General features: G+C 44.6%; 95 protein-coding genes, 8 tRNA genes and 12 pseudogenes (2 of these 115 running past the window's edge). 65 read left to right on the top strand and 50 right to left on the bottom strand.

The genetic code is table 11. From position 1 onward, the window contains the following. From AC1HDP_RS03930 to AC1HDP_RS03920, 3 genes and pseudogenes are all read left to right on the top strand, one after another. Positions 1–875, top strand: partial view of a hypothetical protein gene (locus tag AC1HDP_RS03930; protein WP_479637743.1) — the 3' portion only. It extends 505 nt beyond the left edge of the window; 875 of the gene's 1380 nt are visible here — the last part of the coding sequence; its start codon lies beyond the left edge, outside the window; its stop codon occupies positions 873–875. 18 nt (positions 876–893) lie between these two features. Then, positions 894–2669: pseudogene (locus tag AC1HDP_RS03925) on the top strand (type I restriction endonuclease subunit R); the annotation flags it as partial. 61 nt (positions 2670–2730) lie between these two features. Further along, positions 2731–4286 (top strand): IS3 family transposase gene (locus AC1HDP_RS03920; RefSeq protein WP_479637742.1). Its coding sequence is split into 2 segments (ribosomal slippage): positions 2731–3184 and positions 3184–4286, totalling 1557 coding nucleotides; the frame shifts between segments, so codons are not numbered across the junction. 1671 nt (positions 4287–5957) lie between these two features. Here the strand turns inward: AC1HDP_RS03920 and AC1HDP_RS03915 are convergent. Together AC1HDP_RS03915 and AC1HDP_RS03910 are read right to left on the bottom strand one after the other, a co-directional pair. Beyond that, a complete protein-coding gene (locus AC1HDP_RS03915) occupies positions 5958–7247 on the bottom strand; it encodes a tyrosine-type recombinase/integrase (protein WP_479637741.1) in 1290 nt (429 codons plus the stop codon). Positions 7248–7346: 99 nt separating this feature from the next. After that, positions 7347–7568 (bottom strand): hypothetical protein, encoded by a 222-nt coding sequence (locus AC1HDP_RS03910; RefSeq protein WP_479637740.1) that lies wholly within the window; start codon positions 7566–7568, stop codon positions 7347–7349. Between the two features lie 143 nt (positions 7569–7711). Here AC1HDP_RS03910 and AC1HDP_RS03905 point away from each other — a divergent pair, with 143 nt between their 5' ends. Further along, positions 7712–9253 (top strand): DUF3369 domain-containing protein, encoded by a 1542-nt coding sequence (locus AC1HDP_RS03905; protein WP_479637739.1) that lies wholly within the window; start codon positions 7712–7714, stop codon positions 9251–9253. 70 nt (positions 9254–9323) lie between these two features. Here AC1HDP_RS03905 and AC1HDP_RS03900 read toward each other — a convergent pair whose 3' ends face one another. After that, complete coding sequence (locus AC1HDP_RS03900) at positions 9324–9770, bottom strand: hypothetical protein (RefSeq protein WP_479637738.1); 447 nt, start codon at positions 9768–9770, stop codon at positions 9324–9326. 269 nt (positions 9771–10039) lie between these two features. Here AC1HDP_RS03900 and ccoN point away from each other — a divergent pair, with 269 nt between their 5' ends. The 11 genes from ccoN to ttcA all read left to right on the top strand — a co-directional run bounded on the left by ccoN (position 10040) and on the right by ttcA (position 20209). Continuing rightward, positions 10040–11479: a cytochrome-c oxidase, cbb3-type subunit I gene (gene ccoN / locus AC1HDP_RS03895; protein ID WP_479639819.1), complete on the top strand. Its 1440-nt coding sequence runs from the start codon at positions 10040–10042 to the stop codon at positions 11477–11479. Positions 11480–11491: 12 nt separating this feature from the next. Then, a complete protein-coding gene (gene ccoO, locus AC1HDP_RS03890) occupies positions 11492–12097 on the top strand; it encodes a cytochrome-c oxidase, cbb3-type subunit II (protein WP_140932560.1) in 606 nt (201 codons plus the stop codon). Positions 12098–12109: 12 nt separating this feature from the next. After that, the gene (locus tag AC1HDP_RS03885; protein WP_140932559.1) at positions 12110–12286 is read left to right on the top strand and encodes a cbb3-type cytochrome oxidase subunit 3; all 177 of its coding nucleotides are present in this window, start codon (positions 12110–12112) and stop codon (positions 12284–12286) included. Continuing rightward, positions 12283–13251, top strand: coding sequence for a cytochrome-c oxidase, cbb3-type subunit III (gene ccoP / locus AC1HDP_RS03880; RefSeq protein WP_140932558.1), 969 nt, complete (start codon positions 12283–12285; stop codon positions 13249–13251). Before AC1HDP_RS03885 ends, ccoP begins: the two co-directional genes overlap by 4 nt. 104 nt (positions 13252–13355) lie before the next feature. Next, on the top strand, positions 13356–13835 hold the full coding sequence (locus tag AC1HDP_RS03875; protein WP_479637737.1) for a FixH family protein: 480 nt from the start codon (positions 13356–13358) through the stop codon (positions 13833–13835). A gap of 3 nt (positions 13836–13838) precedes the next feature. After that, positions 13839–16271, top strand: a complete 2433-nt coding sequence (locus tag AC1HDP_RS03870; protein ID WP_479637736.1) for a heavy metal translocating P-type ATPase — start codon at positions 13839–13841, stop codon at positions 16269–16271. Beyond that, positions 16268–16549: a cbb3-type cytochrome oxidase assembly protein CcoS gene (gene ccoS, locus AC1HDP_RS03865; RefSeq protein WP_479637735.1), complete on the top strand. Its 282-nt coding sequence runs from the start codon at positions 16268–16270 to the stop codon at positions 16547–16549. Before AC1HDP_RS03870 ends, ccoS begins: the two co-directional genes overlap by 4 nt. A 34-nt stretch (positions 16550–16583) precedes the next feature. Next, the gene (locus AC1HDP_RS03860; protein ID WP_479637734.1) at positions 16584–17276 is read left to right on the top strand and encodes a sulfite exporter TauE/SafE family protein; all 693 of its coding nucleotides are present in this window, start codon (positions 16584–16586) and stop codon (positions 17274–17276) included. 69 nt (positions 17277–17345) lie between these two features. Continuing rightward, on the top strand, positions 17346–18098 hold the full coding sequence (gene etrA / locus AC1HDP_RS03855; protein ID WP_479637733.1) for an electron transport transcriptional regulator EtrA: 753 nt from the start codon (positions 17346–17348) through the stop codon (positions 18096–18098). A gap of 135 nt (positions 18099–18233) precedes the next feature. Further along, on the top strand, positions 18234–19169 hold the full coding sequence (gene uspE, locus AC1HDP_RS03850) for a universal stress protein UspE (RefSeq protein WP_479637732.1): 936 nt from the start codon (positions 18234–18236) through the stop codon (positions 19167–19169). 83 nt (positions 19170–19252) lie between these two features. Further along, a complete protein-coding gene (gene ttcA, locus AC1HDP_RS03845) occupies positions 19253–20209 on the top strand; it encodes a tRNA 2-thiocytidine(32) synthetase TtcA (protein WP_140932551.1) in 957 nt (318 codons plus the stop codon). Positions 20210–20369: 160 nt separating this feature from the next. On the opposite strand, the gene AC1HDP_RS03840 is transcribed toward ttcA, so the two are convergent. Together AC1HDP_RS03840 and AC1HDP_RS03835 are read right to left on the bottom strand one after the other, a co-directional pair. After that, on the bottom strand, positions 20370–20999 hold the full coding sequence (locus tag AC1HDP_RS03840) for a DUF2987 domain-containing protein (protein WP_479637731.1): 630 nt from the start codon (positions 20997–20999) through the stop codon (positions 20370–20372). Positions 21000–21001: 2 nt separating this feature from the next. After that, the gene (locus AC1HDP_RS03835; protein WP_479639818.1) at positions 21002–21796 is read right to left on the bottom strand and encodes a glucosaminidase domain-containing protein; all 795 of its coding nucleotides are present in this window, start codon (positions 21794–21796) and stop codon (positions 21002–21004) included. Between the two features lie 194 nt (positions 21797–21990). Here AC1HDP_RS03835 and yvcK point away from each other — a divergent pair, with 194 nt between their 5' ends. Continuing rightward, positions 21991–22905, top strand: coding sequence for a uridine diphosphate-N-acetylglucosamine-binding protein YvcK (gene yvcK, locus AC1HDP_RS03830; protein ID WP_479637730.1), 915 nt, complete (start codon positions 21991–21993; stop codon positions 22903–22905). A gap of 113 nt (positions 22906–23018) precedes the next feature. Here the strand turns inward: yvcK and AC1HDP_RS03825 are convergent, their stop codons facing one another. The 6 genes from AC1HDP_RS03825 to aspS form a co-directional block, all read right to left on the bottom strand. Continuing rightward, a complete protein-coding gene (locus AC1HDP_RS03825; RefSeq protein ID WP_479637729.1) occupies positions 23019–24212 on the bottom strand; it encodes an amino acid aminotransferase in 1194 nt (397 codons plus the stop codon). Between the two features lie 209 nt (positions 24213–24421). Continuing rightward, a complete protein-coding gene (gene ruvB / locus AC1HDP_RS03820) occupies positions 24422–25432 on the bottom strand; it encodes a Holliday junction branch migration DNA helicase RuvB (RefSeq protein ID WP_140932547.1) in 1011 nt (336 codons plus the stop codon). Positions 25433–25440: 8 nt separating this feature from the next. Further along, positions 25441–26058 carry a Holliday junction branch migration protein RuvA gene (gene ruvA / locus AC1HDP_RS03815; RefSeq protein ID WP_479637728.1) on the bottom strand — a complete coding sequence of 206 codons (618 nt, stop codon included), beginning with the start codon at positions 26056–26058 and terminating at the stop codon, positions 25441–25443. After that, a complete protein-coding gene (gene ruvC, locus AC1HDP_RS03810) occupies positions 26055–26576 on the bottom strand; it encodes a crossover junction endodeoxyribonuclease RuvC (RefSeq protein WP_479637727.1) in 522 nt (173 codons plus the stop codon). The genes ruvA and ruvC overlap by 4 nt, the downstream gene beginning before the upstream one ends. 8 nt (positions 26577–26584) lie before the next feature. After that, the gene (locus tag AC1HDP_RS03805; protein WP_479637726.1) at positions 26585–27331 is read right to left on the bottom strand and encodes a YebC/PmpR family DNA-binding transcriptional regulator; all 747 of its coding nucleotides are present in this window, start codon (positions 27329–27331) and stop codon (positions 26585–26587) included. 59 nt (positions 27332–27390) lie between these two features. Next, positions 27391–29169 (bottom strand): aspartate--tRNA ligase, encoded by a 1779-nt coding sequence (gene aspS, locus AC1HDP_RS03800; RefSeq protein ID WP_140932543.1) that lies wholly within the window; start codon positions 29167–29169, stop codon positions 27391–27393. Positions 29170–29633: 464 nt separating this feature from the next. On the opposite strand from aspS, the gene cmoA reads away from it, so the two are divergent. Genes cmoA through AC1HDP_RS03765 form a run of 7 tightly spaced genes read left to right on the top strand, consistent with a single transcriptional unit; the run spans position 29634 to position 37576 of the window. Then, positions 29634–30365, top strand: a complete 732-nt coding sequence (cmoA, locus tag AC1HDP_RS03795) for a carboxy-S-adenosyl-L-methionine synthase CmoA (protein WP_479637725.1) — start codon at positions 29634–29636, stop codon at positions 30363–30365. Then, positions 30362–31354, top strand: a complete 993-nt coding sequence (cmoB, locus tag AC1HDP_RS03790; RefSeq protein WP_479637724.1) for a tRNA 5-methoxyuridine(34)/uridine 5-oxyacetic acid(34) synthase CmoB — start codon at positions 30362–30364, stop codon at positions 31352–31354. The genes cmoA and cmoB overlap by 4 nt, the downstream gene beginning before the upstream one ends. A gap of 52 nt (positions 31355–31406) precedes the next feature. Further along, positions 31407–32156 carry an ATP-dependent zinc protease family protein gene (locus AC1HDP_RS03785; RefSeq protein WP_479637723.1) on the top strand — a complete coding sequence of 250 codons (750 nt, stop codon included), beginning with the start codon at positions 31407–31409 and terminating at the stop codon, positions 32154–32156. A gap of 9 nt (positions 32157–32165) precedes the next feature. Then, the gene (locus AC1HDP_RS03780; protein WP_479637722.1) at positions 32166–33671 is read left to right on the top strand and encodes an inactive transglutaminase family protein; all 1506 of its coding nucleotides are present in this window, start codon (positions 32166–32168) and stop codon (positions 33669–33671) included. A 2-nt stretch (positions 33672–33673) separates the two neighbouring features. Beyond that, a complete protein-coding gene (locus AC1HDP_RS03775; protein WP_479637721.1) occupies positions 33674–34627 on the top strand; it encodes an alpha-L-glutamate ligase-like protein in 954 nt (317 codons plus the stop codon). After that, the gene (locus tag AC1HDP_RS03770) at positions 34624–36486 is read left to right on the top strand and encodes a hypothetical protein (protein ID WP_479637720.1); all 1863 of its coding nucleotides are present in this window, start codon (positions 34624–34626) and stop codon (positions 36484–36486) included. The genes AC1HDP_RS03775 and AC1HDP_RS03770 overlap by 4 nt, the downstream gene beginning before the upstream one ends. Further along, complete coding sequence (locus AC1HDP_RS03765) at positions 36422–37576, top strand: DUF3541 domain-containing protein (protein WP_479637719.1); 1155 nt, start codon at positions 36422–36424, stop codon at positions 37574–37576. The genes AC1HDP_RS03770 and AC1HDP_RS03765 overlap by 65 nt, the downstream gene beginning before the upstream one ends. Positions 37577–37675: 99 nt before the next feature. Here AC1HDP_RS03765 and AC1HDP_RS03760 read toward each other — a convergent pair whose 3' ends face one another. The 3 genes from AC1HDP_RS03760 to AC1HDP_RS03750 all read right to left on the bottom strand — a co-directional run bounded on the left by AC1HDP_RS03760 (position 37676) and on the right by AC1HDP_RS03750 (position 40309). Further along, the gene (locus AC1HDP_RS03760) at positions 37676–38011 is read right to left on the bottom strand and encodes an FKBP-type peptidyl-prolyl cis-trans isomerase (protein WP_479637718.1); all 336 of its coding nucleotides are present in this window, start codon (positions 38009–38011) and stop codon (positions 37676–37678) included. Between the two features lie 404 nt (positions 38012–38415). Beyond that, entirely contained in the window at positions 38416–39834 is a 1419-nt protein-coding gene (locus tag AC1HDP_RS03755; RefSeq protein WP_479637717.1) for a putative metalloprotease CJM1_0395 family protein, read from the bottom strand. Between the two features lie 151 nt (positions 39835–39985). Further along, positions 39986–40309, bottom strand: a complete 324-nt coding sequence (locus AC1HDP_RS03750; protein ID WP_479637716.1) for a chemotaxis protein — start codon at positions 40307–40309, stop codon at positions 39986–39988. Between the two features lie 435 nt (positions 40310–40744). Here AC1HDP_RS03750 and AC1HDP_RS03745 point away from each other — a divergent pair, with 435 nt between their 5' ends. The 8 genes and pseudogenes from AC1HDP_RS03745 to AC1HDP_RS03710 all read left to right on the top strand — a co-directional run. Further along, entirely contained in the window at positions 40745–42265 is a 1521-nt protein-coding gene (locus tag AC1HDP_RS03745) for an ABC transporter substrate-binding protein (protein ID WP_479637715.1), read from the top strand. A gap of 31 nt (positions 42266–42296) precedes the next feature. Then, positions 42297–42554: a hypothetical protein gene (locus tag AC1HDP_RS03740; RefSeq protein WP_479637714.1), complete on the top strand. Its 258-nt coding sequence runs from the start codon at positions 42297–42299 to the stop codon at positions 42552–42554. A gap of 153 nt (positions 42555–42707) precedes the next feature. Next, positions 42708–43319 (top strand): cache domain-containing protein, encoded by a 612-nt coding sequence (locus tag AC1HDP_RS03735; protein ID WP_479637713.1) that lies wholly within the window; start codon positions 42708–42710, stop codon positions 43317–43319. Positions 43320–43328: 9 nt separating this feature from the next. Next, positions 43329–43574: a HAMP domain-containing protein gene (locus AC1HDP_RS03730; protein WP_479637712.1), complete on the top strand. Its 246-nt coding sequence runs from the start codon at positions 43329–43331 to the stop codon at positions 43572–43574. Beyond that, positions 43571–43900 carry a methyl-accepting chemotaxis protein gene (locus tag AC1HDP_RS03725; protein WP_479637711.1) on the top strand — a complete coding sequence of 110 codons (330 nt, stop codon included), beginning with the start codon at positions 43571–43573 and terminating at the stop codon, positions 43898–43900. The genes AC1HDP_RS03730 and AC1HDP_RS03725 overlap by 4 nt, the downstream gene beginning before the upstream one ends. A 461-nt stretch (positions 43901–44361) precedes the next feature. Continuing rightward, a complete protein-coding gene (locus AC1HDP_RS03720; RefSeq protein WP_479637710.1) occupies positions 44362–44685 on the top strand; it encodes a hypothetical protein in 324 nt (107 codons plus the stop codon). 45 nt (positions 44686–44730) lie between these two features. Beyond that, a pseudogene (locus AC1HDP_RS03715) lies at positions 44731–46221 on the top strand (HAMP domain-containing protein); the annotation flags it as partial. 81 nt (positions 46222–46302) lie between these two features. Beyond that, a pseudogene (locus AC1HDP_RS03710) lies at positions 46303–47010 on the top strand (methyl-accepting chemotaxis protein); the annotation flags it as partial. Positions 47011–47199: 189 nt separating this feature from the next. Here AC1HDP_RS03710 and clcA read toward each other — a convergent pair. After that, the gene (clcA, locus tag AC1HDP_RS03705) at positions 47200–48729 is read right to left on the bottom strand and encodes a H(+)/Cl(-) exchange transporter ClcA (protein ID WP_479637709.1); all 1530 of its coding nucleotides are present in this window, start codon (positions 48727–48729) and stop codon (positions 47200–47202) included. 279 nt (positions 48730–49008) lie between these two features. Between clcA and AC1HDP_RS03700 the strand changes: the two genes are divergently transcribed. Beyond that, on the top strand, positions 49009–51750 hold the full coding sequence (locus AC1HDP_RS03700; protein ID WP_479637708.1) for a bifunctional acetate--CoA ligase family protein/GNAT family N-acetyltransferase: 2742 nt from the start codon (positions 49009–49011) through the stop codon (positions 51748–51750). Between the two features lie 295 nt (positions 51751–52045). Next, a pseudogene (locus AC1HDP_RS03695) lies at positions 52046–52345 on the top strand (ISAs1 family transposase); the annotation flags it as partial. 542 nt (positions 52346–52887) lie between these two features. On the opposite strand, the gene AC1HDP_RS03690 reads toward AC1HDP_RS03695, so the two are convergent. The 3 genes and pseudogenes from AC1HDP_RS03690 to AC1HDP_RS03680 all read right to left on the bottom strand — a co-directional run. Further along, a complete protein-coding gene (locus tag AC1HDP_RS03690) occupies positions 52888–53271 on the bottom strand; it encodes a hypothetical protein (protein ID WP_479637707.1) in 384 nt (127 codons plus the stop codon). 172 nt (positions 53272–53443) lie between these two features. Further along, entirely contained in the window at positions 53444–54289 is an 846-nt protein-coding gene (locus AC1HDP_RS03685) for a hypothetical protein (protein WP_479637706.1), read from the bottom strand. Positions 54290–54591: 302 nt separating this feature from the next. Then, positions 54592–54774 (bottom strand): annotated as a pseudogene (locus tag AC1HDP_RS03680) (IS5/IS1182 family transposase); the annotation flags it as partial. 240 nt (positions 54775–55014) lie between these two features. Here AC1HDP_RS03680 and AC1HDP_RS03675 point away from each other — a divergent pair. The 3 genes and pseudogenes from AC1HDP_RS03675 to tnpC all read left to right on the top strand — a co-directional run bounded on the left by AC1HDP_RS03675 (position 55015) and on the right by tnpC (position 57085). After that, a complete protein-coding gene (locus tag AC1HDP_RS03675) occupies positions 55015–55200 on the top strand; it encodes a hypothetical protein (RefSeq protein WP_479637705.1) in 186 nt (61 codons plus the stop codon). Continuing rightward, positions 55197–55547 (top strand): annotated as a pseudogene (tnpB, locus tag AC1HDP_RS03670) (IS66 family insertion sequence element accessory protein TnpB). Before AC1HDP_RS03675 ends, tnpB begins: the two are co-directional and overlap by 4 nt. A gap of 80 nt (positions 55548–55627) precedes the next feature. After that, a pseudogene (gene tnpC / locus AC1HDP_RS03665) lies at positions 55628–57085 on the top strand (IS66 family transposase). Positions 57086–57317: 232 nt separating this feature from the next. Here tnpC and AC1HDP_RS03660 read toward each other — a convergent pair. Beyond that, positions 57318–58370: a GGDEF domain-containing protein gene (locus tag AC1HDP_RS03660; RefSeq protein ID WP_479637704.1), complete on the bottom strand. Its 1053-nt coding sequence runs from the start codon at positions 58368–58370 to the stop codon at positions 57318–57320. Between the two features lie 75 nt (positions 58371–58445). Next, positions 58446–60059: a phosphoethanolamine transferase gene (locus AC1HDP_RS03655; protein WP_479637703.1), complete on the bottom strand. Its 1614-nt coding sequence runs from the start codon at positions 60057–60059 to the stop codon at positions 58446–58448. 313 nt (positions 60060–60372) lie between these two features. Between AC1HDP_RS03655 and AC1HDP_RS03650 the strand changes: the two genes are divergently transcribed. Next, positions 60373–61050 (top strand): tRNA/rRNA methyltransferase, encoded by a 678-nt coding sequence (locus AC1HDP_RS03650; RefSeq protein ID WP_479637702.1) that lies wholly within the window; start codon positions 60373–60375, stop codon positions 61048–61050. Between the two features lie 123 nt (positions 61051–61173). Here the strand turns inward: AC1HDP_RS03650 and AC1HDP_RS03645 are convergent, their stop codons facing one another. The 3 genes from AC1HDP_RS03645 to AC1HDP_RS03635 all read right to left on the bottom strand — a co-directional run bounded on the left by AC1HDP_RS03645 (position 61174) and on the right by AC1HDP_RS03635 (position 62856). Next, positions 61174–61872, bottom strand: a complete 699-nt coding sequence (locus AC1HDP_RS03645) for an SDR family oxidoreductase (RefSeq protein WP_479637701.1) — start codon at positions 61870–61872, stop codon at positions 61174–61176. A gap of 59 nt (positions 61873–61931) precedes the next feature. After that, positions 61932–62279 carry a hypothetical protein gene (locus AC1HDP_RS03640; protein ID WP_479637700.1) on the bottom strand — a complete coding sequence of 116 codons (348 nt, stop codon included), beginning with the start codon at positions 62277–62279 and terminating at the stop codon, positions 61932–61934. Positions 62280–62364: 85 nt separating this feature from the next. Next, positions 62365–62856, bottom strand: a complete 492-nt coding sequence (locus AC1HDP_RS03635) for a hypothetical protein (RefSeq protein ID WP_479637699.1) — start codon at positions 62854–62856, stop codon at positions 62365–62367. Between the two features lie 232 nt (positions 62857–63088). Between AC1HDP_RS03635 and AC1HDP_RS03630 the strand changes: the two genes are divergently transcribed. Next, a complete protein-coding gene (locus AC1HDP_RS03630; RefSeq protein ID WP_479637698.1) occupies positions 63089–63733 on the top strand; it encodes a hypothetical protein in 645 nt (214 codons plus the stop codon). Between the two features lie 57 nt (positions 63734–63790). On the opposite strand, the gene AC1HDP_RS03625 is transcribed toward AC1HDP_RS03630, so the two are convergent. The 4 genes from AC1HDP_RS03625 to AC1HDP_RS03610 form a co-directional block, all read right to left on the bottom strand. After that, entirely contained in the window at positions 63791–64498 is a 708-nt protein-coding gene (locus tag AC1HDP_RS03625; RefSeq protein ID WP_479637697.1) for a 3'-5' exonuclease, read from the bottom strand. Positions 64499–64500: 2 nt separating this feature from the next. Continuing rightward, positions 64501–66381 (bottom strand): putative nucleotidyltransferase substrate binding domain-containing protein, encoded by a 1881-nt coding sequence (locus AC1HDP_RS03620; RefSeq protein ID WP_479637696.1) that lies wholly within the window; start codon positions 66379–66381, stop codon positions 64501–64503. 2 nt (positions 66382–66383) lie between these two features. After that, positions 66384–68051: a BCCT family transporter gene (locus AC1HDP_RS03615; protein ID WP_479639817.1), complete on the bottom strand. Its 1668-nt coding sequence runs from the start codon at positions 68049–68051 to the stop codon at positions 66384–66386. A gap of 179 nt (positions 68052–68230) precedes the next feature. Continuing rightward, positions 68231–69007, bottom strand: coding sequence for a tRNA-uridine aminocarboxypropyltransferase (locus AC1HDP_RS03610; protein WP_479637695.1), 777 nt, complete (start codon positions 69005–69007; stop codon positions 68231–68233). Between the two features lie 314 nt (positions 69008–69321). On the opposite strand from AC1HDP_RS03610, the gene emrD reads away from it, so the two are divergent. Continuing rightward, positions 69322–70539, top strand: a complete 1218-nt coding sequence (emrD, locus tag AC1HDP_RS03605) for a multidrug efflux MFS transporter EmrD (protein ID WP_140932515.1) — start codon at positions 69322–69324, stop codon at positions 70537–70539. 818 nt (positions 70540–71357) lie between these two features. Then, the gene (locus AC1HDP_RS03600) at positions 71358–72740 is read left to right on the top strand and encodes an L-cystine transporter (RefSeq protein ID WP_479637694.1); all 1383 of its coding nucleotides are present in this window, start codon (positions 71358–71360) and stop codon (positions 72738–72740) included. Positions 72741–72884: 144 nt separating this feature from the next. Here the strand turns inward: AC1HDP_RS03600 and AC1HDP_RS03595 are convergent, their stop codons facing one another. Then, positions 72885–74849, bottom strand: coding sequence for an LTA synthase family protein (locus AC1HDP_RS03595; protein WP_479639816.1), 1965 nt, complete (start codon positions 74847–74849; stop codon positions 72885–72887). Between the two features lie 245 nt (positions 74850–75094). Between AC1HDP_RS03595 and AC1HDP_RS03590 the strand changes: the two are divergent. The 3 genes and pseudogenes from AC1HDP_RS03590 to AC1HDP_RS03580 all read left to right on the top strand — a co-directional run. Continuing rightward, positions 75095–75409 (top strand): annotated as a pseudogene (locus AC1HDP_RS03590) (multinuclear nonheme iron-dependent oxidase); the annotation flags it as partial. Beyond that, on the top strand, positions 75406–75801 hold the full coding sequence (locus tag AC1HDP_RS03585) for an HvfC/BufC N-terminal domain-containing protein (protein ID WP_479637693.1): 396 nt from the start codon (positions 75406–75408) through the stop codon (positions 75799–75801). The pseudogene AC1HDP_RS03590 and the gene AC1HDP_RS03585, both read left to right, overlap by 4 nt. Further along, the gene (locus AC1HDP_RS03580; RefSeq protein WP_479637692.1) at positions 75738–76226 is read left to right on the top strand and encodes a hypothetical protein; all 489 of its coding nucleotides are present in this window, start codon (positions 75738–75740) and stop codon (positions 76224–76226) included. Before AC1HDP_RS03585 ends, AC1HDP_RS03580 begins: the two co-directional genes overlap by 64 nt. 137 nt (positions 76227–76363) lie before the next feature. On the opposite strand, the gene AC1HDP_RS03575 is transcribed toward AC1HDP_RS03580, so the two are convergent. The 3 genes from AC1HDP_RS03575 to AC1HDP_RS03565 all read right to left on the bottom strand — a co-directional run bounded on the left by AC1HDP_RS03575 (position 76364) and on the right by AC1HDP_RS03565 (position 77891). Then, positions 76364–76831: an OsmC family protein gene (locus AC1HDP_RS03575; protein ID WP_479637691.1), complete on the bottom strand. Its 468-nt coding sequence runs from the start codon at positions 76829–76831 to the stop codon at positions 76364–76366. Between the two features lie 121 nt (positions 76832–76952). Next, entirely contained in the window at positions 76953–77450 is a 498-nt protein-coding gene (locus tag AC1HDP_RS03570) for a GNAT family N-acetyltransferase (protein ID WP_479637690.1), read from the bottom strand. Between the two features lie 33 nt (positions 77451–77483). Beyond that, the gene (locus AC1HDP_RS03565) at positions 77484–77891 is read right to left on the bottom strand and encodes a GFA family protein (protein ID WP_479637689.1); all 408 of its coding nucleotides are present in this window, start codon (positions 77889–77891) and stop codon (positions 77484–77486) included. A gap of 707 nt (positions 77892–78598) precedes the next feature. Here AC1HDP_RS03565 and ptsP point away from each other — a divergent pair. From ptsP to hypA, 8 genes and pseudogenes are all read left to right on the top strand, one after another. Next, entirely contained in the window at positions 78599–81181 is a 2583-nt protein-coding gene (gene ptsP, locus AC1HDP_RS03560) for a phosphoenolpyruvate--protein phosphotransferase (protein WP_479637688.1), read from the top strand. A 46-nt stretch (positions 81182–81227) separates the two neighbouring features. Further along, the gene (gene ptsG, locus AC1HDP_RS03555) at positions 81228–82982 is read left to right on the top strand and encodes a PTS glucose transporter subunit IIBC (RefSeq protein WP_479637687.1); all 1755 of its coding nucleotides are present in this window, start codon (positions 81228–81230) and stop codon (positions 82980–82982) included. A 441-nt stretch (positions 82983–83423) separates the two neighbouring features. Then, a pseudogene (locus tag AC1HDP_RS03550) lies at positions 83424–84020 on the top strand (IS3 family transposase); the annotation flags it as partial. Between the two features lie 28 nt (positions 84021–84048). Then, positions 84049–84333, top strand: a pseudogene (locus AC1HDP_RS03545) (P-loop NTPase family protein); the annotation flags it as partial. Between the two features lie 2 nt (positions 84334–84335). After that, a complete protein-coding gene (locus AC1HDP_RS03540) occupies positions 84336–84578 on the top strand; it encodes a HypC/HybG/HupF family hydrogenase formation chaperone (RefSeq protein WP_479637686.1) in 243 nt (80 codons plus the stop codon). A 2-nt stretch (positions 84579–84580) separates the two neighbouring features. Continuing rightward, on the top strand, positions 84581–85726 hold the full coding sequence (gene hypD, locus AC1HDP_RS03535; protein ID WP_479637685.1) for a hydrogenase formation protein HypD: 1146 nt from the start codon (positions 84581–84583) through the stop codon (positions 85724–85726). After that, positions 85716–86732 carry a hydrogenase expression/formation protein HypE gene (gene hypE / locus AC1HDP_RS03530; RefSeq protein WP_479639815.1) on the top strand — a complete coding sequence of 339 codons (1017 nt, stop codon included), beginning with the start codon at positions 85716–85718 and terminating at the stop codon, positions 86730–86732. Before hypD ends, hypE begins: the two co-directional genes overlap by 11 nt. Next, a complete protein-coding gene (gene hypA, locus AC1HDP_RS03525) occupies positions 86732–87088 on the top strand; it encodes a hydrogenase maturation nickel metallochaperone HypA (RefSeq protein WP_479637684.1) in 357 nt (118 codons plus the stop codon). The genes hypE and hypA overlap by 1 nt, the downstream gene beginning before the upstream one ends. 467 nt (positions 87089–87555) lie before the next feature. Here hypA and AC1HDP_RS03520 read toward each other — a convergent pair. From AC1HDP_RS03520 to dnaQ, 4 genes and pseudogenes are all read right to left on the bottom strand, one after another. Continuing rightward, positions 87556–88299: pseudogene (locus tag AC1HDP_RS03520) on the bottom strand (IS91 family transposase); the annotation flags it as partial. A 379-nt stretch (positions 88300–88678) separates the two neighbouring features. Continuing rightward, a tRNA-Asp gene (locus AC1HDP_RS03515) sits at positions 88679–88755 on the bottom strand. Between the two features lie 101 nt (positions 88756–88856). Continuing rightward, positions 88857–90197 (bottom strand): TIGR03503 family protein, encoded by a 1341-nt coding sequence (locus AC1HDP_RS03510; RefSeq protein ID WP_479637683.1) that lies wholly within the window; start codon positions 90195–90197, stop codon positions 88857–88859. A gap of 1 nt (position 90198) precedes the next feature. After that, positions 90199–90927, bottom strand: coding sequence for a DNA polymerase III subunit epsilon (gene dnaQ, locus AC1HDP_RS03505; RefSeq protein ID WP_479637682.1), 729 nt, complete (start codon positions 90925–90927; stop codon positions 90199–90201). Positions 90928–90995: 68 nt separating this feature from the next. Between dnaQ and rnhA the strand changes: the two genes are divergently transcribed. Then, positions 90996–91466 (top strand): ribonuclease HI, encoded by a 471-nt coding sequence (gene rnhA / locus AC1HDP_RS03500; protein WP_479637681.1) that lies wholly within the window; start codon positions 90996–90998, stop codon positions 91464–91466. Positions 91467–91584: 118 nt separating this feature from the next. Here rnhA and AC1HDP_RS03495 read toward each other — a convergent pair. The 4 genes from AC1HDP_RS03495 to AC1HDP_RS03480 all read right to left on the bottom strand — a co-directional run bounded on the left by AC1HDP_RS03495 (position 91585) and on the right by AC1HDP_RS03480 (position 93577). Further along, positions 91585–91670 (bottom strand) — tRNA-Leu (locus tag AC1HDP_RS03495). Between the two features lie 39 nt (positions 91671–91709). After that, positions 91710–91783: transfer RNA gene (locus AC1HDP_RS03490), tRNA-Cys, on the bottom strand. Positions 91784–91805: 22 nt separating this feature from the next. Next, positions 91806–91881, bottom strand: a tRNA-Gly gene (locus AC1HDP_RS03485). Between the two features lie 253 nt (positions 91882–92134). Further along, positions 92135–93577, bottom strand: a complete 1443-nt coding sequence (locus AC1HDP_RS03480) for a glyceraldehyde-3-phosphate dehydrogenase (protein ID WP_479637680.1) — start codon at positions 93575–93577, stop codon at positions 92135–92137. Between the two features lie 1009 nt (positions 93578–94586). Between AC1HDP_RS03480 and gap the strand changes: the two genes are divergently transcribed. Both gap and AC1HDP_RS03470 read left to right on the top strand, forming a co-directional pair. Then, a complete protein-coding gene (gene gap, locus AC1HDP_RS03475; RefSeq protein WP_140932477.1) occupies positions 94587–95597 on the top strand; it encodes a type I glyceraldehyde-3-phosphate dehydrogenase in 1011 nt (336 codons plus the stop codon). 278 nt (positions 95598–95875) lie between these two features. Continuing rightward, positions 95876–96924: pseudogene (locus AC1HDP_RS03470) on the top strand (IS3 family transposase); the annotation flags it as partial. Here the strand turns inward: AC1HDP_RS03470 and tnpA are convergent. From tnpA to zwf, 5 genes are all read right to left on the bottom strand, one after another. Continuing rightward, positions 96901–97041, bottom strand: coding sequence for an IS66 family insertion sequence element accessory protein TnpA (gene tnpA / locus AC1HDP_RS03465; RefSeq protein WP_479637679.1), 141 nt, complete (start codon positions 97039–97041; stop codon positions 96901–96903). The pseudogene AC1HDP_RS03470 and the gene tnpA sit on opposite strands and share 24 nt — an antisense overlap. Positions 97042–97264: 223 nt before the next feature. Continuing rightward, positions 97265–97906 carry a bifunctional 4-hydroxy-2-oxoglutarate aldolase/2-dehydro-3-deoxy-phosphogluconate aldolase gene (locus AC1HDP_RS03460; protein ID WP_140932476.1) on the bottom strand — a complete coding sequence of 214 codons (642 nt, stop codon included), beginning with the start codon at positions 97904–97906 and terminating at the stop codon, positions 97265–97267. A 19-nt stretch (positions 97907–97925) separates the two neighbouring features. Continuing rightward, a complete protein-coding gene (edd, locus tag AC1HDP_RS03455) occupies positions 97926–99752 on the bottom strand; it encodes a phosphogluconate dehydratase (RefSeq protein ID WP_479637678.1) in 1827 nt (608 codons plus the stop codon). Positions 99753–99762: 10 nt separating this feature from the next. Further along, the gene (gene pgl / locus AC1HDP_RS03450) at positions 99763–100467 is read right to left on the bottom strand and encodes a 6-phosphogluconolactonase (protein WP_479637677.1); all 705 of its coding nucleotides are present in this window, start codon (positions 100465–100467) and stop codon (positions 99763–99765) included. Positions 100468–100475: 8 nt separating this feature from the next. Beyond that, positions 100476–101942 (bottom strand): glucose-6-phosphate dehydrogenase, encoded by a 1467-nt coding sequence (zwf, locus tag AC1HDP_RS03445; protein ID WP_479637676.1) that lies wholly within the window; start codon positions 101940–101942, stop codon positions 100476–100478. Positions 101943–102257: 315 nt separating this feature from the next. Between zwf and AC1HDP_RS03440 the strand changes: the two genes are divergently transcribed. Together AC1HDP_RS03440 and pyk are read left to right on the top strand one after the other, a co-directional pair. Then, positions 102258–103112: a MurR/RpiR family transcriptional regulator gene (locus AC1HDP_RS03440; RefSeq protein ID WP_140932473.1), complete on the top strand. Its 855-nt coding sequence runs from the start codon at positions 102258–102260 to the stop codon at positions 103110–103112. A gap of 239 nt (positions 103113–103351) precedes the next feature. After that, positions 103352–104791 carry a pyruvate kinase gene (pyk, locus tag AC1HDP_RS03435; RefSeq protein ID WP_479637675.1) on the top strand — a complete coding sequence of 480 codons (1440 nt, stop codon included), beginning with the start codon at positions 103352–103354 and terminating at the stop codon, positions 104789–104791. A 176-nt stretch (positions 104792–104967) separates the two neighbouring features. On the opposite strand, the gene psrA is transcribed toward pyk, so the two are convergent. Continuing rightward, the gene (gene psrA / locus AC1HDP_RS03430) at positions 104968–105600 is read right to left on the bottom strand and encodes a TetR family transcriptional repressor PsrA (protein WP_140934063.1); all 633 of its coding nucleotides are present in this window, start codon (positions 105598–105600) and stop codon (positions 104968–104970) included. A 523-nt stretch (positions 105601–106123) separates the two neighbouring features. On the opposite strand from psrA, the gene AC1HDP_RS03425 reads away from it, so the two are divergent. Together AC1HDP_RS03425 and AC1HDP_RS03420 are read left to right on the top strand one after the other, a co-directional pair. Beyond that, positions 106124–106648 (top strand): DUF4440 domain-containing protein, encoded by a 525-nt coding sequence (locus AC1HDP_RS03425; protein ID WP_479637674.1) that lies wholly within the window; start codon positions 106124–106126, stop codon positions 106646–106648. A gap of 13 nt (positions 106649–106661) precedes the next feature. Next, a complete protein-coding gene (locus AC1HDP_RS03420) occupies positions 106662–107123 on the top strand; it encodes a YchJ family protein (RefSeq protein ID WP_479637673.1) in 462 nt (153 codons plus the stop codon). A gap of 34 nt (positions 107124–107157) precedes the next feature. Here the strand turns inward: AC1HDP_RS03420 and AC1HDP_RS03415 are convergent, their stop codons facing one another. The 3 genes from AC1HDP_RS03415 to AC1HDP_RS03405 form a co-directional block, all read right to left on the bottom strand. Continuing rightward, positions 107158–109350, bottom strand: coding sequence for a putative bifunctional diguanylate cyclase/phosphodiesterase (locus AC1HDP_RS03415; RefSeq protein WP_479637672.1), 2193 nt, complete (start codon positions 109348–109350; stop codon positions 107158–107160). A gap of 224 nt (positions 109351–109574) precedes the next feature. After that, positions 109575–109850, bottom strand: a complete 276-nt coding sequence (locus AC1HDP_RS03410; RefSeq protein ID WP_479637671.1) for a DUF406 family protein — start codon at positions 109848–109850, stop codon at positions 109575–109577. A gap of 75 nt (positions 109851–109925) precedes the next feature. After that, complete coding sequence (locus AC1HDP_RS03405; protein ID WP_479637670.1) at positions 109926–110408, bottom strand: VC2046/SO_2500 family protein; 483 nt, start codon at positions 110406–110408, stop codon at positions 109926–109928. A gap of 127 nt (positions 110409–110535) precedes the next feature. Between AC1HDP_RS03405 and AC1HDP_RS03400 the strand changes: the two genes are divergently transcribed. The 5 genes from AC1HDP_RS03400 to AC1HDP_RS03380 all read left to right on the top strand — a co-directional run bounded on the left by AC1HDP_RS03400 (position 110536) and on the right by AC1HDP_RS03380 (position 112268). Next, positions 110536–110620: transfer RNA gene (locus AC1HDP_RS03400), tRNA-Tyr, on the top strand. A gap of 32 nt (positions 110621–110652) precedes the next feature. Then, a tRNA-Tyr gene (locus AC1HDP_RS03395) sits at positions 110653–110737 on the top strand. Between the two features lie 29 nt (positions 110738–110766). Further along, positions 110767–110851: transfer RNA gene (locus AC1HDP_RS03390), tRNA-Tyr, on the top strand. 77 nt (positions 110852–110928) lie between these two features. Beyond that, positions 110929–111013 (top strand) — tRNA-Tyr (locus AC1HDP_RS03385). A gap of 178 nt (positions 111014–111191) precedes the next feature. Next, complete coding sequence (locus AC1HDP_RS03380; protein WP_479637669.1) at positions 111192–112268, top strand: PLP-dependent cysteine synthase family protein; 1077 nt, start codon at positions 111192–111194, stop codon at positions 112266–112268. Positions 112269–112423: 155 nt separating this feature from the next. On the opposite strand, the gene queE is transcribed toward AC1HDP_RS03380, so the two are convergent. Continuing rightward, entirely contained in the window at positions 112424–113092 is a 669-nt protein-coding gene (queE, locus tag AC1HDP_RS03375; RefSeq protein WP_479637668.1) for a 7-carboxy-7-deazaguanine synthase QueE, read from the bottom strand. A gap of 136 nt (positions 113093–113228) precedes the next feature. On the opposite strand from queE, the gene queC reads away from it, so the two are divergent. Together queC and rrtA are read left to right on the top strand one after the other, a co-directional pair. After that, a complete protein-coding gene (gene queC / locus AC1HDP_RS03370) occupies positions 113229–113906 on the top strand; it encodes a 7-cyano-7-deazaguanine synthase QueC (RefSeq protein WP_479637667.1) in 678 nt (225 codons plus the stop codon). Between the two features lies 1 nt (position 113907). Then, positions 113908–114477 (top strand): rhombosortase, encoded by a 570-nt coding sequence (gene rrtA / locus AC1HDP_RS03365; protein ID WP_479637666.1) that lies wholly within the window; start codon positions 113908–113910, stop codon positions 114475–114477. Between the two features lie 173 nt (positions 114478–114650). Here rrtA and uvrB read toward each other — a convergent pair whose 3' ends face one another. Beyond that, a protein-coding gene (gene uvrB, locus AC1HDP_RS03360) for an excinuclease ABC subunit UvrB (RefSeq protein WP_479637665.1) crosses the window boundary here: on the bottom strand, positions 114651–115343 show its 3' portion. Its footprint extends 1341 nt past the window's final position; 693 of the gene's 2034 nt are visible here — the last part of the coding sequence; the start codon falls outside the window, past its right edge; it ends in the stop codon at positions 114651–114653.

Raw genomic sequence — 115343 nt, 5'->3', positions numbered from 1 at the left:
TTCATGACAATACGTTGCCGAGTCTTTACTCTGTTGATAAGGTTTCAAGAAAGAAAACTATCGCTCACAGAATCAAACGCAAATTTGAGATAGATTTAGACAATAACCTTAAGCCGCTAGATCTTCGCCAGCAATACATTAATGACGAAGCTTTGGCCCATGAAATTTCAAACGAAACAGATAACTTTCGATTGGGTAACAATCTTGATAGTATTAACTCGGCATGGGATGCTTTAGCTGATATGTCCGTATCACGTTTTGTTACTGATTCTAGTATAGATTTTCGTAGTATGCTCTCTGAGATGGCAGCTGGCTCGTATGATAAACCATACCAGCTTTTATTAGGGCCTCTTTACAGTAAACAACCGTTAAATGTGATTGAGAACTCCTTAAAGCAACTCAAACCTCTTAAAAAAAACCAAAAAGCAAAAGAGTTAACTTGGTATGGTGCAAACACACGATACTGGGGGATGAGTGAAGGGTTTAATTGCGCTAAAGTGACTTTTGTTAATTATAGTAACAAGGGCAAAAGTAGAATTTATGATTTGAAGCTTTACTTACCTTGTGACGAACATCCGAATATTGAAAGCCATGCTGGTAAAATATGGAAACACAAGTTAGGTAATTTGGAATTTTGTGAGGGCATCAGAAACGGGTTGTTCGATGGTAACGTTGAAGTTCTAATTTTAGAAGGCGAATTTGCAGCCGTTAGTTACCACCTAGCTTTACCTAATATTAGCCCTGTCCATATACCTTTAGGATTCTTCACTACCGATCAAAAGCTAATTGCTAAGATTACCAGCGTAGTTAATGAATTTAAGTCGGATTCGGTATCATATGACAAGCCAAATTTAATTGGTAAATTTCAAGCGTGATAATTAGCAGGGATTAATATGAAATTTACAGAAGCACAATTAGAAGCTGCAATTATTGAACTGCTTGGAGAGCAAGGTTTTCCTTATGTTCCCGGTTATGAGCTTACTCGAAGTAATACAGAAGTTTTGATTAAGAATGACATACGTCAGTTCTTATCTGATAAGTATCATGCAGACAATATTACTGCTGATGAAATTGATTCAATCATCAAACAAATAGAGTCTTTGCCAGCTAGTGATTTGTACGATAGTAACAAAACCTTCTGTAAATGGTTAAGTGATGGCTTTTTGTTAAAACGAGAGCCTTCAGCGAATGGGGAGCACCACTCGCAAAAAGATCTCTATATACAATTAGTCGATTACACCAATGTTGTTCAAAGTCTGTTACCTGATTTAGTAAAGGAAAGCTCACCTGAATTACTTAAAGTAGCAGAGCCTTCAGCTGAATACGAAAAGCAATCGACTAGCTATAAAGACACCAATATCTACAAAATAGTTAACCAGTTAGAAGTTGAGGGGCCTGATGGCGAGAAGCGTATCCCCGATGGCATTTTGTATATTAACGGTTTACCATTGGTGGTGTTCGAGTTTAAAAGTTCAATTCGTGAAGAAGAAGCTTCAATACATGATGCCTATATTCAGTTAAATACCCGCTATCGCAGGGATATTCCCGCCTTATTTGTTTACAACGCATTTTGTGTGATCAGTGATGGTGTAAACAACAAAATGGGTGGATTATATGCGCCATATGAATTTTTCTATGCTTGGCGCAAAGTAACGGGCAACGAATCGATAGAAAAAGATGGAATCAATTCGCTGCATACTATGTTGCAGGGATTATTTAATAAAGCTCGCCTACGGGATGTAATTCGCAATTTTATTGATTTCCCAGATTCATCAAAGGCTGAAGTTAAAATTGTTTGCCGCTACCCGCAGTATTATGCAGCTAGAAAGCTCTACCACAGTATTAAACTCGCGCGTAAACCTGAGGGCGATGGTAAAGGCGGCACATACTTTGGCGCAACTGGCTGTGGTAAGAGTTTTACCATGCAGTTTCTATCTCGCTTACTAATGAAAAGTGTGGATTTTGAAAGTCCAACCATTGTGTTAATTACTGACCGCACCGATTTGGATGATCAGCTATCTCAGCAATTTTCTAATGCAAAAACGTATATTGGTGATCAAACTGTTGTAGCTGTTGAAAGCCGCGACCATTTACGTGAACTTCTTCAAGGCCGCAACAGCGGTGGTGTTTTCTTAACGACTATCCACAAGTTTACCGAGGATACCAAGTTACTCACTGATAGAATTAATGTTATTTGTATCTCTGATGAAGCGCACCGCAGTCAAACCAATCTAGACCAGAAGGTTCGAGTGACAGAAAAGGGCGTTAAGAAGACCTACGGTTTCGCCAAATACCTTCATGACTCATTACCCAATGCAACATTTGTAGGTTTCACTGGTACGCCAGTTGACGCAACGCTAGACGTTTTTGGTCAAGTAGTTGATGCCTACACCATGACTGAATCTGTGAAAGATGAGATTACTGTTCGAATAGTATATGAAGGTAGAGCAGCTAAGGTCATTTTAGATAACGCAAAATTAGAAGAAATAGAGGCTTACTATCAGCAATGTGCTGATGATGGCAGTAATGAACACCAGATAGAAGAAAGTAAAAAAGCTTCCGCTAATATGACTGCTATTTTGGGCGACCCAGATCGTATTAGCGCGTTAGCCAGAGATTTTGTTGCCCATTATAAATCACGCATTGAGGAAGGCCCCCCTGTGTCAGGATTGTTGTCACCCCTTAAAATCATCCAATAATTAAATAAAGGGGGCGGTCAATGAGAGCTCAATGGCACGATATTCACCTGAACGTAAAGACGCTGTCTTAAAGAAATTATTACCTCCCCACAATATGACGGTCACGGAAGTGGCTCGCAGTGAGGGGATCTCCTACCAAACCCTGTATCATTGGCGAGATAAAGCCAAAAAAGAGGGTCGCCCTGTGCCAGGTAAAACATTAACCAGTAATGATTGGTCAGCTGAAGCTAAGTTTGCAGTTCTCATTGAAACAGCACCAATGTCAGAAACTGAAATCAGCCAATATTGCCGAGAAAAAGGCTTGTTTCGAGAACAAGTTCAGCAGTGGAAACAAGATTGTTTAGGTGGTTTTAAGACGAGTGAAGTTCAAGCTAAAACGATTAAGCAGCAAGCCAAATCAGACAAGGCAGAAATAAAATCCCTGCAACGAGAATTACGTTATAAGGAGAAGGCACTCGCTGAAGCTGCGGCTTTACTGGTGCTTAGAAAAAAGCTCAATGCGCTTTGGGAGGACGACAGCGAGGAGAGTTAACGCCTTTGCCTAAGCGCATAACACTGGTGGATTTAATACAAGAAGCTTATGCCCACGGTGCGCGTCTTTACAAAGCTTGCGCTGAAGCAGAGTTAAGTAAACGGACGTATCGCCGCTGGTATCGAGCAGGAAAAGTGCAGGCTGATTTAAGGCCTACGGCAGTAAGACGGGCGCCTGCTAACAAGCTTAATGATGATGAGCAAGAGCAGATATTGGCAACCTCTAATGAGGTAAGGTTTGCAAGCCTACCTCCCTCACAAATCGTGCCGACACTGCTTGATGAGGGGGTCTATATCGCTTCAGAGTCGAGTTTTTATCGAGTGTTAAAAGCCAATGAACAATTAAATCGGCGTGGGCGAAGCCAAGGCGTAACAAAAAGAAGCAAACCAGATGCTTACGTTGCAGATGGGCCAAACAAAGTATGGTCTTGGGATATTACTTATTTAGCCTCGGTCATCAAAGGGCGCTTTTATTATCTGTATATGTTTGAGGATATTTATAGCCGTAAGATAGTGGGTTATGAAGTCCATGACCGAGAATGTGGTGAGCTAGCGGCCGAGTTAATGCAGCGCAATATGCTACGTGAGCAATGCTTCAAAAAACCGTTAGTACTGCACTCTGATAACGGTGCTCCGATGAAGTCATTGACGATGAAAGCCAAGCTTGAAGAGTTAGGTGTTACCGCTTCGTTAAGTAGACCAAGCGTAAGCAATGACAATCCTTACTCCGAAGCATTATTCAGAACCTTAAAGTATCGGCCGGAATGGCCTAGCTCTGGCTTTAAAAACATCACCGAGGCACGGGAATGGGTAGAAGAGTTTGTGACTTGGTACAATACCAAACATAAGCACAGTAAGCTCAATTTTGTATCACCGAGTGAGCGACATGCGATGCAAGATAAAGCGATTTTATCTAAGCGTAAGGAGGTACTAGAAGAGGCAAGATCAAGAAACCCTAAACGCTGGCCAAACGGTATAAGGAACTGTGACGTTATCGGTGAGGTAGTGTTGAACCCAGAAAAAGAGTCTGAAACTGAAACAAGAAATGCAGCTTAAAATTTAAGTAAAGAGTGCCAACTACCTTGAAAAACACCGTGTTGAAAGAGTAAAAACGCATTTCAATCTTTGAGTCCCAAATCTCAATTTATAGTCCGTTTGTCAAGGACCTGATGTACTGAATTAAACATAGACTACATTTAACATAATATACATTGTGCGCAATCGATTATAGTTATGGTATTGGTGAGAGAATGGCTTTGATTTGGGGATTCTGTTTAACACCACACAATAAATGTTTAACCATTTTTTGTGACTCACTGATCGGTGTTGCGTAAGTGATTCATCATGCTAAACCAATTACTGATAGTTCAATTGATTTCTCAGTATGTCATCATTGATTGTGTTGCTTGCGACTAATCTCCATTTCAATCTCAAGTTTGCTTGCACCAGATTTTTATTGTCATCTTGTTCTTTTATTCTTGTTAACTCAGTTAGCATTATGGCGTGCCTTAACAAGGAATCATATATTGTGACTTGTGCCATATATGCCGCATATTAAGTAAGTTAGACATGCCTTGTTCAATCAGTCTTTATGCAGCGTTATCTATATTGAATGCGTTTGGCTAAGACTCATTAGCGTGTCAACGCTTGGTTGTGCTGCTCACTGATTATGAATTAACAGCGGGTTTAATTCCTTGGTAAAACAATAATCCACTTGGCCGAATACTGAACACAAACATGATAAGCCGCATGATAAACCGTTGACTGGTATTAAGTGTGTTGCCTGCAAGAACGGCATATTATTACTGATAAACTGAGGATTATTAATCTGGCTACTAAGGTACGCTTTATAGCGGTCTTGCTAGCTATACGATGAATCGATGAATGTTAGCCACGCAATGTTTGTGTTTCATACTCATAAATATGCTAAGCAACGCTAAGTAAAATTAGTATTTAAGCGTGACTAATGCGTGGCCTAATAATCCAAAAAAAACCGATAAACACCTCACGAACAACAACTAATATCAATACAATATCTAGCGGCATGGTTCAGCTTTACGTTCAGAAAACGACTATGAAAATTACCAGATATGACTGATTTCGATAATCCACATCGCTAGGCATTATCGTTAAGCTTTAAGTCTTATGGTCATTATATATCGACTCTGAGGTATAAATTCTGGTGCCGAGCCTGCAATAATGGTGGCCTTACTTGGCTAAAACCCTTATAGACTGTGGTTTCAATCTAAATTGCATCTTAATGCCAACCCATAGCAAGACTATATCAAGCGGCAAATGTTTCAAGATTTAATACCAATAAATAATGACCACAAAGCAATGTGTTCCTATTAAATCAGCAAAACTCCTAAGCCAAGCTAGTAAAAGCAGTCATGGCTTAAATATGCAGGATTGTGTGTTATTTCCGTCCAAGGAATACCTTTCATGCTTAATGCCGATAAATAGCATTATCGGCATTAAGGGGTAACTGTGTTTTAAAACGTAAAGCTATTTTTTATGAAGTCACTCTGATTAATACGATAAGCTTTGCTAAGTACAACAGATTTAAGTTACCCGACTTAACAGCCTTAATGAATAACGTAAACTTAAGTTTGCAAGCTTAGATGCCCTACCCAACTTGTTACTTAGCTATTAGGCTGCACGGACACCAATAGCAGTAATAAGGAAAGCAACGGCAATAAGATCAATCACTTAATCCTATCGCCCTTCTCAATCAATTCCCGCCAGGTTATCCATGACTTTGCCATAGGCCGATTGGTGACGCTCCACTTGACTGGTATGCAAGTATTTAGAGGTGGTATCAATACTGTCGTGGCCGGCATCGGCCTGCACATGGGACAGTGGCCGACGGTTAATATTAATGTCGTGCGTAATACCAGTATGACGAATGTTATGGGCGCTCATATTGGCTATCTGCCTCGCATCTTCATCTAAGTCATCTGCCCTAGCCTGCTCGGCTGCTAAGTGGATAACTTGCTGCACTTCTTCGCGCAATTGGCGGATCCCTAGGTTGGCATTCAGTACACCGGCTTCTCTGCCGCGGGCAGCGGCGCGGTGGCGAATAAACAAAGGCGTGTCTTCGCCAGCCGTTGGCAATTGAGATAATCCCAGTGATAACCGATAACGGCTTAACGCCTGCATCATGGCATTGGAAATGGCCACACTGCGACGTTTGCCTCCTTTTGATATAGGCACATGAAAAGACCACACCCCGGTTTGGGTATTACGGCGAAACTGCCCCATCACAGGGGTAAAACCTGCGCGGGCAGATACTTCTGAAATTCTGAGGTAACAGGCATAAAGCAAACTAATAAGAAACAAACTGCGCTCACCGGTTTTAGGGTCAGTTTTCGCCAGCATTTCGGCTGCGGCCATAACATAAGACCATTGCAGCTCAGTAAATGCTGGTAAATCATCATCCTCTTGCAAGGCAAAGTTACGATTGCGGCTGTAGCGGCTGTGGTTCATCCAGATTTGTGCAGGATTTCGGTCGCACGCTTCTTCACCCAGCAAGTAGGTATAAAAGGAGGATAAAATGGCAATTTTGGTTTTGAGCGCATTTTCACTTAATTGATAAGCTTGCTCAACGCCGCCGACTTTTTTAGCCACAAAGGGACGCCATGCAGGATTAGGGAAGCGCTCGCCACTGGCTTTATCTTGTTTAAATTGCGCCAAGGTGACATGGCCTATCACATCACTAGGCGGTGACTGGCAGTAATTAACATATTGGGCGATATCGCGCCGACTAAAATAGCAAGGCGATGCTTGATGAACATCAAAGCACCAATGCAAAAAGCAGGTCAATTCACTGCGATAGGCTTTGAAGTTATTCTCATGGTTAAGCTGCTCACTTAACCAATCATGGGCATGTTCATAAACAAGCAGAGCCTCATCTATGGCGTTAAGCGATAAACGAGTGACATGAGCATTGACATGGCTATTACCCGCCATAAAAAATTGCGCTGTTTCAAATAGCGGCATCACAGGAGGATAAATCATTGAAAGCCCCGAAAATTCAAGATTATACCTCATACTTAATTGGCGCTGCTGCCTTTTAATCACAATTGGCTGACTACCCCTTCTATCAGGCTTAAGTGTTTACTGCGCGGTTGGCTTAAGGGCGTCGCAATCTATGGCATGTTTACAGGTTTGCAAACACATTTGCCATAATTTCTGCTTAGTTTGTGCATCCAGCGCACTTAGCTCTGCCACACACACATGCCCTTGTGATAACAGTCGCGCTAACGTGGCCGTTGATATGCCAACATTCAGCCTTGCGAGCGGATTCGGGTTATCTGTGACTAATTCAATTGAAATCATAGGGGTTACTCCTTGCGATCTTTTGCAAATGATAATCAATATCATTTATTGGTTCAACTGAAATCCTGTGTTTACCAAGAAGCCAGCCCAGGATTGAACTACACTGACGATAGGTTGAATCAATAATAAAAGGACTTGTTGTTATGCCATTTCAATTAGCCATGAAAACTCCACTTTTCTTACGGCGCCGCTCTGAACAAACAACCGATGAATCCAACCGCTGGAAAATCTTAGTGGTCGATGATGAGCCTGATGTTCATACCGTTACTAAACTTGCCCTATCGCGCTTCAAACTTGACAACCAAGGCATTGAATTTATTAATGCTTATACCAGCGAGCAAGCCAAAGAAATCCTAAGCGTTCATCCTGATATTGCCATTGCTTTTATTGATGTGGTGATGGAAAGCGATCATGCGGGGCTTGAACTGATTAAATGGATTCGCCACACCTTGGGCAATAAACGGGTACGTTTAATTTTACGTACCGGCCAACCAGGGCAAGCGCCCGAAGAAGAAGTGTTGGTTAATTATGATATCAATGATTACAAAGCCAAAGCTGAGCTAGACTCACGCAAACTAACCACTTGTGTGTTCTCTGCCCTGCGCTCTTATCGTGATTTGCTTGAAATTGATAAAGCGCACTTGCAGCAACAAAAGCAACGCCAAGGATTAGAGCGTGTCATCAGCTCAATCTCAGGTTTGTATGAACTGCGCTCGATGCAAAAATTCAGCGATGGCCTACTTAATCAATTAGCTAGCCTACTTGAAATCGACAGTGAAGCCTTATTACTCACTAGCAATTGTCTGGATGCCATTTGCGATAATGCCAAATTAACTGTGATAGCTGGCACGGGCAAATTTAGAGATTTAACTAGCCAAAAAATCCCCAAAGACATAGAGAAATTGTTAATCGAAGCGATGGAACAAAAATCATGCTTGTATGGTGAGGATTACTTCGTCGGCTATTTCCCTTCCCGCTCGGGCCCAGTCAATTTATCCTACATAGATTCGATGGCAACTCTAAGTGATGATGACAAGCGTTTGATTGATTTATTTGCGCTTAATGTCGGCATCGCATTTGATAATCTATTAATCAATAAGGAACTTGAGCAATCACAATCGGAAATCATTATTCATCTTAGCGATCTCATTGAGCGGCGGGATCCTAACGCCACGGGTCATATTCGCCGCGTGGCTGAAATGAGTTATCAGCTGGCTAAAATAATCGGTATGCCAGAATTTGAAGCCAATTTACTCAAACATGCCGCGCCCTTGCATGACATAGGCAAATTATTGATTGATGAGCAGCTATTAACTAAAAAAGGCGGTCTAGATGACAGTCAATGGCACTCCATGCAACAACATGCGCAGCTCGGCAGCGACATTTTAGGTTTTTCTGATAAGCCAATGGTGAAACTCGCCGCGATTCTGGCAAGTCAACATCATGAAAAATACGATGGTAGTGGTTATCCACAAGGCTTAGTCGGGGAAGACATTAGTATACATGCGCGCATTATGGCGCTCGCCGATGTGTTTGACAGCTTAACCCACGACAGTAGCTATAAGGTGGCTTGGCCGCGCGATGAAGCAATCAAGTACATTCGTGCGAATAGTGGCAAACACTTTGACCCGTTACTGGTGAGTGCCTTGATAGAAAATATTCATATCATTACCCATAACACTTAACTGGCTCGTGATTACGGCTAGCTGAGGTTAACTAGCCGTAATTTGCCACCAAGCGCGCTAATTCGCGATCTTAATCAGTGACATTGTCGGCTTTAAATTCAAACGTGGCCTGTTCAAGGGAGTTTTTGGCGCCAACTTTTAGCTGCCACACCATATAACCACTACTACAACTGCCATAGACAAACGTCGCTCGATAGGTGTTTTTAGCTATCTCAGTGAAAAACACTGGGATAGTGCCCATAAACATATCGCGACCTTCAATTACCGCGCTCAACTCTCCCAAGGGCTGCTCGGTAACTAGGGTGACGGTAATAGGTTGTTCACTGGGCGCTGAGCTTGGCGTTAGCTGTAAACGTATTTTTTCAGGTCCAAAAGTACGCTCGCACTCGCCCGAGTTAAAGTCACACAACAACTCATCATCATTCGCAACAAGTGTATTAACTGACTCATTTTCACCACAGCCTGCGAGCAGGACTATTGCGACTAAACCACTGATAACATCACGACTTTGCAACATAAGGTTACGCATTAACCTAGGGATCCAATTTGGTAACATTCTATGGCGCAATTTGACCAAGATCAAAGTTTTAGCGGTTTATCGAGTATCTTTTTTGATATGGCTCAAGTATTATCTGCAAGCCGTGATCTAATGCGCTAGTTATCCGGTAAAGCTTAGTGATAACAATGATGTTTTCGCTTCGAAAACTCATTATTGCCGCTATTTAAATAGGTGAGATTTAACCTCACTTTAGAACCATGTAAAAAGTAATAAGCAGTGGAAGCATAATAATGAATCATTCCCAGCCGTTAACAGGCGCTGATTACAATTACACCGTTGTCCGCCAATTTGCATTAACCACAGTGATGTGGGGTATTATTGGTATGTCTATCGGTGTGTTGATTGCGGCTCAGTTGATCTGGCCACAACTGAACTTTGACACCCCTTGGTTGACGTATAGTCGCTTGCGACCTCTTCATACCAATGCGGTGATTTTTGCGTTCGGAACTTCAGCCCTATTCGCCACGTCCTACTATGTAGTACAACGTACTTGTCAAACCATACTATTTGCACCTAAGTTAGCCGCATTTACGTTTTGGGGTTGGCAAGCCATCATCCTCTCAGCAGTAGTCACCTTGCCTTTAGGCATCACCAGCGGTAAAGAATACGCTGAATTGGAATGGCCTATCGATATCGCCATTACTTTAGTGTGGGTTTCTTATGCTGTGGTTTTCTTCGGTACAATAGTAAAACGCAGAACATCCCACATTTATGTGGCGAACTGGTTCTTCGGTGCGTTTATCATCACTGTCGCCGTGTTGCACATAGTTAACTCTATGGCAGTCCCTGTCAGCTTGTGGAAATCTTACTCACTTTACGGTGGCGCCGTTGATGCCATGGTGCAGTGGTGGTATGGCCACAATGCGGTAGGTTTCTTATTGACTGCAGGCTTCCTCGGTATGATGTACTACTTCGTGCCTAAGCAAGCCGGTCGCCCAGTTTACTCATACCGTTTATCGATTGTTCATTTCTGGGCATTGATAGCACTGTACATTTGGGCAGGTCCGCATCACCTTCATTATACCGCTCTGCCTGACTGGACTCAGTCATTAGGCATGGTGATGTCATTAATCTTATTCGCACCATCTTGGGGCGGTATGATTAACGGTATCATGACCTTATCAGGCGCTTGGCATAAGCTTAGAACTGACCCTGTACTACGCTTCTTAGTCGTATCCTTGTCATTCTACGGCATGTCGACCTTCGAAGGTCCGATGATGGCGATTAAGACAGTTAACGCCTTGTCGCATTACACTGACTGGACTATTGGTCACGTACACTCTGGTGCACTTGGCTGGGTAGCTATGGTCTCTATTGGTTCGTTATATCACTTAATTCCAGTGATCTATGGCCATGGCCGTATGTATTCGACCTCATTAGTGAATGTCCATTTTTGGTTAGCGACTGTGGGCACTGTGCTTTACATCGTTTCTATGTGGATTTCTGGGGTAATGCAGGGCTTGATGTGGCGCGCAGTGAACTCTGACGGCACCTTGACCTATAGCTTCGTTGAAAGCTTAGAAGCGTCTTACCCATTCTACTTCGTACGTTTCTTAGGTGGCTGTTTCTTCGTCACTGGTATGCTCCTCATGGCATACAACGTATTCCGTACTGTTAAAGCTGACAAAGACACTCTGCCAGAGTTGTCTGATGCTCAAGCTGCTTAAGGAGGCGGAACGATGAAGTTTAATCATGAAATGATTGAAAAGAATATCGGCTTGCTGGGTATTCTGACTGTGTTAGCTATCAGTATCGGTGGTTTAGTGCAAATCACCCCGCTACTGTTCCAAAAAGACACCACAGAGCCTGTGGCAGGTCTGCGTCCCTATTCAGCGTTAGAGCTTGAAGGTCGTGACATTTATATCCGTGAAGGTTGTTATAACTGTCACAGCCAAATGATCCGTCCACTGCGTGCTGAAACTGAACGTTATGGTCACTATTCGGTGGCGGGTGAATCTGTATGGGATCATCCGTTCCAGTGGGGTTCTAAGCGTACTGGTCCTGATCTGGCGCGCGTTGGTGGTCGTTATAGCGATAACTGGCACGAAGTTCATTTAATTGATCCACGTGCCGTGGTACCTCAGTCCAACATGCCTGGCTTCCCTTGGTTGATGGATAACGTACTGACCGGTGATAAGACTGCTGCCAAAATGGAAATTTTCCGTGGTTTTGGCGTGCCTTATACCGACGCTGATGTTGCTGGAGCACAAGCGGCTGTTGCTGGAAAAACAGAAATGCAAGCCATGATTGCTTACCTGCAATCACTGGGTCATGCACTCAAATAAGGAGGCAACTATATGGATTACGGCACATTACAGGGGATCATCACTATTGTTGTAATGCTGACCTTCGTCGGTATATTTGCTTGGGCTTATAGCTCGCGTCAGAAAAAAAGTTTTGAAGACGCAGCTAATCTGGTTTTTTCTGATGAAGAAATCCAGAAAATGAAGGACTCAGGAGAGCAAAAGCAATGAGTAGCTTCTGGAGCATATGGATCACTGTTCTCACCTTAATCGTGATTGCGGGTTGTGTATTATTATTGCGTGCATGCTCTAAAAATAACACCGGCATTGACGAAGGTAAGTCAATGGGCCACAGCTTTGACGGGATTGAAGAAATCAACAATCCGCTGCCAAAGTGGTGGAGTTACATGTTTTATATCACAGTGGTATTCGGCTTAGCCTATTTAGCCCTCTACCCTGGTTTAGGTAACTATAAAGGCCTATTGGGCTGGACCAGTTCGAACCAAGGTATTGGTACTGAGCAAGGCATTAAAGCTGAATCTGAGCAAGCCATTGAAGCGGCGAAAGCCTCTGGCATGTTAGTGCAATATGATCGCGAAGTCGCTAGTGCCGATGCTAAATTTGGCCCTATCTTCGCAGCTTACGCCAACACGCCACTGGAAGAGTTAGTTAAGAACCCGGATGCTTTGAAAGTCGGTGGCCGTTTGTTCTTACAAAACTGCTCACAATGTCATGGTTCGGATGCTCGTGGTAGCACAGGCTTCCCTAACCTGACCGATGCTGATTGGCTCTATGGCGGCGATCTCAATACCATTAAGACCACGCTCCTCAATGGTCGCAATGGCATGATGCCACCTAAAGGCGGCTTACCTATTACTGACGGCGAGCTGTCAGGGTTAGTGGAATATGTGGTGTCCTTATCTGGTCGCCCACATAAAGCTGAATTAGCGGCTCAAGGCCAAGCCAGTTGGATGAAAGGCTGTTTTGCCTGTCATGGTATGGACGGTAAAGGTAACCAGTTAATTGGTGCGCCGAACTTGACTGACGATATCTGGTTATATGGCGGCAGTCGCGGTGCGATTGACCAAAGTATCGTACTTGGTCGTCATGGTGTGATGCCTGCTTGGAAAGACATTTTAGGTGAAGATAAGGTGCATGTAATTGCCGCTTATGTTTACAGCTTGTCTAATAAGTAAATATATTTGAAATCAATAGGCTCCGATCTAATTCGGAGCTTTTTTTTCAGTGTAAACTCACACTTATGTGGGTAAAATAACAAAAACAAATAATAGGTAGAGTAATGAGCACACAACTAGCCTGGTATAAGCAGTTCTGGCCTTGGTTTCTCATTTTGTTGCCTGCCACAGTTGTGGTCGCCAGCTTAATCACCATGAAAATTGCAATTGATAACTCAGATTCTTTAGTGGCCGAAGATTATTACAAAGCCGGTAAGGCGATTAATATGGATCTAGGTAAAATTCAGCAGGCCAAGCAATTAGGCATGCAATTTAATCTCAAAGTGGTCAATGAGCAATTAATCATCACCCAGCACGGTGGCCCTGAATATCGCGCTGCCCTCAACGTCCGTTTCTATCATCCAACCATTGCCGAACATGACCTGCAATTAATGGCGACCAGTGATGCCAGTGGCGCTTATCGCGTGACTACGGATGATATGGTCAATGGCGCGTGGGAAGTTCGCCTTGAAAGTTATGATGCTAAATGGCGCATACAACAGCGTCTGCAATTAGCCAATAATGGCGAATATTGGTTGAACTAATTTATGTCCCAGTCTAAGTGTTATCACTGCCATGAAGTTGTTGCTCCTGGTACCTCTTTTAGTGTGAGAATTGATGGCCATGACAGACCTATGTGCTGTCCTGGCTGTGAAGCTGTGGCCCAGACTATTATCCACGCTGGTCTTAGCAGTTATTATCAATATCGCACCGAACCTGGTAGCAGTCAGCGCGGCTTAGTGCCCGATGAACTCTTAAGCTTTAGCGCTTATGATTTAGCCGAAGTGCAGCAAGAGTTTGTCTCGACTGAGGATAATGCCAGTCGAGTCACCTTGACTCTCGATGGTATTACCTGCGCCGCCTGCGCGTGGCTAATTGAACATAAGATAAGTGCCCTGCCCGGGGTTGTAAGAATTTCTGTCAATACCGCCACCCAAAGAGCCTTAATCCTGTTTAAGGCCGATGACATCAGCATGAGCCAAATCTTGCAGGAACTCAGCAACATTGGTTATCAAGCCGCGCCTTTCACCTTAGAAGCTGAAGAGCTTAAAAGTCAGCGCCAAAGTAAACAATTTTTACTGCGCTTAGGCTTAGCAGGCTTTGCCACCATGCAAGTCATGATGTTTGCCTTAGCCCTTTATTCAGATTTTTTTACCGACTTAGAACTTGAGTACCGCGATTATTTCCGCTGGGTCAGTTTGATTTTTGCAGCGCCTGTCGTGTGTTACTCGGCCGTGCCGTTTTATTTCAGTGCCGTGCGTTCGCTACTCGCTGGCCGCCTTAATATGGATGTTTCTGTCTCCATTGCCATTTTAGGCGCTTATTTCTCAAGCGTGGTTGCCACCATTAATGGTACGGGTGAGGTTTATTTTGAATCTGTCACCATGTTTACCTTTTTCTTACTGCTTGGCCGCTACTTAGAGCAAAAAGCCCTACAAACTGCGTCGGTTAGCGCCAGTAATTTACAAAAAGTGGTGCCCTTAACCGCAAGACTGGTATTGGCTGATGGCTATCGCGATATAGCGGCTAAGCAGTTAGTGATTGGCGATATTATTCAAATATTACCCGGCGATAGCATTGCAGCCGATGGCGTTATTCGCCATGGGCATTCAAGCTGTAACGAGTCCATGCTCACCGGCGAGCAAACCCCTGTGCTTAAGATTGTCGGTGATACCGTGTTTGCAGGCACCATTAATTTAGATCAAACCTTAGAAGTAACAGTGTCGGCTATTGGCCAAGAGCAATTGGTGGCTAAAATTATTAGCTTGCAAGAGTCAGCGTCCCATACTAAACCCAAAATCGCAGAAACCGCCAATCGTCTGGCGGGCATATTTTCGCCAATAATTTTATCGATTGCCGCGCTCACTTATATTGCTTGGTCATTCTTATCGCCCACCGATGCGTTTTGGGTGACCTTATCTGTGTTAGTAGCGACTTGTCCCTGCGCATTAGCCTTGGCAACGCCAACGGCCGTGACTTGCACAACCGGACAGCTCACTAAACTTGGTATCATTATTCGCCGTGCCAGCGTGTTTGAAACTTTTCCGCGCTTAAGCCATGTAGTGTTTGATAAAACCGGTACCCTCACCTGCGGCCAATTAAGCTTAGTGTCTTGCCAACATGCGCCTAATATCGATAAGAGCGAGCTGCTTAATCTGATTGCTAATATTGAGCAAGGTTCTTTGCATCCCATAGCGATTGCGTGTCAGAGCATGTTTAGCCAAAAACTAGCGCTTGAACACATCACTCAGCAGGTCGGCATGGGCATCTTGTGTCACTATCAAGGACATGAATATCGTGTGGGGCATTATGGGTTTGCATGCGCATCTGACGCCCAATCAGTACCGTCACTGCCCGCTTGGTACCAAAAGGCACAGTCCCAGTTACTCGAACAAGTGGTGTGGTTAAGCTGTGATGGTAAGCCTCTGGCCTGTTTAGTGTTTAACGATAAATTGCGCAGCGATGCCGCGCAAACCGTTAAGCAATTACAAGAACTTGGCATAGATGTCAGCATTGCCAGTGGCGATCAGTCCAAGCAAGTGCAAGCTTTAGCGCAACAACTTGGCATTAAGCAGGCCCATAGCGGCATGTTCCCGCAGGACAAATTAGCGCTTATTCATGAGTTACAATCACAAGGCGCGGTAGTGGCTATGTTTGGCGATGGCATTAATGATGCGCCAGTATTAGCGGCAGCAGATTTATCTGTGGCTATGGGCAGCGGCAGTGCCATCGCGAAAAATAGCGCTGATACTATTTTGCTTGGGGATCACTTATCTCGCTTTGTAACGGCCTTAAGCTTAGCTCAGTCCACTTATCGCATTATCTATCAGAATCTGTATTGGGCATTAGGGTACAATGTATTGATCATCCCTTTAGCTGTGACCGGACACGTATATCCCTACATTGCCGCCTTAGGCATGTCTTTTAGCTCATTAATCGTGGTGACTAATAGCCTGCGATTATTAAGGATCCGTCCATGAACATTATTTACGTGTTAATCCCGATTGCTATGCTGTTTGTGTTCATTGCCGTGGGTATCTTTTTTTGGGCTGTAAAAAGTGACCAATTTGATGATCTTGAGCGGCAAAGCATGTCGATTTTGTTTGATGACGAGCCGCAGCGCAGCAATAAGGTCACTAAAGTTAGTGCCGCCAGTGAAGCGATAGCGGCTACTGCACAAGCGCCACTTAATGATGAATTACCCGTTGGCACACAGCAAGATAACAGCTTAAGCCAGCATTCATCTAAGCCGCAGTAACGGCTTGCGGCAATAAAATAGTGGAGATGAATGAATGGAGTTAAGCGTAGCGGCCGCCATGTTAGTGGGGTTAATGGGTGCAGGTCACTGTTTTGGCATGTGCGGCGGCTTAGTAGGCGCTCTATCAAGCCAAGTGCCTAGGCGATCGCAGCAATCACAGATGCTAACGCAATTACAATTTCAAGGCGCTTATCATGGTGGACGCTTATTGTCTTACGCCTTGGCAGGCGCACTCGCAGCAGGCCTTGCGCAAGGATTAGGGCAACTTGTCGCTCTTGATTCCTATTTGGTGTATTTACGCCTAATTGCGGGGCTGATGATGATACTGACGGGATTGTATCTTGCGCGTTGGTTTAACGGTTTACTGAATATTGAAGCTTTAGGTAAATATTTATGGCGCTACATACAGCCGTTAGGACAACATTTGTTACCCATCAATACCCTGCCAAAAGCCCTCGCGGCCGGTATGGTGTGGGGCTGGTTACCGTGCGGATTAGTCTATAGCATGCTAACTTGGGCTGTAGCATCAGGGCAAACGAGCACAGGCGCCGCGCTCATGCTCGCCTTTGGGGTTGGCACCCTGCCTGCCATGCTATTAACTGGCATGGCCGCCAATCAGCTCGCACACTGGTTACAGTCAAAATCAATAAAGACTTTTTCAGGTCTACTACTGATAGCCTTTGGGGTACAGACCTTATATATCGCTATCCAACAATTGAGCCATTAACCCGGCACGACTAGCCCATGCTGACCGAATGGTTTACCATAATGGCGTCCGCTAAGATTGAGAGTGAGTATGACTGTAGAGCAGAATAAACAACGACGTTTGGTCAACCCTGGCTGCGCAATTCATTGCCATGATTGCAGCATGGGAGCATTGTGTATCCCTTTTACTCTTAATAACAATGAGCTGGATCAACTAGACAACATTATTGAGCGTAAAAAGCCGGTACAAAAAGGTGAGCAAATCTTTAAATCTGGCGATGTGCTGAAATCATTATTTGCCATTCGCTCTGGTACAGTAAAAAGCTATACCATTACTGAGCAAGGTGATGAGCAGATTACTGGATTTCATTTAGCCGGCGATGTCATTGGTTTTGATGGCATTAACAGCCAAATGCATCAAAGTTTTGCCCAAGCGCTTGAGACTTCTATGGTGTGTGAGATCCCCTACACTACTTTAGATGAGTTATCAGGCACTATGCCTAAATTACGCCAGCAAATCATGCGCTTAATGAGTAATGAAATCATTAGCGATCAAGACATGATTTTATTACTCAGCAAAAAGAATGCTGAAGAGCGCTTAGCGGCGTTTATCAGTAATCTTGCAAGACGCTTTGCCAGTCGCGGTTTTTCACCAAAAGAATTCCGCTTAACTATGACGCGCGGCGATATTGGTAATTATCTTGGCTTAACCGTTGAGACGATTAGTCGCTTATTGGGGCGTTTTCAAAAGGCTGGGCTCATTGAAGTTAAAGGCAAATATATTACTATCCTAGACTTCACTCAACTGGCACAATTGGCTGGAACCGCTAGATTGATTGGTTGATTATTTGGATTTGTTTCATGAATGCTTTCATGAACTTTTTCATAAAAAATAAGTGATTAGTTTCGTTAATGGTTAGGTGATATGCGTGGAGCGGCTCACCTAGATGAGGTTAATGCTAACCTATAAGGAAATGTTATGAGGGATTATCATAAGCTTTTAGTTGTCATCGACCCCACTAAAGATGCGCAAGCAGCGCTTGATAGAGGCGTGGCTTTAGCACAGCGTAACCACGCGTCAATTACCGTGTTTTTGTCCATCTTTGACTTGTCCTATGAGATGACCTCGATATTATCCAATGTTGAGCGTGAAGCTATGCGTAAAGGCGTTATTAATCAGCGCATTGCATGGCTTGATGACCTGCTCAGCCCATTTCGCGCACTAGGGATTGAAATCGCCTCTGAAGTGGTGTGGCATAACCGTCCGTTTGAAAGCATCATTAACTTTGCTATTGCCAATGAGTTTGACTTAATTATCAAGGCCACCCATGCCCACGATAAATTAAAATCTGTCATATTCACCCCCACCGACTGGCACTTAATGCGCAAAGCGCCTATGCCAGTGCTGATGGTGAAAGAGCATGCGTGGATTACCCAAGGTAAAATTCTGTGTGCGGTCAATATCAGTCATACCGAAGAAAACGATACTGACAGTTTTAACCATAAAATTATCGAGCAAGGCTTATTATTAGCGCGCCAATTTGATGCCCAGGTGCATTTAGTCAACGCCTATCCTGGTACGCCCATTAATCTTGCCATTGAATTACCTGATTTTGATGCCAAAACCTTTAATGATTCAGTGAAAACTCAGCATCAATCGCGGGTGGAACATTTAGCCCATCATTATGGAATTTCCTTGGCTAATTGCCATGTAGAAGAAGGCTTGCCTGAGGATGTCATTCCCCATGTGGCGCAAACCTTAGATGCTGAATTGGTGATCTTAGGCACTATAGGTCGCACCAGTTTATTTGCTGCCTTAATTGGTAATACCGCTGAGCATGTCATCGACTCATTAAACTGCGACTTATTAGCGGTAAAACCACAAGGTTATCGCTCGCCACTGCAACCAAATTAAACGCACTGTTAGTAGCGCTTTACCCTGCTGGTAAAAAAAAGCATAATACGCGCCCTGTAACTTAGCTGTCGGGCGCTTTTTTTATGTCAGAAGAATTAATCAAGAAGCAAATCACTCGTTTAAACAAATTACAGAAGCGTCTTCGTCGTGAAGTCGGTTCTGCTATCGCCGATTACAATATGATTGAAGAAGGCGATCGTGTGATGTGTTGCCTCTCTGGCGGCAAGGACAGTTATGCCATGCTGGATATTTTATTAAATCTCCAAGCCAGAGCACCTATCAATTTTGAAGTGGTTGCTGTTAACCTTGATCAGAAGCAACCGGGCTTTCCTGAAGATATTTTACCAGCTTATCTTGATACCTTAGGCGTGACTTATCATATCCTTGAAAAAGATACCTACTCAATCGTTAAAGACAAGGTGCCTGAAGGTAAAACTACCTGCGCCCTATGTTCACGTTTGCGTCGCGGTACCTTATATGGTTTTGCGCAGCGCATAGGCGCAACTAAGATAGCCTTAGGTCATCACAGAGATGACATTATAGAAACGTTATTTTTGAACATGTTTTTTGGTGGCAAAATGAAAGCCATGCCGCCTAAGTTATTGTCTGACGATGGCGCTAACATGGTGATTCGACCATTAGCCTATTGCCGTGAAAAAGACATAGCTGAATATGCTCAGTTAAAGCAGTTCCCTATCATTCCGTGTAACTTGTGTGGCTCGCAAGAGAACCTCAAACGCCAAGCGGTAAAAGATATGCTTAAATCTTGGGATAAGCAGTTCCCTGGACGTATTGAAACCATATTTACCGCAATGCAAAACACGGCGCCATCGCAAGGTGTTGATCGCAATCAGTTTGATTTTCTGAGTTTAACTCGTGATCCAAATGCTAAGCTTTCAGGCGAAGTCGCAGAAGCCGATTTACCTGCGTTTGATTTTATGGACATTAGCAATTCAGGCCATATTGATTTAGATGCGGCCAGTCTGCGCCAGCGTCAAAATGAGCAACTGATTGATGTGGTTAGCGTATTTACGCCATAACATTAACGTGTATTTACACATTAATTTTATGATGTTAGCTTAATTCTAAGCAATAAAAAGGTCAGCATTTGCTGACCTTTTTTGATTCTGACAACTGACTATTGCACTACTAATGTTATGAAGTAAATACGCTTACTTAAGTCAGTTGAACTAGTTGACGCTAGTTAACCCAGGGGCTTACGACACTAGGTGCAATAGAAAAACTGAGTGACTGCGCGTCATCAAGCTGCGCCTTAGAAAAGCGCCACTGCTGCGCCTCCCCTAAATTGCGGCCATTTAATATGGCCTGCGCACCGCCATCAAAGCTAAACTGTATACCGTTAATGGGGTCATGAAACCAGCTCATAGGAAAGCCTTTTAGCTGAGCTTGCAGGCTATCCATTTCGGCATAAACCTGCGTCAAACGCGCTTGGCTATACTCTTTGCTGACTGATTTCTCGCGGGTTTGCACTGCAATACCACAAGCGGCCGCATCTCCTGCTAACTGCAAAGTGAGTACGGCTCTGTCTTGCTTTAACCTAGGATCAAACGGCAAATACAGGCGTTGATCGCCAGTAAAAGTCACTGGGAATTGCTCCGTTGGCGTTACGAGTGCCGCCGAGGTTAAGATGCAAGTCTCTGTCTTTGGCACGCTAAAGGTTAATTCAACTAATTGTAAATCCGCTTTATTAGCTTGTTTTATACGGGAGAAGAAATCTTCGTAACTTAATGACACCTCAGCCGCATTAGTGCTGAGGCTTAATAAAGTTAACAGCCCGCACAAGCTGGCACATCCTTTTGGGTATTTCATGATTATCCTACATTCACTAACAACGACTGGTTATGTTCCAGCATGAGTAAAAGCTCATCGATATAGTCACCTTTGCGCTCAGAATAATTCATCAAACCATAAACTAAGTCGCTCGCCTTTGGCTGCTCACCTTTAAGACGGATATTTTCCCGCAGTGTTCTAAAGGTATGATACGCCGCATTGGTATTAAGGTTTCTCATATAAGAAGTGACTGACGCATCCATTGAACTAAATTTGGCAACTTCATGATTAAGCCCTGGGGTGCGTGATTTTGGCACTAAACCGCAGCCAGCACTAAAACACCATTGGCCAAAGAAGTTAAAACCTTCACGGGCAAAACGGCTGTTCCCCCAACCCGATTCATTGGCGGCTTGAATGAGCACCATATTTTCAGGGATCACATCAACGCGGCGCAATAATTTCTGCACACTGACCTCAGTGTACTCTTGGAATGTGAAGCGATATTTAGCCGCTATCTCATTTAATAAGCCAATGGAGGTTTCATTGAGCGCATTGTCCTCATCAAGTTGCTGCTTCAGTTCAAGCACAGCTTGTCTGTCTTGGCTGATAACAGCATTCTGCTGCACTATGGCCGGACGTAAATAATCAAAGAAGGCTTTTTTCTTAGCTTTTACATCTAAAATACTGGCGAAATCGGGAATGGTGGCCGCTTCGACCTCATTGCCTCTTACGGCAACAGGCGCTTGAATTTCTTGAACAATCTCAGGTTTTGTTGCGGAGATCAACCAGGTACGCATGCCATGAATCATGACGATAGCCACACTAATCGCCAACATAGTTGTTGTAAAAATACTTTTATTCAATCACTTACCTTTTATCATCTTTATTGTCGCATCGACAGTTTAAAATCCCGCGCATTATAATGTATTTATCTTAATTCACCAATTTAAGCCGCTTTATGCCAATTTTTGAGTTAAAATGGCTAAACATTTTTTTTCAATTTTTATGGGATCTCACGGAGGAACTCCTGATGTCAATTGCGGTAACTAGCTCCACACCTGCTGTGGTCGCTATCTGTGGTGGCCATGGATTAGGCCGAGTATTGGCAAGCATGTCTGACCTAAATGAACAATTAACTGGCATAGTCGCCACGACAGACAATGGCGGCTCAACGGGCAGACTGAGGAAAAATCATCATTGCATCGCTTGGGGGGATTTGCGTAATTGCTTATCGCAACTGGCCAATCAACCGTCAGTGGGCTCATTGTTGTTTGAGTACCGCTTTAAGGGTGATGATGAATTAACCGGCCATAATCTTGGTAATTTAATGCTGCATGCATTAGATCAACTCTGCATTAGGCCGCTTGAAGCCGTTAACCTCATTCGTCATATGCTTAATATTGGCCCTAAGCTTATTCCAATGTCAGAGCAACCTACCCATTTGCTTGCGCTCAACGACGAGCAGCAGAGTGTCTTTGGCGAGCTTAACATTGATAATATGCCAACCCCACCGGCTCATTTATTATTAGAGCCACAAGTGAGTGCGACTTGCGAAGCCGTGATGGCCATTAATCATGCAGATTTAGTAGTATTAGGCCCTGGCAGTTTTTTCACCAGCATAATGCCGCCGCTGCTAGTCCCGAGCATTGCTGCGGTCCTCACTAACACCAAAGCAAAAATCGTATTTGTGGATAATATTTGCCATGAGCAATCAAGTGCGAATCAATTAAGCTTTCAAGATAAAATCAACTATTGCGAGCGCTTTATTGGTCAAGGCCGCATCGATTATTACCTGCGTCATGGCAGTGAGTATGTAGACAATAAACTGGTGCAAATGTCGTTAGAAAGCCCTAATCAGCCAGGGCGCCATGATAGACAAGCCTTGCAGTTGTGCCTCAATCGAATACTTACATTGATGGTAGAGCAAGTAAGTAAAGCCGCTTAAGCTCCCGACTAAGCCCTTGATTAACTAATAAAAAACGAGCCGTAAGGCTCGTTTTTATTGGTGCTCTTTAAGCGCAAGCGAGGCTGGTATCAATTAGCAGCTGCCGTATCGGCTTAAAGTACCTTAGCAATAGCAGCACATATCACAGGCATGTTGATTTTAGTCATACCCGCCACACTGATGCGTCCAGAGCCCACTATATACACGCCAAACTCATCGCGTAAGCGCGTAACCTGCGCTGGCGTTAAGCCTGAAAAACTAAACATACCATTTTGGCCACGAATAAAGCTGAAATCTTGGTTAACACCTAAGGCTTGTAAGCTATCAACAAACAAGGTGCGCATGCTAGCAATGCGTTCACGCATTTCGGTCAGTTCTTGCTGCCACTGCGCGGTCAGTTCGTCATCCCCTAAGATGGTGCTGACAATCAAGCCGCCATGGGCTGGAGGGTTAGAATATAACGCGCGAATAGTGCGCTTAATTTGACTAAATGAACGAGTGGTAGTATCAGCATCTTCTGCAACAACGGTCACAGCGCCAACGCGCTCGTTATACAAGCCAAAGTTTTTAGAAAATGAGCTCGCTACCACAAGCTCAGGCACGAGTGCCGCCACGGCGCGCAGTCCCGCTGCATCTTCTTCAATACCTGCGCCAAAGCCTTGGTAGGCAAAATCAAATAAGGGGACTAACTCGCGTGCCGCGCACAATTCGCCAATTTGTTGCCACTGTGCTGGCGTTGGGTCAATACCCGTTGGGTTATGACAGCAGCCGTGTAGTAATACGAGATCGCCAGCCGAAGCTTGGCTAAGTGATGCGATTAAGGCATCAAAATCCATTGAATGAGTTTCGGCGCAGTAGTAAGCGTATTCTTTGACTACCAGTCCTGCGGTCTCGAAAATATTCTTATGATTTGCCCAGGTTGGATTAGATACCCAAATAGTGCGACTTGGGGTATTACGCAGTAAAAACTCAGCAGCTATTCTTAATGCCCCAGTGCCACCTGGCGCCTGCGCCGCTAATGCGCGGCCAGAGCTAATTAACGGATTATTTTTACCAAATAATAAGCCTAATACGCCTGAGTTATAAGCGTGTACACCTTCAATACCGAGGTAATTTTTGCTGGTTTCTTGTGATAACAAACGCTCTTCGGCGCGTTTCACACTGGCAAGCACCGGCGTGTTACCCGCTTCATCTTTATAAATACCAACACCTAAATTTACCTTGGCAGTGCGTGCATCGGCTTTAAAAATATCGGTAAGTCCTAAAATAGGATCGGTGGGAGCTAAACTAACCTCAGTAAAAATCATATTACGTTCCTGATGTAATGGTAATGAAGCGACGAGCAATGCTAACTGAAAACATTTATAAACTCAGCTATTAACAGTGAATTTATGATAAATGCGATTCATTGTTAGTCAATATTTAAAAAAACCAGTGATCGATTATTCATTATGAAATGAAACCTTTAGCACCGGTTTAGTTAAATTAGCTACCAATGATATTGACTAGGCTGAATTTATGCTTGCGGACGCGTTAAGCCAAAATGCATGTAAGCGCGATCGCTCGCTATACGCCCCCTTGGGGTGCGCTGCACAAAGCCTTGTTGGATTAAGAAAGGCTCGAGTACATCTTCAATGGTCTCGCGCTCTTCACCAATGGCAGCGGCGAGGTTATCAAGCCCTACAGGGCCACCGCCAAACTTATCGATTATGGCTAGCAGTAATTTTCTATCCATAAAATCAAAGCCTTCAGCATCAACATCGAGTAAGTTAAGCGCTTGCTCAGCCACATAGGCATTAATCACACCATCATGCTGAACTTCGGCGTAATCGCGCACGCGTCTTAATAAGCGGTTGGCAATTCGCGGCGTACCGCGGGCACGTTTGGCGAGCTCTTTAGCGCCATCGGTATCCATTTCAACGCCCATTACCCGCGCGCTGCGACTCACAATAGTGGCTAAGTCATCAACATTGTAAAACTCAAGCCGCAATGGAATACCAAAGCGGGCACGCAGCGGCGAAGTTAATGACCCCGCGCGCGTGGTCGCGCCAATTAAGGTAAAAGGCGGTAAATCGAGCTTGATAGAACGGGCCGCTGGGCCCTCTCCTATCATAATATCGAGCTGATAATCTTCCATAGCTGGATATAAGATTTCTTCAACCACTGGGCTTAATCGATGAATTTCATCGATAAACAGCACATCGCCTTCTTCAAGGTTAGTGAGTAATGCCGCGAGATCGCCTGCTTTTTCCAGCACAGGCCCAGAAGTGGATTTAATATTCACGCCCATTTCATTGGCAACTATCATCGCCATGGTGGTTTTGCCTAAACCTGGTGGGCCGTAGATCAACATGTGATCTAAAGCTTCACCACGATTTTTAGCCGCTTGAATAAACACGGCTAATTGGCCACGCGCCTCATTTTGGCCTGTGTATTCACTCAATAATTTAGGCCGCATAGCGCGGTCAATTACTTCCTCTTGTTGTCCTTGCGCTGCAGGATAAATGAGGCGATCGGCTTCTATCATATCAAACCTTATAACATGGTCTTAAGGGCGGCTTTAATCAGGGTTTCACTGTCCATGTCAACCGTCATGACTTGACTTACCACTCGGCTTGCCTGCGCTGGCTTATAGCCAAGTGACAATAACGCGGCAATGGCATCTTCTTCAGCGCTGTTAGCTTGCGGTACAGGCTTAAAGTTAGACTGCAACACAAACTCTTTTTCGTTGCCCGTGGATGCGGCCATTAACGATTTAAGCTTATCGCGCATTTCAACCAGTAAACGCTCGGCAGTTTTCTTACCAACCCCAGGTAACTTCACTAAGGTGGCAACATCATCGCGCTCTACACTTTGCACAAATTCACTGGCCGTCATACCAGATAAAATGGTTAACGCTAATTTCGGGCCAACACCGTTGGTTTTAATCAACAAACGAAATAAGGCGCGCTCTTGCTTATTAATAAAGCCATAAAGCAACTGCGCATCTTCGCGCACGACAAAGTGGGTATAAATGGTCACAGATTGTTGCAGCTCAGGTAACTCATAAAAACAGCTAAGCGGCATTTGAACTTCGTAACCTACGCCGATCACGTCAATTAATACATCTGGTGCTTGTTTTTCTAACAAGACTCCTTGCAGTCGACCTATCATTTATATCTTCCATAGCTGCGTGAACTTGCTCGGCCGCCCAAGGCCACCAAGCTTTGATTGGTGTGATAATGACACATGGCTACTGCCAATGCATCTGCGGCGTCGGCTTGCGGCGCCGCTGGTAATTTTAATAAGGCTGTAACCATATGCTGCACTTGTGCTTTTTCAGCGCGTCCCGTCCCGACTACCGAGTTTTTTATCTGAGTGGCGGTATATTCAGCAACCGGTAAATCACCATTCATGGCCGCGACTATGGCGGCGCCACGCGCCTGCCCTAGTTTTAACGCGGAATCGGCATTTTTTGCCATAAAGACTTTTTCGATGGCAAATTCATCGGGCTGAAACTGAGTAATGATTTGGGTAAGACCATCAAAAATTTGCTTTAGGCGCAAAGGTAATTGATCGGATGAAGTGCGGATACAACCGCTGCCCAAATAGATTTGTTGCCGACCGACGCACTTGATAACGCCATAACCTGTGATCCTTGAACCTGGATCAACACCCAATATGATGGCCATAAGCTCCCTTAAACTAGCGTGTCCATGACGTCGTCGCTGATATCAGCGTTGTGATACACCTCTTGCACATCATCATTATCTTCAAGGATATCTATCAATCGCAAAAATGTCGGCGCGCTATCGGCATCAAGCTGAGCTTTAGTTGCTGGCACCATAGTAACTTCGGCATTGATGGCGTCAAAGTTTGCGGCATCTAGACTATCTTTTACTGCACCAAAATTTTCTGGCTGGGTAAAGACATCGACCGAGCCATCGTCATGAATCACAATATCATCAGCGCCAGCGTCAAGCGCCGCGTCCATCAGAGCGTCTTCATCGACACTGGCAGCAAATGAAATCAAGCCAAGCTTAGTAAAGAGGTAGGCAACACTGCCATCTGTACCTAAGTTACCACCGGATTTAGAAAATGCATTTCTAACGGCAGAGACAGTGCGATTGCGATTATCTGTCATGCATTCAACCATCACGGCAGTGCCACCTGGGCCATAACCTTCATACACTATGGTTTCTAAGGCGGCGCCATCGGTTTCACCAGCGCCACGTTTAACGGCGCGCTCAACGGTATCGCGCGTCATGTTATTAGATAAGGCTTTATCTATGGCGGCGCGTAATCTTGGATTGGCATCGGGATCTGAACCACCTTCGCGGGCAGAGACGGTCAGTTCTCGAATAAATTTAGTAAAGAGTTTACCGCGTTTAGCATCTTGCGCCGCTTTGCGATGCTTAATGTTATCCCACTTGCTATGTCCGGCCATAGTGTTCTCCTCAGACCCTATAAAAACAAACCGAGGCATCAGCCTCGGTGTTGGGTTAGTTATGCGTCTTTCGCATCGGCCTTTGGCAGCACACCAATACCTAAATCAACCAACTGTTGTGGATTGGCATAACCAGGAGCATTAGTCAGCGGACACGCAGCAGTGGTAGTCTTAGGGAAAGCCATCACATCACGGATTGACTGAGCACCAGTCATCAACATGATTAAACGGTCTAAACCGAACGCTAAACCAGCATGCGGCGGCGTACCGTAACGTAAGGCTTCTAACAAGAAACCAAACTTTTCAGTCGCTTCTTCATCTTCAATGCCCAAAATACGGAATACCGTGCTTTGCATGTCTTGATGATGAATACGCACTGAACCGCCACCTAATTCACAACCGTTCAGTACCATGTCGTAAGCATCTGATACTGCATTAGCAGGATCGGCCGCTAATTCTTCTGCAGTAACACCGCTTGGCGCAGTGAATGGGTGATGAACGGCATATAAGCGGCCATCGGCTTCTTCAAACATAGGGAAGTCAACCACCCACATTGGGCGCCACTCACCTTGCAGTAAGTTTAAGTCTTCGCCTAACTTCAAGCGCAATGCGCCCAGAGCTTCAGCCACTACGTTAGCTTTATCAGCGCCAAACATCAGGATATCGCCATCAGTCGCACCAGTGCGAGCTATGATGCCATCAACCATTTCTTTGGTTAAGAACTTAAGTACTGGTGATTGAATGCCTTCCATGCCAAGGCTTACATCATTGATTTTCATCCAAGCTAAGCCTTTGGCACCGTAGATACCAACAAACTTAGTATAATCGTCAATTTGCTTACGGCTTAAGCTCGCGCCATTAGGAACACGAATAACAGCAACGCGACCTTTTGGATCTTCAGCTGGGCCTTTAAATACAGCAAACTCAACACCCTGCAGTAAATCAGCCACATCCACTAATTCTAACGGGTTACGTAAGTCAGGCTTATCAGAGCCAAAGCGACGCATAGCTTCGTGCCAAGTCATGCGTGGGAATTCACCCAAATCAACATTCATCAGCTCTAAGAATAAACCGCGGATCATTTCTTCAGTCTTAGCCATCACTTGCTCAGATGACATGAATGAAGTTTCGATATCGATTTGGGTAAATTCTGGCTGACGGTCAGCACGTAAATCTTCATCACGGAAGCATTTTACGATTTGATAGTATCTATCAAAGCCAGACATCATCAGTAATTGCTTAAATAACTGTGGTGATTGTGGCAGAGCGAAAAACTGACCTTTATAAGTACGGCTTGGGACTAAATAGTCGCGCGCGCCTTCTGGCGTTGCCTTAGTTAAAATCGGCGTTTCAATATCTAAGAAGCCATTGCTATCTAAGAAGCGGCGCACAGCGCTGGTCACTTTAGCGCGGAAAACCAAGCGGTCAGCCATTTCTGGGCGACGTAAATCTAAGTAACGATACTTAAGGCGTTGCTCTTCTGAGTTGTTTTGGAAGTTATCCATGCTCAGTGGCAGCGGTGCAGAAGCATTGATAATGGTTAAGTCTTTACCCAGAATCTCAATTTCACCCGTTTTCATGTCGGCCTTGATTTGTGAATCAGGGCGAGCACGAACTAGACCTTTAACTTGTACGCAGAACTCGCTACGTAAACTGCTAGCCAATTCAAAAATTTCTGCTAAATCTGGATCATAAACAACTTGGACCAAGCCTTCGCGGTCACGCAGGTCTAAAAAGATCACGCCACCCAAATCACGGCTGCGGTTAACCCAACCGACTAAGGTAACTTCTTGTCCAAGATGAGACTTATTGACGTCTCCACAATAATGAGTGCGCATCTAACTCTATCCTTTATCCGGTGACCGGCAAGTGGAAAAACTGATTACAAAATAAGACTGGCATTATAGAGAAATTATCTCGATTACCAAAGTCCTTCTAGGTTAGTCGGTGAACTAACAAGCAGTTTATGAATGAATTTGCTCATAATTACTCAGTTTTGTGCCACATCCTCGTCATTTGCTTGGCAAGCCCTACTGGAATCACGCCCGCTTTGCCGTAATCGCAGGCAATCTCGTTAACATTATCGAAGGCTGCGCAAACCCCAGGTTAACAAATTGCTATCAGAGCAAATCCTTAACAAGAAAATCTTAATAAAAACGCAGCGATCAGGTTAATGATTTGTTGCGCAAGAACTGGCTGAGCCGATTCGCGCTAAAAATCTGGTAAATAAGCCGCACTGCGCTTGCCGCTAAAGCCGAGCATTCGCTAAAATAAGCACTTATCCATAACTATTGAGTATGAGATGCATTCTTCTCAAGACACTATTTATGCGCAGGCAACCGATGTTATCGCCGATTTTGCCTTCGACAGCCGGGTCGCTGGTGTGTTCAATGACATGATCCGTCGCTCAGTTCCAGGTTATAGCCAAATTATCAATACCCTCGCCGATTTCGCTGATCGTTTTGTGACGCCAAAAAGTCAAGTCTATGATTTAGGTTGTTCATTAGGTTCTGCCACGTTAAGCGTTCGCCGTAAAATTGAAGGCCGCCAAGTTAAAATAATCGCGGTCGATAACAGCCAATCAATGCTGGACAGATGCCAAGAAAACCTCAATGCCTATCGCAGCGATATTGAAGTGGAATTACTGTGCGCCGACATTCGTCATGTTAATTTTAGCGACGCTTCCATGGTTATCTTAAACTTCACCTTGCAGTTTTTACCGCCAGAAGACAGAGACGCCTTAATTGCCTCTATTTATCAAGGTATGCAACCAGGGGCTATCTTGGTCATCTCTGAAAAACTCAGATTTGAAGATGAAGTCACTCAGCAACTGCTCGATGAACTGCATTTAGATTTTAAACGCGCCAATGGTTACAGTGAGCTTGAGATCAGTCAAAAGCGCAGTGCTCTGGAAAATGTGATGAAACCAGACACCATAGAAACTCACAAACAGCGTTTACTTACCACAGGTTTTAGTCATTTTAGTCCGTGGTTCCAGTGTTTTAACTTTACTTCCATGGTGGCCATTAAGTGATAAGTTTCAGTAGCTTCTATAAACAAATTGCCGATTCTAATTTACAACATTGGCTCGAAACCTTGCCTGCCATTTTAGGCGAATGGCAACGCAACCATAAGCATGGCAATCTGCCTAAATGGGAAAAAGTGCTGCATAAGCTTAACTTCTCAGCGCCAGATACTGTTGATCTCATAGATAGTGTCACTATAGGCTCAGGCCAGCAGTTAGCGGCCGGCGAGCAGCAAAAACTGGAAAACTTGTTACGCATGTTTTCGCCATGGCGCAAAGGTCCGTTTCATATTCACGGTATTCATATTGATACTGAGTGGCGCTCAGATTGGAAATGGGATCGAGTATTACCCCATATTTCACCCTTAAAAAACCGCACAGTGCTTGATGTTGGCTGCGGCAGTGGTTATCACATGTGGCGTATGCTGGGCGCAGGCGCCAAACGCGTGGTTGGCATTGACCCATCCCCTTTATTCTTATGCCAGTTTGAAGCGGTTAAGCGTTTAGAAGGCTCAGATAAGCCCGTGCATTTATTACCACTAGGCATAGAAGAATTACCACCACTGGATGCCTTTGATACCGTATTCTCTATGGGCGTTTTGTACCATAGACGCTCGCCCATCGATCATTTACTGCAACTGCGCGACCAATTGCGTAACGATGGCGAGCTAGTGCTTGAAACCTTAGTTGTCGATGGCGATGAAAATACTGTGCTGTTACCAAGCGATCGTTATGGCAAGATGAATAACGTCTGGTTTTTACCTTCAGTTGCGGCCTTAACTTTATGGCTCGAAAAATGTGACTTTACTGATGTTCGCTGCGTCAATTTAGATGTGACCTCATTAGCCGAGCAGCGCAGCACTGACTGGATGCCGAATGAATCTTTGGTCGATTATCTCGCTAGCGATGATATGACTCGAACCGTTGAAGGCTATCCAGCGCCAAAACGCGCGACCATAATTGCCCGCAAGTTAGCGAGTAATTTACAAACGGCATGAGCCTTTTAATGTGCTGTTAAGCATGCACAACATAGTTAATGGAACCCTCGCTATGATAAAAACCAATATCACCCTCGCCGCCAGCTTATTAGTGTTATCGGGTTGTGCCATGACGGCCAAGCAACCAGAAATTCCAGCGCTGACTGAAACGCAATTAGCAACCAATTTGCAGCAACAACAAGCGGCGTTAGTGGCGGCGATTAACAGCGCCTGCCAAGGCCAGCAGCTGCGGATGGATGTGCTTCATCAAGATTTAAGCGACTTAAAAAATCAAGTTGGCAGCATCAATACTGAGGTCCCGCCTGTGATAGTCACTGAACCTGCCACTTGCCCAGAAGACAGCATTGGCGAAAAGATTATTCTTGGTCAAGTTGAATTTGTGTTTGTCGATGAGCTGCAAGCAGGTTTTGATACTCGCATTGATACTGGCGCTGAATCTTCGTCACTGGATGCCAGAAACATCATATTGTTTGAACGTGATGGTCAGCAATGGGTGCGCTTTGATGTCAATGTTGATGGTAGTGATGCTCCATTAAAAACTTTTGAATCTAAGGTGGAGCGTTTTGTACGCATTAAAGGCGATGAAGCCACCAGTAATGATGACAGACGCCCAGTCATTACGGCCCATTTGCAGATTGGCGCTTATAAAGCGCAAACCTCATTAAACCTCAATAATCGCAGTGGTCTTGAATATCAATTACTGCTGGGACGTAAGTTCATGAAAGATATTGCGGTTGTCGATGTTAGCCAAGCCTTTTTACATGGCAAGTCTATTCCATCTCCGACTAAAAACGCTAAATAAGGACGACGGATGCAATCTCGAACCCCCTTTTATATTCTCGTAGCTCTGCTATTAATTACAGGCATTGGCTCTAGTGTGTATCGCGGCATTGAACACAAGGTGCCATTTTTACCAGGCAAACAAATTCAAAGCTGGGCGGTGGATGCCAAAGTCAGTTTTCAAGGAACTGGCGAGCCTGCTGAAGTCTCTTTTAGTTTACCCCAAGATCCAGCCTTTGAAGTCTTAGCCCAAAATGCTAGCTCGCCAGGTTACGGTATGACCATTGGTGAAAATCAAGGCCAAAGACGGGTGATCTGGTCTAGCCGCCAAGCCATAGGCACGCAAGACTTATATTATCGTTTAACCTTAGTGCCAACAGGTAAAGCTGAGATCCTTACCGATATTGCGCCGCCAACCCCAGAGCCTTTCTTATGGCCAGCCACTGAATTAACCGCGGCTAAGCAAGTGACAGATTCCGCTTGGGAGCGCAGTGCCAGTAATCTTTCATTCGCCCAACAGTTACTAAAAGCCATTAGCGCAAAAGAACGCACGCAGAACATGGAGTTATTATTATCCAATAACTCAGCGACTCAGTTATTTGTGCGCTTATTGCAAAACAAAGGCATAGCGGCCCATGAAGTCAGTGCGCTTAAATTAGAAGATCAGCGCCGCCGGCAATCACTAAGCCCTATGGCCGAAGTGTACCAAGACGGTCAATGGTATCTGTTTGATGTAGTCGCTGGCACTCAAGGTCGCAGCGATGACATGTTACTGTGGGAGCGCAATGGAAAGTCAGTGTTAGATGTGGTTGGTGGTATCAATTCTCAAGTTAGCTTTTCTATGCTGCAAGATACTCGCAGCGCACTAGCCACTTCGATTGCTATGATGCGCAATGCTAACGATCTGGATTTTTCACTCTATTCATTGCCGCTTGAAGAGCAAAACCTGTTTAAAGGCATCTTGTTAATCCCGGTCGGCGTATTAATAGTAGTGTTTTTACGAGTGATTATCGGCTTTAGAACCTCTGGTACTTTTATGCCAGTATTAATCGCCCTCGCCTTTATTCAAACCACGCTATTAACTGGCCTTGTGGGCTTTTTGCTAGTGGTTGCCTTTGGCTTAATGATCCGCTCATACCTATCTAAGCTCAATTTATTGCTGATCTCGCGAATATCCGCGGTCATTATTGTAGTGATAGGCATCATAGGGCTCTTTACTATTTTGTCGTTTAAGTTCGGTTTAAGTGAAGGCCTGACCATTACCTTCTTCCCTATGATTATTCTGGCATGGACCATTGAGCGCATGTCGATTTTATGGGAAGAAGAAGGCCCGAAAGAAGTCGTTATTCAAGGCGGTGGCAGCTTATTAGTCGCCACCTTAGCTTACTTAGCGATGAGCGCCGTATGGGTACAACATTGGGTATTTAACTTCTTAGGCATTCATTTAGTGATCTTGGCATTGGTGCTGATAATGGGCCAATATACTGGTTATAAAGTGCTTGAATTAAAACGCTTTAAGCCTCTAGCTGGAGAATAACTATGATGTTCACCTCGCCATGGAAGCTTAAAGCCGCGGGCGTGCTTAGCATGAACAAGCGCAATATTGATTATATTTCGCGCTACAACCCGCGTAAATTTTACAAACGGGTTGATGACAAGCTGATTACTAAGCAATTGGCGCTGGCGAATAATATTGCAGTGCCTGATCTCATCGGCGTAATTGCCCAGCAGCACCAAATTGCGAGTATTCCGGCCATGCTAGCCGGTCACGATGGCTTTGTGATCAAGCCATCAAAAGGCTCGGGCGGCAAAGGTATTTTAGTGATCACTCAAGTGGCTAATGGCCGCTTTTATAAGCCAAGTGGTCAGGAAGTGACCCCAAGCGAGATAGACAGACACGCCTCCAATATCTTGAGTGGTTTGTTTTCTCTGGGTGGTAAATCCGATGTAGCGATTGTTGAGGGGCTTATCCAATTCGACCCTGTGTTTGATGGCTTTAGCTATGAAGGCGTACCTGATATTCGCTTAATCGTGTTTAAAGGTTACCCTGTCATGGGGATGCTGCGCTTATCAACCAGCGCCTCTGATGGTAAAGCTAACTTACACCAAGGAGCTGTAGGGGTTGGTCTTGATATTACCACCGGTCGCGGCATTCGCGCGGTGCAGTTTAATCAGCCGATTGTGCACCATCCAGACACCGGCCTTGATCTGGTTAAAATCCAAGTGCCGCACTGGGATACCTTGCTGCATACCGCATCAAGCGCTTATGAAATGAGTGAGCTTGGCTATCTTGGCACTGATATGGTGCTGGATAAAAATCGCGGCCCTTTGATGTTAGAGCTCAATGCCCGCCCAGGCCTTGCCATTCAAATCGCTAATGGCATAGGTATTTTGCCAAGATTGCAGCATGTTGAATCGCTGCGTGGCAAACCCTTATCGGTTGAAGAGCGTGTCGCTTACGCTAAAATCCATTTTGGTACTGCCACCCCATGAGGCCAGCAGTCCTTATTGGTCTTAGGCTAGCGAGCCTACTTGTGTGCTGCGGGTCGTTATCGACCTTAGCAGCCGCAAGCTCAGTAAATCCTTCTTTACTCGCGACATCCGCACCAGAATCATCTTTATCAGCAACCGCCTCATCAGCAATATATGATTTAGATAAGAGCATCTTAACTAAGCCATCTTGCGAGTCCTTATTAACGCCGGCAGCACCATTAATGTTAGATAAGGATATTAATCTTGCGGCGCAGCAACTTGATGATGTGCTTAAACCCTTGAGCACTCTTTATTTTAGGCTTGCTCTTAGTAACCAACCGTCACTTAGCGCCAATCGCCGCGCACTATTAACCCGCTGCCAAATTCTATTGGCCGACCGCCTGCAAACAATTATCAATAGCGCGCCAGTACAAGCTTGGCTGCCACGCGCTTTTGTCGCGCAAAATTTAGATATCCAGCAGTTTGCGAAGCGCATAGCGGCACTTAATCGCCAAAAATTAGCGCCAAAGCAAAAAGGGTTAGTTGCAAGCATTGACGCCAGTATTCAATATCATCTAGCAAGCTCAGATTTTTCATTATCAATAGCCGGGGCTAATTGCCTTACTTGGCAAAATGATAGTGTGCCTCCCACCGCCCAACTGGCGCGTTACTTACTTAATGAACCAAACGCGCTGTGCCGCCAAGGCTTATGGGAGGCGTATCATTTACGGGCGCAGGCGCATAACCAACAAGCGTTAGGGACTTTGCAAGCTATCCGCAAGCAACAAGCAAATCTTCAAAAACACGACAACTTTAATGATTTGCAGCTCTATGGCACTCATATGGCAAACCCAACCGATCGCCAGCAATTTATCTCAGGACTAGTCAATAGCGCGCAAGTAAGTCGCACTTTAACGGTGGCGCCTTGGAGCTTATATCAAGCCCTAGCTAAACAGCCTAAAACCGCATTGAGCGCTATGTCCAGCGATATACTGCTCAATGCTTGGCGGCAAAAATTGCAAACCTTGGGCTTTGACATAGAAACTAGCGAGCACGGCTGGGCTATCCGTTATCAGCGCCAGCTGCTAGGCATACTTGAGCTTAACCATAATGATGCTCAACCAGAGCCAACTCCCCCTAAATTGCACGCAAAACCTCACGCTAAATCGCACGCGCCGGCGCAAATGCATATTATTAGCCTAGCCGCACGGCCAAGCGCACACGCTCAGGTAGTGCTCAGTTATCCACGTTCAGTCAATAGCCTAAGTCAGGTATCGCAATTGTTAGGGCAATTGGCTAAGGCGATAGTAACTATTAGTGCCAGCAGTCAATTTAGTCTCAATAATCATAATGAACTTATTGGCGATAGCGATTTACTCGCAAAAGAGTGGCTTATTCAACTGCTGCAGCCAGTAGCGGATACTTGGTTCAGAACTGGCGCTAGAGACACTACCTTGGCTCGCTATCAAGCCCATTGGCAATTATTTCAAGCGGCGGCGGCCCTTAAGTTTTATGGCGATGATATTAATCTAGCATCGCTATTTACTGACTTATTTGGCGAGGCGTGGCCGAACGCTGATATTGCCTATTACGGGTTTTCGAGTATTACCACAGGGGCGCATCAGCTCAGTCAATTGTGGGCACAGGCTATGAGTCAGCAGCTTTATCAAGCCAGTCAAGATTGCCGACAACAGGCAGACATGGCGATTACGCAATTATTAGTGATTAATCCGCAGCACTTGCCCTTAACCACCAGATTGGCACCATTATTACCGGCAGCTTCCCTTGGGAATTTCGCCATAGGGAGTTCTTATCATGTTAACTATGCTCATTCATCCACGCACCCTAAGCGCACTTTGTCTTTGTGTTCTAAGTTATAACGCCTTAGCGCAAGATAAGTCGCAGCTTGAAACACGGCCACAATCGGTGCATCAAGTAAACGCGCCGACTGAGGAAGCAGGCGCACAAGCACAGCAATGGCAGCACATAGCCACAAGCATTCAACACCATCTTGAAGATAACTTGTATCAATTACCACCGCGGGTATTAGGTCATTACGGGATCAGAATGTATCGCATGACTGGCAATGACAAATATGCCAATGCAGCGTTAACCGATTTGTTTGTCATTAGCGAAAATCAAAGCTTCTATGCTTGTAAGCTCAAAGATAAGGCGTTTGTCGCTGAGCAGTCGCAGCTTGCCATTGATGCACTCGGTAAGGGCCCGCGGGCGAAGGCGCGCAAAAAGGCATTGGCGCCCTTCCCTGAATTCTTGTTCTATACCGATATTTTACTGCGCACTGCCAGTCGCATTGATGAATTTGGTTTACAAGGCCCTTGTCATCAAGAACTGATTAATGCCCTAAAAGCCACGGACTTAAAAACCGGCTTAACTGATCCAGCCATGATTAAATCTTGGGCGGCGCAGCTAATAAACTATGTCTATTGGGCCAAGCAACTTGGGGTTGGTGATTATATTGATGTTTATAAACAGGCATTTAATCAAGTTTACCCAGCGTCAAACGATGCCAAGTTAACTAAAGCGCAATTTAGAAATAAGTTATATGGCATGACTCATTTCATTTTTGCGGCCAGTGGTTACTATCAAAAAGATGTTGATGCTAAAGAGTTTGCGTGGATTTTATCTTATTTTGACGCCAATATTGAGCGGATTTTAACTGACGCAACGGCGGATATTATCACTGAGGTTGGGATCAGCTTTTTACTCGCAGGCCAAGATAATCACCCTGTGGTAGCAAAAACAAAAGCGGCCATCGCGGCGCGTTATCAAGCAGATTTACAGGTGATCCCATCGCCTCGAGGCAATCCAGATCTGACCTCGGGTGAGCATAGAAACGTACTGGCGATTATGCTATTTAACTGGCCAGAGCGTTTGCATCCAGGGCCAAAACTTGCGGAACTCAAGGTCACTAAAAAGCTATTACCTAAACAGGTGACAGTAGCTAACTAAGCCAAGCCACTGAATCTAATCCACTCAAAACTTTCCCAATATAAAATCGAGCCAATTGGCTCGATTTTATATTACACGCGTGTTATTGCTAGGGCTTACTTAATCACGAGTCAATACTTCAAACAACTCAACCTCAAAATTAAGGTTGGAATTAGCAGGAATAAGTGCGCCCATTTGACGCTCACCATAAGCTAAGTGGGCTGGTACGTTCAATTGACGCTTACCGCCAACTTTCATACCCATCATACCTTGATCCCAACCTTTAATCACACGACCAGTACCAATGACACATTGGAACGCTTGACCGCGCTTGTGCGATGAATCAAACACGGTTCCATCATCTAAAGTGCCGGTATAATGCAAGGTGATCAAAGCGCCCTTGACGACTTCTTTACCATCACCAACAACTATGTCGTTAACCACTAATTCGTTCATGTCTTTTCTCTGTATAAACACTACTTTTTGATGCGCCATAATATCACAGCAGAACTTTTGCCTCATGGCTTGGGCGTCCGCAACAGGAAAAATGCGCGCCATCGCACAATTTAACTGCGGCAAGATTGGCATTAGATCTCAAACTTATGATGACTAAGTGCTGATACCTAGGCGCTAATAGCTAAATAATAGACGTTAGATTGCATGGATTTACACTGACTAAACTGAATGGCACTAAGCTAAGTTGATCTGAACTTGATTCAATTTATCTGTTAGCAAATCTGCATTTTTCATCAGACTCACTCAAATCGCATGAAATTTGGCGTCTTACTGGTGAATTACTTTCACCACCAATGACCACCAGCCATTATCCCCATTAAAGTCACCAGCAAAAACTGGTGTAATCAACCTGCGCGCTTAGTTAACCTCAAAGCCACCAACTCACTATTAGTACGCCGCTGCTGTTCAATCAACACTGATGTCGAGTCATCACTAATGGCTGTAGCGGATCCCTTGATAGCTAAGGTCGTACTCGGTGGCGTTAAGCTATATCTTTCTCGCGGCGCTAACTGTGAGTCGTGATCCTGATTCTGATTTTTTGCTTTCTCGGCTATAGAGTGACTGCGTTCAGCTTTTCCAAATGCAGTGTTATCAGCAAATGCCTCTTCAAACTTAGCCCGAGATGCTTGCTCACGCTCATCAGCCAATTGCTGCCGAGCTTGCTGCATATTACGCATAGCAAGATTAGCCACTTGGATATCCGCCATGGACGGCTCCATGGGTGCTAACGCCGCCGCATGAATTTGTTGCATCTTTTTAATGGTCGCCTGCGGATCACCAGTAATAACTGATACATCAATAGCCACCTCACCTTCAACGGCGTAACGCTTACCATCACTGCCTTGTTCAAATTGATAACTGGGCGTGCCCGCATGCATACCGCCTAAAGCCGCATGCGCTTGCTCGTGTTGGCGCACTACGCTGTCTCTTTGTTGCAATTGAATTAATTCCTCTTGTGCAAGCTCAGCTAAAGCCCGCGATGGGTTATGTTCATCGCCCTGATGTTCATCATGATTGGTATGTTTGTCTTCAGGTTCTGCAGCGTTATCATTTGTTGGGATCTCCTCGTGACTTCTATCAAGGCCACTAGATTCATCCGTTGCTGCTGTATTACTTATATTAGCGGAACCATTGAAAGGGTCTGTGGAATCTATCGCATGATTGGTAGCAATAGCGCTATGAGCTTGAGCTCTCTCGGGATTATCAGCATGACTAACAACGCTTACATGAGGAGCCAATGCTTGCGTATCTTTACTTCCTTTATCGATAGTCCCTTTATCAGATTGTCCGGCCCCCAGCGGCGATTCATCAACACTTATTTTGGCCGTTGATAATGCGCTCGAAGCTGCAGCAAATACATGTGCACGGGAATTAAATCCAGCATTTGCCCGACTATTGATAAAGGCATCAAGGGTTTTAGCACCAGAGCGTAAACTTATGGATGATGACGCATTGGTTAAATCAGTCGAGAAATGTGCCTGATGACTTGAGTCCCCGCCCATGGGAGGCGTTGTGGCATGTTTAGATGACGCTAACGTTGAAGATTCACGCTTAGATGACTCAAGATTAGCAGTTTCAAAATTAGCCGATTGATAATGAGTCGCGGCGTTATGCCCGGTGGCGGTATCAATTAAAGCTGATGATTGATTTGCCTCACGAGCTAAATCAGTCGCGCTAACAGGCGTAGCAGTTATTGCATTTACAGCTTTCACGGCCTTAGTAGATGAAACCGCTTCAGAGCTAGGTAACTTTCCAATCAACATGATGATTTAACTTCAATTAAGCTTATATAGGGTTAGCCAGTAAATAAGCTGTTAGAAATAAGCTATTAGCAACTAGAAGAAATTAATCAGATAGTTGAATCCAATAACTCAATCAAATTCTGACATAGAAATGACTAATCACACTCCAAGATTACACTCGGATATTAATCACACTACCTATGGCTTCATCATCAGTGTCTATGACTTCAGCGGATGCCGCCGCTTGATTTTCAGCTTGTGACGCTTTAGTCAGAGCAGACACTGTATCGGCGGTTTGCCGAGATTCAGCACTTGAGAGGTTAGCGGCATTATTAGTTGCCGAACTCGAATTATTGGCCGATGTGGATGAGCTGGTTGGATTAGATGCTGGCGAGCTAGGTTCAGGTTTTGCTACATCGACAGTCGCTTGAGTTAATCCAGACTGAGCACTTTGTAAGCCAGAGACACCCGACTGTGTAGCAGATGGAATTTGCATAACCGCTCCTTGGCTGTTGGATAAACACTAGGTACAACTTAACTTCAGTATGACAATTTTTTTTAACGCGACAAGCCGTAGCTAATACCATTTGCGTCTAAAGGCATTCATCCATAAATATTTCTACGTTATCCTTAGCCGTTTGGCGCTGCAGTTGCTCTTCCATAACCACTTTTTAAGCCGCGTAAAATTGTTGAATTGCCTCAATATCACGCCTCGTTCACACTAGTTTTTGACGCAACAACCAAAAATGCCATTGATTTTAAGTGCTAATACTAAGCTACCACTATCGACATATGCGTTTCATAAGAATCTGACTAAACTCATTTTATAGCGGGAGGCCACTGGCACTTGTAAACCTATTGCGATAAGGATATCCACAATGACTAACGTTAGTTTTTTGAAGAAAAATCTGCTTAGCTGTTAGTCCTTTCAATGTTTACCCTTAGCCCGACGATTCAGGCTGTGCCCGTGGCGGGTTCTCACCTAAAAGTATTTATACCAAGCTTGCCTTATATCTATATTTCCCATGCCATTAATAGCGCATTAATACGCCCAGCCAATAACGACCAAGGTTGGGAATATGATATGGCCACCAGCCATCAACAAATTGATGATCTTACCTATGAGTTTATTTTGCGCCGTGGCGTTAAATGTCAAGATAGCACGCCATTTAATGCCGACGCTGTGATCAGCAATGTGAACTACTTTTTGAAGAAACCATTTTTGTTCACCAAGATTGATAAAGTCTTAAAAAGCGCTGATAAGGTGGATGATTTCACCGTGCGCTTTTATTTGAATGAAAAATACGGTCAATTTTTAAATGATGTTATTTGGCTACAATTTTATACCGATGCTTATTTACAAAAGTTTGGCTGGAATGGCAAACAAACCTGTCCGAATTTAGCGGAGGCAGGCCCCTATGGACTCGGCCCTTACGTATTAACAGAAGGGTTTGTTGAAGGTGATAGGCAAACGCCTCTGGTCGTATTAAAAGCGAATCCTAACTATTGGAATCCTGAGTACCCCAAGATTGAAACCGTGACAGTTTACACTGAACTGGACAACAAAAAAGCCTTGCAGATGGTTTTAGATAATAACGATAAACTCGATATTATGCCGATCCCATTTTCAGCCAAGGGCGATGTGCTGAACTCTCCCTTTGTGAAGCTAGTTTCTGCCCCGTCGACCAATAGCATTGCCATACATTTTAATCTAATTAATGGTAATCCTAAGTTATTGCAAAAAGAGGTACGAGTCGCCCTTAATAAAGCCATGGACCAAGAGAAATTACTCGATAAATACTACGAAGGTGAAGGGGTTACTAAGCCTACCTTGGCATCCCCCTATTTCCCTGGGGTTAAAGATGTAGTAACAGAACTTAAGCCATATTCAGAGGTGATGCCGCCTGAGAAGATTCGAGAGCAACTCACTGAAACTCTCAACGCCATTAAACTTAAGGTCTTAACTCAAGATAGATTCATGTTCTTATGGAAAGGTGTTTCTCGGGATTTACGTAAGGTAGGGGTTGAGCTCGACTTTGAAATTACCAGCAGTGAAAAAGTAATTTTTGAACAATTACTGTCGACCCGCACAGGTAACAATACCCAAACCTGGGACTTACTGGTATGGGGCGATGATGATTGGTATTACAACCATCCTTGGTCTGCATTCTTGGTATATCGCACCCATAACAATTGGAGCACCATTTTCCCCGCCCCTAAGCTTGATGGCTATATCGACGATATGTTTAAAGCGAACATTAATACCCCTGAATTTACCGATGTTTCCAAAAATATTATGCATCACGTCTACGATAACGCTTACATGCTATTCGTCCCCACGCCGAATAACGTCTTTGCTGTAAATAGGCATGTTGAATATGCGCCTTACAAGATGGCAAGCATCCCTTTATGGGAAATTGAATTGTCATCGCAGCATTGGTCAATTAAGTAATCAAGTAAAGGTTAACTAAGGGAGATATGCCGTGAAAAACTTATCATTACGAACCAAGTTATTGCTTATCTTCTTGCTTATCGGCTTAGCGCCCTTAGGGATCATTGCTACCTTGGCATTGCAAAACTCTACCGCATCACTGACCACCCAAGCTTTTGCTCAACTGCTTAGCATGCGAGAAGTGAAGAAGAATCAGATAGATTCTTACTTTGACCGCGTCGTCAATGACATAACATTACTGGCTGGCAGTGAAGATGTACGCAAAATTAATCGCTTGCTAACCTTGTAAGCCATTGATGAAGAAATAGGCCCATAAGATAACTTCAATATAGATACTTATGAGTACCAAGAGATTTGGCAAGAAAATGGAGCTAACTTACTAAATTACGTCATTATTTTTGGTTATGCCGATGTCTATATTATCAGTAAGGATGTTGGCCATGTGAACTACTGTGCTAAATCAGCAAGTGATCTCGGTATTAACCTCTCACTTGAAAGCAACAAAACCAATCCGTTAAGCACTCTTTGGCGTAAAGTGATTGAAAAAGATAGCATGCAATTTCAAGATTTTATGCCATATAGCCCGTTAGATAATCGCCCAGTGGCTTTTATGGGGGCGCCCGTTAAAAACTTAGAGGGCACGATTCAGGCCATAGTCGTGATTCAAATATCCATTGATGCCATTAACAATATTATGCTGCAACGCAATGGCATGGGCGCCACAGGTGAAACTTACTTGGTTGGCCCCGACTTCTTAATGCGTTCAGACTCATTTCCAGATCCAGAGCGGCGCAGTGTCATCAATTCATTCGCTAATCCAACAACGGGTAGTGTTAACACGGTAGCAAGTAACGTTGGGTTACAAAAGCAAACCGACTCTAAGGTAATCTTTGACTACAACAATAACAAAGTATTGTCTGCTTATACCTGGGTTCAGGTCGGCGATTTAGTATGGGCATTAGTGGCAGAAATTGACGCTGCTGAATTTGCCCCAGTCTCGAGACTAAGTAACATTGTATGGTTAACCTTAGGATTATCGACCACTATCATTTAACTGCTCGCGTTGAGCTTTTCCCTGTCATTGACTCGACCCGTGATCCGATTGTCAAACTCACTCCAACAAGTGGCGGACGATGGTAATTACTCAATACGTATACCAGTGGACAGTAAAGATGAAATTGGTCAATGTGCGTCAGCATTTAACCGCTTAATCTCATCCAGTGAAACTGCTGTCACTGAAATTACTAAAGTGATGGAGAAACTGGCTAAAGGTGACTTTAGTCATCGCATTGAAGCTGATAAGGGTTGATTAGAAACAGTCATAGCAAAGTTGCCAGCGGCACCGCCTTGGTCACAGAAACAGGCAGCACCTTAAAAGAGATAGTTTTAATGGTCGAACAAGTGCGCGAGAAAATGAGTGACATCAGCATAGCGGCGCAGCAGCAAAGCATAGGCATTGAACAAGTGAATGCCTCCATTTGCCGCATGGATGATATGACCCAACAAAACGCCGCGCTAGTGCAACAAGGAACCACTGCCAGTGAGACCTTACTGTCTCAGGCGGAAGATTTGACACAAATGGTCGAGTTGTTCCTACTCAATGAACACACGGAACCGAACAGAAGCCGTCGATAACTAGGGGGAATGTGAGCGCTCATTCTGGTTAACCCGAGGATTGTCAGCGACTATTGTCGTGAGCGGCAATCGAACAAAAATGAATATAAAAACGTGATTATGCATATTTAAAAGTATAACCCCCGATATTTTTGAGACCATTATGCAATACGATGAATATTTATGATAAAACAAACCGATGACTAAAAAGATGAGATTTACAATAACTTGACTACACTATTCTTAAGTCATAAGCACGAATGTAGCTGTGTCAAGATGTCATAAATTAGATATTCATTGAATACGCGAGATGCAGTGATGCAGTGATGCAGTGATGCAGTGAGACCCGAGGTTAACATCGACTTAATAGCAACCAGTAATTAAGCCACTTTCTACTCACACCAACTAACTAAAAATAATTGAGTCCCATGTCACTGTGCGATTGATAACTAAGTGACATCCCAAGCCAAAGGAGTGGCAGATTGAATATATCCTTACGCACTAAGTTGTTGATCCTGCTACTCGTCATCGGCTTAGTTCCTCTTGGTATCACGGCTTTTCTGTCATTACAGAACTCAACCAACGCCTTAACCGCACAAGTGTTTGCGCAATTGGTCAGTATGCGTGAAATCAAAAAGCAGCAAGTGGGTGACTATGTTGAGCGTGCCATGAGTGATATTCAGCTGCTGGCGGGGAGTGAAGATGTTCATAACATCAATAAGCAGCTTAAGCTTTATGGCGCCGAGCAAGCCATTAAGGCGAATGAACCATTTGCCATCGATAGCGCTGAATATCAGGACCTGTAGCAACAGCACGGCAGCAATCCGCTTCGTCTGATTTGGCAACAAGTGATGAAAACAGGTAGCGTCACTTTTCAAGACTTTAGGCCCTATAGTATCAACAATAATCAACCTGCGGCCTTTCTCGGGGCACCCGTCACAAATGCAGATGGCAGCATTCAAGCTGTCGTTGTCATCCAAATTTCCTTGCCAGCCATTAATCAGATTATGCGCCAATGCAATGGCATGGGTACTAGCGGTGAAACTTATTTAGTCGGGCCAGATTACTTAATGCGATCTGACTCTTTGCTGGAGCCCCAAAAGCGTAGCGTCATCGCCTCCTTTGCCAATCCCCAAACCGCCTCAGTAAAAACTGAGGCCTCTATTGCCACATTGCAACAGCAAACGGACACTAAGCTCATTCACGATTACACCGGAACTGAAGTTCTTACCGCGTATACTTGGGTGCAAGTGGGCGATGTCGTATGGGCATTGATTGCTGAAATCAATGCCGAAGAAGCGTTTGCGGCTGTCAATCGCTTAAGTCAGTTAGTGTGGCTGATTTTTGGCTGCTCTACTCTCGTTATCATATTGATAGCCTCGACCGTCACCCGCGCAGTGACTCAACCTGTCATGCGTTTATCTAACGCCCTTAAAAAGGTCGCCTCGGAAGGCAACTATGCCGTGCGTCTTGATGTCACCAGTCAAGATGAAATCGGCCAATGCGCTAAAGACTTTAACCTGTTAATTGCCACCAGTGAAACGGCGGTCTCTGAGATATCGCAAGTGATGGCAAAACTCGCCCAAGGCGAATTTAACCATAGAATTGAGGCTGACTTTAAAGGCGATTTACTCTTAATCAAACAAGCCACCAATAAGTCACTGGATAATATTCAGCACAATGAGCAAGAATGCAGGTTAATGGCGGCGGAGGCTAAAATCGTCAGTGAAGAGAATGCGCGGGTAAGGCAAGCTTTAGATAACGTATCGACTAACACCATCATTACCGATAACGAATACAAGATTATTTATGTCAATCGCGCGGCGGCGAAAGTGATTAAAGAGGCTGCAGCAGGGCTCCAAAACCCTCACTTTAATCCCAACGCGATTATCGGTTGCTCTATGGATATCTTTCATCAAGATCCACAGCATCAGCGCAGAGTGCTCAATGGTCTGTCTGGTAATCACTATTTTGAGTTTACCATGAGTAATAAATATTTTGGCCTCAACGTGAACCCTATTATTGACGATGAAGGTGATCGCCTCGGAATAGTCGGCGAGCTGACCGATAGAACCGCCGAAATTGCCATAGAAAAAGAGATAGGTGATGTCATGGAAGCCGCGGCTAAAGGGGATTTCTCCCGCCGGTTAACCTTAGAGAGTAAACAAGGGGTTTTCCTCAATTTATCCAATGGCTTGAACCAACTGACCATGACAGTTGAAGATGCATTAGCCGATATTCAGCGCATTCTGGCAGCCATGGCGGGTGGCGACCTCTCGGTCAGAGTCACCCAAGATTATCAAGGACGGCTTAAAAATCTGAAAGATGATGCTAATCGCACCATAGATAAGCTCACGCAAGTCATTAAACAAATTAGAACGTCAGCACAAACTATCTCTTATTCAACCAATGAAATCGCCACCGGCAATCGCGATTTAAGTCGCCGCACCGAAGCCCAAGCGCGTTCATTAAAAACAACCGCGGCCAGCATGGGAAAAATCACCACCACGGTCAAATTTAGCGCCGATAATGCCATGGTCGCCAATAGCTTTAGTTTAGAAGCCAGCACTAAAGCGCAATCTGGTGGTGAAGTGGTGACTCGCAGCATTACTGCCATGAACTCAATCACAGAGGCCAGTGATAACATTGCCGACATCATTAGCGTGATTGATGAAATCACCTTCCAAACCAATTTATGAGCCTTAAATGCGGCCGTAGAAGCCGCCAGAGCCGGCGAATAAGGGCGCGGCTTTGCGGTTGTCGCCGGTGAAGTAAGAAACCTAGCTCAGCGCTCTGCCAGCGCTGCTAAAGAAATTAAGCTGTTAATTCGTAATAGTAATGACAAGGTGATCACTGGCGCGCAATTAGTCGGTGAAACGGGCAGCACCTTACAAGAGATTGTTGAAACTGTGTCCCTGGTGCAAGAAAGCATGAATGAAATTAGCGTCGGCGCGCAGCAGCAAAGCGTAGACATAGAGCAAGTTAATAACGCGATTGCCAAAATGGATGAGATGACGCAGCAAAACGCTGGGCTGGTGGCGCAAGCTGCCATCGCCAGTGAAACCTTGCTCACTCAAGCCAAAGACATGACTAAATTGCTGGAATTCTTCTTACTTAATAATCAAAAGATGCGCGGTTAATTAGGACATTAAGCACTAAACAATAAAGCCCCTAATCTAGGGGCTTTATTGTTTAGGTTATTTCCGCGAGTATGTTGCATAAAAGCCATACACTCAGCGCGTTTACAGGGTTAATTAAGCATTTAGTGACACATAGTAACCATTAACGGTTAAATGCAACCCAAGCGTTAATCTTGTGCATTAATTATTAGTCACACTGCCCTTGTTACTCTCAGGCTTATCGCCACCGGCGACTGTCGCAATGGCATCACTTTTATCTGTAGTTGTCGCGCTATTGTCTATATCAGGAGTATTGTCCGCAGGGATATTTGCATCAGCACGCGCAGCATCAAGATTAGTCGCTTCGGCTTGAGCGGCTTGCTTGGCTACGGTGCGCTTTAACAATTGTGAATAGATAGGTTGGCCACCTAGGAACTGCGCCATCATAGTCGCGCCAAGGCAAGTAATGATGAGAGGTAGAATCAAATCATAATTTTCGGTCAGTTCAATCACCAACAAAATACCTGTAATGGGCGCGCGCACTGTAGCTGCAAATAAGGCGCCCATGCCCGCAATCGCAAACATGCCAGCTTCCAGCGCTAAGGATGGAAACCAATGTTGGCACAATAAGCCAAACAAGGTACCAAGTAAGGTACCAAGGGCTAACATAGGCGCAAATACGCCGCCTGGCGCGCCTGAGCTAAAACACATTAAGGTAGTCACTAATCGTATGGCAAATAATGCCATTAACGCCCCTAAGGCATAATTGCCATGGGCAGCAGCAGGAATGAGATCTACGCCTTCACCGGTAATATCTGGGACTAATAACAGCATTAAACCAAAGAAGGCACCCAGGCTTGCCCCTAAAATAAGAAAGCGCCGCTGCTCATGTTTATGCCAGCGCTCAAAACTATCCATAATCGATACCACTAGATAGTTAAACAGCACGCCAAAAGCACCAAAGACTAATCCCAATAGCAAAAATAACACTAAGGATAATAAGGGCGGCGCATCGTACGTCGGCAAGCTAATCATGGCCTCTTGCCCTTGCAGACTGCGATACACTATGGTCGCCATTACCGCTGAGATCATGACAGCTTTAACTGATACCAAGTTATATCTAAACTGTGGCCGCATTTCTTCAATCACAAACATAATGCCCGCTAACGGCGCATTAAAGGCCGCCGCCAAGCCACCCGCCGCGCCTGAGGCCACCAAGGTGTGACGCCCTTCATCATCTTTGAGCCGAAAAATATCGTAGAACATGCGGCCAACCGCACCGCCCATTTGTACCGAAGGGCCTTCACGGCCAAGCACTAAGCCCGCACTAATAGTCCCTATGCCACCAAAAAATTTCACAGGGATAACCCGCCACCAGCGCACTGGCCGCATGTTATCGAGCGCGCCTTCAATTTCCGGAATGCCTGAGCCAGAGGCTTCTGGTGCAAAGCGATGCACTAACCAAAATCCAAACATACTTAACAGTGCACTGGAGACTAATACCGCCACACCGATAGTGACATCGGAAATCACACCGGTTTGCTGTGAAAGAATTTCACGGCGAAAATCAGCAATCCAATCAATACAGATATCAAATAAGGTCGATAACAAGCCAGCGCCAATACCGACGAGAGCTGATAGCAACAAGATGATGATGGGGCTTTTATGACTGGCGATAAATCGCCGAACAACTCGGGTCGGTTGCTGTCTTAATTTGATATTTGGTTCCAATTGAGTGGCCTTGTTGCACGGGTTGGCAATGGTACAACTATAGCATTGGCGCCCGGCCTCGCTTGATTAAAAACGCTTAATTTATAATGTGATGGCACAGCTAAACTCATGAGGCACTCCCTCCGTTTTGCCTTCGCTACTACCGCGCTAAAGCGATGTTACATCACAGCTAAGTCGCTGCTAAACCTAAAGTAACTCAAGGCCAATACGCGCAAAACCTGTGCAAGCTAAGTGGCCTCAGGTACACTCTTTCAATCAGCTTCAACGGATGAAGAGTACATGAGTCAACCGACCCTACGCAGTATTTTTAAGCCCAACGCTATTGCCATTATTGGGGCATCAAATCGCACCCAAAGCGCAGGCTATTTAGTGATTAAGAATTTATTGGCCAATAACTTTCATGGCCCTGTGATGCCAGTCACCCCAAATGCCACCGCAGTACACGGCATTCTGGCTTATCCCAATATCACGGATTTACCTATCATTCCTGATCTCGCCATAGTTTGCACCCGTGGTAGCCGCGTATTTCAACTGATTCAAACCTTAGCGCAAATAGGCTGTAAGGCGGCCATTATCATGGCAAGCGACATAGGCCATGAGAGTTATGACCACAGCGGCAAGCCTAGTGATAACGAAGATAACGGCGATAACACCAATCAAACCAATGCCTCTATCGCCGATATTGTGAATGTTGCTAAACGCTACAACATGCGAATTTTAGGCCCCAATAGCTTAGGGATTATTTTGCCCTACATAGGTCTTAATGCCAGCGTTGCCCACGCGCAGGCCAATAAAGGCAACATAGCTTTTGTGTCGCAATCATCCGCCATAGGTACCACAGTTTTAGACTGGGCTAATCATAAGAACATCGGCTTTAGTGCGTTTATCTCATTAGGGGATACGTGTGATATTGATGTAGGCGAATTACTGGATTACTTAGCCCGCGATTCCGCTACCCATGCTGTGATGCTGTATATAGATTCAGTCAAAAATAAACAGCGCTTTATCTCCGCCGCCAGAGCCTGCGCCAAACACAAGCCTATCTTAGTGATTAAATCAGGGCGCAGCGTTGAAGGCGCAGCCGCCGCAAGACGCCACACCGGCGGACAAATTGGTTATGACATTGTCTATGACGCCGTGTTTCGCCGCGCCGGTATGCTAAGGGTGATGGACTTACCTGAATTATTTGCCGCCGTTGAAAGCTTAATTCACCCAAATAGATTGCGCGGCGAGCGTTTAGCCATTATCAGTAACGGCGGCGGCCCTGCGATTTTGGCGCTCGATAGCTTAATTTTACGCGGCGGTAAGCCCGCGGAATTAAGTGATGAATGCATCAATCAACTGAATGCGATTTTACCGGCAAATTGGTCGCGCCATAATCCCATCGATATTGGCGGCGATGCCGATGCCAAGCGCTATATCAATACCCTAAGGGTAATGCTTGATTTACAACTGGCCGATGCCATTTTGCTCCTGCACTCGCCTTCGGCCTTAAACCAAAGCACTGAGATAGCCAATGCGGTGGTGAGCTTGCTGGCAAGCCACCCCAATAGCCATAAAGTCAGTATTTTAACTAATTGGTCAGGGGAAGATGCCGCCTTTCAAGCCCGTAAAATTTTCACTAAAGCAGGCATTCCCACCTATCGCACCCCAGAAGGCGCGGTTGGTTCATTAATGCATTTGGTGGAATTTAGGCGTAACCAAAAGTTGCTGCAAGAAGTGCCGCAATCCATTCCTGAAAACATTCCAACCCGCATTCAAGATGCCAGAGATATCATCACAGCCGCGCAGCAAGCAGGAAAACTCAACCTAGAAACCCATGATGCCACGGGCATATTAGCGGCCTACGGTATAGATACCATTACTACCTTAGCGGCCAGTGATATCGACATGGCCTGCCAACATGCGCAAACCATTGGTTTTCCGGTAGCCTTAAAAATTCAATCGCCGCAAATCATGTATAAATCTGATGTGCAAGGCGTCATGCTAAACCTTAATTCCAGCGATGAAGTGCGCCAAGCGGCAGACGCTATGCGTGCGCGGGTAAAAGCCACAGACAGTAATGCCAATATTGATGGGCTATTAGTGCAAAAAATGGCGCTCACCGCAGGCGCGCAAGAACTGCGTTTAGCTGTGATTACCGACCCCATTTTTGGCCCTGCCATTTGCCTTGGTGAAGGTGGGTCAGAATGGTCACCCACCCGCGATGCCACTGTCGCTTTGCCGCCACTGAATATGGCGTTAGCGAGATACATGGTCATTCAGGCATTAAAGACTAATAAGCTGCGCGATAGGCACTTACCGCTCGGATTAGATAGGCAAGCATTATGTGTATTGCTCACTAAAATCTCGCATTTAATCATTGATTGCCCGCAAATAGAATCCCTTGATCTCAATCCCGTGTTAGCGGCTGGCAAACAGATCACCGCCTTAGATGTGTTAATTAAGCTCTATCCACAAGCAAACACCCCAATAGAGCCCTTAGCCATTCAGCCATATCCAAAAGAATTAGAGCAATGGCACGCCTTAAAAAATGGCCGCCGCGTGATGTTACGGCCGATATTGCCAGAAGATGAGCCTAAGCATTTAATCTTTGATAATTCCTTGTCGGCAGAAGATAGGTATAAGCGCTATTTTGGCGTGCGTGCCGCCATGACCCATGAAGAAATGGCCGTATTAACCCAAATTGATTACGCCCGCGAAATGGCCTTTATCGCCATAGATACCGATGAGCATGGGGAGGAAATTACCTTAGGCGCAGTGCGAGCCTCCATCGACCCTGATAATACCGATGCCGAATTTGCCATGGCAGTGCGCAGTGATTATCAAGGCTTAGGCATAGGCCGCTTATTGCTAGAAAAGTTAATTGTGTTTTTCACCAATAAGCAAACCAAGAGTATCAGCGGCTATACCATGATAGAAAATCGCAACATGGCTAACCTCGCCAAAAGTTTAGGCTTTAGCGTGACCTTTGATTTAGAAGACAGGCTCATTCATATGCATAAGCCACTGAGTGATTAGTGGCTTATATTGTTGTGTGAATTGCCTTGAACTGTGTCGAGTAGCTAGAGACTCTATAACTCCAGCTACCCGAATATATGTTCAAAATTACTTAAGCGTCGGGGCCTATTTGATACAATCGAACACATTGATTTGTTGGATCTTTGCTTAAATATTAAACATTCTCTTATACCTTTGTTGAAGAGCTATTTCTCCCCCCTCCATAATTTCGCACACATTTTTCCTAACATTTACTTCTTGCAATGCGCCAGATGCGGCTGAATTTATTTGACCTGGTAAGGCCTGAGACTTGTAGACACCAGAACGGTTAGCAGAGGCAGTCCGCGGTCACTGGGAGATAGAAAACCGACTCCACTGGGTTCTCGATGTGACCATGAATGAGGATGCGTGCCAAATTTATCGTGGTCATGCAGAGGAGATTCTCGCTGGCGTGCGTCATATGGCGCTCAATATGCTTCGGTTAGAGAGCAGCAAAAAGGCAAGTATTAGACGTAAGCAGAAGATGGCATCGATGAATGTTGCTTATTTAGAGCAAGTTATACTGGCTGGAATCACAGGACTGACTGAAATGTGCACATACGTAATCTCGCCCTGAATGGCCACCTGGTCCACAATTTGGGAAGGATGGGATGATCTTCAGGCTCAGGTGAAGGGTTATCGCTTAGCCAAAGCCCTATTTGAAGCCGGAGAAACGCTATGAGATCTGATCAAGAGACTGGGTATTAAGTGCTGGATTCAGTGGTATGGCTAATTAATGAACACTCATGCGGTTGCTCTGACGGATACTTATAAAATGTGATCGTCAAATCGACCATTGTAATTGTTTAGAAAATTCGCGTTCTAGCTCCATTAGCATTGGCTATCAATTAACAACAGCCAGCGCTAATAACGATTAATTATTTATATTTATATTTATTTTTATTTTTATTTTTATCTTGATGATTTATTAATATTTTGAATGCCACAGGCATAATGATAGGTAACAATAAAAATAATAGCACCCAAAACAGTTTTTTTATGTGTGACAAACTTGATGTAAAAATAAATTTCATTGGAAACAAAATTATGATTGCAAATATCAATACTTGGCCAATTAATGTCGCAGTAGTGTCCATTATAAGTAACCCCTCTTACACGTTAACCGCAACTATAAACATACACAACACGCTCACTTCCATCTTTAACTGTGAGCGTTATTTTAACCACTGAGCAACTTGTTGCTCCAGATGACCTCAAGCCGCCCACAAATGATGCAAACTTATTGGCCGTATTAAGTCCACCAAATACTACCTTTTTAACATTATTAGCTTCATTCATATCATCAGGCAATTTAACTAAGTCACCATCTTCATCTACGATATACGCTGAATCTTGAACATATACCAAAACTGCATTACCGCTAAACAGATCTCCTAACGTCAAGGGCGCCTCAACCAACGCTGACAACTCCTCGGGCTTTTGCTGAAAATTGGCTAACGCGACAGACACTCGGCCATGATTCGACTGTCGCTGCTTCGGCATCCATGCCTCGCTACGCCATTTTCAGCAACACCCTCGGCAGCGTTGGACGGGGACTTTGTGCAACCTGCAATTCCAGCGCACTTCTTAAGCCTGTCCTATCTTTCTCTCAATTAGGATCACTTATTTAGAGCAATACTACATTGAAACATATATTTTTTATGTCTAGGTATATCTATCCGCAGGTTACGTATGCAGTAACAACGTAACATTCATCAGTTCCGCTCCCAATAGGGCAATCAACAGGTTTACTTGATTGAGTTACAATACAAAAATCACCAGTTTGTGCCTTAATTCTGTGCAGTGCACCAATGGTAGATGTATACTTCGAAGCACCTTGAATGCTTATTGTTTTTGGATTTTTGTCTATGCTAGTTAAAAGTTTTGCGTCGTGATTTTCTGTATTATAGTCATATAACTTTATAGTGTTTGTCTCTGTATCTAAGTAGGCGATGACAATAGTGGGTCCTTCATCGAAAACACCCTCTAATAAGGCTGATATTCCAAAGAATGTTGATGTTAAATTCGCGACTGTTCCGAGCGCGTCTATTGCTTTGTCTGCTTTGGAATCCCATTGTGGCTTATTCAATTCTGTTATAAATATAGGTCTTGAGGAATTACCATACTGGTCTTTAAACATTCCTTTTATAAGTGAGTTGGAAAATTTCTCAATGCTATCTCTGACAACTAGGACATGTGTTGAGGTCCCTGCATTTGGTATATTCTTGCCAGTGTAATTTATAGAGCTTATAGAGAAACGTTTTACAGATGAAAGAAAATCATTTTTTAAAATGAATTGAACATTATAAGAATACTCAACATTATCACCAGCATAAACTGTCTTTGATCCATATTTATAATATTGGCTACATTTGCGATTATGTTCGTATGCATCAAACTTGCTTTCACAAAATTCACGCTCGGAGTCCAAAATTCCATCTTCAGGAGTAGGTGGGAAAAGAGAGGCGTTGGAGTTAAAGCAAATAGCACTTAATAAAACTAAAAAAAATACTTTTTTCATAATGTCATCCAATTAATATTTAAATTTTATTATATCGACCTACGCTATAATGTGTCCGACACAAATACTACAATGCTGTTAACTTTACCGCAACACCGTTAGCTTTACTGCAACACCTCAACTTGCTCAGGGCGGGATCGCACTTTGTTAACTAAGGAAACTGCGATTAAGTAGCCTCCACCTTCCGAGTTCATGCCCAAGAGCAATTTTTCGACGTGCTGGTGATCAATTCTCCAAATTTCAGCCAAAAAATCAGCTTTATGCTGCTGATTTAGAACTCTTTTCAGGCCAATTCCCAAATTTTAGGTAGATCTCGCCTGTGCTCGTATCATTTGGTCGACACGCACAAGGTTAGCCAGAGTGAATAACATCGCCAATTGACTGTCGTTTTTAGCGAGTCCCTTGTACCTAGCTTTAACAAAGCTGAACTGACACTTGATGATCCGAAATGGATGTTAAACCTTGGCTCTGATACTGGCTTTCAGTAACCGTCCAGCGGACCACACCTCGCATCGTTAATCTGATTATTTGAAAATATCTGTTCATTGATAAATTTGGAGCAGGTGATGACAACTCACAAAACAAGTCAGCAGTGGCGACAGTTACTTTTATAACGCAATACTTTTAGTGGCACTAATATCGAATTTTGCTAGCAACATAATGTCTCGATTACCACCTATTATAAACAGCGCGCTTTACTGGGTAAGCAACAGTACCAGCCAAGCGTGCCAGAGCAAACGTCTATCGCCACTCAATCACGCTTTATACAACTAAAACAAACCACGACTGAAGTCTGCGCGCAAACTCATCAACATCCTGTGCTGTTTGATACGCGAACCGGCCAACTCACTCTTCCAGCTGATTTAGCAACAATGGATATCGTTACCATCATTAAGGGGCTAATGGCATGAAGATGTTTGTTGATGTGCCTTCCGTCTATTTATGTGCAGATGCTGTCGATTTTCGTAAATCAATTAACGGTTTGGCGGCTTTAGTCGAAGCAGAGCTAGAGCCGCCAGTCCTTAATGGTGCACTATTTGTGTTTTGCAATAACGGCCGCGACAAACTCAAATGACTTTATTGGGATAACACCGACTTTGCGCTGTGGTATAAGCGATTAGACAAGCATAAGTTCAAATGGCTCAAACTCATGTCACCTACCATGACATTAACCGAGCAGCAATTACATGGGTTATTAGGGGGTTATGATGTCATTGGCCGCAGCACAATTGATGTGACGGGTAAGCAATTACTTTAATTTGCACGATCGATTGATGATCATCAAATCAAGGTCAATTAGCACTACAAAGCCTTTCGTTATGCCTTAACATAGGCGTCATGAAAAATGAACTCGCCCTTAAACAGCGTATTGCTGAGCTTGAAAAGCTGTGGGCACTGAAGGATGCACAAATCGCAGCCTTGGAAGAGCGCTGCCGCTTAGCTCAACAAAAACAATTCGGCAAAAGTGCTGAAGGCTTTGTTGGGCAAGGCGAGTTATTTAATGAAGTAGAAGAGATTGTTGAAGCCATTGAGGCTTAGCAACAAACCATTAGCTATACCCGCCAAAAGCCACTGCCAAAAGACTTACCCCGTGAGCAAGTTATCCACGATATCGAAGATAAATTGTGTGATTGCTGTGGCAGTGAGTTACATAAAATGGGCGAGGATAAATCAGAAAAGCTTGAGTTTATTCCAGCGCAAATCAAAGTGATTGAGCACATTATGCCTAAATACGCTTGCCGTCACTGTGATAAATCCTCCACTCAAACGCCGATTAAACAAGCTTCAATGCCAGCGATGCCAATCAATAAAGGCATGGCGACAAGCAGTTTACTCAGTCAGCTTATCACCAGTAAATACCAATTCGGGTTACCGCTTTATCGCCAGGAAGCGATGTTTAAGCAATATGGCATTGAGCTCAGTCGCCAGACAATGAGCAGCTGGATAGACAAATCAGCCACACTCTTCGCATCATTAGTTGAACGGCTTAAAACAGCGTTGTTAAAACAGCCCACGTTGTTTGCTGATGAAACGCCATTAAAAGTGGTGAAATCCGATAAAGTAAACAGCTACATATGGGTCTATTGCTCAGGTCGAGATTCACCAGCCCCGAATAATTCTATCCCTAATATTCTGCTTTACGACTTCCATAATAGTCGTGCAGCCGCCTGCGTGGTCAATTACCTTGATGGATATCAAGGCTACTTGCACGTAGATGGTTATCAAGCTTATGAAAAAACACAGGCAACCTTAGTGGGATGCTGGGCTCATGCTAGGCGAAAATTTATTGAAGCAAAAAAGCTGCAAGGCAAAAACAAAACCGGCAAAGCGGATGTGATATTGAGTTTTATCCAGAAATTGTACGATGTAGAGTCACGCATCAAAGATAAAAGTACTGATGAAAAGTACATTGCCAGACAAGAGGCTAGCCTGCCTATTTTTAGCAAGCTAAAAGCATGGCTTGAGCAAAACCAGCCAAATTTAGTGGGTAATACCAAACTGATAGAGGCAGCTAATCAATGGCACAAACTCATTCGTTATGCTGATGATGGCAGATTGAGTATTGATAATAATCGTGCTGAGCGAGCAGTAAAACCGTTTGTGATTGGCCGAAAAAATTGGTTATTCCGTCAGACAGCTAATGGGGCTAATGCCAGCGCCACGCTTTACAGCATTGTCGAAACCGCAAAAGTCCATGGCTTAATGCCATTTGATTACATCATGACTTGTCTTAATGAACTGTGCCAACCAGCACCGGATATCGATAGCCTGTTACCTTGGAATTTTAAAAGATAGGTGTAGTTGCCCAGAAGCTTACGTTTTTCATATCGATAATCCTCATTCACTGGAAAACAATCACGAGCGGTAGCTGACCTTGATTTGGTCGAAATTACGTTAGATAAAATGCCCAAACCTTTTGATGTCATTATGGCGTGGCACCCAAGAAGCAACGATGACCCACTCCAACAGTGGGTCATCGCTAAATTACAAGAGTGTGGTTGATTGCTGCTGACAGCGTGAATGAGTATCAGCGACTCACTTTCTTGGCTTTCATTTCGCCTCTTACGCAATTGCGACCGGAATGCTTGGCTTGATAGAGGGCTTGATCGGCGCGGGCAAAACAGGCGTCGTTATCATCGCTAATATCAGCTTGAGATACGCCGATAGACACAGTCACATGTCCGATAGATTCCCTATCTTTACCGACACTTAAGGCTTTGGCGCTGATACGTTGACACAAACTTTCAGCCACAATTAACGCCGATTTATAATCGGTATTGGCCAAGATAACCGCAAACTCTTCACCGCCAAAGCGGCTAACAAAATCTTCGCCCCTAACGGCTGACTTAAGCATTTTTGCAATATAAGACAACACCTTATCGCCCACTTGATGACCATAACTGTCGTTGATTTTCTTAAAAAAATCCACATCTATGACTAGCATAGAGAAATTAACGCCATGCTTTTTATGATTATTTAGGCACATAGCCATATGGCTTTCAAGGGCACGGCGATTATGTAAGGAGGTTAATGCATCGGTGAGGCTCGCTTGTTCTAAGTGGCTCATTTCTGATTTGAGTGACGACACTTCCTCACGCATCTCAGTCAAATTGGCCTGCAAAGTAGCATTGGCAGTCACGACTTCATTGACATGGCCTAACAGCTCAGTGACCATGTCATTGACTGACTCAACTGAGGCGGCCGCTTGCATTTTTTCGCTGTATTTAGTCAGCACCTGACCGAAATGACGATTGCCCGAATAGGCCTTAGTGATGGACTGCATCAAGGCCGTGAGGATTTGCTCGGTGACTTCATGGGTTTTGACTAAAGCGTCGGTAGGATGTTCTTCAATAAACTGCTGAAACAGTCTGTTATTAATCTCTTCGGTAAAAGTGAGGTCATTATTGACATAATGATTCACCGCAGTAATTAGCTCGCGGTTTTTACCAGAAAAATATTCATACCAAACCGCATAATTTCTTGGGGTAATTGGAATGCTGAGGCTGGTCATTTGCGGTATCACCTGTCGCAACAGTGTGGTCGCATTATCATTATTATTGGCAATAGCATTCAGTGGCATGTTCAAGTCCTGTTGATCAATTCATCCCTGCTAGGCAAGCATGACCCCATGCTTGCCTTAGTTAAATCTTAGTTGTTACTGCCGACATACCGCAAGCATATCTTGTGCGGGTTGATAGACCTCACTGCTGATATTAAATAACCCTAACAGAGTATCAAACAGATTGTCATGAGAAAAATGACCTGTTTTAGCTTGCTCTTCTATACAGGCTAACGATAAATGATTCTGCTGCAAAAATGCCTTGGAAAACCAAGTTAGCAAGGGAATATGGGTTTGCTCTTTAGGCGCCACCGCATAAGGGGTGCCATGTAAATATAAGCCCATTTTTCCAAGGGATTCACCGTGATCAGATAAGTACAGCATGGCGGTGTCGTAACCTTTAACGGTTTCAAGCCGTTTGATCACTTCACTTAAAATGTAATCGGTATACACCAAGGTATTATCATAGGTATTGACCAAGGCTTCATGCTCACAATTCTGAATATCACTGCGCTGGCAGTCTGGGGTGAAATGGCGCTGCGCCTCAGGGTAGCGCTGATAATAGGTTGGCCCGTGGCTACCCATGATATGTAAAACTATCAAAGTATTATTATCTGTGAGTTCAGTTAAGGCGTTATCGAGGGCAATGACTAACACTTGATCAAGACAACTGGTGCCATTACATAAGGCAGGATCGCTATCCAGCGTAATAGTCACACGCTTAACTCGGCTACATACGCCCTTGCAACCACTGTCGTTATCCATCCACAGCACATTGACGCCAGCATGCTCTAATACATCAATCACATTGTCCTGGGCTTTGGCTTTACGGGCGTTGTATTGCTCGCGGTTAAAGCGCGAGAACATGCAAGGTAAAGATACCGCCGTTGCTGTGCCGCAAGAGCTGACATCGGCAAACACTTGTAATGGGTATTTGGCGGTATATGGGTTAGTGTTTTTGCTGTAACCGTAATAGGCAGAGTTTTGCGCTCTGGCAGTTTCGCCGACCACCAGCACCATTAAATTCGGCGTCGCTTTAGTCGAAGTTACTTTGGCATCGACACCGAGTTGGGTGTAAGGCAAAGGCGTTTCGATATAAGTACGATTGATATACTTAGCGAGTGAGCCAATAAAGTAAGTTGGTACCACTAAACGCTTAATTTCATCGTTATTGCGACCAAAGGCCAGGTAACTTTTCATAAAGCACGCCGCAATTAAGCCAATAATCACCAGCAAACTCAGCATAAATATTGCTCTGTGCTTGACCGCAGTTTTAATGGGTTGAACAGTAAATTTAAGCTTCCAAATTAGATAGGCAGGTAACACTCCCGATAACGCAAAAGCTAACAAAGATGCCAGATTAAAGTACATAGATGCTTCAGCAGGATTGGTCTGAAAAATGTTTTCCATCATGCCGTAATCAAACACTACCCCTAATTTCCAGCCAGCAAAAAAGACGATGGAGGATAATAAGGTTAACGGAATAAAGATGATTTTAAGTAAAGGTCTAGGACTCACTAGGCTAAAAATAAAGGCGAGCACCGCCCATAAAAAAATAGGTAAAGACACTACAAAGAGCAGGCTAAATTGGCCTTGTTTTTCTAAGCCGTGTTGGACAAATATCCACAATGGCAGATTAAATACGGCGACATAATATAAGGCAAGAATCACCAAAAAACGTACTGGGGTTATTGTTGTTATTTTCGACAAGAGTCACTCCAAGACCAAACTTTAAATGTTAATAATTTGAAACAGTTGAAATCTAGCGCAATTGACTAGGCTAATCAATGAAATCTGGTTAGATATTAATCTTGTAAAACAAGTTTAATATCAAGCTATGCTATTGATAATCTTCAAGGTCAACATGCGTACAATTGAGTTGTAAAGCTATCTTAGGCATCACACTGTCTCTATTTGAAACTTCTCTTTATCCAGCGGCAAAAATCCGTAAAATGCAGTCCTTACCCTTGTTAGCCATAACAAGCCAACTGCCTTGTTACACCTATTTTCGGAAATTTAATCTATGGATCTTGCAATTGTGTTAGTCGAACCAGCGAGGGCTGGCAATATTGGTGCCGCGGCTCGTGCGATAAAAACCATGGGATTCTCACGATTAATCATTATCAATTCTGAGCAGCATTTAGCTCCCGAAGCTCAGTGGTTAGCCCATGGCGCTCAAGACATACTCGAAAGTATTGAAGTAGCCCCAAGTTTAGAATCCATTCGTGCTGAATTTGATTTATTAATAGCAACAACTGCAAGAGAGCGCGGCCAAAGCCGAACCTATTTAACCCCAGAGCAATTGGCCAGCGAGCTTGAGCTATTTCCTACCGCCTCGGCCGCTTTAGTTTTTGGCCGCGAATCATCGGGCTTAACCAATCAAGAGTTGCAATTGTGTGATCGCTTCTCCTACGTACCGCTTGCCAATGATTATCCATCACTTAATTTAGCCCAAGCGGTAATGGTCTATAGCTACGCCCTATCACAAGTTAACCGCATGATAGGATTGCAAAGTGTTGAAGCCTCACAAGGCTCACTGCAAGCTTTAAAGCAGAAAGGTGAATTGTTACTGGATAAGCTAACCGTGACTGAGCAAGATAAATTGCATCCGTGGTTACTTGATCATCTCAGCAGTTTAGGTCAGCGCGATGTCAATATGGCGCACCAGTTACTCAATGACTTGCTAAAGAAGATAAATTAACCGCTAAGGGTTTATCTCATTGAAATTAGACTAAAAATGGCATAAAAAAAGGCCCTAGCATTGGGCCTATTTTAGTATCTAATCACTAGCAATGAGTGCAGAAGCTGCGCAGCGAATACAGGTCTACCAAGGTAACGGCTGGCCTTGATAATCAAAGAAGCGGCCATTCATGTCAGCATGATACCCATCAAGCACTTGCTTTAAGCCTTGAGCAGATTCTTCTACCGCAATCAGCGCATTCGGCCCGCCCATATCGGTTTGCACCCAACCTGGATGCAAGGCAATGGATGCAATATTGGCATGTTGCAAATCAATGGCTTGGCTTTTAACCACCGCATTTAATGCCGCTTTTGATGATCGGTACAGATAACCACCACCTGAACTATTGTCCGCTATGCTGCCCATTTTTGATGACATGTTGGCAATAATGGCGCCCTTTGCGGCGGTTAAATGCGACAAAAATGCTTCAGCCATTTTTTGCGCCGCGATAACATTAACCGCAAATAGCTCTTGCCAAAGATCCGCATCGGTATGGCCAAAACTAACGTTATCCGGCCCATAAATGCCCGCATTATTAATGAGCACATTAACAGGGCTTTGAATATCCTTGGCTAATTGTGCAATCGCGCCATGACATTTCACATCAAGCTCAACAATTTCTAGAGGATAGTCTTGTGCCAACTGCAACAGTGACGCCGCGCGCTCTGGTGAACGACAAGCCGCTGTGACTTGCCAGCCAGCTCGCAAATAAAGGCGTACTAAACCTAACCCTATGCCTCGATTTGCACCTGTGATCAGCAAATGCCGTATTGGAGCTACCATATTATCCCTTAGCAGGAAAAAGAGTTGATTTTGAACTAATACAGCTATAAATCAAGTAATTACTGCCTAGCTAAATATTGATTAATTAACTTTGATAAGCGTTCATGCAGTTTTTCTTCAAAATAATCGATTTCATACTGATGTAACTCAAGGTAACGCTCGGCTTGGGCGGAAGTTAATACTTTATTGTTGAGTAAATATTGTAATTCAGGCAATGATTTATCATACCTTGGCGTAAATTGCCACAGTGCAATGTTTGAGCTCATTTGTGGAATGGCACGATTGGCTAGCAAACAAAACTCTTCAATATGATCAATACCATTAGGGCCTAAACAACCGGGTTCAACGCGACACAATACTGACAACGGTCCTTGATTTTGATCTTGCGGTAGCACATTGGCTGACATAGTTAACTCCTTGTTTAAGTTGCCTGGGGCGCAGCTAAAATCCTCAACTACTCATAAAGTATAAACAGCTAATTGGCATCTGCCATTAATCAAGTTCAAGAGTATTAACTTCTACCGATAACAAATTATCGATAGCATCATCAAAACTATCAAACTGATAGCTCACCATATAGCTTTTAAGCTTTTCGATAATATCTTTACTGACTTCAATATGCCCTTTCTTCTGGCGCTTTTTAATCTGTGATAATTCGCGGCGCACCATTCGCCAACCAAGATCGCTAAAGTATTGATTCAGTAATAAGTTAACTTGCTCTAACGCGGCATGTTGCTGCTCATCGCCTTGGCGTCTGAGTTCGAGTAACGATTTCATCAACTCATTCAAGTTGGCAAACAGAGGTAAGCCACTTAATGATTGCTCATTGGTTAACGTAAATTCAAACCATTCTGGCTTACGACGATAATAGTCTTTGGTCATGTAGCGATACATTAACGGCAAGGCAAATGGGATTTCATCCCAAAGCACTAATAATAACTTTCGACCTGCCTTTGGCGCTTCGCCGTGATACTGCCAATCCATATTCACCTTTGTATGGTTATACCATTTAACGCTGGATTATGTTCTACTTAGCTGGTCTAAGCAAGTTTGTATTTGAAATCCTTACGTTTTTATAAGCTCGCTTCATTAATTTTAAGACAAGCTTGCTCTGCGCTGCTATTTATACGTAAAGGTTTATGCTTAGATAGATAAGATCAAATTGATACCAGTCCCACAACCACTTTTGCCGCCCGCGCAAATAACAGGAAAAACTATGCAGCTTGCACGCTCCAACAACGCCATCCGCTTTATTTTGCCTTTGCTGGTGGTCATGGTGCTGTTTTCAGCCTTGTTCTATTTAGTGGGCTGGCATAAAAACCGCCAAGTGATCTTGCTTGAATATCAGCAACTCTTTAATAGCACATATCAAATTCTCTCTGAAGAGCAAAAGATTGCGGCTTTACCTAATGGCACTGGCACCATAACGCAACAGGGACAGGAATATAGTTTCTATTTAGGAAACCCAACGCCATTGTCGTTATTGACGGCCATGAATATTCCTATGAATGGCTTAAGCAAAAATAGCGATGGCTCGCTGAGCTGCGGCGATTTAACCCAAGCGAATGAAGTGTGTTTTATTCCACTGGCCGATAGCATGACCTTGGCCTTAGCTGGCACTGGTCCCCATGCGCATGCAGTGATTTTTCCGACAGAAATGAAAGATAATGCCTGGTGGCAAGAATGTATGTTGATTTACGCCCAAACCAATATTGAAGCCCCTATCACCACCAATACAACCACCACAAATATATCCACCAATATTGAAGCTAAGGTGGATGCGACTTCAGCGGCGGCTTTACAGCCCAAAACTAATGAACCGCTCACCTTTGCTACGACTATTTACGATCATGGCTGTTAATGGTCTACGCCCGCAACATACCAAATCTGCAGGGTGCACAATCAACATAAAAAACCATTAACACCAGAGAGTGCTAATGACATTGTTAGGCTGATAATGCCAAGCCACTTGCGCTTGAAACAGTTCTGCCGTGGCTAAAGCATCGGTTAAGGCATGATGCTGCTGATACCTAGGTAAGTGATAACGCTCGCGGCTATCCATTAAGCGCAATGACACTCTATTGTTCGTCTGCCAAAAACGCCACCAGCAAGGCGCCGGCGGTGGATTAATTAAGGCTTCAAGTTCCATAGTATCAATCACAGGGAAACGCACGCCCTCACCTAAACGCAGCTGCAGCGCTTGGTCTAAGAACTCCCTTTCTATGCTGCGATAATGCACCACCACAATTTTGGATTGAATGGCTTGCAGTACTTCAGCATAAATATCTTGTAAATCAGGAGCATTGCCGATTTCATTATGGGTAATGCCATGCACTATCACTGACTCATGATCTAAAGGCACTTGTGGTTTAAGTAACCAGTGCTGCGCCTTTGCTAATGCGATACCGCGTAAAGTAAAGGGTACTAAGCCAATGCTAACAATATCATCCTTACTGGGGGAGAGCCCTGTGGTTTCAAAATCCATGGCCACAAAATCCACATCGGCTAAATGACTGCTACTTGGCACGCATCCCGCGGCAAAAAAATCACCAATGGGCAGATGTTCTGTTTGCATCGCGCGCGCTTGGTAATACTCATCCCAACTACTGGCTACCTTAATAGTCATAGTTAAAGACTTCGATTGGGCTGATAGCGAAACTTTAAGAACTTTTGCGCGTGAGATAATACTTGAAAGGCATCCTTCAAGGTGCGGCGCTCAAATTCTGACAAGTTATCTGGCAACACATCATTATTTAACTCTTCACCGCTGCGAATGGCTAACGCTTGTTGGCGAATTCTCACCAGTGAAATGCATTCCATTGCCGCGCGTAAATCCTCTCCTCGCCCTTTGGGTAAAATACCGGCGCTAATAATGTCATCTAAGCGATCAAACGAGTTTTGTGCGCGCGAGCCAACGGCTAATGCATGCACGCGAATAAGATCGGCTAAAGGCGCAGTGCCACGGCGTTTAAGATTAATAATATTGCGATGGCGACCATCTTGCTCCATTACAAATCCCCTAAAAAATCCTAACGGCGGGGTGCGATTTAAGGCGTTATACGCCATAGCCGCCAAAAAGCGATTATTGCGTTTCGCCCGGCGGCTAATCACGCTATTAAGCTCATCGACCCAATCTTGCCTGCCGTACACGCAATCTAGGTCAAAAAAGATATTGGCATCTAACAACGAGGCATGGCTTGGGTTATCTATCCACAGACAAAAGCGACTTTCCCATTGTGCTAAAGTCATTTGCCATTGGGGATTGGTGGCCATAATACCGCCGCGGCAATAACTAAAGCCGCATTGACTCATGCCATCACTCACAAATTGTGCCAATTGATTAAAATAGAGACGTTCAGAATCACTAATATCATCGGCCAGAATTATCGCATGATCTTGATCTGTCGCAGGTAACTGTTCATCACGCGCCATAGAACCTAAGATCATAAATGCAAACGGCGCCGGGGCGCTGCCATGCTCTTGCTCAAATAAATCAATCAATTTTTGTATGACGTTGCGCCCAATCACCGCCATGGCGCTACCTATCATGTGTGAATTGGCAGCTTGTTCCACTAAGCGGCTAAAACACTCCAGCATGAGTGGCCGCATTTCAGCTAACTCATCGCGGCTTTGCCGCTGCCAAATAGATTGCACCAGTAACAAGCTTGACTGCGACTCGTAACGCACTAAATCCGACATAGCCAAAATGCCTATGGTGCGCCGCGCTTTCACTATGGGTAAATACTTGAGCTTATATTTCAGCATGATCATCATGGCTTCAAACACATAAGCGTTACTATCTACTTGCACAAGTCCTGTGGTCATTATGGTGTCAACCGCAAGGCTTGAGTCTATGCCAGCAGCCACCACCTGAGTTCTAAAGTCTTTATCTGTGATCATGCCAATCACTTGGTCATCATTATCGGCATCACTGATCGGTTTATCAGGATCGGTTATCAATAAACACGACACATCTTGCGCCGCCATTAATTGCGCGGCGCAGGTGATGGAATCCGTGCGGGTTAAGGTCATTAATTCACGCGTGATTAAGCTTTTTACCTTAACACCGGTAAAACTATTTTCTTCAAATTTAGACACCGCCTGCTGCAAGCGTATTCGACTTTCTATCTCAACAAAACTAGCAAATTCAGCGTCATGCTTAAGTAACCAGTCAAACATGCCAGCATCAATGCAATAGAGTAAGCAGTCTTCTTTCGCTGTTGCCGGCATTTTTACCCTATGGTTGAGTAATAAGCCCTTTTGCCCAAAAATATCACCACTGGCGAGCCTATGCTGCAACTTGCCGCTATTGCGATACAGCTCAACCACGCCTGAGCGCACCATGTATAAATGGTGAATTTCTTGGTCAAGCTCAAGGATCACTGAACTTTGGCGATGATATTGCACTTCTACATGCTGAGATATTTCAGCAATAATTTCGGTAGATAAATGATCAAACGGGGCAAACTGGCAGATAAAATCTGCAACTTCAGCGATTTCAACAGTCACGGTTATGTCCTAACCTTGGGCAGTTTAGATGTAGGAGGTGTTATTTTTGTTATCTCTTGCGGTGGCCGAGGCTCACTCATTAATCCCTTGATAAGAGATACGCAAGCGACCAGTAATACCAAAGCAAAAGGTAAGCCCGCTGATACTGTCATGGCCTGTAATCCCGCCAGACCGCCACCTAAAATTAAGGCGATGGCGACTAAGCCCTGAAAACTGCACCAAAATACCCGCTGCGCTCGCGGCGCATCCGTTTTGCCACCTGCCGCTATGGTATCTATCACTAGCGAACCTGAATCTGCGGACGTCACAAAGAAAATCACCACTAAAATAATGGCAATAACAGAGGTGATATTGGCTAACGGCAAGGCATCTAACATGGTAAAGAGCTGAAGCGGCAATTCAGCGCTCACTAAGCGCTTAACATCATGATTAACCACTAAATCAATGGCAGTATTACCAAAGACCGTCATCCACAATACACAAGCACTTGATGGGATAAGCAAGACGCAGGTGACAAACTCCCTAACGCTGCGACCACGCGATACCCGCGCAATAAACATGGCGACAAAAGGCGACCAAGAGATCCACCACGCCCAATAAAAGGCAGTCCAGCTATGGATAAAACCTAAATCATCACGCGCAAATGGCATGGATAAGTCAGGTAAATAGGTTAAATACGCGCCTAAGTTTTCAAAGAAACCTGTGGCTATGGCAAGGGTTGGCCCCACAGCAATGACGAACACTAATAATAAGGCGGCCAGACCCATGTTAATCTCAGATAAACGCTTAACGCCGGCGTTTAATCCAGCCCACACGGATGCCAGAGCTAAGCCAGTGATTAAAAACACTAATACAATTTGTGTTTTTACCCCAAGCGGCACATCAAACAAATAATGTAAGCCCGCGGCGACTTGTGAGGCGCCAAAGCCAAGGGATGTTGCCAGTCCAAATAAAGTCGCGACTACCGCAAGAATATCTATGATGTGCCCAGGCCAGCCCCACACTCGCTCGCCGAGCAAAGGGTAAAAAATTGAGCGAATGGTAAGAGGTAAGCCTTTGTTAAAGCTGAAAATAGCCAAACTTAAGCCGAGCATGGAATAAATGGCCCAAGGATGTAAGCCCCAGTGCAAAATGGTGGCGGCCATGGCTAACTGTTGCGCTTGTTGGCTATCGCCCAACGCGCCCGCTAACGGCGCAATATCAGTTCTTACGCCTGCGCTAATTGTTTGCCCCGCCGCTACAGCACTATTAAAGTGACTGATAGGTTCAGCCACGCCAAAAAACATTAAGCCTATGCCCATGCCCGCGGCGAATAACATACAAAACCAGGTTAAGTAGCCATAATCTGGCATAGCTTCAGTGCCGCCAATGCGCACTCGCCCTAATGGCGACAAGATAAGGCCTAAACAGACCAGTAAGATGATGTTGGCGGTTGAGAGAAAGAACCAATCTAAATTCGAGGTGATCCACTGCCGTATAAAGGTAAACCCTGGCTCAACGGTGGACTGGAATACTAAGGTGATGATAACCACTACTAAACTTAACAAGGCGGAGATGATAAAAACACGATTGTGAAAATCTAAACCGAAAGGACCCACTGTGAGTGCGATATTATCTTGACCAATACGGTAGTCCGTATCTATGGGATTAACGTCACCATCCGGTGACATGATTTCTTCAAGACTCTTATCTGACAAAAATAACTCCTTTAGAAAAGACAATCGCCATAGCGACTGTCATTATCAAAAAGGTAGGTTACATCAAACTAGCGATCATGACTGTGAGCTAAATCGCTCTAAAGCAGAGCGTTAGGTTAATGTTACTTTATTAATTTTCATCAAGCTTGTTGCTAAAGCTTACTGTGGGTTGTGTTTTGAGCTTGCTGATAGCTCAGTTCAAAGTTAGCCACATACTCACTAAAAGGCGTCAGGCTATCTTTAGGGCGACGATTGCGCCCAAGCAGCGAGGCTTCCACAAACAATTCAAACCACGCATTCATGGCTAAGGCATTAGCCGCTTCGTCCATGGCATCTAACACCATAACAGCCACTTCTGCAGTGCCAAACTGAAAATCATGCTGCCCTTTACGTAAGGCATAACGAGCCAGTTGATTAGCATCGAACGAAAGCAGCGGTAATCCATGCAGATACGGGCTCTTACGATACATTTTAACCGCTTCGCGCCAACTGCCATCAAGCATAATAAAAAGTGGACGTTTGCCATTTAAGCTTGGCATATCAATGCGATTGACTATGGTTTGGCCCTTATCGGCATATTCGCCCGGAAAAACCACATAAGCTTGATAAGCGGGATTATTTATCAATGGCAGTATTTTGGGATCTATCTCAGTTCTTGACCATAAAAATGCGTGAGTCTCTGGAATTAAGTCAGCAATCAAACGCCCAGAATTAGTTGGCTTTAACACTTCACCGTCATACATAAGCAGCATAAATGATGCTTGACTAGATAAGGGCTTACGTAACGCACAAGTACAATAAGTCACTGATAACAAGCACAAAGGACAACGAACTAATTTATGGCCTCGCGCCGCGAATGCCTTAGTCGCAATCGATAAACGATATTGATAGAGATGATGGACTGCATGGGGAATGATTGAGCTGGGCATGTTGAATTCAATGACAAGAAAAGTGCGCTGAGTTTACTCGCTCCCGCTAGTTTCGACAAGCAAACCCATGTGCATTAAGGGCTCGCTAGCACCAGCAATACATTACATTGCATTAACCCATAGCGACTCAAGTTAAACCTAAGCAACCTTATATTAACTAAGTGTACGCTTAAGTTTACGGGCTGTTTATCTACAAAAAACTAATGCCTCCTAGTAAAAAATATACTTGATTAATAAGCCCTGCAGCCCTTGAACTTGTATTTTCAACGGTTAGAATGCGCGAATTATCTCAACCCATATTATTCGGTGAATTCATGTCTTCCCCCTTGTCGTCCAATGCTCAGCCCGCCATGAGCCAAATTTTAATTATGTTAGTGTTAATGGTGGCCTGCGGACAGATGGCGCAAACCATTTTTGTGCCCGCCCTGCCCTTAATTGGCGACAGTTTGCAAATAGGCGCGTCGGGTTTACAAGCCATTATGGCCAGTTACTTATTGGCCTATGGTTTGTTTCAATTTCTTTATGGCCCAATTTCAGACCGTATTGGCCGAAAACTGCCCCTGTTATTCGGTTTAGCCTTATTTGTGGTGGGCGCTATTATTGCAGCCAATAGCCAAACCTTTTGGTTACTGATAGCAGCATCGACCTTGCAAGGCATGGGCACTGCGGCGGCTGGTGCCTTAAGTCGCAGCATTCCACGTGATTATTATTTTGGTGATGAACTCAAAACCTTTAATAGCTATGTATCTATGGCTGTGGTGTTTTTGCCATTAGTGGCACCCTTTTTAGGCTCTGTAACTACCACTTATTTTGATTGGCATGCCGTTTATTACTGCTTGGCCGCCTTTGGTACCTTAGTGTGGCTGTGTTTATTGTTTGGTTTTAAAGAATCGTTACCTGAAAATCGCCGTGAAAAGCGCCCTGTATTAGCATCATACGCACTGGTGTTAAACCATAAACCGTTTCGCGGTTATGTGTTGTCCTTGGTCGCTACCTTTGCTGGTATTGCCGCATTTGAAGCCATTGCTGGCGTGTTATATGGTCAGTCATTACAAATGTCACCGCTGTGGGTGAGTCTGTATTTCGTGGCGCCCATTCCTGGTTACTTAGTTGGTGCCTTTATGGCATCAAGAACTAGCTCGATGCGCAAACTGACAAACCGTGGTATCGCCTTACTTGGTGCTGGCGCCTTATTTTTACTTATACCTGGGTTATCTGGCTGGGTTATTGGCTGGACATTATTAGTGGGCTCTGTTCTATTTTTCTGCGGCGCGGGGGTTTTATTCCCAACCTTAACCTCGGCGGCTCTTGAGCCCTTCCCTCGTCAAGCTGGTATTGCCGGCGCTTTGTTAGGGGGATTACAGAACTTTGGCGCCGGATTAGCGGCCTTAGCTATGTCACTCGTGCCTATGCATGGACAATTTAGTATTGGTTTACTCTGCGCTGTGATGGTGGTGTTAGTGATTTTGGCATTAACATGGGCCAAAAATTGCGAACAAGATAATCAGATTACTGATGCTAATTTGCTGTAAACGCTAATCTTGCAGCTAAGCCTTTTAGCCATAGTGCATTAGCCATGGCGTATTAGCTAAGCTGCTAACAGAAGATTCAGATGATCTAAGCTCGCTCTGATTAAGGGCGAGCTACTTTGATGTCTAGGCTTATCGTTAATTGCTTTGGTTATAGTTAGTTCATTACTTTAGATGCTTTAGTCACTTTAGTCACTTTAGTTACTTGAGTTACTTAAGTTACGCCTATACCTCCTCTTCAATGTTTAGATTCATCAAGTTCATCTTTTAAATAAACCCGCTTGACGTTAGCCATGCTGTTTACATCGAGCCGTCTAACTGACAAATTTACTCTCCCATCAAACTAGTTGTGCAATATTTCTGCAGTCACGCATTGCCATCACACCACGATCGCTAACATCTTATTAACACTGCACTATTCATATTATGAAAGCATGATTAGCCGCCTTAATCCCAACAAAATAAACCTGCTTCTTTTCAAACACTTACTCATCAGCCGGTCATCAACAAACGCGCCTTGTTGCTATTTTTTGCACGCTATTAATGAGCGAATGCCCACCCAACACTACAACTTAATAACATATGGATTTACGACACTATTATAGAACTGTAAGTTATAAGCGTTAGTTGATTTGGTAATTTATAATGACTGCCATATTAGTCACCTTAATCCTTAGATTCTCTATACAGATGTAAGTAAATCAAGCTCTTGACGTTAAGGACTGTCAGTACTAGCTGTGATAAAGTAACTTTTTGATTAACCAGTCCCACGATAGTTACAACCATAATGCTCGGGATAGATTGCCCTTGAAGGAAGTCTTATGACTCTGATATTAAGCTTAGTTTTTTTTGCAGTATTACTTATCGCCTTGGCTAAATACCATAAGCGCAGTCAGTCATTGTCTAAATCGGTATTTGTCGGTTTACTGATGGGCGTGATTTATGGCGCCGCCATGCAGGGCTTATTAAGCGCAACCGATATTGAAAGCGCCCTGGAATACATCAACATCATAGCGGCTGGTTATATTAGCTTGCTGAAAATGATCATTATGCCGCTTATTTTAGTGTCGATTATTGGCGCTATTTTAAAAGTGCAAAATGCCTCGTCACTTGGCAAAATTTCGGGCTTAAGTATTGGCGTATTATTAGCGACCACTGCCGTTTCGGCCTTAATTGGGGTTGCTATTGCCAGTCTGTTTCATCTTAATGCCGATGACATAGTTAAAGGCACCCAAGAACTTGCTCGCGGTAATGCGCTAGAGGCAAGCTTAGCCTCAGTATCGACCTTATCTATTGCCGATATGATAGTAAGCTTCTTTCCAGGTAACCCGTTTGCCGATCTCGCTGGCGCAAGACCGACATCCACCATAGCGGTAGTGATATTTGCCATCTTTGTCGGATTATCAGCAGTCACTCTCACGCAAACTAAACCTGAATTAGGTAAAAGCTTCACCCATTTTATGGAAGTGGCGCAAAACTTAGTCACTGTGATGGTTCGTAAAGTGTTAGCGCTAACCCCTTACGGCGTGCTGGCTTTGATGACTAAAGTACTGGCAAGCTCAGACTTAGCGGCTATTCAAAGTTTAATGACCTTTGTTATCGCTTCTTACGTGGGCCTATTCATCATTTTGGTGATGCACTTAGTGTTAGTGGCTTTAGTTGGCGTGAAACCTTGGGATTATTTAGTAAAAACCGCGCCAGCATTAATGTTTGCTTTCACATCGCGCTCATCAGCTGGCACTATGCCACTGAACATTGAAACGCAAATCAACCGCTTAAAGAACCACCCAGGGGTTGCCAACTTCTCGGCCTCCTTTGGTGCCACCATGGGTCAAAACGGTTGTGCGGGTCTTTATCCTGCCATGCTAGCAGTGATGATAGCGCCATCGGTTGGTATCAACCCGCTAGACCCTATGTTTATAGCGACCTTAGTATTAGTTGTGACTGTAAGTTCATTTGGTATTGCTGGTGTTGGCGGCGGCGCAACCTTTGCTGCCATCATAGTGTTATCGACCATGGGCATGCCGGTCGCCTTAGCTGGCTTACTGATTTCGATTGAGCCATTAATTGATATGGGCCGCACCGCCATCAATGTCAGCGGCTCAATGACCGCTGGTACTGTGACCAGTCGGGTGCTAAAGCTCAGTAGTGATGATGTTGATAATGACCTAGATAATGGTTTAGACAAAAAAGCCCTGAGTTAAGCGCGCTCGCTATCTCAAATAGCACACCAGTAATCGTCTCAATAAAAATGGCTGCCATATATGGCAGCCATTTTTTTAGTTAAAGCTCGACTGTCTAAACACCCTATCTAACAATCCAAGCATAACGTTCAACTACTTTAAGTATCAATCGGCAAGACGGTACAGACCTTGATGGTAAGCTAGGCTGCCCCACAAAGCCCAGCTGACAGCTTTTTTCTCTAACGCTGCGACAGCGGGCGCATGGTCGTTTAACTCCTGTGTCTTGCTATCGTATTGAAATCCTTTGGCGCTTTTTTCAGGTTGTAAAATCACCACGCTGTTGCCCTCCATCAGGGCAAAGTTTTTATCGTATTGCATCATAGCGCGCCCTGGCCAATCGGGGCTGACTTGGGTTAAATCGCGCCCAAGCATAGGGTAATAATCAGAAATGCCGATTAACGACAATAACGTTGGCGGTAAATCAATTTGACTCACTATTCGTTGATCGCGCTTTGGCGTAATGTTTTCCCCAATAATTAGCCCAGGAATACGAAAGCGCGATATTGGTACTAAATCCGCGCCACCAACGCGGCTATCATGATCGGCCACCACAATAAAAATCGTGTCTTTCCAATAGTCAGATTGTTTGGCGAGTTTAAAAAATTCACCCACAGCATAATCGGCATATTTGGCTGCGTTATGACGCGTTTGTTTTGGCTCTTCATAGAGCTGGATGCGGCCATCTGGAAATTCAAAGGGATCATGATTAGTTGAGCTGAACACTAAACTAAAAAACGGCTTACCTTGGGCATGGAGTGACTCAAACTCGCTGTTAGCCTTGCGCATTAAGTCTTCATCAGACACTCCCCATGAGCCAACAAATGCTGGTGCCGTATAATCTTTTTGCTCAACGATAGTGCTAAAACCATTGCCCAAAAAGAAACTGCGCATATTGTCAAAATGACTTTCGCCGCCATAGATAAACTGAGTGGTATAACCATGCTTTTTAAGCAATTCTGCCAAGGTAAAGAACCCAGTTTGGCTCTTACCTAATTTAACCACAGCGCTGGCTGGCGTTGGCGTAAAACCTGTCACTACCGCTTCTATCCCGCGCACCGAGCGGGTACCTGTGGCGTATAAACTATCAAAATACCACCCTTGTTGTGACAGTTCGTCGATATTGGGGGTCAAAGGTAAGCCCCCTAAACTGCCGACAAAACGGGCACCTAGGCTTTCTTGCAGCAAGATCACCAAGTTTTTGGGTTTACCTGTATAGCTTGCTTGATTAAAACTTAATGACGGTATTTCGCTGGAGGTAAACGCCGAGGCGGGACGGCCACTTTCTTGCCTAATAGTGGCAACAATGTCGGCATACTCTAATTGCCCGTATATCTTGGCAGCATCTTCTTCACTCCCCATTTGTTTGATAGCAAAAACGAGCGAATAGGCAGAGTTAGTCACTAACGAATTCACTAACGGGTCATCGGCAAATGCAACCATGGCAGGATTAAGCGGCCTATGGCCTAAGGTTGAACGCGCTCCAAGCAAAGTGACCGCCACCACCATAACGGCTAATACCGGGCGCCAGTACCAAAGCGGAAAGCGTAAATTGCGGGTTAATCTGCCACTTAATTGCCAGCCACCCCACAAGGTTGCCAGGCTTAATACCACAGCAAATATCAGCTCTAACTTGCGACCCGCCCATAACATAGACAGCACTTCTTTTGGGTAAATCAGGTATTCCACATATAAGCGGTTAGGACGAATACCGTATTCTTCGATAAATGCAGGGGTCGATACTTCTAAAAATAATATGGCCCATAAACCTAACGTCAGCCAAAGCCGTAATATCACCAGCCACAACCGGCCAATAACATTGTTACTTGCAAATATTACGCTGCCGAGGGCTGCTATTCCCCATAGCCAACAAAGAGTGGCAATATCAACACGTAATCCTTGAATTAATAAATGAGGCCAACCATCCACCGCCGCCACGCGTTCCGCTTGCCATAACCCCAAACCAATCCGGCTTAAGGTTGAAATCAACAACACCAATAAACAGAAGATGAAAATCGTTCCCAACGGACCGACACGAGATTGAGCTAAGCGAACTGATAACGCTGACAATATTAAATACTCCAAATATCTATATCTACATACACATTTAGGCCGCCCAAAGAGCCTACTAGAACACATCTAACATCTCTTTCGTCACCGACTAAATGACAACATTAAGTTAACAACAGCCACTTTACACTATGTCATTCACTTGGAATAGTTTGAAATACATCAGATTAATCCGTGGCGGCTAACCCTCAGTGTTTAAATCTACCCGTTCAGCTTGTTCACTGCCTTATACCTAAATACTAAAATCTGAGTACCTCAATAAAATAAACCCTAAGCGGGTGCAGCAGTTTCATCTCGCCGGTCACAGTGATTATGGCGACTATGTAATTGATACTCATGATCAAGATGTTGTAGAGCCAGTGTGGCAGTTATACCAGCAAGCGTTGCAACGCTTTGGTTTAGTGAGCACTATGGTAGAACGAGATGGCAATATTCCCGCCTTCCCCGCGTTAGAACATGAGTTGCAACAAGCATCACGCCTCGCCGCCTTGCAATTCCCCCATCTAGCCACACTCACTCTTGACCCTATATCTGCTGTCCCAACACAAGGACTCAGTGCATGAGTGCATCATTACGCAAGTTGCAACATAGCTTTATGGATTATTTAAATACTGGTGACGCAGCGCCATTGCAAAGCCACATAGTGGAGCAAGGCAAGATTACGGCAGAGACCAGAATGGCCATTTATCGTAATGCCTACCAGCTGCGCTTAATCGAAACCATAGAAACAGATCATGAAATACTTGGCCTCTATTTAGGCGATGACTTATTTGATGACATGGCGCGCCTTTACATCCAGCAGCATCCATCAAGCGTGCCGTCATTGCGCGACTTTTGCGATGATTTACCACGCTTTTTAACTCAACTACCCCTTTTGCTGAGCATCCTATTTTGGCGGATATCGCCGCCTTTGAGCGCCGTTTACTTAATACATTTGATGCGCGAGATGCGTTAAGACTGAGCTTTAGTGATTTGCAGCAATTACTCGCTGACCTCTGGCCCACATGCCAATTGCGATTTCATCCCAGCGTGCAAATTTTCCAATGCCAAAGCAATGCCGTGGAAGCCTGGCAAAGTCTCAAAGCCGAACGAGCACCAAGGGCACCCGACTATAGCGCTTGTCGCTATTGGTTACTGTGGCGCGGCGACTCGCGCTTAACCGAATTTATGTCCCTGCACCCGTTCCAATACCAATTACTGAGGGGATTTATTGAAGGGTTTAATTTCGCGCAGCAGTGTGAATTGATGATGCAGTTCTTCGATGCCGAGCACGCGGCGCAGCAAGTATTAATCGCCTTACAAGCCTGGTTTGACATGGGGCTTATCATAGGGTTGAACGACCAAAAATCTTTGTTAAAACAAACCGTTGATGATACATAAGTTTTGGAAATCACTCTGAGCGGAAGTATTGGCAGAGCCTTAGCCACCAGACTCAAGCACTTAGATTCAAGCGCAGCGCCATATCCACTTTAGCCCTAGAAATGAAAACCTTAACCTTGCCCATCTTAAAGCCTTTGTCAGCTGATAATTTCTGTTACTACTTGGGTTTCAACTGAGTTAGCAATAAAACAATTGTCATGCGCCACATGATGCATTTTTTCAAGCTGCGTTAAGCTTGGTTGCTTAGCACCACCAAATTTGACGAGAGGCCTTAGCACTACCTGAGTCACTGAAGTTTTACCTTTGCTGTTTTTACCTAAAGTGCCAACGGCATGGTCGGTGTAACTATCAACAAGGTATCTTTGCTTGGCAGCAATCGATAAAAACACCAGCATATGGCAGCTTGATAATGCCGCAATAAATGCTTCTTCTGGATCAACATTCGCGGCAACAGATAACGGTAAAGGAGCAACCTGGGGTGATGCTGAGGCTAATATGCTGGCGCCACCATCAAAATCCCAAATGTGAGCGCGACTGTACTGATTATCAGTAAAAGCCTCGCCATCGCTGCGCTGCCAACTGACCTTGGCTGAATGTTGTGACATTTACCCCTCCGTAACTTATATATTGATTGCCCGATTAGAACTATTGGCATGTTCAGTACTATCTACGCTCGTCTTTGACGCCAGCAATGCCATGCCTTAATTACGCAGATGTTGGCGCTCTTTATACGTGCGCTACGATTCGAGCCATGTGGTAAACATCAACATAATGCCCATTTCTGAAGGCATAGGCTTTCGACTCTCCTTCGACTTCAAAGCCGAATTTCTTATACAAATGGATGGCTCGCGCGTTATCCACATAAACCGTCAACTCGATTCGCTTTAGATTAAGCCAGTTATCCGCTAAATCGATAATGGTAGCTAGCAAGGCGCTGCCGACACCTAAGCCTTGAGCGCTGTCGGTGACGCCCATACCAAAGGTCCCAACATGGCGACGTCTTGGGTTAGGACAGAGCTCAAAAACCACATGTCCCACCACCTCAGTATCATGCTCAGCGACATAAGCATAAACATGGTCAGCACCCGTTTGAATACGCTTTTGCCACAGCGCTAAAGAAGGCAGCGGTAGCTGCAACGTCTCGGTATGAGCATTGGTGCAGGCGTAAATATCTTTGATTGCGTTAGCATCTGAAGGCTCAGCGCGTCGAACTTCAATGACCATAATGTCTACTTTCCTAAAAAATCCATTGCGCCATTATTTATTATCAGCAGGATGGTTAACACCATCATAGGTGGGTATGTAGGGTATTTTTAACGGGTTAATGCCTTCCAAACACCCAACATTAAAACCATATTGGGTCGGGTTTGATCTGCGTTGATGATGGGTATAAATACCGCACTTATGACAAAAATAATGCTTAGCGGTATGGGGATTAAACTGGTTGAGGGTTAACAGCTGAGCCCCTTTGATAATTTTTATACCTGACAGCGGAATTGATGCCGCAATCGCCCCTCGCCTATGGCAAAGCGAGCAATCACAACGACGTAAATCCACCAGCCCCTGTGGCAAATCCAATTCAAACTCAACCGAACCACAATGACAAGTCGCTGTGTGTTTGGCTTTGATAATTACCCCATCAACTTCTGTTAGATTTAAAGCCATATTGAATTCTTACTCGCGCCTATTGCCCGCCTGGCTCGTTGCCAAAACGTTGAGCTTACCGAAATCACAGTCATGACAATTGCTGATGTAGAGGGTGTACGCCACTCATTCATTAACAGCCCGGTTAAAGCCCTTATTCGGCTTTTTCTACCACAAGGTAAGTATGGTGCTCTGGATACTGATCAAATTCTAAGTGTCTAATAATACATCCAAGCCCAATGAATAATGCTAAATAACCATTCACACCTAGGGATGAATAGTGCAGCTCTGGTCCCATGGAATGGTGATACTTTAATCCGGTTGGTAGAATCAGCCACCACACCCATACTTTTGCCCTACTTTTACTTATGAGTGGTTAAACAACAACCTCTATCTATGGGTTATGTGTTGTTATGTCTCAATTATGGTTTTTCTGACTATCACGCAGATCACTGAAATGGTAATTTTCATTCAATACAAGTGGTTAACTTAAAGTCCGTCAGATATTGATTAATTCGATAATTTTGCATCAGTGACAAACCTGAGTTGACGACTCCCCCTATTCATCAAGGAGTGATAAGCCGCGGCCTAGTTAAGGCATTCTCTTAGTATGACTAAACATCAGCTCAATAAGGGAATGGCAAGTGCAAATGTCAGTAATTGGTATTTCACCACAATAAATAAAATACTTTTATATTAAGTAGTTAGGTGTTTAACACGGAGTTACAATGAATAAAAATACCTCAACCGCGATTCAGTTGCTGGCCCCGTTCTCGGGTATTAGCTGTCCACTGAGTCAGGTGCCTGATGCCGCATTTTCACAAAAAATGGTGGGCGATGGTCTAGCGATAGACCCAACGGATAACATATTGCACGCCCCATGTGATGCCACTATCACTCAAATACACCCATCTAAACATGCCGTCACCTTATTAACCGCCGCAGGCATTGAAATCCTACTTCACATAGGTGTCGATACCGTTAAATTGAAAGGCAAAGGCTTTAAGCCATTAGTCACTGTGGGAGATGCGGTAAAAGCTAAGACGCCACTTATTGAGCTTGATTTAGATAAAGTGGGCTGTAGTGTAAAAAGCTTGCGTACCGTGATATTACTCACTGATATGACAAGAATTATTACGTTAACGCCTACGACTGAAAAATTAGTCAACGTGGGAGATCTGTTATTTACTGCCGAAGTATCTGCTGCCGCGAGTGCCGTCACTAAGTCAGATGACATGATTAGCTCAGAGCCACTAGTTGTTATCAATCCAACCGGTATTCATGCTAGACCTGCCGCAGCCATTGTCACAGCGATTAAGCCCTTTCAATGTGATGTGATGATAGAAAAAGCCGGCAAACAAGCCAATGCTCGCAGTGTGGTTGGCCTCATGGGGTTAGATATCGCCTGTGGCGAGCAGATTGTTATCCTTGCCAAAGGTAAAGATCAGCAAGCGGCCATTACTGCCTTGAGCGCAGCGATTATGGCAGGCTTAGGTGAAGAAGGCGCAGATGCTTCTGTGGTGACTAAAGATGTAAAAAGCGACTTTGATCCATTTTCCGAGCCGTCACTGCTGCTGCAAACGAGTCAAGATCCACGTCAGTTGATTGGCGTTGAGGCCTCCCCTGGTCAAGTGAGGGGGCGTTTATATGTGATTGAAGCTGAAATCCCAAAGTTTGACACCTTTGCCAAAGATGCGCAGATTGAGCAACAAACCCTTGATAATGCAATGAAAGTCGCCAATTTAACCTTAGCTGAATTGGTTGCCGAGCTGCATAGCAAGAATATGGGGCAAAAAGCCGATATTTTTGTGGCCCATCAAGAGTTAATTTCAGATCCTGATTTGTACGACAACTGTATCATTGAATTACAGCAAGGTAAGTCAGCGCCTTATGCCTGGAGTAAGAGCATTTGCCGCCAAGCCGACAAACTTGCAGCCATGGACAACCCTTTACTCGCCGGGCGAGCAACAGATCTGGTGGATGTCGGTAATCGCGTATCACGGATCATGGCAGGATTGTCACAAGACACAATTCCCGCTGAACTTCCTGAAAATACTATTCTGGTAGCCAAAGATTTAACTCCTTCAGATACCGCAAAACTTAATCCCGCCTTCGTTAAAGGCATTTGCACTACTTTAGGCGGTTCATCCAGTCACAGCGCGATTTTAGCAAGAGCCATGGGAATTGCTGCTATGGCGGGTGTTGAAGCTAAGGTCATGAGTTTACACGGCACTGAGGTGTTGCTTGATACCGCAAAAGGCTACCTGTTATTGACCCCGACTGACGCAGAAATGGCCCAGCTTCAGGTCACTAAAGATGCCGCTGAGCAGCAAAAAACCTTAGCCTTGGCGCAAAAAGATGACACTGCAGTGACCTTAGATGGGGTGCGATTTGAGATTGCCGGTAACATTGCTAAAGTCAGCGACACCCAAAAATTAGTGGATATGGGCGGCGAAGCGGTTGGTCTATTGCGCTCTGAGTTTCTCTATCAAGATCAAGCGGTTGCGCCATCAGAAACCGAACAGGAACAAGCATATCGCGCGGTACTACAAACCTTAGGGGAGCGCCCTCTTGTGGTGCGTACCTTAGATGTCGGCGGCGATAAACCTTTAGCCTACTTACCTTTACCTAAAGAAGATAATCCATTCCTTGGTGAACGCGGTATTCGTGTCGGCTTAGATAAACCTGCAGTATTACGCCAACAAGTGCGCGCCCTATTAAGGGCGGCGGATGCGGGTAACTTGCGCATTATGTTCCCTATGGTCGCCTCTTTGTTTGAGCTTAAGTTGGCCAAACAAGTCGTTAAAGAAGAAGCGCAGAAATTGGCTATCGACATTAGCGGCATTCAAATTGGGATCATGATTGAAGTGCCATCGGCGGCCTTAATGGCCGATGTATTAGCCGAGCACGTCGACTTTTTCTCTATCGGCACCAACGATTTAACCCAATATACCTTAGCAATTGATCGGGGCCACCCTAAGTTAGCTGCCATCGCCGATGGACTGCACCCTGCGGTATTACGCCTCATTGGCATGACGGTTAAAGCCGCCCATGCCAAAGGTAAGTGGGCCGGTATTTGTGGCGGACTGGCGGGCGAAAAAGATGCTGTCCCTATTTTAGTCGGCTTAGGTATTGATGAACTGTCGGTGAGTGTGCCTTCTATTCCCGAAGTAAAGCATCAGGTTCGGCAATTAAATCAACAAGCCTGTCAGGCCATCGCCGCTAAAGCCATGAGCTGCGCTGATGCCAACGATGTTCGAGCATTAATGCGTGAACCTAATACGCTACTGGCCGTTAAAGGCGAAATATAACAGCGTTGTTCACCGGGTGATCTGTTGAAATTTATAAGGTTAAATTATGACAACTACAACAATACAAGCCGCTAAGCCGAAGACGGCGATAATGAGCGGCGCATTTTCAATGCTACAGAAAGTAGGCAAATCGGTGATGTTGCCGGTTTCTGTGTTACCAGTAGCCGGTATTCTGTTAGGCGTAGGCAGCGCGGGATTTAGTGTCATCCCCGATATCGTCAATGTGCTAATGGTGCAAGCTGGCGATGCCATTTTTAGTAATATGGGATTACTGTTTGCCATAGGTATTGCGTTAGGATTTGCTAAAAATGATGGTGTTGCCGCCATGGCAGCCTTAGTCGGTTATGCCATCATGATTAAAACCATTGGCGTGCTTGAGCCTGGCACAGATGTTGGCGTGTTTGGCGGTATGATTGCTGGCGCCATTGCGGCCGCAACCTTTAACCGTTTCTTTAAAATTCAATTGCCGTCTTACCTTGGGTTCTTCTCGGGCAAGCGCAGTGTGCCGATTATTACTGGCTTTGGGGCAATATTTGCCGGCGTCATCTTATCCTTTATTTGGCCGCCGATAGGAAATGCTATCGGAGTGTTTTCCCATTGGGCCGCCTATCAAAACCCCACATTAGCTTTTGGTATTTATGGTCTGGTAGAGCGTTCATTAATTCCAGCGGGTTTACACCATGTGTGGAATGTCCCCTTCTTCTTCGAAGCCGGTAATTGTGTTGATAGCTTAGGAAAACCGGCTACTGGCGTTCTTACTTGTTATTTACAAGCTGATGAAGCGAGTCGCGCTGCGGGTAATGGTTTTGGTCAGTTGGCCGGCGGTTACTTGTTCAAAATGTTTGGCTTACCAGCAGCAGCCATGGCTATTTGGCATACTGCTCGCCCAGAAAATCGCGTCATGGTCGGTAGTATCATGGTATCTGCGGCATTAACCGCCTTCTTAACGGGTATCACTGAACCCATTGAATTCGCGTTCTTATTTGCTGCACCTTTACTTTATGTAGTGCACGCACTGATGGCAGGCCTTGCCTATGTGTTAGTGAACATGTTCGGCATAGTGCATGGCACGTCTTTCTCCCACGGCTTAATTGATTTTCTGGTGTTATCTGGTCAATCACAAAAAATCTGGTTACTTGTAGTATTAGGCCTAGTTTATGCAGCGCTGTATTACATGGTCTTCAGATTCTTAATTTTGAAGTTTGACTTAAAAACGCCAGGGCGTATGGACAACGAAGTTGAGACAGTCTCAGCCGAAGGAACAGAAAGAGCACGTAACTTTATTGAAGCCTTTGGTGGACCTGAAAACCTAACCAATGTGGACTCTTGCATTACTCGCTTACGCATGGATGTGCGCGATACCAGCAAAGTCGATCAAGCCAGACTGAAACAGTTAGGTGCCAGTGGCGTGTTGATTTCTGGCAATGCGGTGCAAGCAATTGTTGGAACTATCGCCGAAGTGTCACGTACTGAAATCGATGAAATGCTCGCATCTGGTGGATACCAAGCGAGTGCGCCGGTTACCACAGTAGAAACCGCTAAGCTAGATATCTCGTCACAAGACAGAGAGCAAGCGCTCGCCATTCTGCCGCTATTAGGCAAAGTGAGTTCATGCCGCGCCATTGCCGATAATCGTCTACGACTAGAAGTGCAAGATGCCAGCCTATTGGACAGCAGCGCCCTGCAAGCTCATGGCATTGAAGCCGTATTGGTATTAAACCCCAACTTAGTACAGTTGATTTTAGATAGGAATACTGCAGGTTTAGCCAGCGTGTTAAATGAGAACTTACACACAATTTAGCAAAGTAATGCCGCGCAAAATCAACTAGTCAAAATCGACAAGCGCTAGCCAATAACAGCCTATTCTTTAGGCTGTTAAGTAACGGTAAAACAACCTCAAGATTCGCAGGCCGTATCTTGAGGTTTCTCCCGAATTCAACGCCGAAGTGCGACACTCGCTAATTTTGTTGCTAGCTAGTTAAATATTACCGCTGGCGGCTTAAACTTCAAACATTTCTTAGGTCGATGTTTATTCCATTCTGAGCAATTCGATTAAAGGTTACATAAACAGGGATATGTTGCGCACCATTTTATCTAGGCTATAGAAAAAGCCAGAACCAAGCCCTCTAAGGGCTTAATAAAGACATCAATAAAAGGGTAGTGCTGATCGCGCGTATGAGCACAAATGGATGACATTTGCAGTCCCATTTCATGCCGCCTAGTTGTTATTTGAGAATGCGCTAATTTGAAAACCATGATGAACAGCATGACAAGACAGAATTTAGTGGCTAAAGCAGCCCGTAAATTCAAAACAACAACTGACAGCGATCACCTGCTTTCGGTAGCGCCAAATCTGCTGGAGCAGAACTTCGATGCCAGCGGCCCGAACCAAAAATAGGTCGGTGATATCACGTATCTGATGACAAGCGAAGGCTGGCTGTATCTGGCGGTGATTATCGATTTGTACTCGCGCGCCGTGATTGGCTGGTCGATGAGTAATCGCATGACGGCTAAGCTGGCTTGTGACGCGCTGACAATGGCGCTGTTTCGTCGTGGTTTTCCAAAAAAAGTGATTGTTCATAGTGACCAAGGCAGCCAATATTGTTCACATGCGTATCGAGATCTGATTGAAAAAAATCAGCTTATCCAAAGCATGAGCCGCAAAGCCTCGGTGTTTTTCAAGGTTGAGGCCATTCAGTACGAGCCGATCATGGACTGGGAAACCATGAAGCACACAGTGTTTGAGTACATAGAAGTTGATTACAATAAAACCAGAAGGCATAGTTCACTTGGCTATTTAAGCCCTGAGAATTTTGAATTGAAAATAGTGCTTAGTTAAGTGTCCAGAGTTAGCGGATCAGATCAATGATGTCGGCACCCATAAAAACATAGTGTTAGTGTCTATCCCTGAAGGGGATGATAATGTTGAGAAATACCCTGTGATGTTCCGCCGCGCCGATCTCGTGCTATTCACTAAATGCGATCTTTTACCGCACTTTGATTTCAGTATCGAGCAAGCAAGCCTTGCGGTAAAAAAACTCAATCCAAACGCACAGATCTTATGTATCTCAGTAAAAGATCCCGCGACCATGGCACCTCTTGCCCAGTGGTTAGCAGCCAATCTTGAAACAGCGCCAGCGGGCGGGATCTAACTATGTGCTTATCTATCCCCTCACAAGTCGTTGAGATCCACGCAGAAGATCACAGCGTTAGCGTCGATACCATGGGAGTAAAGCGCAGAGTCAGCAGCCACTTACTCAGTGAGCCACTCGAGTTTGGCGATTTTGTCTTGATCCATATTGGCTTTGTGATGAATAAAATTGATAAAGCCGCGGCCATGGAAAGCCTATCTTTATATCGCGAAATCATAGATAAACTTGAGCAACAAGGGGAATAAGCATGTTAGAGCTTAAATCCCTGTATGACGGTTTTCGCGATCCGCAAACCATTAAGCGCTTAGCCGCAGAGATCCAGCAAGAGGCGCGTCAATTGCGCGCCCCGCTGCATATTATGGAAGTCTGTGGCGGCCACACTCATACCATAATGAAATATGGCTTATTGCAGCTATTGCCGGACAATATTCAATTTATTCATGGCCCAGGTTGCCCTGTGTGCATTATGCCTAAAGAGCGCATAGATCACGCCGCCGCTTTAGCGAGTCTTGATAATGTCATTCTCGTGACCTTAGGGGATATGATACGCGTGCCAGGTTCCCGCGGCAGTTTGGCGCAATATCGCTCTCAAGGCTGCGAAATCCGCCCGATTTACGATCCCTTAGATACCTTGACTATAGCGCGTGAAAACCCAGATAAAACAGTCGTGTTTTTTGCCATTGGCTTTGAAACCTCAACGCCCATGACTGCTGTGTTACTAGCCCAAGCCGAAGCCCAAGGGCTAGATAATTTACTGTTTCATATCAATCATGTGCTTGTGCCACCAGCCATAGATGCTGTGATGAGTGATGCGCGAGTTAAAGTTAATGCTTTTATTGGCCCATCACATGTGAGCGTAATTCAAGGCGCCAAGATTTATCAAGCCGCAGTCGATAAGTATCACACCCCGGTTGTGGTCGCTGGGTTTGAGCCTGTAGACGTGCTGGAATCAATTTTAATGATTACCCGTCAACAAGTTGCAGGGCGCGCCGAATTAGCCATTCAGTACCACAGAGCAGTAAGCTTTGATGGCAATCTCACGGCGCAAGCTTTGGTCGATAAATATTTTGAAGTGCGGCCAGAGTTTCGCTGGCGCGGGCTTGGCCCCATAGCTAACTCAGCTTTACAGTTACGCCCAGAATTTAGCCACAGAGACGCCGAACAACACTTTGCGTCTCACCTGCCCACAGAGCTAATTGAAGATCATAAAGCCTGTCAGTGCGGCGATATTTTACGGGGATTATCTAAGCCACAGCAATGCAAAGTCTTTGGCCGCGGCTGCACCCCACAAACCCCACTAGGTAGCTGCATGGTAAGCTCAGAAGGCGCCTGTAATGCCTACTATCGCTATGGCGGCATAACGGCGCGAGGACAAGCTGATGATCACAAATAACAAACGCAGCAAGACCATACAACTTAGCCATGGCGGCGGTGGCCAAGAAATGAATCAGTTGATCACTCAGCTATTTTTTAAGGCATTTAACAACCCCTTATTATGCCAACAAGAAGATGCCGCCCTACTGACGCTTAATGGCCGCGTAGCCTTTACTACCGATGCTTTTACCGTGGCGCCACTGTTTTTTGCCGGCGGCAACATAGGTAAATTAGCCATAGCAGGCACAGTTAACGATTTAGCTATGATGGCGGCTAAACCTGAGTACCTGAGCGCGAGTTTTATTATCGAAGAAGGCTTTAGCTATGATGATCTCAGCTTAATTGTTGAATCTATGGCCACAGAGCTTAGCGTCAGCGGCGCTAAGATAGTGTGTGGTGACACTAAAGTAGTGCCTAAAGGCTCTGCCGATGGCATTTTTATTACCACGACAGGTGTTGGCCATGTCCAACAAGAAGGTATTTCCGCCTATAACATAAGAGCCACCGATGCCATTATTGTGTCGCGCGATATTGGTCGCCATGGCGCCGCTATTTTAATGGCGCGTGAAGGCTTAACGCTGGAATCGAGTCTCACCTCTGATTGCGCTACTTTATGGCCAGCAGTTAGCGCTCTCCTAGCCGCGGGCCTTGATATTCATGCCATGCGCGACGCTACCCGCGGCGGCATAAGCGCAGTACTTAATGAGTGGGCGCAGGCATCAAATATTGGCATTCAAGTCACCGAAGCGGATATTCCGATTGCCGATGAAGTGCAAGGCATGTGTGAATTGTTTGGCTTTGAAGCGCTGGATTTAGCCAATGAAGGCACCTTTGTGCTGGCCTTACCGCAAGCGCAGGCCGAAACTGCGCTGACAATTTTGCGCCAACAGCCGCAATGCCAGCAGGCCGCTATCATTGGCTACGGACAAACTGAGCATAGCGGTAAAGTGCTATTAAATACTCCATGGGGATCAAGCCGCTATCTTGATGTTCCCCAAGGCGAATTATTACCAAGGATTTGTTAATGCACGAATACTCAATAGTGACCGCACTGCTAGAGCAGTGCGACAATTTAGCTAGGCAGCATCAGGCGCCTGCGGTTACTCGGGTGAGCATTAAAGTTGGCGTCCTTAGCGGCATTGAACCTAGCTTACTGCAAACCGCCTTTGATACTTTTAAGCTAGATAGCTTATGCCAACAGGCTGAGCTTGAAATGCACATTCAGCCCTTAGCCTTGCATTGCCGCGATTGCAACACCGACTCGCTCCCTTCTGAGCGCGCCATCATTTGCCCGCACTGCGGCAGCTTTAACACCCAAGTGACTAATGGCGAAGATATGTATTTAATGCAGCTTGAATTTGATATGGCTGATAATGGCTAGGCATATAGATCAATACGTAAATATGTAAGATCGTCTGCAAGTTATCCAAATACATTAAACAGATTAGCCATCTTTGGCTGGGGTAAACTAAGGATGGTAAAACCCCGTCAATTTGCGCCATCAAATCTTCATTGTTTGCTTCCAGTCTTAAATAAACCCATTAATATCTTAGCAACGCTTTCCGCTCGACGTCGCGCATCGTTTGGAATATCACACCCAATTAAATGATTAGAATGATTTGCTTTTTTGCGGTAGCTGTTTTTTATCCAGTTTGGAGGGTAATAACTTGATATCGTTCTAGCTTTCTCATTCTTTTACGCTCACGTTGGACTGATTGTTGACCTTGGTTGGCAGTATTTTAGCCCCAAATTCAGGCTAACACCCACACCCTATCCCCTCATAGGTTGAACCCCATAAGGCAGGCTGCTTTTTGCAGTCGGTCATTCCGCTACGTCTTGAGGAAGTGGCTATCCTGACAGGCATATTGGCTGACTTTGGTTGTTAATCATCACAAATCCCTTCGGTCTTATCAGCCCAAAAAACTGCAAATGACCTAACTTGCATTGCGGATATGGCCACAAACAGTCCTCCTTAACTGCAGGACTCGTCATTACCACCTGTGGCTTACGTAGTTGCCGCTGGATAAGCGCCAGCTTTTTGCGGCGACAAGCATTGGCGAGAAAACCCAAATGTCTCACTCGCATCAGCCCTTTGGGCAACACATGCAGTAAATAACGGCGGATAAACTCGCCACAGCTTAGCCGCATTTGCTTATGCTGCTGACCGTCACGATAATCCTTGTAGTGAAAACGGATATGCTCTGCGGTCAGGTCGGCAATTCTTGACTGATGCAGCATGCCTTTACGGGTATAACGCCAGAGGTATTCCACCACGGTTTCGGCGCGGCTCAGACACGCTTTGCTGTAAACACACCACGGCTTTGCCATTAAGGTTTGAGCCGCCGGGATAGCCTGGTCATGTTGTCGCAGTGCCCGTAATAGCTTGGCCCGATACACGGTAGACAAGGCTCTAACCGGAAACAGATAATCCGTTTTCACGCCATGCCAATCTCCCGCTGACGTCACCACCCCGCCAGGAATTAAGCAATGCAAGTGGATATGTTGACTCAAGCTCTGCCGCCACGTGTGCAGCACCATAGTGCAACCCAATTGACCCTGAAGGTGTTTTCGCTGCATACCAAACGGCTCAAGTATCTTGCCACCCTATTCAATTAGTGCGCGGTATATTTATGGTTTCACACCAATCGAATTGTCCAAATAATCAGCATTAACAGCTGTCACAACGCTGCGTTTTTCTACTGTATTGCGCTTTAAACGACACATTAAGGCACAATGAACTTCGCCGTCGGGAACGGGCCGGTTAATAATCACGCCGTTTTTAGGGGGGTAAAAAGAAGGTCTAGAAGTTTTACGCCGTCTATAATCAATAAATGCGATCCGGCGTTATGATACTCGGTCAAACACGGGTTTTGGTCACGAAATGGTCACGGTCACGAACAGCGGTCTCAGACATGCAAAAGCAGAAAAGCAAAAAGCCCAAGCTAATTAATAGCTTGGGCTTCTTAAATGTTGGCGGAGCGGACGGGACTCGAACCCGCGACCCCCGGCGTGACAGGCCGGTATTCTAACCAACTGAACTACCGCTCCAATACCGTTGATATTATTAATAACTTTAGCGTAGGTCAATATTTTTTTGATAACAATTAACTGTTTAGCTAAATTTTAACCAATCACGCTACAACTCATGACTAGGCGGTTTTTCCAGCAAGCTTGATGTCTTTTGCGCCGGTACTGCTTTTAGCATTGGTCGCTGGCTGATTCAACATATTGAGTTCCGCTGATGCAAGTGCTTTTGCCATGGTTTGCCGCTTACGCCAGACGATTAGACCAATAATGCCAAGCACTAATAAAATGACATTAATAGTGATAATCCAAAACTGTGCATTACTGCGCGCCGCCAAAGTTTGAGCATCGGCTATTTTGGCCTCTTCTTTAGCAATGTCTGCCAAACTTGGTCCTTCTGGCACAGGCTCGGCTATGGTAAAAAATTGCTCATTCATAGTGAGCACAATTTCGCGCCCACCAACGGTAGTGGATGCAATACTGCCTTCAATACGATATCCCCCAGGGCCTGGCATTTTAGGAATATCCATCAGATTATTGCCCGGTACTAGCACGGTTAGGGGTAATGGCCATTGCTCAGATGGTCCCACAACGGTCAGTTCCACATGAGTTTCTGGCGCACGTACATGTTCTTCATTAATAAAGATATTAACCCGCCATTGTCCATTAACGGTATCGCTCGGCTCGACGATTGTTACCTTTACAGGCTGCGGCAACAGGTTAAGCGGTATATTAAATTCGCGCTCAAGGATGCGATTTCTGGCCATGACCTGAAAGGTATAATGACCCCAAGGTTGATTTAAATTGAGATCGCCAGTAAATAGGCCATCATTTGGGCGCTCATCGAGCATTTCGCCATTATCAAGATAGCCACCCGCCTTGTAAGTACCAACGGCAAAATTCTCATCGCCTGCTTGCTGATTACTCAATAACTTAGCTTGCCAATTAATCAAGTAATCCATGCCGGGCATAGTCATTAGTTTCTCGCCTGAGAGTAAGCGCGCGGTAACCTTAACGCGTTCACCTTGAAAGATGGGCTCAGGTAACGGGTCAACTTCTACTGACAATTCAGACAGTTTTTCAATGCTTGAACCTTGATTGACATGGCCTAATACCTGCCAAGGGCCGGGCATAGGGTTTTTAATGACGATAATGTCGCTTGCAATACCATCAACCCAGTGCACGGTATCGGGATGACGGTCGGAATACCACTTAGTACCATCGGGTAAGATCAGGATCACTGGCACAGATTGATAGCGACGTTTGATGAGTAAAGTAATGTTTTCAACCATATAATCGATGCGAAATCGATTATTCAGGCCTGCGGTGGCTGTTGGCTCAATAATACTGAGTGGCGCAGAGTTATCTTTATCTGCGCTGCTCGTCACCTGCGCCTCGGTTACATTGGCTGTTAGGGCTACGAAGAACAGCGGCCCAAGTAACAAGCATCCCTGTGATTTTTGCAAATTACCCTCTCCAGAGGCATTTCCCTGATTTGGCCACTAGGTCAAGACGGGACTCATGTATAGCTAGTTCATCGGCAGCGGCGCAGATAACTTTAAGTGCATTGCGCGTTTCACTAAGACGCATCACATCACCGCGCTCTTGGCCAGGCTCTTCGGTAGATAATTCCAGCTTAGTTTGGCCGCCTGTCATGGCAAGATAAACATCTGCCAGAATTTCAGCATCGAGTAAGGCGCCGTGTAAATCACGACGACTGTTATCTATATGATAACGCTTACATAAGGCATCTAAGTTATTTTTCTGCCCAGGGTGTAAAAACTTAGCAATATCAAGGGAGTCAAGCACGCCGCACATGCTGGCGATTTTTGGCCCTTGCGGGTGCAGCATGGATAATTCATGATCGAGGAAGCTGATATCGAACGACGCGTTATGAGCGACGATTTCCGCACCATCTACAAACGCCAGAAAATCTGCCGCAATTTCGGCAAATTTAGGTTTGTCGGCCACAAACGCATCGGTAATGCCGTGAACACCAATTGCTTCAATATCAATTAGTTGCTGTGGATTAATATATTGATGGTAATGACGCCCCGTTAGCTTACGGTTGATCATTTCGACGCCACCAATCTCAATTACTCTGTGACCTTTATAGATAGGACCACTGCCTTGGTTCATACCTGTGGTTTCGGTATCCAGAATAATCTGACGACTTGCACTGGAGATAATATTCATAATAACTTGCAGCCTCTATCAAGGGATGGGGTTATAATCGACTCAAGACTTCTTATCATAGCAAGCAGATGCCTCAACGAAAACTTGTTCATATTTTTACTGATGGTTCGTGCCTAGGTAATCCAGGTCCCGGTGGTTATGGGATTGTCATTAAGTTCAACCAGCACACTAAAGAGCTGGCACATGGCTATCAATTAACGACCAATAATCGTATGGAGCTATTAGCGCCGATTGTGGCGTTAGAAGCCTTAAAAGAACCTTGCAAAATTGTGCTCACCAGCGATAGCCAATATATGCGCCAAGGGATCACTCAGTGGATCCACGGTTGGAAAGCTAAAGGCTGGAAAACCGCGAGCAAGGCGCCGGTTAAAAATGTCGACTTATGGTTACGTCTTGATGCCGCAAGACAAATTCATGACATCGACTGGCAGTGGGTTAAAGGCCATGCGGGTCACGTTGAAAACGAACGCTGCGACATTTTAGCTCGCCAAGCTGCTGAGGCTAAGCCTCAAGACATTGATGAAGGCTATAACCCGTAATCATTAAGCGACTTAATCAATCTAAGCGGCTATGGCCGCTTTTTTATTATCGTTAATACAGTAATTTACAGATACAAAAAAGCCCCAACATAGTTGAGGCTTTTTTGTCATCTAAAGATGGTACCCGAGGCCAGACTTGAACTGGCACGCTTATTCAGCGAGGGATTTTAAATCCCTTGTGTCTACCGATTCCACCACTCGGGCATTTTTAACTTAACGCCTAAGCATTAGGTTTTAAATGAGTGGAGGCGCGACCCGGAGTCGAACCGAGATCGACGGATTTGCAATCCGCAGCATAGCCATTCTGCCATCGCGCCAAATTGTGATCCAATCAAAGATTGGAGCGGCATATCGGGTTCGAACCGATGACCTATACCTTGGCAAGGTATCGCTCTACCAACTGAGCTAATGCCGCATTCACTTGTTAATCAGGAGCTTCCCCTTGACTACGAGACGCATTCTACCTGAATCGACTCACCAGTCAATCGTAAATACCCAATAAAATTGCAATCCCGAACTGAATGCCGAATTATCCAGCAAACTGCTGTCAAAGCAAACAAAAAAGGCGCTCAATGCGCCTTTTTCCTGCCAATACTGTCGCTAACTTATGACTCCATAACCGTCTCTACTTAGCTGTTAGCATTATCTTTGCGCTATTAACGGTCGAATTAGTTATCACCTAAGGGTAATGATGGGTATTGCAGACCTAACATCTTCTGCATTACGCCTACTACTTGGCAGCTATAACCAAATTCATTGTCATACCATACATATAAAGTCACGCGCTTATCTTCAGCTATCGTGGCCTGCGAATCAAACACACCAGCGTAACGTGAGCCTACTAAGTCGCTAGATACTATTTCTGTCGATTCAGTGTAATCGATTTGATTTTGTAAGCCTGAGTGCAAAGACACATGACGTATATAGTGATTGACGCTGTCTTTAGAGACTTCACGATTAAGGTTTAAACTTAATATCGCCAAAGACACGTTAGGCGTAGGTACGCGGATAGCATTACCGGTTAAACGCCCTTTTAAGGCAGGCAATGCTTTAGCCACAGCCTTGGCTGCGCCCGTTTCTGTAATCACCATGTTTAATGGCGCGCTGCGACCACGGCGATCGGCACTGTGGTAGTTATCAATCAGGTTTTGATCATTGGTATAAGAGTGGATAGTTTCCACATGGCCATTCTCAATCCCAAACTCATCATGAATTGCTTTGAGTACCGGCGTAATAGCATTCGTTGTGCAACTCGCAGCTGACACTATTAGATCGCCAGGTAGAATGTCATCTTCATTGACACCAAAAACTATGTTCTTAATGTCACCTTTGGCTGGCGCAGTTAATAAGGCTTTTTCTACACCAGGACAGGCTAAGTGCTGCCCCAACCCGGCTTCATCTTTCCAAATGCCCGTGTTATCAACCACGAGTGCGCGCTCAATGCCGTATTTGGTGTAATCCACTTCACTTGGGCCATCGGCATAAATCACTTGGATATAAGTACCATTGGCAATTAAGGCATTGTTATCATTATCGACTTCAACAGAGCCGTTAAATGGTCCATGGACTGAATCACGGCGCAATAAGCTCGCACGTTTCTCTAAATCGCCTTTACGGCCGCCGCGCAATACAATGGCACGCAGGCGTAAACGGTTACTCTTACCACTGCGTTCAATTAACAGACGCGCTAATAAGCGGCCGATACGACCAAAACCATACAGCACCACATCTCTTGGTGCGGTATCACCCGTGTGGTGGATCACTTCTTTTAGCTCATGGGCCATATACGCTTCAATTTCAGCGATATCTTGATGATTACGCCAATATTTAACCGCTAATTTACCGATATCAACCTTGCAGTGTTTAACGTCTAACTTGCTTAAGGCTTCTAAAAAAGGAAAACTTTCGCGTAAGCGTAATTTATCGCCCACATGGCGACGAACTAAACGGTGAGCCTTAATAATCTCTATGGTTGACGCACTGAGTAATGGTCGTCCATAGATAACCACTTCAACGCCTTGATTACGGTAAAGCTTACCTAACAGAGGCTGCATTGCCTCGGCTAATTCAAATCGTTCTTGCCAGCTTTGTAGATGTTTATCAGCGCTCATTGACAGATCCTTTAATCTCACTTTTTATAATGCTTAGATGAATAGCTAAAGTAGCAGAGAAGAAACCAAGCGTTATTTAATGCGCGTAATGCGGTAGCTAAGGGTACAGAAACAGGTTGCGTGACTGTTACAGCCTATCCTTGGTCGCCGATAGTGTAATGAATTCAGGAGTGGCAATCCAGCAAGATGTTATGGCTAAATATGTAATTTTATTAGTGAAAATACACATTACATGCGGGTTTGCACCTATATGTTGTAATGTTTACAACAATCTAACCCGAGTGATGCGTGAGTGCGTCGAAAACACCCCAGAGTTCAAGCAGGTTCTGTAAGAATAATCCTCAAAAAAGTTGCTATTTTTACGGCAATCATCACGTTCTATCGCTGCTAATGGTGTTTTAAACGCCACTAATGCTGCATTAGCAGTATTAATACAGCATAAGCACCACAGTGCCGTCATCAGCAAGACACGATAAAAACTGTGAGACTGACTATCACAACACTAATTGAACCATGTTTATAAGGCTGCTGATAGCATTTCACTTAAGTGTCCAGGCAAAGTTATTCTAAACAAACCTCTCGCACCTCCCCTCGCCTTAACTTGGGCGTTTATGCCAATGCCATAACGGCCTATATCTGGGAATATGATTAACGCAAAGTACTAACTAGACCTAGTTGTAACTAATAAGTAGTCAGTAATAAATAATAGGTAATCGAGCCTAAGTTATATGCGACCGCGCCGAAAGACGCTATGCCAAAACCGTAATAACCACGGCAAAAGCTCGGGTGAGCCCAAGAATAGAAAAAACGCAGCGTGACCTAGCGCACAAACCAGTGTCGATAAAAGCACTAAATCGATTGCAAAATATGAGGGCTAGTCATCATATTGTAAAAAAATTACCTCATTAATGCCAATCAGACCACAAATAGATGGATTTAGCTTGACCATCGCCACTAATTTGGTAAGTTTACAACCAGAAGTATTTTCTAATCACCAGAGGGATATGAGATGACTATCCGCGTTGCAATTAACGGCTATGGCCGTATCGGTCGTAATATTTTACGCGCTTTATACGAAAGCGAAAAAAACTACCCAATTCAAATCGTTGCTATCAATGATCTTGGCGATGCTGCTATTAATGCTCACTTAACTAAGTACGATTCTGTGCATGGTCGTTTCAACGCTAAAGTTGAACACGATGCAGAAGCTATTTATGTTAATCAGGATAAAATCCTGACTTTCCAAGAGCGCGATCCTGCCAAACTGCCGTGGGCAGAATTAAACGTTGATGTAGTGTACGAATGTACTGGTATCTTTACTTCTAAAGAAGCTGTACAACCACACCTGAACGCTGGCGCCAAGAAAGTTATTATTTCAGCTCCAGGCAAAAACGTTGACGCTACTGTAGTTTACGGTGTTAACCAAGATGTGCTGACCGCTGATATGACAGTGATCTCAAACGCATCTTGCACCACTAACTGTTTAGCACCTTTTGTTAAGCCGTTAAATGATGAGTTAGGTATTGAATCTGGTTTAATGACCACTATTCATGCTTACACTAACGATCAGCGTTTATCAGATGTGTACCACACTGATTTACGTCGTGCTCGCGCCGCAGCTATGTCTATGATCCCAACTAAAACTGGTGCAGCTGCTGCCGTAGGTTTAGTGGTTCCAGAACTGCAAGGTAAGTTTGACGGTTTAGCGGTACGCGTACCGACTGTTAACGTATCTTTGGTTGACTTGTCGTTCATCGCTGCTCGCGACACGACAATTGAAGAAGTAAATGCCATCGTTGAACGTGCTTCTAAGCAGTTCCCATTGTCTGAAGCCTTAGCTATCAACAAAGAGCCACTGGTATCTATCGACTTCAACCACAATGCTTACTCTTCTAACTTTGATGCCACTCAGACTCGCGTCAGTGGTCGCTTAGTTAAAGTAATGTCTTGGTATGATAACGAATGGGGTTTCAGCAACCGTATGTTAGACAATACTGTAGCATTGATGAACGCTAAATAATTAGCCCAAGTTCATTAAATCCATAAAGCCTTTTAAGGCTATGATGCCAATCAGTTAAGCTGATTGGCATTTTTTATAGCTATCGCACGCGGTTTTTATAGATGTAAATCCAACGCTGTAAACGCTGGCATTATTGGTGCATACAGGCTCTATCCTTAACTCTACCGCAATTAAACCAGAACATCATGTTCTGGTCTAATTCCATCGGACACTTAATTTTGAGACAGTATGGTCAATAAATTAAGAGGTCTATATGAGTCTAAAAAAATCACATAAGAGTTAGCACGAGCCTGCTTTACAACTGGAAGGAAAAACACCAAGCCCTACAACAAGGTATCGCCTTAGAAGAATCGGAACGTGATGAGTTGAAAAGATTACGTAGAGAAAACAAAGAATTACGCGTGGAGAAAGAAATTCTAAAAAAGGCAAGTGCCTTCTTTGCGAGAGAAATGAAGTAAAATTTCGCTTCATCAAACAGCAATCAAACCTGTTCCCTATAGCAACGTTATGTCGAGTAATGAGTGTCAGTAAGTCAGGCTATTACGATTGGCATAAACGCCCCGCAAACGTGATAAGCCTTGAAACACTGAAGCTTTATCGCCTTGTTCGACAGCTATTTAAGCAAAGTCGAGGCAGCTTAGGGAATCATGAAATGGTGAAGAAATTGCGCAAGGAAGGCTACCAGGTTGGTCGCTATCTCGTTCGTAAAATTATGCATCGCCTTCGACTCAAAGCTACCCAGCGACGAGCTTACAAGGTGACGACACAGCGAAATCACTCTGATGCAGTGGCTGATAATCTGTTAAACATGAACTTTAACCCAGTATCCGCAAATCAGGTTTGGGCAGGTGACGTGACCTATTTAAAGACAGGTGAAGGCTGGATGTACTTGGCGGTGGTAATGGATTTATATTCACGCCGGATTGTTGGATGGCACATAGACAAGCGTATGACCACGGATTTGATATCTAAGGCATTAATGAAAGCCTACAGCCTGCGTCAACCGGCCAGAGGGCTGGTGTTTCACAGTGACCGAGGCTCACAGTATACCAGCAAGCAATTCGGTAAGCTGCTATCGAGCTATGGTATCCGAGCCAGTATGGGGGATGTGGGTGCGTGTTGGGATAATGCCGTCGTTGAACGTTTCTTTGGTAGTTTGAAACACGATTGGATTTTTAAAGTTGCTCAACCAACAAGGGAGTTTATGAAGCAAGATGTGACTGCTTACATGAAATATTACAACTTGGAGCGACTTCATTCTGCTAATGGTGATCTGTCACCTGTAGAATTTGAAAATTCTCAACTAAAAGTGTCCAATTTGGGTTGACCAGTACAATCCGCTAAGACTAAGCTTATACTGACGGCAAAAAGCGGTAATCGTTAAGCCGCTAGCGGGTTGCTGTTGTATCAAAACAGCCCAGTCTTCATGGGAACGTTTAGCCATATTAACTCCTGATATAATAGTCAGTCGTTAAGATAGAGGTTCAACGATATAAGCTGAAGATGTACTTGCCCGGACGCTTACCTTGTTAAAGCCTTATTCCACACTTAAAAAATCGATAAAAAAATCCGAGTTCTACTAGAGAACTCGGATTATTAGTGCATCTATGACTGAGCCATTAGCTTGCAATGACCAAGCTAGGAGCTAGCCCTGCAAGTGACTTGATTTACAGACCCGCTAATGCGCTCTTACATAAATCAGTAATACGCTGCCAATCACCGGCATCCATTGCATCTGTTGGTGCAATCCAGCTGCCACCGATGCAATCAACATTGGCTAATGCCAGATAATCGCGATAGCTGTTAGGCGTAATGCCGCCCGTTGGGCAAAAACGAATATCAGCTAATGGACCGGCAAAAGCTTTAAGGGCATTAACGCCACCAGAGGCTTCCGCTGGGAAAAACTTAAAGTGGGTATAACCTAAGTCCATACCCGCCATCACTTCAGAAATACTGGCAACACCTGGAATTAATGGCACAGTTCCAGCCATAGCCGCTTTCAGTAACGCAGGTGTAGCGCCTGGAGTGATAACAAACTGCGAACCCGCGTCAACGGCTTGCTGCAATTGCAGCTCAGTTAAGATGGTACCCGCGCCGACTAAGGCTTCTGGCACTTCTTCGGCAATTTTACGAATGGCTTCTAGCGCGCACGGTGTACGTAACGTCACTTCTAACACGCTGATCCCGCCCGCAACTAAAGCTTTGGCTAATGGCACAGCGTGTTCAATTTTATTAATTACCATCACAGGCACTATCGGGCTGCGAGAAAAGACATCTTGTGGTTGTAAAGTCCAATTGTTGCTTGGCATTGCTTTGTGTCCTCTGGAATTAATACTTTTCATCTATGGCTTGAGTGCAACGAGCACCGGTTTCTGGGCTAGACAGATTACTGCGCAGCGCGCCAAATAATTCGCGTCCCATACCAAAACTGTAATGACGCAGAGTCGGTAACTGACATTCTCTGGCCGCTAACTCATCTGCATTAACCAGCAGTGATAATTCACCGGTATTGGCATTAATACGCACTAAATCACCAGCTTGAATTTTGCTGATCATGCCGCCATCAAGGGCTTCTGGCGTTAAGTGAATGGCGGCAGGAACTTTGCCTGATGCGCCAGACATACGGCCATCTGTTAATAGTGCCACTTTAAAGCCTTGATCTTGCAGACTGCCTAAAATCGGCGTCAGCTTATGCAGCTCTGGCATGCCATTGGCTTTTGGCCCTTGACCTTTAACAACAACCACGCAATCACGATTCAATTCGCCAGCCTTAAACAAGGCTTCTAATTGATTTTGATCATCAATCACTACGGCTGGAGCTTCAACAACTCTGTGCTCAGGCGCCACCGCTGATACTTTAATGACAGCGCGGCCAAGGTTGCCCTTGATTAAGGTTAAACCGCCATTACTTTGGAAGGCTTTATCAACGCTTGTGATCACATCGGTATCTAATGATGCCGTCGGACCATCGACCCAAGTGAGCTCACCATCAATTAACTTAGGCTCCATGGTGTAAAGCTCAAGGCCATCACCTGCCACAGTTTTAACATCGGCATGCAATAAGCCAGCATCCAGTAATTGACGGATTAATAGCGCCATACCGCCTGCAGCATGGAAATGGTTTATATCCGCCTGACCATTTGGATACACTCGCGCCAGTAAAGGCACGGCATCTGATAATTCCGAGAAATCATCCCAATTGATGATAATGCCTGCGGCGCGAGCAGCAGCTACCATGTGCATGGTTAAGTTGGTGGAACCGCCAGTTGCCAGTAATGCCACAATGCCGTTAACAATGGATTTTTCACTGACAATATGACCAATTGGCGTGTATTGATTGCCCATTTCGCTTAAACGACATACTTGACGCGCTGCCGCTTTATTTAACGCCATACGCAGTGGATCATCAGGATTTACAAATGATGAGCCAGGTAACTGTAAGCCCATGACTTCGAGCATTAACTGGTTAGAGTTCGCGGTGCCATAGAAGGTACAAGTACCAGCACTGTGATAACTCTTTGATTCAACATCAAGTAAAGCATCACGTCCCACCTTGCCTTCGGCAAATAACTGGCGAATACGCGCTTTTTCTTTATTCGGAACACCTGAGCGCATTGGGCCGGCTGGCACAAATAAGGTCGGTAAATGGCCGAAACTTAAGGCACCAATCAATAAACCTGGAACTATCTTGTCACAAATACCCAGCAGCAAAGCACCATCAAACATGTTGTGCGATAAACCAACGGCAGTTGCCATCGCAATCACTTCACGGCTGAGTAAGCTCAACTCCATGCCAGGCTGACCTTGAGTCACGCCATCACACATGGCTGGAACGCCGCCGGCAACTTGCGCCACACTACCGACTTCCTGACAGGCATCTTTCAATAACTGCGGATAATCAGCATACGGTTGATGGGCAGACAACATGTCATTATATGACGTGATAATGCCAATGTTAGCCTTAGTAAATTGCTGCAAACTATGCTTGTCAGCTGGGCTACAGGCCGCGAAACCATGGGCTAAGTTGCCGCAACTTAAGCTAGAGCGGTGTACACCACGAGCCTTGGCTTCTTCTAACGCTTGTAAATAGGTAGCGCGTGTTTGCTGGCTACGGGCGATAATTCTATCGGTTACCGCGGATACTACTGAGTGCATTCTTGCCTCCTTAAGCACTCCAGTACACATCTACTGGAGTCTTGTGTTGTGCCAAAACAGCGCGAATTGGCATGGCGTGTATATCGTCACTGCTAAGCGCTTGGCGATACACTGAAAGTTTACTGTCGCCCACTAAATGCAAATAAATCTGACGGCTATTTAGTACCGCGGCGCGAGTCAAAGTAATTCGTGGATGCGGCGCGCTCACTGGATTAACAGCGCAGCACATAGCGTTTGATTCAAGCGCTTGGCTAAGTTCAGCCTCTTTTGCGCACGGGAACCAAGAGCAGGTATGGCCATCATTGCCCATGCCTAAAATCACCACATCAAATGGCCGCGGAAAATGCGCTAATGACTCACTCGTCAGGGCAGCGCCCTCTTCCGGGCTGATGTACATGTTTTTTAGACCGCAAAATTTGGCATTTGATGCCAAACCTTGCAGTAAATTGGCACGTACTAAGGCTTCATTTGAATCTTTATCATACAGCTCAACCCATCGCTCATCCGCTAACGTGATATAGACATCACTCCAATCAATGGCTTGCTCGCTTAAACGTTCAAACAACTTTAATGGTGTTGAACCGCCCGATACCACGAGGCTGGCACGGCCGCGAATATCAACCGCATCTTGCAATTGATTAGCGATGCGCTTAGCTAACTGAGTCTCTAATTCAATGGTTGAATCAAACGACTTAAATACGGTTTCAGCTATCATGATTGACCTCACTCGTCCCAAGAACGACCATCTTTGGTAATTAACGCGACCGAAGCAACAGGTCCCCAAGTACCAGCAGGGTAAGATTTTGGTTTTTCATTACTCAACTCCCACGACTGAATAATGCCATCAACCCACTTCCATGCTTGTTCCACTTCATCGCGGCGCACGAATAATGCTTGATTACCTAACATGGCTTCGAGCAATAACCGCTCATAGGCATCAGCAATACGTTCATTTTTGAAAGTATCGGTGAAGCTTAAATCGAGCTTAGTGGTTTGCAGGCGAGTTGTTTGCTCAAGACCTGGCACCTTGTTCATCATTTGAATTTCAACCCCTTCATGAGGTTGCAGACGAATGGTTAATTTATTCGGTGGCAGATTACGGCAGCTGGCGCGATATAGGTTATGTGGTGGGTTTTTAAAATACACCACAATTTCTGAGCTCTTGAACGGCATACGTTTGCCGCTGCGCAGATAAAAAGGAACGCCAGCCCAACGCCAGTTGTCGATATCGACTCGCAGCGCGACGAAGGTTTCAGTGTTGGAGTGAACATTGGCATCATCTTCTTCAAGATAGCCCGGCACTGGACTGCCCTTTAAGAAACCAGCGGTATATTGGCCGCGTACTGTGTTCTCATAGACATTGTCGGTATTAATAGGTCGCAATGACTTTAATACCTTCACTTTTTCGTCACGAATCGAATCGGCATCAAGATTCACTGGCGGATCCATGGCCACTAAGGTCAAGACTTGCAGTAAATGGTTTTGGATCATGTCGCGCATCTGGCCGGCTTTATCAAAATAGCCCCAGCGACCTTCAATCCCCACTTCTTCTGCCACAGTGATCTGGACATGATCAATCGTACGGTTATCCCACTTAGAGGCGAATAACGAGTTGGCAAAACGCAGTGCTATCAAGTTTTGTACAGTTTCTTTACCTAAGTAATGGTCAATCCGGTACACCTGATTTTCATTAAAGTAGGCAGATACTTGATCGTTAATTACTTTTGATGATGCTAAATCCGAGCCAATCGGTTTTTCTAACACCACACGGGTATCAGGCTTAATCAAGTTTTGTTCGTTAAGGGCTCGGCAGATATCGCCAAAAATTGAAGGGGGTGTCGCGAAATAGTTGACCATGACATGGTCAGGATGCAGCAGGTCATGAAAGGCTTTATACCCTTCTGACTCAGTAAAGTTAGTGCCGATATAATGACAACGCTTAATAAATCGCGCCAAGGTAGCTTCACATAAAGGCTCTTTAACAAACGTTGTTAACGCCATTTTGACTAACTCAATAAAATCTTCGTCCCTGAGATCATCTTTAGCAACACCAATAACTCTGGTATTGGCATTTAGCAGCTTAGCTTTATCTAGCTGATATAAAGACGGTAACAGCTTACGTCGAGCTAAATCACCTTTGGTACCAAATAACACGAAGTCACAAGCTTTGGTGGATTTTGATATGCTCATTGCAACAAACTCTCCTTAAGTCACCGAGTTCCCAAATCAAACTGTGAGGAAACCCACTGTTTTGTTGTAATATAACAACAGAATTTAGTATTTGCACCAAGATTTTTTCAATAATCAGGCATAGCGCAACTGGTCAGTTACCATACTTATCTGATATGCTTTTCCTTGCTAACTCACTGAGTCAGCAAGCCCTATTGACGACTACAACTATTTGGCAAACTTGCTGTTCTGAAAGTAAAACAAAATAATCCTGCCAATTTTGACCGTCATGAAAAAATAAAATTACATAAATGAAATTCAAGCGGATACTGGCCCATGAATACACTAGAAAAGGTTCAAAAAAACCTCAGTCATTTTAGCAAATCAGAACGTAAAGTTGCAGAAGTTATCCTGGCATCACCACAAACCGCTATTCATTCAAGCATAGCCACGCTCGCTAAGATGGCTGATGTCAGCGAACCTACGGTTAACCGTTTTTGTCGCCGTTTAGATACCAAAGGTTTCCCTGACTTTAAATTACATCTCGCGCAAAGCTTGGCCAATGGCACACCTTATGTCAGCCGCCATGTCGAAGAAGATGACTCACCTGAGTCTTATACCACCAAAATTTTCGAATCTTCGATGGCCTCTTTAGATACCGCTCGCCAAAGCCTAGATATCGCCGCCATTAATAAAGCCGTTGATATCTTAACCCAAGCGAAAAAAATCTCATTTTTTGGTTTAGGCGCATCAGCCTCAGTGGCTCACGATGCTCAGAATAAATTTTTCCGTTTTAACGTGCCAGTCATGTGCTTTGATGATGTATTAATGCAGCGCATGAGCTGTATTAACAGTGCTGAAGGCGATGTGGTGGTATTAATCTCCCACACAGGCCGCACCCGCTCGCTCGTCGATATGGCAAAACTTGCCCGTGAAAATGGCGCTGCTGTCATTGCCATTACCACCCGTAATTCACCGCTTGCCAATGAATGCACTCTACCAGTCACCCTTGAAGTACCAGAAGATACTGACATGTATTTACCAATGGCATCCAGATTAGCGCAATTAGTGGTGATTGATGTGTTAGCCACTGGGTTTACCTTACGCCGCGGCCCACGTTTTCGCGACAGCTTAAAGCGTGTCAAAGAAGCGTTAAAAGAATCTCGTATTCATATTGATCAACATCTTTAAGCAACATTCAATGCTGTAATGATTAACAACAAAACCGCGCCATTACTTCGCGGTTTTTTTATGGTTCAAGCTAAAATTTGACATCAAAACACTATTACCTAACTAAAATTAGCGCTACGTCACAATTTTAAGCTTGGCGGCCGTCATATAACTGATGTAATTTTACTACAATTTGGATTTGAGTCTGATACTATTGATTCAGAAGTTTTTATTAGTTTAAGAAACCACCGGAGTGACATATGTTCCGCAGAACCAAGATAGTAACCACCCTAGGCCCAGCCACCGATCGTGATGACAACTTACGCCGCATTATTGCTGCTGGCGCCAATGTCGTACGTATGAACTTTTCCCATGGCTCAGCAGAAGATCACTTATTACGTGCTGAACAAGTTCGTGCTATCGCTCGTGATTTAGGCGTTCATGTAGCCATTCTTGGCGATTTACAAGGGCCAAAAATTCGCGTTTCTACCTTCAAAGACAACAAAAAAGTTCATTTGCCACTTGGCCACCAATTTGTCTTAGATGCCGAGCTTGCCAAAGGTGAAGGCGACGAAAACCAAGTCGGTATCGATTACAAAGCCCTGCCTGATGATGTCAATATTGGTGACATCCTCATGCTGGATGACGGCCGCGTGCAGTTAGAAGTTGAGCAAGTTGTTGGTCGAAAAGTATTAACCCGCGTAGTTGTTGCTGGCCCATTATCAAACAATAAAGGCATCAACAAGAAAGGCGGCGGACTGTCTGCAGCCGCTTTAACTGAAAAAGATATCGCTGACATTAAAACAGCTGCAGCCATCAAGGTTGACTATTTAGCTGTGTCGTTCCCACGCAGCGGCGCTGATTTAGATTATGCTCGCCGCTTAGCGCAAGAAGCTGGTAGCAATGCCTTAATCGTAGCTAAAGTTGAACGCGCCGAAGCCGTTGCCACTGATGAAGCTATGGATGATGTCATCTTAGCCTCTGATGTTGTCATGGTTGCTCGCGGTGATTTGGGTGTTGAAATTGGTGATGCTGCACTTGTTGCTGTGCAGAAGAAACTCATCAGTCGTTCACGTCAATTGAACAAGGTTGTGATCACTGCGACTCAGATGATGGAGTCGATGATTACCAGCCCAATGCCAACTCGCGCTGAAGTGATGGACGTAGCAAACGCCGTGCTAGATGGTACCGATGCAGTAATGCTGTCGGCTGAAACTGCTGCTGGTGACTTCCCAGAAGAAACCGTTAAGGCCATGGCCAGCGTATGTGTTGGCGCTGAGTCGCACCCAAGCGTGAAATCATCTAAGCACCGCTTAGATTCTCGTTTCACTTCTATGGAAGAAACCATCGCGTTATCAACCATGTATGCTGCCAACCATCTGGAAGGTGTTAAAGCTATCATAGCCTTAACCGAATCAGGTGCTACGCCATTACTGATGTCACGCATTAGCTCATCACTGCCAATTTTCGGTCTGTCTCGACATGACACCACCTTAGCAAAAATGGCACTGTACCGCGGCGTGCAACCTGTGTACTTTGACTCAACAACTACCACTGATGGCCAAGTGCATCGCGTTGCCCTTGAGCAATTAACGGCTGCAGGTTATTTAGTGTCTGGCGATATGGTATTACTGACTAAAGGTGATGCCATGGAAACTGTCGGCGGCACCAACACTTGTAAAGTGCTGATTGTAGCCTAAAGTAATTCGAGCCCTAAAGGCTTAATAAAACCCGCTAATCGGCGGGTTTTTTATTATCTGCAGTATGTTAGGTGGTGATGAGGTAGCGTTTGGTTGCTCAATTTGCTCGCCTCATTTAACTGCACGAGTAAATAAACCCAAGTCACCGGCAAAGACATCCAAACAACCATCTAATCTTAAGTGGTGACAGCAACACCGGCAGCCATATACGGAATGACCCGTAGCAATACACCTTCGATATCTATCTTCTCATCAAAATCAGCGGCAGCAATTTCACGCAAGGCATCGGCTGACGCCATAGTGAACACAATCGTACCTAAAGTGAAATGTAAGCGCCAAAACATCTCTTCTGGCGGAATATGCGGCGCACTTTTAGAGATGGCAGCCACAATACTTTGCAAGTGTTCCGCATAGTGAGTGGTAATAAACCAACGAAGATGTCCCTGACTTTCAATATAACCGCGGCCTAATAACTGCAAGAAGATAGTGGTGCCTTCTTCCCGTAATTTATTAAGATCTAATAATGGCCGAACTAACGAGGTAAATATTTGCCGTAAGCTAGCGTTGTCATGTTGCTGCTGGCATAAGGCAATTTGCGCAGACGCTTTGGGCATAAAAACATCTAAGTAGCGCGCCAGCACAGCGCGAATTAATTCTTTTTTGGAACCAAAATGATAATTAACTGACGCTAAATTAACTTCAGCCTTACTGGTGATAAGCCGAAGCGATGTTTCAGAGAAGCCACGTTCTGCGAACAATTTTTCAGCCGCATCTAATATTCTGGTTTTGGTATCGGTTCGACTGACCATCATTTTGCTCCCCAAATTTAAACACGCGTTTAAATTAAACATTGGTTAACAAGTTGTCAAACATTAGATAGCAGTTAAGGTGCTTCCACAGCGCTTTTATCGTTGCTTAAGTGTGCCTACAAATTAAGCTGATAATGTTATCCGTTTCAAACATTCAAAGTGAATGCATGTGCCGTATATTATACTGCGCTCATTCTGCAATTATTGCGGCATAATTATCTTGCAAATATCGCAGCGAATGTTGAAAACAAGTCTTTACTATTTGTATATTCGCCCGCAGTTAAGCGCAGGAGATGCCATCATCAGCCCAAATAGCACCTACGTGATACGGAAATACTATTTATTCACGCTTAAATAGCGCAAAACCAGAGGTATTACACATTTTGTAATACTCTAACGCTATCAAGTATTGCTCAGCTTGTTTATAGTGAGCGCATGATTGTCATTTACCAGTTAATCCATGAAATATCTTTCTAAGTCGTTGTTGTATTTAACTTGTTTCTCAATTGGTGCGCTGTTTTTTTTGCCAACTTATGCACAGACCGAGCAGGGAGCGTCACCAGTAAATGCCAGCACTATTGACTTAGATGATAAGCTTAATCAGCATTATCAGATCCTAACCCAAGCCTTTGAGCGTTTAGATGCTAAGGCTGTCGCTACTATGTATACGCAAGATGCTGTATTCATTCCAGAAAATAGCAGTACGTCTATCATCATAGGCCAACAGGCTATCAGCGTATATTACCAAGATTTTTTTAATAAAGTCGCCCAAAAAAATGCCAAGCTAGAAATTGATTTTCGCGTACTCATGCGCCAATACCAAACGGGCAGCATTACTGATAATGGCTATTATTTGGTGAGCTATATTCCGGCACCAGAAACCGGTGATGCTCCGACCCATTTTGCGGGTAAGTTTGTTTTGCAATTTATTTTGCAGCAACAACAATGGTTAATACAAACCGAAGCAAGTTTACGCGCCGATTCTAGTTTGTATTACCAGACAACACAACAGCAAAACTGGTATCATAGCCGCCAATTTCAGCCCTAGTTTAGCCAAGATAATGTCAGATATTTCCCGTTGTAATTGTGGTAGCAGCAAACCTTATAGCGCTTGCTGTCAACCACTGCATATGCAAACTCGCTATGCCGAGTCCGCAGTTGAACTAATGCGCTCACGTTTTTGTGCTTTTGCCCGCCAGCAATATCCCTATTTATTAGCGACCACCCATAAAGATTTCCTTGGTAATCTCACTTTAGAGCGTTTAGCCCAAGCTCCTGTAAATTGGTTAAGCCTTGAGATTGAACAAGAAGAGCAGCAGGCGACACGCGCCACTGTGACTTTTAGCGCCTGGTATCGCAGTGATGGGGAAATAGATGCCATTCATGAACGCTCGCGCTTTGAACTCGTCAATCAACGCTGGTTTTATACCAATGGCGATCACTTAGCGACACGTTTTCCGAAACGCAACGATCCTTGTGTCTGCTTAAGTGGTAAAAAAAGTAAACAATGCTGCTGGCGTTAACTATCAACCTTGCTGAGTTTTACAACGCCAACAACTACGCATTTTCTGCATAAGCCTGTTGGTGCTGAACAATAAACTGCATAAAGTCTTTTTGTCGCAGCGCAGGGCTGTATAAATATCCCTGCGCATGATGGCATGCGTTATCCATAAGGAATTTTTCTTGCGCTAAGGTTTCCACCCCTTCTGCCGTCAATGAAATATTCAATGCCTTTGCCATGGCGATAATGGCACTGACTATCTCACGGCTTTCGTGACTGCTAGTAATATCAGCAATAAAAGACTGATCGATTTTCAACTTACTAATGGGGAACTGCTTAAGGTAGCGCATCGAGCAATAACCAGTACCGAAATCATCAATAGCAAGACCTACGCCGATATCAGTCAACTCTTCGCATAATTTAGTGGCGTACTTAATGTCTTCCATTAACTCGGTTTCAGTGATTTCTAAAATCAAACGTTGTGGCTGTAATTGATAACGAGTCATTAAGTGCCACACTTGCTGAAATAAATTACCACTGAAAAACTGCCGAGCTGACACGTTAACGTGCATGCATAAATCTAGGCCTTGTTGCTGCCATAGGTATAATTGCTTACATGCCGAGGCCAATATCCAAGCACCAATCTCAATAATGAGTCCAGTTTGCTCGGCTATTGCCATAAAGCAATTGGGAGACACAGTGCCTTTAGTCGGATGATGCCAACGCAGCAAAGCTTCAGCGCCAATATAACGCTGTTGCTGTAAATGCATTAAAGGCTGGTAATACATCTCAAATTGATGATTGCAAATAGCAAGGCGTAAATCACGTTCCGTATCTGCAGCTTGCTGAAAGTCTTCCAACAGACTTTGACTAAAGAATTGAATAGCTAAACCCACTTTATTTTTTGCATGTTGCACGGCAATATCAACGCAAGCTATGGGAGACATGCTGTAGGTCATATCACCTAAATTAACCATAGCCAACGCCGGCTTTGGGCTAACTTGTTCTGAGCCAATATAAATGACCTGACTTAAATGGCTTAATAAACTTGCCGCCACAGATTCGATATCAATGGCGTTATTATCATCAATAACTATGGCAAATTCATCTGACCCCACTCGAGCAATCAGTTTTGCACCGTAATTATCGCCAAAACTCGTTAATCGCCGCGCGGTTTCAATTAATAAATCATCGCCTTGTTCATGGCCATAAGTATCATTAAAACGTTTAAAACCGATTAAATCGATTAAAATCAAATAACCTTGCTGACAATGCTCAAGTGCAAGGTTGAAATGTGAGCGATTATATAAATTCGTTAAACTGCAACGCCATGCAAGGCGCTCAAGTTCTGAGTGAATAAATATGTCGTGGGTATTATCTTTAGCGGTTATTAAAGCGACATACTGACCTTGTTCGGTAATAAACGGACTCGCATGATAGGCAAAGTAATAACACTTTTTCGCATCTAAGGTTAATGCCAACTCACCTTCTGCGTGCTTACCTTGGCGTAAATTCTCAATCACTTGCTTTATGATGGCAGGATGTTGTTTAAATGACTCAGTGTCAGTCACACTTTTTCCATCAATCACTGCATTCGATAAACCTGGAAAGTTGAGATAGGCACAATTAGCATAACTAATGGTTAAGTTTTCTAAATCCACCAACAAGGTAATTTGATCGGATTGCGCTAACGCACTGCGAAATTGAGTTAATAAGTCTTGTTGTTGATAACTTTGCTGCGTTGCTAACGTTAATGCTAACTGGTCGGCTAATTGACTAACAAAATTAATTTCTTCCTGTTGCCAGCAAGCGTCAGGCACTAAAGATTCAAGACAAATGATCCCTTCTAAATGACCATTAATTCTTACCGCGACATCAAGCGTCGATGTTATCGCGCGTGGCGCTAAAAATTGACCATAAAGCTCAGATACACGCTCATCAAAATTAGCGGTACTGGCATTAATAAAACAATGTTGCAGTAAATAGTCTAAATAAGCAGGGATAGTCGCTAAGTCGTTAGGTCGAATGGATGCGCATGGAAATGTCAGGGTTTCATTTAAAAAACGCTGACAAATAGGCTGTTGCACTGATTGCCGTTGATCTAATCGCCAAATAGTTAGGCAGTCTACCGCCAAAGTTTGGTTTAAGGTGTCAGCAATTAATTCCGCTACAGCTAAAAAATCACCTTTAGCCTTAGCTGTTGAGTTAACCACTGACCTCACTAATAACTGAAAATGACGAGTGTCCACTCTTATCCCTACATAAAATATCAGTATGTCTGACTTATGATTATTAAATCGACTATTGGCGATTTATTAATTGAGTAATAGCTCTGCGAGTGCAATTTCTTATTTATACGCAGTACGTAAAAATACCAATAAAAAAGAGTCACGAAGAAGCTAACAAGGCAGCAACCTATGACTCATTATTGTTAATCATGCGACTATGATTACAGCTGATCAAACAATTATGGTTATAGTCCGTGTTGTAACTGGAAAATCATTTTTTCAGCGCTGATGCCAAAGGTTAAACTTAATTTCACGGCATCATCTTGTGGTGCCATGCTAATTTCTACATCAGCAAAACGGGCTTTGGCGCTGTCGGCTAATACTTTTGCGCGCTCTGCAGTCACTATCATATCCAAGTGATTATTATCAGCATCAATCACTGCACCGATATCAATATAACTACCGCAATCAGTACAAGTATCATTGACCGATTGTAATTGAGCTTCACGAATAGATTTCATACCATTTCTCTATGCTAAATTTAGACTTAGCTATTATAAGAGGGCTAGCGCGAGTCTCCAAGCATAAGCCTTAACTTATAGCGAAGAATTAATCATTAATCGCTGCGCGTGCAGTTGATCACATAAATGTGGCACTTCTCGTACGTTTGTTAACTCAATTTCTTGATTAAGGCTGCGCTGTTTAACCGTATGACTGCAATTATTTAATACATCGAGTAAATCACCAGGCCAATGACCAGCAAATAACAACGGCTCAGGCAATAAACTGTGGCGTAATCTAAATCCTGCCATTGAATCGTTAAAAAAACTTTGACTATGATCCAAACCTGTCATTTTCGTCATATCAACAACCAAGGCTTGTGGTTCACTAACATCAAATTGTCGCCGTAATTGCGCCTCCCCTTGCTCTTTCTTGAGGCCAAATTGTGCCATATCGCGAACATCAGCCGACAATAAACTCAGTAATAACGCAAATTCCCCCCGCCGCTGCGCGGCGAGGGCGAGATTTAAGCGACTACCTAGGTCTAACTCGTTGATGACATTGACATCAATCAGCATAAAAAAACACCACAAAAACAAGCCGTTGATACTTAATCGACCAGTCGAGTCATAACTTAAGGATTAATTGCATGTAAGCACTTTACAAGCCTAAATTTTATGAATACTATTCAGCCCGCAATTGAGAGGAGGGGTTCCCGAGTGGCCAAAGGGATCAGACTGTAAATCTGACGGCTCAGCCTTCGAAGGTTCGAATCCTTCTCCCTCCACCATCAATTGCGGCAAACAACAGACAATAAGAATGGGAGGGGTTCCCGAGTGGCCAAAGGGATCAGACTGTAAATCTGACGGCTCAGCCTTCGAAGGTTCGAATCCTTCTCCCTCCACCATTATTTCTTATTATCTAGCGTTTACTCGTGGAGGGGTTCCCGAGTGGCCAAAGGGATCAGACTGTAAATCTGACGGCTCAGCCTTCGAAGGTTCGAATCCTTCTCCCTCCACCATTTTTCGTTTGCTCATTGAACGAATAACACTTCTGGCCAAGAAGTGTTGCTACAACAAGTTACAACAATTTAGATATGGAGGGGTTCCCGAGTGGCCAAAGGGATCAGACTGTAAATCTGACGGCTCAGCCTTCGAAGGTTCGAATCCTTCTCCCTCCACCATCTAAACCTCCTATTTATCATTCAAGACATTCAACATCTTTTTTTCGTTACCTTCTTTATATCCCCAATAAGTTCTACAGCACTACTTACACAGTTCTCATTGTTATCTTACATATACTTACCCACTAAAGTTATTTATCATCTTTACTTCGACTATCCCTCAGTCAAGAGTCCGATTATGACGCAAACTTGGGTCAAACAAGCCATAGCTAAGATAGAAGCTGATTTCCAACGCAGCGCAGATACTCATCTGATTAAGTTAGACATTCCCTGTTTAACCCATATAGATATTTATTTAAAAGATGAAAGTACCCACCCGACCGGCAGCTTAAAGCATCGCCTCGCCCGTTCACTATTTTTATACGCCTTATGTAATGGCTGGATAAAACAGGGCACGACTGTCATAGAGTCCTCCTCTGGCAGCACAGCGGTCTCAGAAGCCTATTTTGCTAAATTGCTTGGCCTGCCCTTTATTGCTGTTATGCCCAAAAGTACCGCTAAGAAAAAAATCCAACAAATCGAATTCTATGGCGGCCAATGCCATTTTGTGGATCACAGTAATCAGATTTATGCCGAATCTGAGCGCCTAGCTGCAAAACTTAATGGCCATTATATGGATCAGTTCACTTATGCTGAGCGTGCCACCGACTGGCGCGGTAACAATAACATCGCTAATTCTATTTTTAGCCAAATGACCATGGAGCCGCACCCTATTCCGACTTGGGTAGTGATGAGCCCAGGAACTGGCGGCACTTCAGCAACCATAGGGCGGTATATTCGCTACCAACAACTTGATAGTAAGCTATGTGTGGTTGACCCAGAGCACTCGGTGTTCTTTGACTATTTCAACACAGGCAATGCCAAGATCACCAGCGAGAACGGCAGTAAGATTGAAGGCATAGGTCGCCCGCGCGTGGAACCTTCATTTATCGCCGGAGTGGTGGATGCTATGCTCAAAATCCCCGATGCGGCGGCGATAGCAACGATTCATTGGTTAGAGCAAGTGATTGGCCGCAAAACTGGGCCATCGACCGGAACCAATTTATTTGGTGCCTTGGTGTTAGCAAGTGATATGCAGCAACGCGGCGAGCACGGCAGTATAGTGACACTACTTTGCGATTCGGGTGAGCGCTATTTAGATACTTATTATGATAAGGATTGGATTGCCGCCAACATAGGTTGCTATCAAGCTTATGCAGATACACTGGTGCAATTTAACCAAGATGGCCAATTGTCGCTGACCACTTGTCTATAATGCACGGCTTAACAGCCAATAAACCGCGTCAATCCAATTAAATGCCACAAAAAATCCGAGGCCAATTAAGCGACTCCGATTTTTAATCTATGGCAGTAAAGTATGCAGTCAAGCCAAGCGGCTATGGCATTTAATACTCAAGCCATTGGCAGGCTTCAATCAATATTCAGATACTTATGAGTCTGCACCGATAAGCGCCAATTGCGGGCAATGCAAGTCGCCATGGCGAGCTCAGTAGCCCGAGCCTGTTGGCTAATAGGTTGTAAACACATCACTTTCGCGCTGATATCTATGCCATTAAGCGCTTCATCGAGTTGATCGATATGCTTTTGCTGCGCTATCGGGTGCTTAATTTCATTGGCACGGTTTAACGCTTGCGCCAGTACCGCCATCCCACCTTTCATGTTGATTTTTGGCGAAACTGTGACCCAAGTGTCGACCGCGCACGCTACGGTATAAGTACCACTGGTCTCAATTTGACAGTGGTAACCCGCATCATGCAAGGCTTGGGTTAACTCTGTTAAGTCGTGAATACACGGCTCACCGCCGGTGATCACTACATGTTTAGCAGTAAAGCCCTTAGCACTAAATGCGGCCAACAAACTGGCAGCGTCATGCCAAGCCCAATGGCCTTTAACACCGTCGACGTCAATAACCACATCACGTTTAACTTCTAACGTGGGTTGGCGCTCCCAAGTATGACGGGTGTCACACCAACTACAAGCCACAGGGCAACCTTGTAACCGCACAAAAATGGCGGGAACACCGGTATAAAAGCCTTCACCCTGAATTGTTTCAAATACTTCATTAACTGGATACTGCACTTCTTTTCTCCGGCTTAAACAGCGCTGCTGTTATAACTAAGTTAGGCGGTAACTACAAGCTTAGCGTCAAGTTTCGGTTTAAATCCTGCCGCAGTCAGTTACAATATCGTCTTTATTTAATAGTAAGGTTTTCGTTATGTCTGCAGCCGTGGTGGTTTTTAGTGGTGGTCAAGATTCAACAACTTGTCTTATTCAGGCCCAGCAAAAGTACCAACAAGTGCACGCCATTACCTTTGATTATGGCCAGCGCCATCGTCAAGAAATTGAAGTGGCTAAAACCTTAGCAGCCCAATTAGGTGTCGCCAGCCATAAAGTGCTGGATGTGACTATGCTCAATGAGCTTGCCATCAGTGCCCTCACCCGTGATTCCATTGCCGTCTCTAATGAGCTCATGGATAACGGCTTACCTAATACTTTTGTTCCTGGTCGCAATATTTTATTTTTAACCTTAGCTGGCATTTATGCCTATCAGCTCGGCGCCGAGGCAGTGATCACTGGGGTATGCGAAACCGATTTCTCTGGCTATCCAGATTGCCGTAATGACTTTGTTCAAACTATGGCTAACGCCTTAGTATTAGGCATGGATAGAGAGTTAGCCTTAGTCACCCCGCTGATGTGGTTAGATAAAGCACAAACCTGGGCACTAGCCGACAGTTTGGGCGCGCTAGAATTAGTGCGCGATCATACCCTGACTTGTTATAACGGCATTATCGGCGCGGGTTGTAAAGAATGCCCAGCCTGCTTACTCAGAAGCAAGGGCTTAGCTCAATACCAAGCCAATAGTCCTGAAATCTTAGCCAGTTTACCTAAGTAAGATGGAGCTTAAGCGCTTAAATAATCACTGGGGATTTTGTTTATCCTTAGCCTGCTTAATGCTGCTGGCTTATGTTATCGATCCTAACCACTTAAGCTATCAGCGCTCTAGCGTTGCAGCTGGCGCTTGGTGGCAACTATTTAGCGCTAACATACTGCATACCAACGCTTGGCATTTGGCGATGAATCTCGCAGGGCTACTGATTATTATGACGCTATTTCCTTGGCGTTTAAGCCTAAAAAACCTATGGACTTTGTTTTTGCTGTTGTCATTAATTCAAGGCATTGGCTTATTCTTGTTTTACCCCACTACCTTAGGGTTTGTCGGCTTAAGTGGCATTTTACATGGCTTATTTGCTTATGCCGTGGTGCAAGACTTGCGGCGTAAAGATAAATGGGGAGTGATTTTACTGATGGCACTGGCGGCAAAAATCATCGCGGAGCAAACATTAGGCCCACAAGCCTTGTCGAGTCAGTTGATTGGCGCCCGAGTTGCCGATGAATCCCATTTGATTGGCGCGATTGCAGGCTTGTTTTTAGGGCTGCTATTACCTTTTAAGAAAGGAATTTAAGAAAGGCATTTTAAGAACTGTCTTATGATAAAACGTCATTTAATAATCATTTAAAAAGCGCCGCTGTTAACCCTTTTGCGATATTGTTAGTCTAGGCAACTGCTCCCCCAAAATGGTTTGGGGAGCGGTTACTCAGCAATTACATTCAAGCCTTACACTGAATAATTCAATCACTAAGCTTTTAGCAGTTCTTGCCTTAATAACTGCACTTGATCGCGTACACTCGCCGCTTGCTCAAACTCAAGTTCGCGCGCATGTTGATGCATTTGTTTCTCTAGCCGCTCAATCTCTTGACTAATGTCTTTAACGCTGCGACTCGGTAAATCGGAAGCTCTGACCCCAGGGCGATTAGCTCTTGAATAACGCTGACTCGTCTGATTGCGGCGCTCATCGCCCTCACTGCCATCGCCCATATCCATCACATCAGTAATGCGCTTGGTTAAACTCGTTGGCACTATGCCATTGGCAATGTTGTGGGCATGCTGTTTCTCGCGGCGCCGCTCAGTCTCTCCCATCGCTTTAGCCATAGAGTCAGTGATTCTATCAGCATATAAAATCACTTTACCGTTAATGTTACGGGCGGCTCGGCCTATGGTTTGAATTAACGAGCGCTCAGAACGCAAGAAGCCCTCTTTATCGGCATCCAAAATACACACCAGCGACACTTCTGGCATATCTAAGCCTTCGCGTAATAGGTTGATGCCAATTAATACATCAAAAACACCTAATCTTAAATCGCGAATAATCTCAGTGCGCTCCACTGTATCTATATCTGAGTGTAAATAGCGCACCCGAATGCCATGTTCATCCAAATAATCCGTTAAATCTTCGGCCATACGCTTAGTTAAGGTAGTGACTAACACCCG

The organism is Shewanella sp. ISS20 (genome assembly GCF_056522965.1).
Note: the sequence above shows the minus strand (reverse complement) of the source record. Positions and strands in the feature narration are given on the sequence as shown.

Bases quoted from the DNA above. Each gene is read 5' to 3' on its own strand.
- AC1HDP_RS03915 (WP_479637741.1), bottom strand. From the start codon at position 7,247: ATGATTTATCCTCCTGTGATGCCGCTATTTGAAACAGCGCAATTTTTT.
- AC1HDP_RS03910 (WP_479637740.1), bottom strand. From the start codon at position 7,568: ATGATTTCAATTGAATTAGTCACAGATAACCCGAATCCGCTCGCAAGG.
- AC1HDP_RS03905 (WP_479637739.1), top strand. From the start codon at position 7,712: ATGCCATTTCAATTAGCCATGAAAACTCCACTTTTCTTACGGCGCCGC.
- AC1HDP_RS03900 (WP_479637738.1), bottom strand. From the start codon at position 9,770: ATGTTGCAAAGTCGTGATGTTATCAGTGGTTTAGTCGCAATAGTCCTG.
- ccoO (WP_140932560.1), top strand. From the start codon at position 11,492: ATGAAGTTTAATCATGAAATGATTGAAAAGAATATCGGCTTGCTGGGT.
- AC1HDP_RS03885 (WP_140932559.1), top strand. From the start codon at position 12,110: ATGGATTACGGCACATTACAGGGGATCATCACTATTGTTGTAATGCTG.
- ccoP (WP_140932558.1), top strand. From the start codon at position 12,283: ATGAGTAGCTTCTGGAGCATATGGATCACTGTTCTCACCTTAATCGTG.
- AC1HDP_RS03875 (WP_479637737.1), top strand. From the start codon at position 13,356: ATGAGCACACAACTAGCCTGGTATAAGCAGTTCTGGCCTTGGTTTCTC.
- AC1HDP_RS03870 (WP_479637736.1), top strand. From the start codon at position 13,839: ATGTCCCAGTCTAAGTGTTATCACTGCCATGAAGTTGTTGCTCCTGGT.
- ccoS (WP_479637735.1), top strand. From the start codon at position 16,268: ATGAACATTATTTACGTGTTAATCCCGATTGCTATGCTGTTTGTGTTC.
- AC1HDP_RS03860 (WP_479637734.1), top strand. From the start codon at position 16,584: ATGGAGTTAAGCGTAGCGGCCGCCATGTTAGTGGGGTTAATGGGTGCA.
- etrA (WP_479637733.1), top strand. From the start codon at position 17,346: ATGACTGTAGAGCAGAATAAACAACGACGTTTGGTCAACCCTGGCTGC.
- uspE (WP_479637732.1), top strand. From the start codon at position 18,234: ATGAGGGATTATCATAAGCTTTTAGTTGTCATCGACCCCACTAAAGAT.
- ttcA (WP_140932551.1), top strand. From the start codon at position 19,253: ATGTCAGAAGAATTAATCAAGAAGCAAATCACTCGTTTAAACAAATTA.
- AC1HDP_RS03840 (WP_479637731.1), bottom strand. From the start codon at position 20,999: ATGAAATACCCAAAAGGATGTGCCAGCTTGTGCGGGCTGTTAACTTTA.
- AC1HDP_RS03835 (WP_479639818.1), bottom strand. From the start codon at position 21,796: ATGTTGGCGATTAGTGTGGCTATCGTCATGATTCATGGCATGCGTACC.
- yvcK (WP_479637730.1), top strand. From the start codon at position 21,991: ATGTCAATTGCGGTAACTAGCTCCACACCTGCTGTGGTCGCTATCTGT.
- AC1HDP_RS03825 (WP_479637729.1), bottom strand. From the start codon at position 24,212: ATGATTTTTACTGAGGTTAGTTTAGCTCCCACCGATCCTATTTTAGGA.
- ruvB (WP_140932547.1), bottom strand. From the start codon at position 25,432: ATGATAGAAGCCGATCGCCTCATTTATCCTGCAGCGCAAGGACAACAA.
- ruvA (WP_479637728.1), bottom strand. From the start codon at position 26,058: ATGATAGGTCGACTGCAAGGAGTCTTGTTAGAAAAACAAGCACCAGAT.
- ruvC (WP_479637727.1), bottom strand. From the start codon at position 26,576: ATGGCCATCATATTGGGTGTTGATCCAGGTTCAAGGATCACAGGTTAT.
- AC1HDP_RS03805 (WP_479637726.1), bottom strand. From the start codon at position 27,331: ATGGCCGGACATAGCAAGTGGGATAACATTAAGCATCGCAAAGCGGCG.
- aspS (WP_140932543.1), bottom strand. From the start codon at position 29,169: ATGCGCACTCATTATTGTGGAGACGTCAATAAGTCTCATCTTGGACAA.
- cmoA (WP_479637725.1), top strand. From the start codon at position 29,634: ATGCATTCTTCTCAAGACACTATTTATGCGCAGGCAACCGATGTTATC.
- AC1HDP_RS03785 (WP_479637723.1), top strand. From the start codon at position 31,407: ATGATAAAAACCAATATCACCCTCGCCGCCAGCTTATTAGTGTTATCG.
- AC1HDP_RS03780 (WP_479637722.1), top strand. From the start codon at position 32,166: ATGCAATCTCGAACCCCCTTTTATATTCTCGTAGCTCTGCTATTAATT.
- AC1HDP_RS03775 (WP_479637721.1), top strand. From the start codon at position 33,674: ATGATGTTCACCTCGCCATGGAAGCTTAAAGCCGCGGGCGTGCTTAGC.
- AC1HDP_RS03770 (WP_479637720.1), top strand. From the start codon at position 34,624: ATGAGGCCAGCAGTCCTTATTGGTCTTAGGCTAGCGAGCCTACTTGTG.
- AC1HDP_RS03765 (WP_479637719.1), top strand. From the start codon at position 36,422: ATGTTAACTATGCTCATTCATCCACGCACCCTAAGCGCACTTTGTCTT.
- AC1HDP_RS03760 (WP_479637718.1), bottom strand. From the start codon at position 38,011: ATGAACGAATTAGTGGTTAACGACATAGTTGTTGGTGATGGTAAAGAA.
- AC1HDP_RS03755 (WP_479637717.1), bottom strand. From the start codon at position 39,834: ATGTTGATTGGAAAGTTACCTAGCTCTGAAGCGGTTTCATCTACTAAG.
- AC1HDP_RS03750 (WP_479637716.1), bottom strand. From the start codon at position 40,309: ATGCAAATTCCATCTGCTACACAGTCGGGTGTCTCTGGCTTACAAAGT.
- AC1HDP_RS03745 (WP_479637715.1), top strand. From the start codon at position 40,745: ATGTTTACCCTTAGCCCGACGATTCAGGCTGTGCCCGTGGCGGGTTCT.
- AC1HDP_RS03700 (WP_479637708.1), top strand. From the start codon at position 49,009: ATGAGTCAACCGACCCTACGCAGTATTTTTAAGCCCAACGCTATTGCC.
- AC1HDP_RS03690 (WP_479637707.1), bottom strand. From the start codon at position 53,271: ATGCCGAAGCAGCGACAGTCGAATCATGGCCGAGTGTCTGTCGCGTTA.
- AC1HDP_RS03685 (WP_479637706.1), bottom strand. From the start codon at position 54,289: ATGAAAAAAGTATTTTTTTTAGTTTTATTAAGTGCTATTTGCTTTAAC.
- AC1HDP_RS03660 (WP_479637704.1), bottom strand. From the start codon at position 58,370: ATGCCACTGAATGCTATTGCCAATAATAATGATAATGCGACCACACTG.
- AC1HDP_RS03650 (WP_479637702.1), top strand. From the start codon at position 60,373: ATGGATCTTGCAATTGTGTTAGTCGAACCAGCGAGGGCTGGCAATATT.
- AC1HDP_RS03645 (WP_479637701.1), bottom strand. From the start codon at position 61,872: ATGGTAGCTCCAATACGGCATTTGCTGATCACAGGTGCAAATCGAGGC.
- AC1HDP_RS03640 (WP_479637700.1), bottom strand. From the start codon at position 62,279: ATGTCAGCCAATGTGCTACCGCAAGATCAAAATCAAGGACCGTTGTCA.
- AC1HDP_RS03635 (WP_479637699.1), bottom strand. From the start codon at position 62,856: ATGGATTGGCAGTATCACGGCGAAGCGCCAAAGGCAGGTCGAAAGTTA.
- AC1HDP_RS03630 (WP_479637698.1), top strand. From the start codon at position 63,089: ATGCAGCTTGCACGCTCCAACAACGCCATCCGCTTTATTTTGCCTTTG.
- AC1HDP_RS03625 (WP_479637697.1), bottom strand. From the start codon at position 64,498: ATGACTATTAAGGTAGCCAGTAGTTGGGATGAGTATTACCAAGCGCGC.
- AC1HDP_RS03615 (WP_479639817.1), bottom strand. From the start codon at position 68,051: ATGTCACCGGATGGTGACGTTAATCCCATAGATACGGACTACCGTATT.
- AC1HDP_RS03610 (WP_479637695.1), bottom strand. From the start codon at position 69,007: ATGCCCAGCTCAATCATTCCCCATGCAGTCCATCATCTCTATCAATAT.
- emrD (WP_140932515.1), top strand. From the start codon at position 69,322: ATGTCTTCCCCCTTGTCGTCCAATGCTCAGCCCGCCATGAGCCAAATT.
- AC1HDP_RS03600 (WP_479637694.1), top strand. From the start codon at position 71,358: ATGACTCTGATATTAAGCTTAGTTTTTTTTGCAGTATTACTTATCGCC.
- AC1HDP_RS03585 (WP_479637693.1), top strand. From the start codon at position 75,406: ATGAGTGCATCATTACGCAAGTTGCAACATAGCTTTATGGATTATTTA.
- AC1HDP_RS03575 (WP_479637691.1), bottom strand. From the start codon at position 76,831: ATGTCACAACATTCAGCCAAGGTCAGTTGGCAGCGCAGCGATGGCGAG.
- AC1HDP_RS03570 (WP_479637690.1), bottom strand. From the start codon at position 77,450: ATGGTCATTGAAGTTCGACGCGCTGAGCCTTCAGATGCTAACGCAATC.
- AC1HDP_RS03565 (WP_479637689.1), bottom strand. From the start codon at position 77,891: ATGGCTTTAAATCTAACAGAAGTTGATGGGGTAATTATCAAAGCCAAA.
- ptsP (WP_479637688.1), top strand. From the start codon at position 78,599: ATGAATAAAAATACCTCAACCGCGATTCAGTTGCTGGCCCCGTTCTCG.
- ptsG (WP_479637687.1), top strand. From the start codon at position 81,228: ATGACAACTACAACAATACAAGCCGCTAAGCCGAAGACGGCGATAATG.
- AC1HDP_RS03540 (WP_479637686.1), top strand. From the start codon at position 84,336: ATGTGCTTATCTATCCCCTCACAAGTCGTTGAGATCCACGCAGAAGAT.
- hypD (WP_479637685.1), top strand. From the start codon at position 84,581: ATGTTAGAGCTTAAATCCCTGTATGACGGTTTTCGCGATCCGCAAACC.
- hypA (WP_479637684.1), top strand. From the start codon at position 86,732: ATGCACGAATACTCAATAGTGACCGCACTGCTAGAGCAGTGCGACAAT.
- dnaQ (WP_479637682.1), bottom strand. From the start codon at position 90,927: ATGAATATTATCTCCAGTGCAAGTCGTCAGATTATTCTGGATACCGAA.
- rnhA (WP_479637681.1), top strand. From the start codon at position 90,996: ATGCCTCAACGAAAACTTGTTCATATTTTTACTGATGGTTCGTGCCTA.
- AC1HDP_RS03480 (WP_479637680.1), bottom strand. From the start codon at position 93,577: ATGAGCGCTGATAAACATCTACAAAGCTGGCAAGAACGATTTGAATTA.
- gap (WP_140932477.1), top strand. From the start codon at position 94,587: ATGACTATCCGCGTTGCAATTAACGGCTATGGCCGTATCGGTCGTAAT.
- tnpA (WP_479637679.1), bottom strand. From the start codon at position 97,041: ATGGCTAAACGTTCCCATGAAGACTGGGCTGTTTTGATACAACAGCAA.
- AC1HDP_RS03460 (WP_140932476.1), bottom strand. From the start codon at position 97,906: ATGCCAAGCAACAATTGGACTTTACAACCACAAGATGTCTTTTCTCGC.
- edd (WP_479637678.1), bottom strand. From the start codon at position 99,752: ATGCACTCAGTAGTATCCGCGGTAACCGATAGAATTATCGCCCGTAGC.
- pgl (WP_479637677.1), bottom strand. From the start codon at position 100,467: ATGATAGCTGAAACCGTATTTAAGTCGTTTGATTCAACCATTGAATTA.
- zwf (WP_479637676.1), bottom strand. From the start codon at position 101,942: ATGAGCATATCAAAATCCACCAAAGCTTGTGACTTCGTGTTATTTGGT.
- AC1HDP_RS03440 (WP_140932473.1), top strand. From the start codon at position 102,258: ATGAATACACTAGAAAAGGTTCAAAAAAACCTCAGTCATTTTAGCAAA.
- pyk (WP_479637675.1), top strand. From the start codon at position 103,352: ATGTTCCGCAGAACCAAGATAGTAACCACCCTAGGCCCAGCCACCGAT.
- psrA (WP_140934063.1), bottom strand. From the start codon at position 105,600: ATGGTCAGTCGAACCGATACCAAAACCAGAATATTAGATGCGGCTGAA.
- AC1HDP_RS03420 (WP_479637673.1), top strand. From the start codon at position 106,662: ATGTCAGATATTTCCCGTTGTAATTGTGGTAGCAGCAAACCTTATAGC.
- AC1HDP_RS03410 (WP_479637671.1), bottom strand. From the start codon at position 109,850: ATGAAATCTATTCGTGAAGCTCAATTACAATCGGTCAATGATACTTGT.
- AC1HDP_RS03405 (WP_479637670.1), bottom strand. From the start codon at position 110,408: ATGCTGATTGATGTCAATGTCATCAACGAGTTAGACCTAGGTAGTCGC.
- AC1HDP_RS03380 (WP_479637669.1), top strand. From the start codon at position 111,192: ATGACGCAAACTTGGGTCAAACAAGCCATAGCTAAGATAGAAGCTGAT.
- queC (WP_479637667.1), top strand. From the start codon at position 113,229: ATGTCTGCAGCCGTGGTGGTTTTTAGTGGTGGTCAAGATTCAACAACT.
- rrtA (WP_479637666.1), top strand. From the start codon at position 113,908: ATGGAGCTTAAGCGCTTAAATAATCACTGGGGATTTTGTTTATCCTTA.